Raw genomic sequence first — 115,343 nt, forward strand, 5'->3', positions numbered from 1 at the left:
GATAAGAACGGATTCATGGCTTGCTTTAAGGGTTTGGATAGAGGTGCAGGACTGGATCTCATTTTGCATTCTCCTGGCGGTAGTGTAGCAGCGACTGAGTCCTTAATTGAATATTTACGCGAAATGTTTGAAAGTGATATTAGAACAATTGTCCCTCAAATCAGTATGTCTGGCGGAACAATGATTGCTTGTACTGGTAAAGAAATTTTAATGGGCAAACATAGTAATTTGGGACCGATTGATCCACAGTTCGGAGGTATACCTGCACGTGAACTCATTAATGAATTTGAACGTGCGCAAAAAGAGGTAAGTGATAATCCTAGTTTGGCAAATGTATGGGCACCAATATTGGCTCAATATCATCCAACACTTTTACAAAAGGCCGCTCATGCTATTGCTTGGTCTGAAGAAATTTCGGAAAATACTTTGAAAAGTGGTATGTTTTCTGATGATGAAGATGGTTCAAGAAAGTCTCGAAATATAGCGCATTTTCTTTTGAGTGATGGTCATCATGCACACGACAGGCATATTGAACGTAGCATATTGCGAAAAGAGGGATTAAAAATTGTAGACTTGGAAACAGATCAAGAATTGCAAGATAGAGTTCTTTCAGTGCATCATGCATTTATGATTACTTTTGGGGCAACGAATGCTATAAAAATTGTTGAAAATCAAAATGGTACAGCATTGGTGCGTGTTCAAAACGCTCTTCCTCCTGTTTCAGTTAATCCAATGCCGCCAATTCTAGTGCCTCCAGTTCCACCAGCGCCTTCACCTCCCGCTCCAGAAAATCAACCAGTTAAAAAATCAATTTCTATATTTGAGAAAATAAAGAGAGCTTTTAAATTTACTTAAGTTAGTATAGTTAAATCTCAATTTAATAATACGGTTTTCGGAAAAAACCAGCGTCTAATAAGCTACTTGAGAATTTAAAAATTAGCTAAACAAAAGGCCGCGGGTAAAGCGGCCTTTAATTTTGGTGATCCCGACTGGACTCGAACCAGTGGCCTCAAGATTAGGAATCTTGCGCTCTATCCACCTGAGCTACGGGACCACGCAGGGCACTAAGTAGCACAGGGGATATTTGACTGCAATAGCCTTAAAGCTCGTTGTCGTAAAGAATGCCGACGTTGCCTTCGCGCCTTGGGTCAGCACCGCCCTGCAGGGTACCATCCTTCAGTTTCAGCACAGCGCTCAGACCGGAAATCTCGCCTTCGGATTCAAACACATCAAGGCCGTAATCGCGAAGCGCCTGAATAATTTCGGGCTTGGCGCGGTTTCTCTCTATCCGGACCTGTTCGGTTCTTGCCACCATGTTTGGCAGGTCAATGGCTTCCTGCGGGCTAAGTCCCCAGCTCATGATGCCGACAACGGTTTTGGCCACATAGGAAATGATGTTGCGTCCACCGGGTGAGCCGACCGCCATCAGGAAATCATTATTTTCATCAAGCACAATGGTTGGTGACATGGATGAGCGGGGCCGTTTACCGGGCGCAACCGCGTTGGCGATGGGCTTGCCATCCGCATCTACATAATCGAATGAAAAATCGGTCAGCTGATTATTCAGGATCATGCCGTCTGCCATACGCAGTGAACCAAAATATCCTTCCACCGTTGCAGTCATGGAAACGGCGTTGCCGTCAGCATCAACAATGACAAAATGGGTGGTGCCATGGGTATCGAGGGTGGCGTCCTTACCATAATCAAGGCTCGCCTGATCATTCTGGTAAGCCCAGGGATCACCTGCTACAATATTGTCATTGGCATGATCACGGGAAATCAGCTTGGCACGGTCTTTGATATACGCATCACTCATCAAACCTTTGATTGGTACCTCAACAAAATCATCATCAGCAATATACTGGTTATTATCGGCATAGGTTATGCGCAGTGCCTCCGCAAGCAAAGTCCAGTTCTGCGGATCATCTGCCCCGGCCGCTGAAAATTGAGGGGCTTCGTTTAAGATGCTCATCACCATCGAAACCGAAACCCAGGAAGATGGCAGGGCAGAACCGCAAAGTGTTGTGTTGCGGTATTTGCTGCAATATGGATCCCGCTTGACGGCGGTGTAATTGGCAAGGTCCTCAGCAGAAAGAGTGCCGCCATTTGGCATTTGCTGTGCCGCATTGGCGATATCCTCTGCAATTTTGCCGTGGTAAAAATCATTGGGATCATTGGCAACAATTTTCAATGTTTCAGCATATTCCGGATTTTTCAATATATACCCGGTCGGCAGCGGGCTGCCATCGTCTAAGTGAAGATAGTCATAGACTTCGGTCGGGCCGTCTTTTGGATCTTTATAAAAATAGTCTTCATATTCGACGATGGATTCGTGCATACGCGGGGAGACAGCGAACCCTTCTGTTGAATGACGGAGGGCAGGGGCGAACAGTTCCTTCCAGGTCAGTCTGCCATGTTCCTTATGGGCCATATTAAGCACAGCAACCGCGCCCGGTGCACCGATGGACAGGCCGCTGTTTTTTGCTTCGGGGAAGGATAATTTTTTACCATCTTTATCAAAGAACAGTTCCTTTGTGGCGCCCATAGGGGCCTTTTCCCGGCCATTATAAAAATCAATTTTCTTTGTTTTGGCATCATAATAAACCATGAAGCCGCCGCCACCGAGGCCGGAGCTTTGTGGTTCAACAAGACTCAATGTTGCCTCAACCGCCACGGCGGCATCAACGGCGTTTCCACCGGCTCTTAATATTTCAAGCCCGGCTTCCGTAGCAACCGGATTGGCGGTTACCACAATCCCGACAGCCTTTGGTTGAGCCGATGCCTGTTCATTGGTGGCATTAATGTTGCTGCCCGTGTCATTTTGCGAGCAGCTGACAATAATAAATGTAAAAAGTAAAAAGAGTTTTTTTGAAAATTGCATAATCTGTTCTCCCTGAATTTATTCATTAAACAGCGATTTAAGGATTCGGTCAACTATTGTGGCCATAATTATGGCGCCGCTGGTATAAAAACCCGGCCCCCATAGCAGCATGGACGCCAGATGTATATTTTTAGATCCTAAAAGCCGGAAATCGCCCATATCAACATCCGCCCCCGGCATTTCCGTACCGCCGCATTTATAGGGCGCAATCAGTCCATGCGCCGCCATATTTTTAATGAGGGTTGGTTGGGCATCGCTTTTAATATCGCGATCGACACTGCCAGTGGAATTGACCAGAATTTTTGTCTTCTCAATACCGAAATCATGGGCGATATCATAGGCATCATCCTCATGGTTATAGGTGACGGATTTAACACCCTTAATTATTTTAAGTCGTCCTGCCTTATGCAGGGCAAGCAGTCGTTCTGCCGTTAAAATCGGGCAGGATGCTTCATAAGTCAGCGTTGCCGTTTCATAATTTTTGCGAAACCTTTTTTCCTCGTCTGCGCTGACCAGGTGTGCGGCAAAAATATCCCAAAGCTCAAGCCCGGCATCGCCGAATATATCCACCAGAATATTACGTGCACTGCCACTGATGGCTGTGTCCAGATCTTTGGATAAAATTTCCGCGGCCCGTTTATCAACGTCCTCGGCACTTTTACATCCTTCGTATGGCTCAAGAATTTCCCGCCACGGTGTATCACCACCATTCAGCTCACAGTCTTTTTTAATGGCCGTCGCTATATCCTCAAGCTTAAGTCCGCTATCCGGTTTAATGGAGGATAGATAGTCAACGTTGAAATGTTTTCGTGTTACGGTTTTGGGTGTCCGGCTTTTCATTTTTTTAAGCCGTCCGCTACGTGAACAAAGCACAACATGTCTTTGATTGGTGCCGGGAATAAATTCAAGTTTACCGTCTGAATTTCGTTCAAACCGGCTACCGGTTCTTTCTGAATAAAGCCGCCCGACGACATCAAAGGCACTTAGTGAAGCACCAAGTATATGAATTGTTCCTTCCATCGGGATTTTATCCAGGGAAGGTTCATTCAGGTGATCAGGAAAATAAAGCGTACCGGAACCGGCAGGAGGGCTTTCATAAACATGCCTGCCCGGGCAGTGTCCAGTGGTCAGGATAACCTTGTCCGCCAGAATATTACCGTCCGGCCAATGGATACTGACTTTTTCATCGTCCATCTCTGAAATATTGATGACTTCATCAGATATCAGATTGACCTTGATATTTTTAATAGCAGCATTGGTCAGGGTTGCTCTGAAGACATCTTCAAGAAAATAGCCGTAATAACGCCGGGATATATTACCGCGATCCTCAATTACCGGCAGGGAAACGCCGTCCGGTAATGGCGGATTTGTGCGCAACCAGTTGATAAAGGCTCGCCTGTTATCTGGTGTAAGGCAGAGAGTGTCATTGGTGTTGTTCAGGAGATAATCAGCACATTCATCACTTTTATAAGGAAGTCCGGGGCCGTAAATGCCACTGGCCTCAAAAATGGTGATTTCCTCTACCGGATATTTATCCACCAACTGATAAAAAGCGCTGGTACCGGTAAAGCCGCAACCGACCAGGGCAATATGTTTCGGGCTGCTCATTCTTTTGACCCTTCAATCAGTACTTCTGTTGTTTCCTTCATGGTTTCCAATACAATCATTGATTCCGTACTTGTCACGGCAGGCAGTTTTTTAACCCTGTCATGAAGAAATCTTTGCAGTGCACCGGTATCGGCGACGCGGACTTTCACCATATAGGAATGGGCGCCGCTGATATGATGAATTTCCTGAATTTCAGGGAATGTGGCGAGTTTTCTGACGGCGTCATCTTCACCTTCATAACTCATATCAACGAGTATCAGGGCGCAAAGCTTTGCACCAACCTTTATGGGGTCCAATACGCCGCGCCATTCCTTGATAATGCCGGATGAAGATAACCTTCGCACTCTTTCATTGGCAGTGGAGACAGAAACGCCAACGGCATCGGCAATTTCTGCACTGGAGGCACGCCCATCTTTCTGAATTATTCCGGCTATTTTACGATCAATAACATCCATAACAATAAAAATTCCCGTAATTTAATTAAATTTCAGGAAAAATAACTGAACTTTTATGATGTATCAAGAAAAATTTTAGAATTCTATTGCAGCACCAGTTAATGATGCTGTTTCAGACATAACGATATGGACAGGAATTTTTTTTACATAATTACTCATCGGGCCTTTATCGGTAAAGAGGTCGATAAATCTGTCTCTGTCAATCAGGTCAGCAATATGGGGAATTATGCCGCCGCCAATATAAATTCCACCCCTGCTTCCTTGCGCGAGAGCGATATCTCCTGTAATTCTTGCCAGTATGTCCAGAAACAAACTCACAGTTTTTACCGATATTTCACAACTACCATCCTTTGCCGATCTGGTAATTTCATGAGCGGCTATTTTATTTTTTTCCTTATGGTTCAGAAATTCATATATGCGGATCAGCCCTGGACCGGACAGGAAGGTTTCAATGGAAATATGGTTGATTTTACCAACAAAAAAATTGAACAGTTCCTGTTCTGTTTTTGATTTTGGTGCAAAGGACATATGACCAATTTCTGTTGAAAGGGTACGTATTGATTTGCCTTGCCGGATACCAATCGCGGCACCAAGACCTGAACCCACGCCAAATGCGCTGAAAGGCGCACCTGCAAGGCTAACATCAAACGGTGTAATGGTTTCAAGCTCACCAGCGTCAAGTCCGGGAATAGACCTGACCAGCGCTTCATAATCGTTAAGCAGGGTGACCTGCTCGAAATTAAATTTTTGCTCTATTTCACGGGCATTAATGTCCCAGTTAAAGTGCCAGAGGTTTCCATAATTTTCTGTCATTTCGCCGGCTATTGAGAAGCGTGCCCTTTTGGGAATTTCACAATCAAGACTTTTAAGGTAGGCGGCGAGAAGTTCGTAAAAGTTATTATAGTCCCTGCATGGGAAAATGCCGACTTCCTTTAGCTTAATCCCATCTATATTTTCCGATTGGTTCGAAAATTCTGCAATCGCAAAACGCCCGTTGGTTCCACCGATATCGGAAACGATCATACGACTGACCATAAATTATCCCTTATTACTCAATTGCCTATTTAACGTTATTATGGGATAACAAAAGAAAAAAGAATAGGGAAAATATGCTGGCAGTAATTTCATTCATAGGCTTTACCGGCCTTGTGGCGCTTATTTCTTACCTTAAAACACGAAATGACGTGATGGCGACCTCGGACGATTATTTTCTCGGCGGTCGAAGTCTGACTGCCTGGGTAATTGCAGGATCACTGATCCTGACCAATCTGTCCACTGAACATTTAATTGGTCTGAATGCCGATGCCTTTGCCCACACGGTGGCGGTTATGGCGTGGGAAACGACGGCGGCACTGGCCATGGTGCTGACGGCACTATATTTTCTGCCAAAATATTTAAAACGTGGCCTGACCACAATTCCGGAATATCTGTCACTCAGATATGATCAGAATACGCGGGTGATTGCGACCGTGCTTTTTCTTTTTTCCTATGTTGTGGCTATTTTACCCGTAGTGCTTCTTTTTGGGGCAGCCGGTCTTGAAAGCCTGTTTGATGTGTCCGGCGTTCTTGGGGTCAATAAATCATCGGCTGTCTGGATTATGGTTTGGGCGATTGGTACGCTTGGTTCACTTTATGCCATTTTTGGCGGGCTTAAGGCCGTTGCTATTTCCGACACCATAAACGGTATCGGTTTTCTGGCGGTTGGTCTGATTGTTCCGGCCCTTGCGCTTTCCTATGTCGGGGATGGGAACATATTTAAAGGGCTGGAAATGGTTTATCAAAGTGCGCCGGAAAAATTTGATATTACCGGGGATGAGCCGGGCTCTTTTTTACCGTTCGGGGTTCTTTTTACCGGTATGATCGTCAACCAGATCTTTTTTTGGTGCACGAACCAGTCGATCGTTCAACGTGCTCTTGGTGCCAAAAATCTGGCCGAGGGGCAAAAGGGGGTTCTGATTGCGGCCTGTTTTAAACTGCTTGGGCCGGTTGCCATCGTATTGCCTGGAGTCATTGCCTATTATCTTTTTAAGGACCAAATTGGCCCGGGGCAATCTATGCTGGCTTACCCAATGCTTGTAAAGGAAATTCTGCCTGCGCCGATGGTCGGATTTTTTGCCGCTGTGATGGTGGGTGCTGTGCTCAGCACCTTTAATAGTGTTCTGAACAGTTCAGCCACCCTTTTCAGTCAGGGTATTTATCATGTTTTTATGAACAGGCAAGCAACCGGCCGTCAGATGGTATGGTCCGGTCGCGTCTGTAGCATTCTGCTGGCAATAATTGCCATGATCGCAGCACCAATGATCGATACAAGTGGTAGTCTTTATAATTATCTGCAAAAAATCAATGCGACTTTCTTTGGGCCTATGCTTGCTGTTATTTTACTCGGACTTCTTACTAAGCATGTGACGGCGCGTTCAGCGAAAGTTGGTATGATTTTCGGCCCGGTCCTGTTTTATCTTCTGACCAACACCTTTGATGAACCGGTGCAGAATATTGCAAAAAGTCTGTTTGGAACTGAGGATAACATCCATTTCCTTCATTTTCTGGCCCTTGTTTTTATATTGACGTCGGGGCTGATGCTCTTAATCAGCAAACTCAAGCCGGAGGTTACAAAAGAACATATCAGTCACGCGGCAAAAGTAGATATGACGCCCTGGAAATATGTTAAACCGGCAAGTATTATTATTTCTTTTCTGGTCATTGCGGTCTATGTTGCTCTGGCGCAATAGATTATGCGAATAAAAAAATGCTGATCCCGATTAGATGCCGATTTGAATTTTTTCCACTTTTATATTAGACTATGCCCAATGTTTGGGAATTATGCGCCGTTTTGATAAAATGAAACGGATGCAGAGTTTAAGTATTGTAAGGAATAAGTTATGAGTATTTTCAGGTTTTCCTATTTGGTCGTCAGCAAAATAGCATTGGTTTTATTATGGCTGGCTGCATCATCCGTTCATGCGCTGGCGATTAACAATAAAAATACCTGCGAAAGTGAAAGTGCTATTATCACTTCCGATTATGATGGCGGTGGTATGAGCCAGTGCAGCACGATTATTCCCACTATTTTCAGGGTGATCATTGCGCCGGAAGATGAAAATGCCGAGCAGAGACCACCATGGTATTCATTCAAGATCACCAATAAAGATAAGGAAATGGTGGTTGTTGATGTCAATTATATTAAAGGATCGCACCAGTTTGATCCGAAGATCAGCACGGACGGCATAAACTGGTCGAGATTATCACAGGACAGTTTTAAAGTTAGTGAAAACGGGCACCGTTTTCAGCTGTTTCTGCCGGCGATGGATAGGCCGTTTTATATTTCTGCCCAGCCAATTTTTGATGGGGCTCAATATGACCGGTGGATGGACAGTCTTGTTGCAAGAGGGGCTGTTACAAAAAGCTCAATCGGTACCTCAGCACAGGGAAGACCCATTTATAAAATTCAGAGCAACAGTGATCTAAATACAGGAAAATATTTATTTCTGATCGGTCGGCAGCATCCGGTTGAGGTAACGGGTGCTTATGCCATGCAGTCTTTTGTTGAGACCATTTATTCGGATACGCCGTTGGCGCGCGAATTTCGAAAACAATATGGCGTTATATCAATCCCGCTGGTCAATCCGGATGGTGTCGCGCTCGGCTATTGGCGTCATGCCACCGGTAAGCTTGATACGAACTGGGACTGGGGGCAGTTTGGCCAGAAGGAAACAAGGGTTATTTCGGAGGAACTGAAAAAATTCAAAACCAAAGGAACTCTTGAACTGTTTATAGATTTTCATGGCACCTATGATAATGAATTATACACACAATTCGGAAAGATGGGAGAATGGCCAAGCAGCTTTACCAGAAAATGGACGAGTGCTGTAAAAGCCCGGTTGCCGAATTATTATTATGATCATAAAAAGTTCAGCTTTACAGAACGACATCCCGGCTCGACCGAAGGCGGTTCCGCCAACCAGTATGTGTATAATTTGCTTGGTACAACGACGATTATTTATGAAGAAGGTGAAAACACGCCAAAAGCCGTCGTTGAACAAAAAGGTCAGGTTGTTGCTGAAGAAATTATGCGGGTTCTGATGACGTCAGGAACCAATTAATTCTGTTGACCCAGCTGCTTTTGAGCCACCGAATAAACGTATGAATATTTACCGTTAGTCGGATCATTGACGGTTGCCTTTTTTAAGTAGGGAAGGGCGTCAGATGATTTTCCAGCTCTGATCAGATAAAGTCCTTTTGAAAAATTAAGGGCAGCATCCTCGGGTAAGTTAGATAAACCCAATTCAATTGTTTCAATTGTTTTGGGTTCATTCCCCAATTCCCGATATCGGTCGGCAAGATTGACGTAGCTGGCGGGGAAATAAGGGTCAATTTCCATGGCCTTCAAATATTCTTTTACTTCATTTTCAAGGTCATTTTGTCCGCCATAAAAAAGACCCAGATTAAAATGACCTTCACCGCGCCAGGAAACCTGATTTTCGGCGGCTATAAATTCTGCTTTGGCTTTATCATATATTTCTTTTGTTTCAGTGGAAAACACCGAACTATCCACATCAGAAAGTGCACGTACGGTTTCAATGCGGATGACTTTAAATTCATCTTTCAATAGTGGCAGCAGAAGGGCTTTTCGTTCAGCAGTGGGTATAAAAGCCGATGCCTTAATGGCCCCAAGCCGGATTAGTGGTTCATCAGAGGTAACCGCTAATCCGATGGTATTAAAACTGTTCTCATCCGGATAGCGGGATAGAAGTTCATATCCGCTGCCTCTGATGATCGACGGGATAGTTTCATCGGCTATCATAATATTTAAAATTTGTTCAGCTTCCGGTGCGTTCTGATAAACGGCGCTGAACACTTCTCCGAAATGGGGAAGCGGGTTTTTTCCGGTCCATGATTTAATCTGCATAACGGCCCAACCGGCATCCTGATCAGTATGACAGTTGGTGCAGGCATCAGGCGCATCTGTCACATGGTTTAAGTCGGGTCTGGGAATACGAAAACTGTGATCACGGCGGGCATCAACCTCCATATATGTCCGCGTTGGCATATGACAGGAGACACACTGACCCCCGGCTGATCCCATTTCATGGTTATGATGATCGGGCGTGTCAAAATGATCAGTCTGATGACATGTGGTGCACATGTCATTGCCCTCTGCTTTCAGTTTTAAGCTGTGGGGATTATGACAGTCGCTACAGATAACGCCTTCAGCAAACATTTTGCTTTGCAGGAAAGACCCCCAGACATAGTCCTCGTCCCGCACCTGACCGTCCGGGAAATATTCCGGCATCAGAACCGGTGTCGGGGAAAAACTGTCAAGATAACGGTCGGTTGGTGAGAAACCATCGCTCAGCGGCGAGCGCCGTGAATGGCAGGCGGCACAGACCTCTATTTCGCGTTGATCCCTTTTTTCGCCTGTCCATCTGGCTGTGTGGGCACCCTCAACCAATTGCCAGCCTCCATCGGTCTTGCTGGTCATAATATCATTTTCCGGAGTGTGGCAGGACCGGCAGTCCACACTTATTTTATCGAAATGGGTATTGAAGGTATTTTTTTCAGAATCATATCCACGTTTCAAGCCGCTCGAATGACAATCGGCACACATGCCGTTCCAGTTTTGCATCGGCTGTATCCAGTGCAGACGGTCATTTGTCGGGATATGTTCATCGCCATAAATATGAAACCAGCGCTGCCCGCCGCGGCCCTCTGGACGACTGTCCCATGACAGGGGCAGGGTCTGATATTTTCCGCCCCCCATTTTAATCAGATATTGCTGTAACGGATAAGTGCCGAATGTATAGTCGATTTTATGATCTTCGCCGTCTATATGGACCCAGTATTCAGTGTCCTTTTTATAAAACCTGTTTTCCTGACCGTCGATTGTTACGGGTACATTATCAAATTTTCCAAGGACCGATTTGTCATTGGCAACTGCCATTGCCTTCTGATGGTCTGAACCATTCCAGTTTTTCCATTCCATAAAATGACAGGTCCGGCAGTTTTTATCGGCCGGGTGAGCGGCATTAGCGTTGATATGAATATTTAATATCACTACCGAAATTAGGGCTAATAATATGAATTTTATTATTATATTCGGCTTTCTTTTCATAATGATTTTATATCTGTTTCAGGTTATCGCTTCCGGTTTTTTGCCGCCTGTGGCCCAGTTTAAGAGCTCTATGACATGTAGTGCCGGGATATCAGTGCCACTGGCAATATGAATATTACAGCCAAGATTGCTGCTGGCAACCACATCTGCTTTGGTGGCTTCAATATTTTTTATTTTTCGAGCTCTAAGCTCGCGCGCAATTTCCGGCTGGATGATGTTGTAGGTTCCGGCGGAACCGCAGCAAATATGGCTTTCTTTTAAATAGGAAACGTTAAATCCGGCTTGCTTCAACAGCCGGGCCGGCAGGTCACCTATTTTCTGACCGTGATTAAGCGAGCAGGCCGAATGATAGGCAACATTGATATTGTCTGGTATCTGCGTTTTGCCAAGGCCGATTTCATTAATCACTTCTGAAATGTCTTTGGCAAGGGACGCGACCATTTTGGCTTTATCAGCATAATCAGGATCATGGCGGAACATATGGCCATAATCTTTAATAGATGTGCCGCAGCCGGACGTGTTGATGACGATGGTATCAAGTTTTCCATTTTCTATTTCAGAAATCCAGCCATCTATATAGCGTTTGGCAATATTTATTGCATTTTCTGATTTTCCCATATGTTCATCAAGCGCCCCACAACAGCCAACGGCAGGTGGAACCACCACTTCAACGCCGTGATTAGATAAAAATTCCAGGGTTGCCAGATTGATATGTTCGCCGACCGCGCGCTGTACGCATCCGGCACTTAAGCCCATCCTGTATTTTGAGTTGCCTTTTGCATTGGTAAGTTGTGGAGCCTTTTCATGACTAAGTGGGGGTCTAAGCTCAATCATGGCCCGGAGTTTATCCGGCAGGACTGTTTTAAAAGGGCGGAGCAGGTTGGATGCCCTGACCGCCAGTTTAAAACGGTTCGGGTAGGGTAATATCGTGCTTAGCAAGTCCCTGAATAATCGTTCTCCAAGTGGTCTTTTAAATGTTTTTTCAATATGGCTTCGTCCATGCGCCAACAGATGAGCATAATCAACACCGGATGGACAGGTGGTGGTGCAGGACAGACAGGTCAGGCATTTGTCCAGATGTTCGACCTCCACTTCCGTAGCTGCTCTGTCATTTTCGAGCATTTCCTTAATCAGGTAAATGCGGCCGCGCGGGCTATCCAGTTCATTCCCCAGCAGCAGATAAGTGGGGCAGGTCGCCATACAGAAGCCGCAATGGACGCAGTTTCGTAAGATTTTTTCTGCTTCTGCTGTTTTTGGGTCTTCCAGTTGTTTTTGGGAAAATCTGGTTTGCATGGTTAAAATCCCAACCTTCCCGGGTTCAGTATATTTTTTGGGTCAAACGCCTTTTTAATACGTCTGCTTAAATCACTGATCAGCGGATCAGGTGTTTTGTTAAAGGGCAGATCAAGCTGAGCTTCGGCATTTCTGATCAGCCAGTAGGCCCCCTTATAAATTTTCGGAATATCCAATGATGACATCCAGAGCAGCCCACCTGCCCAATCAAGAAAATAAAAGTCCGGATTATGGTTTTTGATAATGTTCATTACTTCACTTGCTGCAACACTGATTTTCCATAAGGGAAGGTTTTTGGGTGGATTAAGTGGGGCAACATCGCGAATGCGTCGCCATAGTTCTTCACTTTCCTCTCTTTGGAGTTCAGAAATGTCAAGTTTCCCGATCATATTTTTAATTGCTGCTTTTCTTTCGCCTAGTGAAGCGTTTGTTCCTTCAATGCGGATAAAGGTTCCCGTTTCAGGAATGTGTGCAAGGCCGCTTACTTCATAAGGGCAGGCGGCAATAGTCGACATTAGCGAAATGGCTGTTTCAGTTTCCAGGTTATCAATTTTAAGGCTTATTTCATTCTCTGCTTTTGGCGCCAGTTTTAAGGTCATTTCTGTTATGGCCCCAAGGGTGCCGTATGAGCCGCACATTAATTTGCTGACATCATAGCCGCTGACATTTTTTACAACTCGTCCGCCAGCCTTAAAAATTTGACCGTACCCCGATATGCCCTGAATGCCGAGGATATAATCGCGCGCGCCACCAGCCAGAAACCGTTTTGGGCCGGATAAATTTGTGCCGATAATGCCACCGATAGTGCCTATGCCAGGATCATTACCAAGCAACGGCCCATAATCCGGTGGTTCAAATTTAAGTTCCTGATTATGTTCCTTAAGCAGGGTTTTAAGATCCCGAAGCAAGACCCCGGGTTCAAGCGTGATCACCAGTTCTTCCGGTTCATAAAGCTTAACCCGGTTAAGGACTTTTAATGATACTACAGAATGCGTATTCATTGTGTGCCCGAGGGGAATCAGGCTGCCACCGGTTCTGATATCCAGGCTTTTTTCCATGACAATATGATCGCAAATGCAATTGCGAACCTGGTCTTCGGTAGTGGGGCAAATTAAGTCAGTCATCAGAATCTGGGTATATCAGGAAATAACAGCTTGCCGCCATGAATATGCATTTTACCAAGCTCCGCGCAGCGGTGAAGTTCCGGAAACATTTTGCCTGGGTTTAGGCGGTGATTCGGGTCAAAAGCGCATTTGATCCTTTCCTGCTGGTTAAGGTCGTCTTTCGTGAACATGGCAGGCATCAGGTCGCGTTTCTCGACACCGACACCATGCTCGCCGGTAAGGGCACCGCCGACCTCAACGCAAAGCCTTAAAATATCGGCACCGAATAATTCTGCGCGTTCAAGTTCCCCCGGGACATTAGCATCATAAAGGATAAGTGGATGCAGATTGCCGTCTCCTGCGTGGAAAACGTTGGCAACCCTTAGACCATATTTTTTGGAAAGCTCATTCATACGGCGGAGAACGATGGGCAGTTTTTTGCGTGGGATAGACCCGTCCATGCAGTAATAATCCGGTGAAATTCGCCCCACGGCGGGGAAAGCAGCCTTGCGCCCGGCCCAGAAACCATTTTTTTCTTCTTCACTTTTACTGATAGAAATGGAAGTCGCTCCTAATTCTTTCGCCAATTCTGATACGCACTGAGTGAAATAATCAACTTCACTTTCCACGCCGTCAAATTCGGCGATTAATATCGCTTCTGCGTCACGCGGGTATCCGGGCTGGCAATAATCCTCAGCGGCATTGATCGCCAGATTATCCATCATTTCCATTCCGGCCGGAATGATGCCGGCGGCAATTGTTCGGGCGACGCATTCACCAGCTTTTTCAATATCATCAAAACCGATCAGCATTGCTTTTACCACATTGGCTTTAGGTAAAATGCGAACGGTTGCCTCGGTGACGACGCCTAGTAGCCCTTCAGAGCCGGTAACAAGTCCGATCAGGTCATAGCCGCTTTCCTGCATATGTTTTCCGCCAAGTTCAATGATATCGCCATTCATCAACACCATTTTAAGTCCAAGTATATTATTGGTCGTCAGCCCGTATTTTAAACAGTGAACACCGCCTGAATTTTCGGCGACATTGCCACCGATTGTGCAGGCAATCTGACTGGATGGGTCGGGAGCATAATAAAAGCCATGATCCTCAACCGCATGGGTGATGGCAAGGTTGGTAACCCCGCACTCGGTGACAACAGAGCGGTTCTGATAATCAATATCGATGATTTTATTAAGCCTGGAAAGGCCAAGGGTAAGCCCATCAGCAAGGGGCAATGCCCCGCCGGAAAGCGAGGTGCCGGCCCCCCTTGGCACGACTTTTATGTTAAGCTCGTGGCATATTTTTAAAACTTCGCTGACTTCCTGTGTGCAACTGGGCAGGGCAACGATCATCGGCGGTTGCCGATATGCGGTCAGTCCATCCGATTCAAATGCCTTTCGGCCCTGATCAGACGTAATAACGGCCTCTTTACCCAATAGACGAACAAGTCGCCCGGTAAGATCGGGCAGCTTATCAAAAATTTCCTGTTCCGGGTCCGGCATTTTCATAAGAAATACCCTTTATTCGCCAGGTGCACCTTCCGCAGCCATTTTTGCAAGTCGGCGATCATTATACCATACCCCACCAAAAATGAATAATAGCGCAATGGGCAGAAGGGCGACAGTCTGAAATGATTTTTCCGCGGCATAGATAAGCGAGTTGATCTGTTCGGGGCTTCCATCTGCCATGGCGGCAAAGGCATCAGCGCCACCGGCCGCTTCCAGTTTAGCCTTGTCATAGGCGGCCCCAAGGATCGGAAGCACGATATAAGTTGCCATAGCACCGGCTGAACCGATCAGGCCAATCGTCCAAGCACCACCACGAGGGTATCGTTCAGCGGCGGAAGCAAGCATTGTCGGCCACATAAAGCAGACACCGGCCCCCCAGAAAGTCGCCGCAAGCACGCCGGTCACAGGACTGTCAGCTACACTCAGCATGTAAAGACCAATAGTGGTCAGTAATGATGAAACCCATAAAAGCCCAACGGGAGAGAGCTTATGAGCAATCGGTCCGGCAAAATGGCGCATTACAAACATAATGCCGCTGACATAAACAAGAAGTAAGATACCCCGCATACCGACAGTATGGGTAAGGGCCAGATCGACCCACTGACCAGGGGCGAGTTCTGATGATGCGGTAAGGAACATGGCCCCAAACCAGATAAAGAAACTGGGGCGTCTGAAAATTTCCTTGATCATGTCATTAAAGCTCACATCCAGAACCGAGCTTTCGGTTTTTGGAAATTTTACCCCTATATTAAGAAGCAGGAACCCGGCGGCAGGAATAAAAATTACAGACAAGGCAATCTGCCAGTTCAGATCGAGAGCGTTGATCAGTATTCCGGATAAACCACCAACAATAAGACCTGCCGGCCACCAGGCGTGGAGCACGTTTAACCGATGGGTTTTATCCTCCGGATAAAGTGAAGCAGTGGCCGGATTAATGGCGGATTCGACAAAACCCCAGGCAATGCCTTTGAGCAGCATGCCAAACCAGAGTGCCCAGTAGATGTTTGCCCCGGATGTAATATTGCCAGCAAAGACAACAATGGCATTTCCAATGATGATAAGGGAAGCGGCCATGGTAATGGCCCGCCCCATGCCGATCACATCCATAAACGGGCTGACCAGAAAAAGGGTTACTGAAAAGCCAAGAAAAATGATGCCGAGGATTTCCCCGATCATGGTGGCGGATGTCTTAAAATCAATTGGATCAAGGAAGTTGCTTTTAAGATCGGCCGCAACGGTAGCACCAAGCGACATGGATATGGCAATTGTAAATAGGGCCATGGTACATATTAAAAATATTCTGCTGCGATCATACTCTGTTTCAGACATTTAAGCCTCCCTTGGTTAATCCCTATTGATCCATCTATAGATCTTTATTTTGCGAAATGTTCCTTTAAGGCCGTAAAACCGCTTTGAAAAACGCCGTTTGCAACCATGTCCGCTTTTTCATCTTCTTTGCCCGCTTCGGTGGTAAATTCAGCTGACCATTGAATGTAGGTCCGATCACCGTCTGTAATCGGACGAAGCTCCATGGTGGAAAAATAATTAAAAAGTCCAAGGCCAGTTGTCAGCATGTCATAAGTGAATGTGTAGTCAATATCGGAAAAAGCCAAAAGTGTTTCGCGAATATTTTCACCATCATGCAGATAGAAATTCCTGACGCATCCCACGGTAAAAGGGTTAAGGCCATCCTCTATTTCACTGCGGGCAATGCCAGGGTGCCATTTTGGTAAATCATTAAATCCGCGGACAACTTCCCAGACTTTGTCGATGGGGGCATCAATAACCGATGTTTCAAATACTGTTACCATTTTATTCTCCGCTTATTTGATTTTCATGCTTTTAAATGTTTTTGTACATTCAGTCAGGGCGATTTCCGTCGGCAGCCTTTCCATACTGCTGGCACCATAGAAGCCGTGACATTCAGGACATTTTTCAAGAATATACTGCGCATCAGCCGGTGTTGAAATAGGTCCGCCGTGACAAAGATATATAATATCATCGCGCACGGTTTTAGCGGCGGCAATCCATTCATTAATCATATCCGCGCACTGTTCAAGGGTCGGCGCAGTGGACACCCCGATCGCGCCGCCCGTTGTACAACCAAGATGAGCAACAATGATATCTGCACCAGCTTTGGCCATATCAATGGCTTCCTGCGCATTAAAAACATAGGGTGTCGTCAGCATATCCTGCTCATGGGCAATACGGATCATATCGACCTCAAGACCGAAACCCATACCTGTTTCTTCGAAATTGGCGCGGATATTGCCGTCAAATAACCCAACGGTGGGGAAGTTCTGTACCCCGCTGAAGCCCATATCTTTAAGCTTTTTGATAAACCGCTCCATATCAACAAACGGGTCAGTACCGTTGACGCCAGCCAGAACGGGAACATTTTTCACCACCGGGAGCACTTCTTTTGCCATATCAACAACAATTTCATTGGCATTGCCGTAGGATAAAAGTCCGGCCAGTGACCCGCGTCCTGCCATGCGGTAACGCCCTGAATTATAGATCACGATCAGATCAATGCCACCAGCTTCCTCGCATTTTGCGGATAGGCCTGTTCCTGCCCCGCCACCGATAATGGGAATACCTTTTTCAATTTGCTTTCGAAAGCCGGCCATTAATTCTTTTCTGCTTAATTTATTCATTTGCTATTCTTCACTTTGATATTTCGTTACTTAGATCTTTATAATTTTCTGTTATTGCTGATGCGAATTCAGGATCATTAATGTGATAGGGGAGTTTTATAATTGTGATCATCGGATTTGTTACAGTATTTTCAAGTGCATCAATAAATGCCTGATCTGCTTTTGGGTCATAAAAGGCTTGACCTACCGCATCAAGGGCCGAAAATCCTTTTTCCGGGATCAGAAAACGGGCAGGGGATTTAAACCTGTTAAGTTTTTTTCCAATCCACATTCCAATTTGCTCATTTTCTTCCGCTGTCGTGCGCATCAGCGTGATTTGCGGGTTATGCTCATATAAAAGCCTATCCGCATATTTCATGGGCACAGTTGAACGTGCACCGAAGTTGACCATATCAATCGCCCCACAGGAGCCGATATAAGGGATGTTGGCCTGGATAAATTGCTCAAGCCGCCCCTCGCCGGCACTGAGTATCCCACCCATCAAATGATCGGCAACTTCTGTGGTTGTTGCATCAATAACGCCGGACAGACGCCCATCAGCAACAAGTTTCTCCAGTGTTAGCCCCCCTGTGCCCGTCGCATGAAAAACCAGACACTGATTGTCCGGTTCCAGATGCGATTTAACCTGTTCTATACATTTTGTCGTAACCCCAAACATGGTCATGCCGATGACCGGCTTTGATGACTGTTTGGGAGTATAGCTGTTTTTTATCATGCCAGCCAGGGCATGCGCTGCATTGGCAAGAATTTGTTCAAGAATCGGGTTAAGCCCGCTGATATCCGTAATTGAATATATCATTGAAATATCGGATGTACCGACATATGGCGCAATATTGCCTGACGCCATTGTTGAAACTATTACTTTTGGGATGCCCAGGGGCAAATTCTGAAAAGCGGGGCTGATGAGTGCTGTCCCACCAGAACCGCCAAAACCGATCACGCCGCCCAGGTCCGATCGGTCAGCGAGAAAAAGTTTAAAGGCTTCGGCCATTGCGGCGACCGCTGTTCCACGATCTCCGGTAAAGACTGCTTTGGACCCACCATGATGCATCTTTGCAACGTCATTTGCCGGGATATCAGCTTTGCTGTTTTTGCCATTCGATGATGTACCAAGATCGACGGTAATTGTTTTTAATCCCGAAGCATTAAGCAGATTACGCACAAACAAAATTTCATTTTGTTTGGTATCGAACGTCCCGGCAATATAGGCGGTTTTTTCCGTCACACTCATCCCTGTATTTTATTTTTTATAAAAAAATAATAGGTGTTTTCAAAATAGCGGTATTGGTAATTTTAGCTATTTTTTTAGGAAAAAAGCGTCATTCACACATCAATATTTCTTTTGATGGAATGATGTTTAATATAGCTCATCGGTGTCATGCCGATTTGTTTCTTGAAATGGGAAGTGAAGGCGCTCTGATCATAAAATCCAAGGCGATGTGCGGTCTCTGAGATACTTACTCCCCCTGCAATTAGCAAGTCACATGACTTTAAAATACGTAAATTGAGGATATATTGATGGGCACTGATATTAAAAATCTGCTTAAATCGTTTTTCAAATTGCCGCACAGAAAGACCGGCGACTTTCGCCATATCCTTATTACATATTTTTTTTGCGTAATTGTCTTTTAAGAAAACCAACGCTTTTGAAATATCATTAAATGGACGGAGGTTTACAGAGCTGTCTTCAAGCTGCTGCAGAGCACCGCAGAGTCCCTGGACTTTGCCTTCTGCATCAATGATGGGAACCTTGTTACAGATAAACCACTGAACTTCGCCCATATGGTTTGGAAAAAGCTCAATAATATTGAGTTTGCTTTTTGCGGTTCTAAAAACTTCAGCATCATCTTTTCTGTATTGTACGGCAAGTTCATGGGTAAAAAGATCGAAATCATTTTTACCTTTGATCATTTCAACCCGGTCAAAACCGAAATGTTCTGCAAAAAGCTGGTTGCAATTCATTAATGTGCTTTGCGTGTCTTTTACAAAAAGCATCAGGTCATTAATCCCATCAAAAAGATGGGAGAAATAGGGCGATGTAATGTAATTCATCGTGTTGGAAATAGAAATATCAATTCTCCTGATGACGCTTTTTTCCTAAATAATGTATCTTATTCCCAATACAACGCAAAATAAAACTGTTTTTCTGTTAAATAAAAAAGTGGCTGATCAGGATATGATCAACAACATGGAAAATAGGGATGGCGGAAGAAATTGAAGTAATCGTCGTTGGTTCTGGGGCTGGTGGTGGTATGGTCGCACATACGCTGACAGCAGCAGGTATTAATGTGCTATTGCTTGAAGCCGGCCGCCGTTGGGACCCGCAAAAGGACGCGGCCATGTTTCAGTTGCCTAAAGAGGCACCATTAAGAGGCGAATCAACCCCGGATAAAGACGAAAATTATTTTGATGCCAATATTGGCGGCTATCAATTGCCCGGGCAGCCCTATACAACAGGGAAAGATCCTTTCAGATGGTGGCGTTCAAGACAACTTGGCGGCAGGACCCATCATTTCGGCAGACAGACACCAAGATACGGTCCAGAGGATTTCAAGGTAAAAACCATGACCGGGCGGGAGGTCGACTGGCCATTCACCTATGAAGAGATGGAACCCTACTATAACCGGGTAGAAACAATTATGGGGATTTTTGGTCCGGATGCGGATGAGGCGGTCTATAACTCACCGCTTCCACCCAATCATATCCGTCAAAAGCCGCCGGCACCAAGGGCCAGCGAAATGCTATTTCAAAAAGCGCTTAAAAAAATGGGTATTAAAACCATGGCCCATCCTACGGCCATTCTTACTTCTCCCCTTAATGGACGGGAAGCCTGCTTTTATGCGACAAACTGTATCAGAGGATGCAGCATAGGTGCCGCATTTGATAGTGTTACGGCCTATTTAAAACCGGCAGAGAAAACCGGAAAACTTAAAATTCAGACCCATTCGGTTGCCTATCAGGTTTTAACAGATGAAACGGGGAAAAAGGCGACCGGGCTTCGTTATATCGACACCCAGACTGGTGAGCATAAGGAAATTAAGGGTAAGGTTATTGTGCTGGCCCCTGGTGCTATGGAAAGCTCCCGTATTCTATTAAATTCCAAATCGGATAAAGCACCAAACGGGCTGGCAAATTCAACCGGAATGGTCGGCAAATATATTTCCGATACGTTATTTACGTCGCTGTGGATTCATGTGCCTGAGCTTGATTATGCGCCGCCCCATAATGAAGACGGTGTTTCACAGCCTCATGTTTATGCCCCATGGTGGCTTCATGGTGAGGAAAAAGAAAAGGACGGGGCTGATTTTTCCGGAGGTTATAAAATTGAGGTTGACCCCTATCGCGGTGGCCGTTTTGGTCCGCCGACCATGAATGCGACTTTCAGAATTATGCTCCATGGCGCCAAAGGACTTTATGGAAAGAAACTGAAAGACCATATGCGCAAATACTATGGTTCACTGATCGGCATCCGTACCCTTGGGGGGATGTCAGTCAATGAAAATTGTTACCTGACCATTGACCCGGAAATAAAAGACAAATGGGGCATTCCGGTTCCAAAATTTTACTGGGAATGGTCGGATGAAGATTATCGCCGTGGCGAGCATATGAATAAAACCCTGCATGAGCTAGCTAGAAATATGGGGGCAACGGTTATTTATGATGCGTTTGAAAAATCGCGTAAGGCCGGAAAGGTAATGGAGGTCGGCGGAGAGGTTAATCATCAGGTAGGAGGATGCCGGATGGGGGATGATCCAAAAACGTCTGTACTGAATAAATATTCAAGAACCTGGGATGTTGACAACCTCTATATCGCTGACGGCGCGCCGTTTGTTACCCATGTTGAAAAGAATCCGACCCTCACCATCATGGCGATGGCAATGAGAGCCGCAGATAATATTATTGATCGTTTAAAGGGAGACGACCTATGAGTGAAAAACAAAAATTAAGCCCTAACAGGAGAAGGGTGCTGCAAATCATGGCGGTTGCCGGGACTTCTGCGGCCTATTTAAGCAATTATCCTCAAAATGTGGCTAATGCGCAGGTAAGACAGGAAGGCTATGGTCAGGATGTTGACGTCAATAACCCTGTCGTCACATGGGATAAAATTCTGGATAATAATCAGCTTAAAAATCTTGCCGTACTTGGGGATCTGATTATTCCGGCAGATGACAAATCACCAAGTGCCAGTCATTTAAATATTACCGATTTTGTCAATGAGTGGGTGAGTGCGCCATATCCGGATCAGCTGAAAGATCGGGAAACAATTGTTACCGGGCTTGAGCGCTTAAACCAAATAGCTAATAAAAAAGATGCCCGTTATTTTTATAATCTGTCGGCTGGGGATCAGGCGGCAATGTTTGATGAACTGGCAAAGTCCGTGGAAGCTGGCAAGGCGAACGAGGCTGATGATCAGTTTTTTACCCGCCTGGTTTATCTTTATGTCGGCGGATATTACACAACGGATGAGGGAATGGCCGATATCGGCTATGTTGGGAATGTCCCACTTGAAAGTTTCGACGGGCCACCGGCTGAAATTCGTAAACTGATCGGCGTTTAAGGGAGGGACTGATAATGGCTGAAGAGCATGACGTAATTGTAGTTGGATCAGGTGCCGGTGGCGGCATGATGGTTCACACGCTAACTGAGGCAGGTATTAATGTGCTTCTTGTTGAGGCAGGTCGCAAATATGACCCTGAGACTGAGGCTGCCATGTTTCAATTACCTCGGGAAGCGCCACTTCGGGATCAAAACACACCTGACAAAAATTCAGGATTTTTTGATGCAACAGTTGATGGCGGGTTTGAAGTAAAAGGACAACCCTATACCACAGAAGGAGACGGGTTTGTATGGTGGCGGGCCCGCCAGTTGGGCGGACGGACACACCATTTTGGCCGCCAAACGCCGCGCTATGGACCCGATGATTTAAAAAGTAAAACTAGAACCGGGCGTGGGGAGGACTGGCCGGTTACCTATGAGGAAATGGCCCCATATTATGACCGGGTAGAAGAAATTATGGGGCTATTCGGGCCTGATGCTGATGAAGCGGTTTATAATTCACCACAATCCCCCAATCATATCAGACAGGAACCGCCGGCACCACGGGCGGCAGAAATGATATTTGCCAAGGCATGTGAAAAGATGGGTATTAAAACCATGGCCCACCCGACGGCCATTCTGACTTCTCCACTTCACGGACGTCAGGCCTGTTTTTATGCGACAAACTGTATTCGGGGATGTGCGATCGGAGCAGCGTTCGATAGTGTGACATCCTATATTAAACCCGCAATGGAAACTGGGAAACTGACAATCATTACCAATGCCGTTGTTTATAAAGTGCTTATGAATGAAGCCGGGGATAAAGCGATCGGCGTTCGATATATTGACCGCATTACGGAAAAGCATATTGATGTTCATGCGCGGGTTGTTGTTCTGGCACCTGCGGCAATGGAGTCATCACGTATTCTGCTCAATTCGAAAACGGAAAAAGCTCCAAATGGTCTGGCAAATTCTTCCGGAAATGTTGGTAAGTATCTGTCTGATACAACAGGTGGCAGCCTGATCATTCAAATTCCGTCATTTGAAAATTTGCCAGCCCATAACGAGGATGGTGTTTCACAACCGCATCTTTATGCCCCCTGGTGGCTGCATGGTGAAGAAAAGGAAAAAGCTGGGGCTGATTTTATCGGAGGTTATAAGCTTGAGGTCGATCCTTATGGCGGCGGACGGTTTGGCCCACCCGGCATGTCTGATACTTTCCGTGGTATGCTGATCAATCAAAAGGGTCTTTATGGTAAAAAACTAAAAGACTATATGCGTAAGTTTTATGGGTCGGTCATGTCAATCCGCTGTCTTGGCAGTATGACAGTGACGGCCGATAACTATCTGACTATAGATCCGGAAGTAAAAGATAAATGGGGTATCCCCGTGCCGAAGTTTCACTGGCAATGGTCGGATGAGGATTTCAGGCGGACATCACATATGTATGAAACGCTTCATAAACTGGCGAAAAATATGGGTGCCGTCGTTATCCATGACCGTTTTACAGAAATGAAAAAAGCCGGAAAGCTTACTGGACCAGGCGGAGGAACAAACCATGAGGTTGGCGGCTGCCGTATGGGAGATAATCCGAAGACATCGGTGCTAAATAAATTTTCGCAGACCTGGGATGTTAAGAACCTTTATGTTGCGGACGGTGCACCATTTGTTACCCATTCAGAAAAAAATCCGACTCTGACCATTATGGCGCTTTCCATGCGGGCTGGAGATAATATTATTGAAAGGCTGAAACAGGGGGAGCTATGATAAAAACCCTTTTTGCCGCTGTTGTCGCCGTTTCTCTTATAACGGTAGCACATGCACAGGATACCGTACCCTTATTTGACGGTAAAACTCTTACCGGCTGGAATACGGAAGAACCCGAATTCTGGCGTGTTGAAGATGGCACTCTGACTGGGGGCCATCTTGACCAGACGGTGCCAGCAAATACGTTTCTGGTTACTGACGGTATCTATCAGAATTTTGAATTGACACTTAAAGTCAGACTGCTGGGTACTGAGGGCTTTATCAATTCCGGGTTTCAGATCAGAAGTATGCCGGTCGAAGGAAACGGCGAAATGAGCGGTTATCAGGTTGATGCGGGTGATGGTTGGTGGGGAAAACTTTATGATGAGAGCCGTCGGGATAAAGTGATTGCCGAATCCGCTGATATGGATGCAATTGATAAAGCGGTAATGCGGGGTGAGTGGAACGAATATTATATTATTGCTGATGGAAGGCGTATCCGGTCATGGATCAATGGAGTTCCTGCACTTGATTATACGGAAATGGATTTAAGCATTCCGCAGGAAGGCCATATCGCCATTCAGGCGCATGCGGGTGGCAAAACAAAAGTGCAGGTAAAAGACATTAAAATAAAAATACTTGAAAGTGATCCAAATTTGCCGACCTGGCAACAATATGGACTACCCATGGCTAAAGAAAATTAACTTTGCAACAAAAAGTTTTATTGGAGAATAAGATGATCAGAAAACTGATAAAAATAATTCTGGCAGTTGTTATCCTGTTTTTATTCGTGTGGCAATTTGCACCGACTCTTATTCTGGCTCCCTATAATGCAATGAAGCCGGTAACAACCACATCAACCAATGGGCTTTACATTATAAATGCCAATGACAATGAATTTGTCGAAGGGAAATCGAATATCAAATTCAAACATGTGAAACTGGACGGTGAATATAACTCGGAAGGGGCTTCGGTTGCCGATATCAATAATGATGGCCTTAATGATGTTGTGACGGGCCATTACTGGTATGAGGCACCTGACTGGACGCGCCATACTATAAGAAAACCACTACAGGATGCCGTGTCTATCCCAAAACTATCGGATCATATCAAAATATTTCTGGAAAGCGGGGGTAAAAAAGATATCTGGTCTAGGGCATATCCACTCGCGTTTTTTACATTTCATGCAGACGTTAATAAAGACGGATGGGTTGATGTGATCGCACTGGATATCACAAGCGCCGGCTTTTACTGGTTTGAAAACCCGAAAGGGGTTGAAGGGGAATGGCCGCAGCATCTTATCATGAATTATACCCGTAATGAATCGCCGGTGTTTATGGATCTTCTGGGAACCGGAAAACCTCAGGTGATAACTGGCGCTGTTGAACCGGATCTTGTATCAGGGAAACTTGCTGCAGCCAGTTTCCCGGATAGCATTACGAATGCCGTTGACCCTTCTGCAGCATCGGGAAAACTCTATGCTGTCGAATTCCCAGATGAAGGTGGATATGTGATCCACACCATCGAAGCGGAAAATGAAGGGCGTAATACCGGGGCCACCCTTCCGACCCATGGTTTGGGTGTCGGGGATATCAACGGTGACGGTTTAAACGATGTGGTCTTTGGCTCAGGTGAAGGCTTTTTTGATAAGGCCGGTAATCCGGCACCTAGACAATCTTTTGATGAGGGGGGCTGGTATGAGCAGCAGATTGCTGCCGACGGGACACGCTCATGGAAATGGCATATCATTGATCCTGCCGTATCCTTTTCACAAATGCTTGTGATGGATGTCAATAATGACGGACGAAACGATTTCATGAGCGGTATGGGGCATGGCCGCGGGGTGTTCTGGTTTGAGCAGACCGGGGATAATGAATGGAAACGTCATGTCATTGATGATACCTATACGGATGCGCATGCCGATGAACTTGCCGATATTGATGGTGACGGGGTTGATGATCTGGTCGTTGGCAAAACGCCGCTTGCCCATCTTGGCCTAAAGGATCCTGACGAGTTTGGCACCCCTTATTTATACTGGTATAAAATTGTGCAATCAGATGATGGCAAGGTAAAATTTGAACGAAATCTGATTGATGATAGTGTCGGGGTAGGTCGTCAGGTAACTGTGGCCGATATAAATAAAGATGGTCTGCCTGATATTGCCGTAGCCACTCGCCATGGTGTCCATATCTTTCTGCAGGAGCCCGCTGTTTAATCCTGTCTTGAAACGGTTCTTTTGATCAACCTAGTCTGAACCAGATAAATAAAAACCGAAATAGCGATGAGTATAGCAAGACCTTTTGCTTCCTCCAGCGTTAATTGCCAGAGCATCCAGCCGATAACACCGCAGGCAAGAATGGGAACAATTAATTTTCCCGGCATTTTAAACTGGCCTTTGGCAGGGACGCCGTCGCGCATCCGGAGCTTTATTGTGGCTAGGCAGACCCCCAGATAAACAATCAGGATTGATCCTGACGCCATGACAGCAAGTGGTTTGAAAGTGCCACTTAAGCCCAGCCCGGCAACCGCAGCCGCATAAAAAATAATAGCCGCATATGGCGTTTTATATTTCGGGTGGACCCGGGCAAGGATTTTTGGAAGTGTTCCATCCCTTGCAGCCGCAAAAATAACCCGTGGAGTTGCCAGCATATCACCGCAAAGACAGCTGAATATGGACAACGTACTGCCGACAACAATCAGCTTTAAGCCCCACTCTCCGAATATTTCCTGCGCTGTTACGGCCAGGGGGGCCTCGGTATTATTGGCAAGCTCAGGTCCAAGCACCCCCTGTGCCACAGTCTGAAGGCCAAGATACAGGACAAAAATAAAGCTGATACCTATGAATATGCCCCTGGGAACAGTTTTTTCAGGCTTCTTAATTTCGCCGCTTGCATTCAGGGCGCTTTCAGCACCACCAAAGGCAAAAATCAGGATAAGCGTAGTGGCGCCTATATTTGCCAGGCTTGGCCATTCCCGGATCACCAGATTGTCCGGATTGATATAAAAAATACCGACAACAAGCAATAGAGCCAGAGGCAGAAATTTGGCGATAGTATTAACCACATAAAGTCTGACACCTGATTTGACCCCAATGACGTTTAAGGTGACCATAAATGTAAACAACAGGGCAATAAACAGTATTTTATAGGGTGTATGTTCAAGTTCCGGAACCACCGGCGTGATAAAATTCATCATGGCGACGGTCATGGCCGCATCGGATAATACTGCCCAGCCAAACCAGAGCAGCATGGAAACAATAAACCCGGCGAACGGGCCGAAGGCTTCTTCGATATAAGCGTATGATCCCCCGCTACGGGTTATTCTTGTTCCAATTTCAGCATAACAGAGGAAGATCAGCGATATGGCAACAGCGCATATTATATAGGCAATTATCGCTGCGGGCCCCAATTTTGCCGCAACGACGCCGGGCAGGGCAAAAATGCCTGCACCTACTACAAGATTGAAAATATTGGTCCCGAGTGCACGTGTTCCAATGGCCCGTAATAATCCTTCGTCAGTTTTATTTTCCGTGCCGTCCATGAAACCAGCCTTTAATAATGGTTATGTCGCTTTGGGAATTTTATCAAATTTTTTAGCCCCTCACCCCGCTTATTGCCTTAACTTCCAGATAATCGTGAAGGCCCCATTTGCCTTTTTCCCTACCATTGCCAGATTGTTTATAGCCGCCAAATGGTGCATCAGAACCACCACTTTTATAATTTACGAGGATCTGACCGGCTCTTATCTGTTCGGCAATGGCCTGGGCATGATCCATATTTTCCGAGCAGACATAACCGGCAAGGCCGTAGTCGGTATCGTTGGCGATTTCGATGGCTTCTTCCTCAGTATCATATCCAATTAACGTGATGACGGGGCCGAATATTTCTTCACGGGCGATGGTCATATTATTGTTGGCATTGGCAAAAACTGTTGCCTTTACATAATAGCCTTTAGACAGCTTTTCCGGTCTTCCTGTGCCGCCGGTAACAAGGGTTGCGCCCTCATCAATACCTTTTTGGATAAGCCCCTGGATTTTATCAAACTGAACTTTGCTGACGACGGGACCCAGATCCGTATTTTCATCATTCGGATCACCAATGATGAGCTTTTCCGCAGTTTCACGGGCAATTTGAATGGCTTTATCCATATATTCATTGGGAACCAGCATACGGGTCGGTGCATTGCAGGACTGACCGCTATTATTCATACAGATCCGGACGCCGTCAGCGACGGCTTTTTCAATGTCTGCATCGCGCAATATAATATTGGCGGATTTTCCGCCCAATTCCTGACTTACCCTTTTGACGGAATTTGCGGATGCTCTGGCAACGGCAATACCTCCCCGGGTTGAGCCGGTAAAGGACATCATATGAATGTCAGGATGGGCGGACATGGCTTCGCCTACTTCTGGGCCGGTACCATTTACAAGATTAAATACCCCCGGTGGCACACCGGCTTCATCTACAATTTCGGCAAGGATCATCGCATCGATCGGTGCAATTTCACTGGGCTTCAGGACGACTGTGCAACCCGCTGCAAGGGCAGGGGCCACCTTCACCGCAACCTGGTTCATTGGCCAGTTCCAGGGGGTGATCAGGCCACAAACGCCAATAGGTTCATAGCGGATAAGGATATTGTCCGGTTTTTCCTCAAACTGAAAATTTTTAAGGGCACGCAGGGCGCTTTCAAAATGCAAAGTCCCGACGATGGATTGGTCGTTTTTTGCCAGTGTTATTGGTGCGCCCATTTCATTTGAAATGGCAAGCGCCACGTCATTACGGCGTTTGTTATAAAGATCAATAATTCTTTCCAGAAGGGTGATGCGCTGTTCGACAGTCCATTTTGCATATTTCGGGAATGCGGACTTTGCAGCGGCAACGGCTTTGTCCACATCTTTGGCGGTTCCCAGGCTGATCTGGGCAAAGGCGGTTTCTGTGGCGGGATTAATTACATCGAAAGCATTGGGGACTTCTGGATCAACCCATTCACCATTAATGTAAAATTTTAGATATTGCTTCATTTTCTGATTAACCCTCCTTCTGATCCTTATAAAGTAATAGCTTAATTCCCGCCTCGCAACTTACCTTCTTACATTTTAAAGTTTTTTGCAAAGTACTTTTTCAGTAAAAAAATTCAGACTGATTTTTAATTACCAGGTTTTATGAACACTGAGCCCATAAAATCCGTTGCTGGCAATGGGGGTGACTTCAAATCCTTCGTAGGGGCTTGTGAATATATAACTGCTGATAATCCCTATGGCAGCGCCGGCAAGGACATCTTCTGTATAATGTTTGTCGGACTCGACCCTGCTGTAGCCGACAAAGGCAGCCCCCAGATATGCGGGAATACCATATTTCCAGCCATAACGCTTTTGAATGAAACTCGCACCCATAAAGGCTCCGGTGGCGTGGCCGGATGGAAATGAATCGCAGCATTCACCATTTGGCCTTTGTTTGTTAATTGCCTTTTTAAGCCCAAATGAAACCGCGCCTGCCGTGACCATGGATTCTAAAAACTGAATGGTTCCTTCGTTCCCGTCTTCATATAAAAGAGTGCTGCCAAGACCAATTGCCGGAATTAATACGAGCAGGGCATCTCCTGCTTTCTCAACATCCCCTTTTGCTGAAGCCGTCTGGGCAATCAAGGTGGAAATAAGAACAAATACTATGACGAAAAGACTTTTTATTTTAATGGGATGGGTCATTTTAATTCCCTGTCATTTTAAAAATTATTAAATTAATGTATAAATATGGAATTCATAGTTGATTTTGGCTAAAACAATTTGAATGATTTGATGGGTTCCTTGATTGTAAAATTATTGCATCAGGATTTTGGCGATTATAACGCGACGAACCATATTCACAATGTTTAATAATTATAGCTGTTAATCATTACATCAGGACTATGTTTATTTCAGATATGCGGGCAAATTGAGACAGGAATTTTAAAAATGAAAAATCATAGCTTTTTAAAGCGTCTTGATTATGCCTGGCAGGGGGTAACAGCAAGTTGGCAATCTGAAAAAAGTTTCCGCACTCAAATTCTTGCAACAGTTTTGATTGTTGTAATTTTAATTTTAACTAGGCCGGATGCGGTCTGGTGGGCAATTCTTCTTTTAGCTTGTGGGCTGGTATTGGCGCTTGAGCTTGTGAATACGGCCGTTGAAAAATTAATTGACCACTTGCATCCGGAAATTCATCCGGTTTTAAAAATTGTTAAAGACGCACTTGCAGGTGCGGTCCTCGTTGCCAGTATTATTTCAATATGTATATTTTTGGCATTTATTGTCTATATCTTTAATATTTAATCATTCTTTCTTTTACATTTTACTTTGGTTGTCTGAAAAATAGGCATGTTTCAGTGTCTTACTTTTTGGATAAGTAACTGTTTATAAATAATATTCTTGTTAAAGCTAATATATTATCATTTATAATATACATTTATATATAATTGTTATATAATAAAATTAAATTGATTCGGAGAAAAGTGACATGGATAGCGTGACCAATGCTGAAAATATGACTTTACGGACCTTTCCGCGCATTAATGATTTGGCGCCTGATTTTACAGCCAGAACGACGCAGGGGGTTGTCAGCCTTTCGGATTATGCTGGAAAATGGCTAATTCTTTTTTCTCATCCTGCCGATTTTACACCGGTTTGTACGTCGGAGTTTATTGAATTGGAGAAAGCTTCGGATAAATTTGCTGCGCTTAATTGCGAGTTGCTGGGGCTTTCAGCGGATAGTGTATATTCGCATATTGCCTGGCTCCTTAATATTGAGGAGCGTTTTGGAATTAAGATCAATTTTCCGATTATTGAGGATCTTTCCCTTGTTGTTGCTGAGGCGTATGGAATGATTGACGAGCAGTCCACATCAACAGCGACCGTGAGGTCCGTTTATTTTATTAATCCGGAAGGAATTATTAAAGCGCACATTCATTATCCGATGAGTGTCGGGCGTTCAGTGGACGAAATTTTACGAATTTTATCAGCATTAGTGGCAACGGAAGCCGGGGATAAAGTGGCCCCTGCGGGTTGGCGCGAAGGAGATAAGCTGGTGCTTACGCCGCCTGTTACGATGCGTGGTGTGCGGGAACGTATGAAAGTAAATCAGAAAAATTCTGATGAGAATTCAGATTGGTATTTCACTAAAACTGTGCCGGAGGAAAAATAAAATGGGCACTTTTCTGGAAAAATTCCGTCCGAATGCAGTTGAAGTCTGTAGCATTTTAAAAGTGATGTCCCATCCCAATCGGTTGCTTATTCTTTGTGCTTTAAAAGATGGAGAGATGTCCGTCAGTGAGCTTGAGGAAACAACCGGGGTCCGTCAACCTGTCTTGTCACGGGATCTGGGACGTCTTCGTGATCATAATCTGGTTGATACCAGAAAAGAGTCCAAGGCAGTGATTTACCGTCTTGTGGATGAAAAAGTATCCTACCTGATGCAGGCAATGTGTATTGCCTGGAATAAAGGCCAGTTGCCGCATCAGCCAATAAGGGAAAGTGAAACGTCTGATCAGGGATCTTTACAGAATGTTCTTTCGGCGCAAATGCACAAAAGCAGGCGCGTCAGAATACAACCAGATCCATATCGGTCAGAATAAAATTTAAAAGCAATTTGAAAGGAAACTAAAATGAACCCTGAAGTAAAAGCCTTTTTTGATGAACATACATTTACATATAGTTATGTTGTGACTGACCCTGAAACAAAGAAATGTGCCATTGTTGATTCAGTGCTGGATTATGCACCGAATTCAGGACGCACATCGACCAAAAGTGCTGATGAAATTATCAAATATGTGACTGATAATGGATTGAGTGTTGAGTGGATTCTGGAGACCCATGTTCATGCTGACCATTTATCAGCGGCCCCTTATTTAAAAGGGAAACTTGGTGGTAAAACAGCCATCGGCAGCCATGTTATCAATGTCCAGGAAATATTCGGCGGTGTTTTTAATGCCGGTCCTGAATTTGCCAAAGATGGATCGCAGTTTGATCGCCTGATTGAAGATGGTGATACATTCAAAATTGGCAATATTGAAGCCAAGGCAATTCACACACCTGGTCATACACCTGCCTGCATGACGTATGTAATAGGCAATGCCGGATTTGTTGGTGATACGCTCTTTATGCCTGATTATGGTACTGCTCGCTGCGATTTCCCCGGTGGAGATGCCAATACACTTTATGATTCAATTCAGAAAATCTTTGCGCTTCCTGAAGAAACACGCCTTTTCATGTGTCATGATTATAAGGCGCCGGGTCGGGATACATATGCTTATGAAACAACAGTTGGTGATGAGAAAAACCATAATATCCATGTCAATAAATCCGTCAGCAAAGAAAAATTTGTTGATATGCGGACTGCTCGCGATGCGACACTTGATATGCCGGTTCTGATTTTGCCATCAGTACAGGTCAATATGCGCGCTGGTGATATGCCTCCGGCCGAAGATAACGGTATTAAATATATGAAAATTCCAATTAACGCCCTTTAATACTGGATTTTTTTGAAGAGGATAGAACCATGGAAATTAGAAAAATTTCACCTAATTTATCTGTGAGTGAACAGATTAAGCTGACCGATATCAATATCCTGAAAGCAGAGGGGTATAAATCTATAATCAATACCAGGCCTGATCAGGAAGAAGATGGTCAGGTCACCTCTGATCAGATAAAGTCTATGGCCGGGGAACTGGGACTTGATTATGTTCATATACCGGTGATACCGGGTCAGGTTACAGAGGAAAATGTCGCTGAATTCAAAGACAATTTGAATAAAATGACGGGTCCGGTTCTATCCTTCTGCCGTACGGGGACGCGTGCTGTGACGCTTTGGGCACTATCTGAAGCCGGGCATTTGTCAACAGAGGCAATTCTGAAAACGGCGGGTGAAGCGGGATATAATCTTGAAAGTATCGCCGGTCGTCTTGAAGCGGCAAATGATGTTGGTGAAAGCGGCAAAAAGGTAGAAACCTATGACGGCTCGCGCGTTTATGATGTTGTGATAATCGGTGGTGGTGCTGGCGGCCTTGCCGTTGCCGGGAGCATTCATAAGCGGGATAGCAGTCTTGATATGGCAATAATTGAGCCTAATGACACCCATTATTACCAGCCCGGCTGGACATTGGTTGGTGGTGGTGTTTTTTCCCGTAATCAGACCAAAAGGCCAATGAGTTCGGTTATGCCCAAATATGTCAATTGGATCAAATCGGCAGTGGCGAGTTTTCAGCCTGAAAATAACTGTGTAAAAACGGAAGGTGGTGAATCCATCAGATATAAAGCTCTGGTGGTTTCTCCCGGTCTTAAACTGGACTGGGACGCGGTTAAAGGTCTGCGGGAAACATTGGGCAAAAACGGTGTGACCTCAAATTACCGTTTTGATCTGGCGTCCTATACCTGGGAACTGGTTAAATCATTAAAACGGGGCAAAGCCCTTTTTACCCAGCCGCCAATGCCGATCAAATGTGCGGGCGCCCCACAAAAAGCAATGTATCTTTCCTGCGATTACTGGAAACGTCATGGTAGACTGAATGATATAGATGTAAACTTCCACACGGCTGGTGGCGTTCTGTTCGGGGTGGCTGATTATGTGCCGGCACTTGAAAAATATATTGAAGCTTACGGCGCCAAAACCCACTATTTTGAAAATCTGATCGCCATTGACGGTGATGAGAAAAAAGCAACATTCAGTGTCAAGGACGCGGACGGCAATGTAAAAGAAGAAGTGCGTTCATTCGATATGATCCATGTATGCCCGCCGCAAACGGCCCATGATTTTATGAAAAATTCACCGATTACCAATGCTGACGGCTGGGTAGAGGTAAACAATGAAACTTTGCAGCATGTTCTTTATGGCAATATTTTCGGGATCGGAGACGGTATATCAGCGCCTAATGCAAAGACAGCGGCTGCCGTAAGAAAGCAGGCACCGGTCGTTGCCCATAATATTGTTTCGCTCTTTAAGAATGAGAAATCAGTGGCCATTTATGAAGGGTACGGCTCATGTCCGCTTACCGTGGAAAAAGGAAAAGTGGTGCTGGCTGAATTTGGCTATGGTGGCGCATTACAGCCAACAATGCCAACATGGCTAATTGACGGGACCAAAGCAACGGGACTGGCCTGGTTTTTAAAAGAGAAACTTATGCCGACACTTTATTTTGACTTGATGTTTCATGGTCATGAGTGGCTTGCAAAACCCAAAATTCTGACGCATTCTCCTATTTTGCATGATTTTGATAACGCCTGTGATTTTCAGGACGATAAAAAAAGTGCCTAAATGAAAATGCCTAAGCTACTGAAACAATATTTGCCAATTTTTGACTGGGCCGGGGACTATTCCCGTGACAGCCTGATTGCGGATGTCATTGCTGCAGTGATTGTCACAATCATGCTTATTCCCCAGTCACTGGCTTATGCACTACTGGCGGGGCTTCCGGCTGAAGTCGGGCTTTATGCCAGCATTGCGCCGCTCGTCCTTTATGCCATATTCGGTACAAGCCGGACCCTTGCGGTGGGGCCGGTGGCCGTTGTCTCCTTAATGACGGCAACCGCTACCAGCATGATCGCAGAGCCGGGCACCATCGGCTATATTGAAACGGCGATTGCGCTTGCCATGCTTTCCGGCATATTCCTAGCGATTATGGGGCTATTCCGGCTCGGTTTTATTGCCAATTTTTTAAGCCATCCGGTGATGACGGGCTTTATCACGGCTTCAGGCATTCTGATTGCGATTAGTCAGCTTAAACATATTTTCGGGGTTAAGATGACCGGTCATAACCTGTTGGAACAGGTGGGATCGCTGATCAGTAAACTGGGCGAAATCAACAGCACGACTTTATTGATCGGGATTGGCTGTCTCATATTTCTATCCTATGTCAGAAGCGGATTGATGGGGCTTTTGTTAAAGGTGGGAATTGGTGAAAAGGTAGCGAATATTCTGGTTAAAGCGGGGCCCGTTTTTGCCGTTATTGCCACCATTATTCTGGCTTCCGGACTTTCACTGGATCAGCAGGGTGTGGATATCGTCGGTCTGGTGCCACAGGGATTACCGAAATTGCATATGCCGGATTTAAGCCTTGAACTGATTGAAAAGCTTGGCTCAGCCGCCATCCTAATCAGCCTAGTCGGATTTGTTGAATCCATTTCCGTGGCGCAAACGCTGGCCGCAAAAAGACGGCAGCAGATTGACCCCAATCAGGAACTCATCGCCCTTGGCATGAGCAATATCGGTTCTGCCGTTTCCGGCGGGTACCCGGTAACCGGCGGTTTTGCCCGCTCGGTCGTTAATTTTGATGCCGGTGCGGTGACCCCTGCAGCGGGTGGCTTTACAGCGATCGGTATCGCCCTGGCGACAGTATTCTTAACACCGCTGCTTTATTTTCTGCCCAAGGCAACATTGGCGGCAACCATCATTATTGCGGTACTCAGTCTGGTGAAAATCAAGCCGATTGTTGAAACATGGCGCTATAGCAAAGGTGATTTTTTTGCCATGTTCCTCACCATCGTTCTGACCTTGATGATGAGCGTTGAGATTGGAATTACAGCCGGTGTCGTCAGTTCCTTTGTCCTTTTCATGTATCGGACAACCGTACCCCATTATGCGGTGGTCGGGCAGGTCGCGGGCACTGAACATTTTCGAAATGTGAAGCGGCATAAGGTTATTACCGACCCGCGTATCATTTCGGTCCGCGTTGATGAAAGCCTTTATTTTTCCAATATCCGCTATTTTGAGAATGCAATAAATGAACTGGTTGCCTCAAACCCGAAATGTGAGCATGTCATTCTTATGTGTTCCGCGGTCAATTCTATTGACACCAGTGCCCTTGAAAGTCTTGAAGCGATCAATTCCCGCCTGAAAGCGGTCAATATCAAGCTTCATTTGAGCGAGGTCAAGGGCCCGGTCACTGACAGGCTGGCGCATAGCCATTTTCTTGAGAACTTAACAGGTAAAATATATCTTAGCCAGTATGAGGCTTTTAAAGCCTTAACCGCAGAGTAATGATCAGGACGGGAAATATGAAATGTCAGAATTTTTTTCAGCGGAAATATTAGCCAGGGCACAATTCGCCTTTACCATCGCATTTCATATTGTCTTTCCGGCTTTTTCAATCGGGTTGGCATCCTATCTGGCTGTGCTGGAGGGGCTGTGGCTTAAAACCGGAAAAGATGTTTATCTGGTCTGTTTTAAATACTGGAGGAAAATTTTTGCCGTCGCCTTTGGTATGGGTGTGGTTTCCGGCCTTGTCATGAGTTACCAGTTCGGCACCAACTGGTCGGTTTTTTCCGATAAAACGGGGCCAATTCTCGGCCCGCTGATGGGGTATGAGGTTTTATCCGCCTTTTTCCTTGAGGCCGGTTTTCTGGGGATTATGTTGTTCGGAATGAATACGGTTGGTAAAAGGCTGCATTATTTTGCCACCCTGATGGTCGCATTCGGCACCCTCTTTTCCGCCTTCTGGATATTAAGCGTGAACAGCTGGATGCAGACACCGGCGGGATACGCCATCAATGATGCCGGTCAGTTTATTGTTTCAAGCTGGTGGCAGGCGATATTTAACCCGTCTTTTCCATATCGTCTGGTGCATATGGTACTCGCGGCCTATCTGACGACGGCATTTGTCGTTGGCGGTGTTGCCTCCTATCACCTTTTAAGGGACAGCAAATCGGAAAGTGCCCGACTGATGTTTTCCATGGCGATGTGGATGGCAGCACTGGTTGCCCCGATCCAGATTGTGGCCGGGGATTTTCATGGTCTTAATACGCTCGAGCATCAACCGCAGAAAATTGCTGCCATGGAAGGGCATTTTGAAACCACCAGGGGTGCGCCGCTGATCCTGTTCGGTCTTCCTAATGAAGATAAAGAACAGGTTGATTATGCTGTCAAAATACCAAAACTTGGCAGCCTGATCCTGACCCATGAAGCGGATGGGGAGGTTAAAGGCCTTGACGCTTTTGCTGAAAATGAAAGGCCGCCGGTCACCATCGTCTTTTTTGCCTTCCGGATTATGCTGGGCATTGGCTTTCTGATGCTGGGCCTTGGCATCTGGAGCCTGATTGCAAGGGTGAGAAAAAATCTGTTTGAAAGCAGGGCCATGTATTATGTGTCGTTGCTGATGGGGCCGTCCGGTTTTATTGCCGTCCTGGCTGGATGGATTGTCACCGAAGTGGGGCGTCAGCCCTATACGGTTTATGGGCTTCTCAGAACGTCTGATTCCCTTTCACCCATTGCGTCACCGGCTGTTGCGACGTCGCTGGCGATATTTGCCGCCGGATATTTTATTGTCTTTGGCACGGGTGTTTTATATCTGCTGCGGCTGATGCGAAAAAGCCCTGATGATATGCAGCGGATGGATCGGGGGCTTCCATTGCGTGCGGCGGGAACCACGCCCATTGCTGCCTATCAGAATGATGACTTGAATAAGGGGAAAGCAAAATGATTGATTATCCACTGATTTGGGGCATACTCATCGCCACGGCAATCCTTATTTATGTGATCCTTGACGGGTTTGATCTTGGGGTGGGCATATTATTTCCGTTTCTGGAAAGCGATGAACAAAGAAGCACGGCCATGAACACGGTTGCCCCGGTCTGGGACGGTAATGAAACCTGGCTTATTCTTGGTGGGGGTGGACTTTTTGCAACATTCCCGCTGGCCTATGCGGTGTTGATGCCGGCGCTTTATATGCCCGTGTTGCTGATGATGATTGGCCTTATTTTCAGGGGGGTATCTTTTGAATACCGCTTTCAGGACAAGGCCCATGAAAAATACTGGGATTTTGCCTTTACCGGCGGCTCCATGCTTGCCGCCCTTTGTCAGGGTATTGCCCTTGGTGCCTTTGTGCAGGGCATAGACGTCGTTGACCGTGCCTATGCCGGCGGCTGGTGGGATTGGCTTTCACCGTTCAGTCTGCTGACCGGTATTGCTTTGGTAATTGGTTATAGTCTGCTGGGTTCAACCTGGCTTGTGATGCGTACTGAAGGGGCATTACGTGAGAAAGCCATCCGTTACAGCCGCATTACCCTGCTGCTCACGATCGGTTTTATTTTCCTGATCAGTCTGGCTACTCTTTCACTTGATCCGCAGTTTATGACACGCTGGACGTCGTGGCCTTATATGCTTTATGCCTCCCCCGTGCCGATTTTGGTGGCAGCGGCTGGTTTATATGCCTGGAAAAGCCTGGGTCATGATAAAGATTATAAAGCTTTCCTGTCAGCCATAACGCTTTTCATTCTTTGCTTCATCGGACTGGCAATTGACATGTACCCTTATATTGTGCCGATGGAACTGACCCTCTGGCAGGCGGCCGCGCCGGACAACAGCCTGTCCTTTTTGTTGGTCGGCACCCTTTTCCTGCTGCCGATGATATTGGGCTATACGGCCTACGCCTACTGGGTTTTCCGTGGCAAGGTTAAGGACGGTGAAGGCTATCATTAATGAATGAACAGGAAATGGATAAGCCGGAGCAAAAAAGATGCCTGCTTGAAAAGCTGGCCTGGTTTGTCGGCATTTGGCTTGCCAGTGTATTGGCGCTTGGTGTTGTCAGCCTGATCTTAAGATATTTTTTAAACGGCTAATTTCCGGCTTTATTTTTTGGGCCAGATACCATACCCGCTTTTCATGCGTTCGCGCACTTCGGTAATCTGCTGTTTTGATAATATATGTGGCTTACCAAGTTGGCAGGCCAGATGATATTGCTGACAAAGTGCCTCCAGCTCGCCTGCGCGCCATAAGGCCTGTTTCAGATCAGCACCGCAGGCAATCATACCATGTGTGCCAAGAAGACAGCCTGTCCGGTCCTTAAGGGCGATAAGCGCATTTTTTGAAAGCTCGGCACTGCCATAATGGGCATAATCGGCGCAGCGGATACTGTCGCCACCGAAAACCCCGATCATATAATGAACGCTTGGAATGTCGCGGCGCAGCATGGAAAGCGCCGTGGCGTAGGTTGAATGGGTATGGACAACCGAATTGATATCGTCCCGTTCATGATAAATATCAACATGGAATTTCCATTCGGATGACGGCCGGTGTTTGCCGACCGCTTCACCGGAAAGCCCGTCACCGACAAGCAGCATGATATCCTCCGGCACCATATCCTCATAAGCCATGCTGCTTGGGGTTATCAATATACCATTTTCAACACGGATACTGATATTGCCTGATGTGCCCTGATTAAGGCCGGAACTGTTCATCCACAGGCAGGCATCTATGATTGACTGACGAATTTCGGTACTGTCTTTTTTGATCATTTTTTTGTCCACAGTATATGTATCAGCTGAAGACGATATCATGATAAGACAATCTGTCAAACATATCAGTACTGCAATTATATAAAAGGCACAGAATCCTTGATTAGTTCACACTCGTGAATAAAGCGGATCCTGTGCCGTAAGTGATTAAGAGGCTTTATTTTGTAAGCTTCTGTATAATTTTGTGCCTTCTTCGGCATAGTTATTGGCGTTTCCGATAGCTCCGGAAATTGAGTCAATATTGGTGTTGATTGACGCCACGGCGTCAGACGCCAGAACCATATTTGATGCAATTTCCTTACTGGTCAATGTCTGTTCTTCAACAGCACTGGCAACCGTTGTGAAACCACATTCAACGACTTCTACAGAATTTCTGATCTCGGAAAGTTGCTCAATGACTTCCGTGGATATCGTTTGCATTGCCGTAATTTCAGATAAAATCTGTGTCGTGGCTGTCGCCACCTGGCCGGCGAGTGATTTAACCTCCGATGCGACGACGGCAAACCCTTTACCGGCTTCGCCGGCACGGGCAGATTCGATTGTGGCATTTAGGGCCAGCAGGTTAATCTGGCTTGCAATTTCCTGGATCACATCAACAATATTATTCATGGACTGCGCTGCCGAATTCAGACGCTGTGTTGACTGGTCGGCATTATTGGCAATTTGCATGGTTTTGCTTACCTCAAGCCGTGAATTTTCCATGCTTTGGGCAATTTCATTGCTTGACATTTGAAACTGTTCGGTTGCCGCACTGACCGCCTGAACGGTTTCCATCGTTTGTGTTGAGGCGGCGGCGACAGACGTTGTCTGTTCGTCGGCACTACTGACAGCTTCCAAAATTTTATCAAGTCTTTCATCAACAAGGGCGCTGACGCGGTCCGCTTCCTGCCTTGCAAGAACCCCGTCCGTTATATCGGTTGCAAATTTGACCACTTTGAATGGCACACCATTCGGGTCAAAAATCGGGTTATAGGATGCCTGAATCCAGACCTCCTTACCGGCTTTACCAATCCTTTTATATTCTGCTGCCTGAAACTCGCCTCGACCAAGGGCTTCCCAGAATTTTTTATAGGCATCACTATCACGATAATCAGCTTCAACAAATAGGCTATGGTGTTTATCTTTTATTTCGCTGAGCTGATAGCCCATGACATTTAGGAAATTTTCATTTGCTGTAATAATTGTTCCATCCAGCTCGAACTCAATCACGGCCTGTGCCCTGTTAATGGCATCGACTTTGCCCCGACTATCGGCATTTTTAAGCGTTTGTCTGGTTATGTCTGTAGCATATTTGACAATTTTTGTGACGTGTCCGTTTTCATCAAGGATCGGATTATAGGTAGCCTGAATCCAGACCTCCTTACCCCCTTTGCCTATCCTTTTATATTCGGCTTCCTGAAATTCCCCATTTGCGAGTTTTCGCCAGAAGTCTTTATATTCGCTGCTTTCTTTATATCGGGGATCAACAAACATACTGTGATGCTGATTTTGAATTTCACTAAGTTCGTATCCTAGTGTATGAAGAAAATTTTCATTTGCAGTGATAATTGTGCCGTCTGGCTTAAACTGGATCACGGCATGTGATTTATCCAATGCCTTTAATAGGTCTTTGGATTTCTCATTCTGAATTTTCAGTTCTTCTATGATGGCATTCAGTTCATCGATTTTGTCATCATTGATAATTTTAGCGTTTTCACTTTGTGTCTTTGTGTTAAATCCCCCTAATATTTTATTGAACATTTTTTATTCCTTACCAAAATCAACTTTATAAAATGTAGTTGGAATATATGTTTAAAATATTTAATAAATTATTTAATTTTTTTAATATATCTAATTATTTAGCTAGTAGATTGTTTTAGATGCATTTTTTGAAGTAATTTAGTTTAATTGCTGCTAAAGTACCTTAATGTTCCTGTTTAAAAATTTAACAACATATGAGTATTAATTTTGATCAGTGATATCAGTCCGGCAGAATTTTTAAAAAAAACTATTCTGGAAATTTGTCCCATTCGTAGTGCTGTTTTGGATGAATTCATCCGGTTATTCACTGTTAATAAAATCAAAGCAGGTGTTGATCTGATAAAGGAAGGGGATGATGGCTCCTGCGTATGGTTTATAGTTTCGGGCCTTTTGCGGTCTTATTATATTTCCCAAAATGGGGAACAGCATAACAAGCATTTTTTTGTACCCGGAACTTTTTGTGCTCCCTTGACCTCGCTGGTGGCAAAACAGCCCAGCCCTGTTTATATTGGGTCTTTAAAAGAGACAGAGTTATTATCAATTGACTATTCAAGGCTTGAACAACTCTATTTAAAATTTCCAGAACTTAATCTATTAGGCAGAAAACTGGTTGAATGGGCCTGGATCGGAAAGGAACGGCGGGAAACACAACTGATTATGTTGAATGCAACAGACCGATATAAAGCTTTTCAAAAAGAGTTTCCCGGGCTGGAAGAGCAGATTCCACAATATCATATTGCTTCCTATTTAGGGATTACACCGGTCCAGTTAAGCCGGATCAGAGCAAAAATATAAAATTCAGCGGTCTTAACATAGGTTAATGCCTTCCTCATATAGCTCCCTATATTGGCAAATATAAAGGAGAAAATGATGAAACAAAAAATATGTTTAATTACCGGAGCTTCCCGAGGGTTGGGAATTGAATTGGCCTCAAAATATAAATCTGCAGGCTACTATCTTATAGGGCTGTCTACTCATAAACCTATGAGGGAAATATTGGCGTTGTTTGATGATTATATTTCGTGCGATTTATCGTCAGAAAACAGTATTGACAGTTTAATATGTTATATTGAGAAAAAATATCAGTCTATCGATATTCTCATTCATAACGCCGCTGTGCAGAACCATTATTCAATATTGGAAACGACCCAATATAAAAATCTGCTTTTTAATGAATTCGCGGTAAATTTTTTTGCTCCTGTAAAAATCACATCCGGACTTTTGCCAATACTTATGCAAAAACCGTCAAAGATTATTGTTATTTCCTCATTACTGCAACTGGGGCCAAAAAAATCAGCACCCGGATATTGCAGCAGCAAAGCCGCATTATCAAATTGGGTAGCTAATTTACGGTCACAGCTTAAGCCTGCCGATATTAAAGTCGTTGAGGTAATTCCCGGTCTTATAAAAACGGAAATGACGAAGAAAGCTTCCGAAAAAGGACTTGAGCCTTCCCTTCTGGCAGAATTTATTTTCAGGAATATGGATAAGGATCAGATAATATTGCCCGGTGCCCGACTTGCCTGGCTTTTGGCTGGCTTTGCACCAAGGCTGGTCAAAAAAATATTTCTAAAATAAGAAAATCAGGAAAATATAAACTAAAATAATAATGATTGGCCGGTTGCAAAATTAATCCTTAATTCTCATTGCGGGCAGATTTTTCAAGTGGTCATATAGACTAATGTCTAAAAGATAATTTTTCGCAAAATCTTTACTATTCGAAAATGAGGGGTATTGAAAAATATCAGCAGCACTGTTCTCAATAATATTCTGCACAGGATTTTATTAGGAATTTTGCGAAAATAAAAACATCCATACCCTGAATTAGTGAATACGCGTTTTTTAATTAAAGAACTGTAAAAACTCATCTTAATCCTAACGGGAGGAACAATATGAAGCGAACTTCTATGATGCTTTCGGGAAAATCGAGACTGAAATCGAGGCTGCTGTTATCAGCCGCGATCTCAGCGATTAGCCTGCATCAATCCGGCGCATTGGCCCAAACCACGGCGCAAGACCAGGAAAATCAAGACACCATTGTCGTCATCGGCTCTCAGATTAAAGGAGCTTCTGTAACAGCATCGCTGCCGGTATCGGTTGTGGGGGATGCCGAAATCAGCGCTGTTGGAGCACAATCGATGGATGACCTGCTCCGTACTTTGCCAGGCGCAGGTGACATGAGCTTTGGTGGTAGTGGTTTTAACTCAACATCATTTGGTATCAACGGTGCTCGTGGTGACGTAGCCAGTATTAACCTGCGCTCGCTGGGTGCCGGTAACACACTGGTACTGTTAAACGGTCGTCGTCTGGTTGACCACTCAGGCACACAGACCAATGAATTAACAGCTCCTGAGCAAACAAGTAACGTAAACGCCATTCCGGTTATGGGCGTTGACAGAATTGAAGTGTTGCGCGATGGTGCGTCAGCGATCTATGGTACAGATGCTGTTGCCGGTGTGGTCAATACAATTCTGCGTGACGATTATGAAGGTCTTGAGGTATCAACAAGATATGGTAACTCATTTGGCACCAGCATGGACGAGTTTACTGTTAATGCCATCGGTGGTTTCAAAGTAAATAATGACCGTACCAGAATCACATTCAGTGTGAACAGATTTGAGCGTGATGGTATGCTTGCCAGTGAAAGACCATATTCAGCAAGTTCTGATATGCGTCCATTGTTTGTTGGTACAGAATGGGAAGGAAATAACTCATTCAATAATACAAGTACTGTGACGCCATACTTCCAGGGAAGACTTTATTCCAGCATGGAAGATCCAAATAATCCGGGTGCCTATGCGGCATATGTACCTGGGTCAGTTCAGATAAATGGGCAAGATATCACAGCCAGCAACGGTACCTTCCGTATTTTGCCATCTTCTTTGGTAAATTGTACGGTTGCCAGTTTGCCGGGTGAGCCTTCTGATCTCTGTTTAACATCAGCTGGTCTGCCTTCAGAACTGCGGTTTGATAACAATGCCCGCCGTACAATGATACAGGATGTAAAGCGTATAAATCTTTTCAGTACCATTGTGACCGAATTTGAAAATGGTTGGGAAATGTATACTGAACTTGGCTATTATACGGCCGATTCTTACTTCAATAATGCTGGTGGTAACGGCGGTTCATTGAGCCACAGCCCACTTTGGATACCAAAAACGAACTACTATAACCCATTTGGTGCTTTGTATCTGGCGGACGGCGTAACACTTAACCCATATCGTATTCCTGGTTTGACAGGTGTTCCTGATGAAGGTCTTGATCTAGCTTTGGACGGGGCATTGGGAAGTGCTTATCGTTTCCTTGAAACTGACCGTGAGACGTATGTTTCTGACGAAAGTTTCCGTATCGTTCAAGGATTGCGCGGTGAATTTGCCGGATGGGATTTTGATACTGGCTTCGTGTATTCAGAATCTGAAACTCTTGACCATACAACTGGCCGTCACAGTGCGACAGCTCTTATCTATCAGCTTGGCCTAAGCACTCCGGATGCCTATAATCCATTTAATGGTGCGGGATCCTATCCAACCAATTCTGTGGATGGTACACCGAATTCACCGGATCAATATAATCCGTTTACTATTGCTGTTGACCGTTACTCAAAATCAACACTGACATTGGCAGATTTCAAAATTTCCAGACCGGATCTGTTTGAATTGCCAGCTGGTGATGTTGGTTTTGCGTCAGGTATTGAATTCCGTCGCACAACATATCTGGATGATCGTGATGACCGTCTGGACGGAACGATTAAATATACTTTGGATAACCCATTCTTTGGTCCTGATGTATTGTTTGGTGATGTGACAGGTTCAAGCCCGACACTGGATACTTATGGTGATAGAAATGTCTACTCAATATTTGGTGAGTTGCAGGTTCCGGTTATTGGTGAAGATATGGAAATTCCATTTGTCCATTCATTGGATTTCCAACTGGCCGGACGGTTTGAGGACTTCTCTGACGTAGGAAGTGTATTCAAGCCAAGGATTGCCGGTTCATGGTTCCCTGTTGAGCAGTTCCAGGTTCGTTCTTCTTACTCACTTGGGTTCCGTGCTCCTAACCTGCCCCAGGTTACAGAAGCAGAAGCCTCAAGAACAGTGGCAAGAACAGACTATTATTACTGTCAGGCAGCTGTGAATAAAGGATTGGCTACAGACTTGTCTAACAGTGCATGTTCTACCAATGCACTTATTAATACTGTTGGTTATGCTTATACAGGAAGTGTGGAGCGTATTACAGCAGGTAGTGACCAACTGAAACCGGAATACACGAAAAGTTTCTCTATTGGTTTTACTTGGACACCTGAAGTAATTGACGGTCTGACCATTACAACCGACTTCTGGAGAATTAAACAGTCAGGTCTGATTGGTATTTTCGTAACACCAAATGCCCTAGGTTTGGATTATGCTCTACGTACCTCTGGTGCAGGATCAAACCCAGCTGTAATCCGTAATGCACCAACACAAGCAAATATCGACTTTTTTGCTGGTTCGGGCCTAGCTCCGATTGGTGAAGCGGTTCAGACATTGACACCTTACCAGAACTTTGATGACCGTATTACCAAAGGCATCGACTTTGCTATGATCTATCGTTTGAGAGATACTTCAGTTGGTGATTTTGTCTTCAATTTCGGTGCTACTCATCTATTAAAAGCTGAGCAAATTCCAGGTGCAGATGCGCAGACTATTATCGATATGAACAATCCGTTCATTACAGTTTCTGCCGGTGGTGATTTGATCGAGCAAAATGGCCGTCGTCCAAAATGGAAAGGCAGCGGAAGTGTGACCTGGTATAAAGATAACTGGACAGCAAATATTTTTGCGAACTTCGTTGGTCCGGTTAATGATACCAGTGTACAGGACGCTGACGGTAACTTCTTCAGAGTTGATAGCTGGACAACAGTCAATACAAGTATTGCTTATGACTTTGATGAAGGTTCCTTGGAAGGTCTTCGCATTAAAGTTGGCATGAATAACCTCTTTGATGTTGAACCGCCACTTGCCGACGAAAACCTTGGCTTCTTCACACAATTACATAACGCGATCGGTCGTTATGGATATGTTGATCTAAGATACCGTTTCTAATATTTCACTAAAATCATATCGCATAGATGGGTCAGACTGACCCATCTATGCAGACTTCCAAAATTAATTTCCACAGTAAAGAGGGAGAGATTTTTACTCTGGAAAATAATTTTGCCAAAAAAGTTAAGTTTCTAATCCAATAATAAAAAAACAAAATTGGGAGTTGGTATTTTGAGGAATGATGACAATCTAATCAGGATTAGTAATGATCCAAAATTTATTGAGCTTGTCAGCAGACGGGGGCGGTTTGCCTGGATATTATCCATAATCATGCTGGTTGCTTATTACGGTTTTATTTTGCTTATTGCTTTTGACCCTTCGTTTTTAGGAACGCCTGTTTCAGAAGGTTCTATTACGACTTTTGGAATTCCGGTGGGTATGTCAATTATATTTCTGTCGTTTATTTTAACAGGAATATATGTGGTGCGCGCCAATAATGAGTTTGATGAAATGAACAAAGAAATCGTTGAAGAGTACTCAAAATGAGAAAAATAATTTACAGTGTCGGCTTCAGTCTGCTTGCGCAGATTGCTTTTGCCGCTGATGCTATTGAGGGGCAGGTAGAAAGGCAACCCGTTAATATTACGGCGATCGCCATGTTTCTGCTGTTTGTAGTAGGAACTCTTTTTATAACATACTGGGCTGCCAAAAGAACTGTTTCTGCCAAAGATTTTTATGCTGCAGGCGGTAATATTACCGGTTTCCAGAACGGACTTGCCATATCCGGCGATTATATGTCTGCTGCTTCTTTTCTGGGTATTTCCGCACTTGTTTTTGCTTCGGGTTTTGATGGTCTGATTTATTCCATAGGGTTTCTGGTAGGATGGCCGATCATTTTATTTTTAATTGCAGAGCGTCTTAGAAATCTGGGAAAATATACCTTTGCTGATGTTGCAACTTACAGATTGCAGCAAAAACCCATCCGTACTCTTGCCGCAATCAGCAGTTTGATGGTTGTTCTTATTTATCTTATTGCGCAAATGGTGGGTGCCGGAAAGCTTATCCAGCTGCTGTTTGGCCTTGATTACAGTTATGCCGTAACCGGTGTTGGTGTTTTAATGATCCTGTATGTAACATTCGGTGGCATGTTGGCAACGACATGGGTGCAGATTATCAAGGCTATCCTTCTACTTTCCGGGGCATCATTTATGGCCTTTATGGTTTTAAGAATGTATGGCTTTAGTTTTGAAGAGCTGTTTAATGCGGCGGTCAATGTTCATCAAAATGGTGCGGCCATTATGGCGCCTGGCGGCTTTATATCAAGCCCGATTGATGCTATTTCACTGGGTCTTGCGTTGATGTTGGGAACTGCAGGTCTTCCCCATATTTTAATGAGATTTTTTACTGTTTCCGATGCGAAGGAAGCGCGGAAATCAGTCCTATATGCCACAGGCTTTATTGGCTATTTTTATATCCTTACTTTTGTGATTGGCTTTGGTGCGATTGTTCTGGTTTCCACCAATACTGAATTTCTTGATGCGGCAGGGGGTGTACTTGGTGGTAATAATATGTCTGCTGTGCATCTTGCTAAAGCGGTGGGGGGCGATGTCTTTCTTGGTTTTATTTCTGCTGTGGCTTTTGCCACAATCCTGGCGGTGGTTTCCGGTTTAACACTGGCTGGTGCGTCAGCGGTATCCCATGATCTTTATGCCAATGTCCTTAAAGACGGACAGTCAGATGAAAGAAATGAAATAAGGGTTTCAAAAATGACCACAATTGTGCTTGGATTCATTGCTGTAGGGCTTGGAATTCTATTTGAAAAGCAGAATATTGCTTATATGGTTGGTTTGGCCTTTGCTATTGCGGCCAGTGCCAATTTCCCGGTTCTGTTTCTTTCAATGTACTGGCGGGGACTTACCACAAGAGGTGCATTATTTGGTGGGGCAATAGGGTTATTCATATCAGTTATTTTGGTTATATTGGGGCCAATTGTCTGGGTAGACATTCTAGGCAATGCCAAGCCGATTTTCCCGTCTGTTTATCCGGCTGTTTATTCAATAACACTGGCTTTTGTCGCAACCTGGTTTTTCTCGGTCACTGATAAAAGCAGTGGTGTTGAAAGGGAAAAGTCCGAATTTGATGGCCAGTTTGTAAGATCCATGACCGGCATAGGTATTGATGGACCTTCGTCTCATTAATTCAAAACCTATGCCGTTAATAATCGTTAATAATAAGGTGAAATTTATTTCAATCTGTTATTGATGAGGTCCTGGACGACGGCTGGGTCAGCGAGGGTTGAGATATCGCCGAGGTTTGATGTGTCATTCTCGGCGATTTTTCTTAATATCCGTCGCATGATTTTGCCGGACCGTGTTTTGGGCAGTCCCGGTGCGAACTGGATATGATCGGGCGTGGCGATGGGGCCGATTTCCTTTCTGACCCAGTTTACCAGTTCCTTTCTGAGCTCTTCCCCGGAGCATGCCCGCCCATCAGGGTGACATAGGCATAAATACCCTGTCCCTTGATCGGGTGAGGAAGCCGACCACGGCCGCTTCCGCCACGTCCTCATGGGCGACCAGGGCACTTTCGACCTCGGCCGTGCCCATACGGTGACCGGAAACATTAATCACATCATCAACCCGCCCGGTGATCCAGTAATAGCCGTCCTCATCGCGGCGGCAGCCGTCGCCGGTAAAATATTTGCCTTTATAGGTGGAGAAATAGGTCTGGTAAAAGCGCTGATGATCACCGTAAACGGTGCGCATCTGCCCCGGCCAGCTGTCGGTGATGCAGAGATTGCCCGAAGCCGGTCCTCAAGCACCTTGCCGTCCCCGTCGACCAGCTGGGGTATGATGCCAAAAACGGCCGGGTGGCCGAACCCGGTTTTAACGCCGTCGCTCCGGGCAGCGGCGTGATCAGAATACCGCCGGTTTCCGTCTGCCACCAGGTATCGACAATCGGGCAGCGGGCATCGCCAACCACATGATAATACCATTCCCAGGCTTCCGGGTTGATCGGCTCGCCGACACTGCCGAGGATACGCAGACTGCTGAGATCACATTTTTTGACAAACCCGTCTCCCGCGCCCATCAGGGCCCGGATCGCCGTCGGTGCCGTATAGAAAATATTGACCTTATGCTTCTCGCAGACCTGCCAGAAGCGTGAGGCGTCCGGATAGGTCGGCACCCCTTCAAAGACAAGCGTGGTGGCGCCGTTGGCCAGAGGACCATAAACAATATAGCTGTGGCCCGTCACCCAGCCCACATCGGCAGTGCACCAGTAAATATCCCCGTCATGATAATCAAACACATATTGATGGGTCAGGCTGGCATAAACCAGATAGCCGCCGGTCGTATGAAGAACCCCTTGGGCTGTCCGGTGGAGCCGGAGGTATAAAGAATAAACAGCGGGTCTTCCGCCTTCATCTCCTCGGCCGGGCAATCCGATCCACCTTCGCCGCCTCGTCCTGATACCAGACATCCCGGCCCTCAGTGAAGCCGACATCGCCGCCGGTGACCCGCACAACAATCACGGTCGAGACAATGGTTCCGGGATGCTCAAGCGCCTCATCCACATTGTTTTTCAGTGGGATGACTTTGTTCCCTCTCAGTCCCTCATCGGCGGTGATCACGATATGACTGTCACAGTCAACCAGACGCCCGGCCAGCGCCTCCGGTGAAAAGCCGCCAAACACCACCGAATGAATGGCGCCGATCCGCGCACAGGCCAGCATGGCATAAACCGCTTCCGGCACCATCGGCATATAAAGGGTGATGCGATCACCCTTTTGGCGCCCCGGGACTTCAGCACATTGGCAAAACGGCACACTTCCCCGTGAAGCTCACGGTACGTGATATGACGCGATACATTGGGGTCATCCCCTCAAAGATAATCGCTGTCTGATCGCCGCGGCTTTCCAGATGCCGGTCAACACAGTTGACGCAGGCATTTAAGGTTCCGTCCTCATACCAGCGGATATGAAGATCATCCTCAGAAAAACTGACATCCTTTACCTTGCTGTAAGGCCGTGTCCAGTCCAGACGACGTCCCATCTCCCCCCAGAACCCTTCCGGGTCCGATAAAGAACGGGCATATAAATCATTATACCGGTCTGCGTTGATCAGGGCGTGTTCCATAAGCGCAGTACCAACAGGATGCGTTTCAATCTTATACATTTAGTTTACTCAGTTTACTTTTTTGATGCCATCCGATCCAAAACCATTTCTTCTTTGGTGAAGACCTGACCATCCTTAATTGTTGCATCGACATTGAATATATCGGTGATTTTATTAAGTGGATCACCATCAATCACGACCATGTCAGCAGCCTTGCCAACTTCAAGAGTACCGACGCTGCCATCAACGCCAATCAGTTTTGCAAGATTGATTGTAGCAGCGCGTATGGCGTCATATGGGCTCAAACCCGCATCGACAAACATGACGATTTCAAACAGTTGCGAAATACCATAAGGAATGAATGGTGAATCGGTTCCTGATGCCATGTTCGCTCCCATATCATGGAGCGTTTTGATGCTTTTAAGCACGTCATCATTGCGCTCGGCGCGGGCTGTTGCCATTGGGCTTTTTGTCCCAGCAATCAGCGCATTTCGCTGTAGCTCATCCAGGAATGTTTTAGCCCTTTGCTGATTTAAATATTCCGGATAACGCGCCAAATAGACGTTAAAGCCGCTCATCAGGGTTGCTGTCGGGGTAATGATCTGCCCGGATTTACTGATGATTTCCATTACATCGTTATAACTTCTGGACAGGCTTGAGAATTTGGGGGAATAACCACGTCGGCTGGTTGCACCCATATGCTCGACCGCATCAACGCCATTTTGAACCGCTGCTGAAATTTCATGGCCAGTTACAGGAATACCCATTTTGTGACCTTCTTCAACAAGGATTTGCTGGAATTCATCCGGCAGGCGCACATAGGATTTAAGCAGGTCATAATTCAGTTCTTTTGCTCTTTGCAATTCATGACGAAGTGCTTTTTCATTTAAAGCGTTATAGGACTGACCATAATAAACACGGGCGCCACCGGTAAGCCATCCGGCATAATACATGTGTGGCCCCATCGAAGCACCTGATTCCCAGGTTTCCTTACGCATCAGTGATTTATAAGGGTTTGTCCCAGGGTCACGAACACCGGTTATACCATATGCCAGCCAGTTACGCCCCAGTCTTTCACCAAGCAGTTCAGATTGGTGACTATGACCGGCAATAATGCCTGGAATAATGGCTTTATCGGAATAGTCATAAAGCTTACCTATAACTTTTTCCTGGCCGTGTGGTGCAATTTTTGTGATGACGTTGTTTGAAACAAAAACGTCAACATCGGTTTTATATTCCTTGGCAACACCGTCAAAGAACTTACCGACACGAATTGTCTTATCTTCGGAAATTTTCTTCTTCCATTGAAGATTTATATTATGGGCCATTTTTTGCCCTGTATTAATGTTACAGGTCTGAAGACTTTTTCCTGAAAAATAATAGACGGTTTCAGAGTCATTTGCCCAACGTGGGACGAGTGCTGTTTCAAGACATTTATTTTCAATCTGACCCGTAATATCGCCAGATGCATTAATGTTTACGGTACGAAGTTCACCTTCAGCGACATAAACCATTTTTGTTCCATCCGGTGAAACAACAGGACCACTGCCGTCACGGGTGCTTAGGCCAATATTACCCGGCATATTAAGGAATTTTGCACTATGGGTGTCAACAGCATATTTTTTGATACTGTGCATTCCTTCGCGAAAACGTGAGGTTGCCGGTTTGACAAAGGCAATGAGAATATTTTTACCGTCAGGTGACCATGTAGGGCGACCAGGTGTAAAAATATCTTCATCAATAGTATTGATGGAACCATACTCAACATCGATTACCTTCAGATTGACACGACCCCATGAATTGGATGTCGAACTACGGGCAGAAAGATAAACGATAAAATTATCGTCAGGTGACCATGTCAGGCGATATTCGCGGCCCTTGTCGTTGGTGATTTTTCTTTCTTTGCCTGATTTTACGTCACGAATCCAGATATCCATTTCGCCGTCACGTTCAGCGACAAAAGCAAGCTTGCTGCCATCATGAGACCATGTCGGGTCAATGACATGACCAACTTTATCCGGATCAATATTATTGGCTTTATTGTCACCTTTTTGTAACCACATATCACCAATGGCGGTATAGACCATTGTGTTATCTGCTGGTGATACGTCAAAGCCACCAATGCCCAGCACCTGCTGAGCTTCTTTATTTTCAAAATTTACGGTTTTTCGTTTATAGGGTTTTAGATTTGAGGTAATCGACGCGGTAAATGCAATATTGTCAGTCTTTTTGCCGTTTTTACCGATATGATTGATGTTGCCATCAGCGGTATAATAAACACCGTCATTTTTGGTCCAGACAGGACGGAATGGGAAAATATCTCCCTCAGCAAGGGTCATGACATTCATTTCCGCTTCGCGACTGTCTACATCCTTAATATAGTTTAGTTTAATTTCGTTATCGTTATTTGAAATATAGGAAAATCCTTTGTTGTCGGTATTCCAGGTGGGTCTAAAGAAGCTCATTGATTCTGAGCGAAACAATGTTGCTTCTTTATTGCCTTCCCTGAGCACTATTTCTGAATAGCGTCCTTTAATTTCACGGGTATGGAGAAGCCGTTTGCCATCATATGATTTGTGAGGATGGGCATCATCATCTTTGTTGGTCGTAAGCTGGGTTTCTTTGCCTGTGTTAACATCAATTTCCCAGATGTCATAATTGCCGCTACGATCAGACGCGAAGACGATGGATTTACCGTCAGCATTCCAGGAAGGCTCACGATCATCAAAATTTCCGCTTGTAATCTGCTTCAGGTTCTTGCCGTCAGAATCAATGGTCCAGATATGGAAATATCCTTGATAAAACCCTTGAAAAGCTATTTTATTACCATTTGGGGACCAACTGGGTTCACGAACTTCCGGTTGCTGTCCGCTAGTAATGGCCGTGGCTTTTCCGCCTCCAGCAGGAAGGGTCCACAGGACACCCTGAATATCCATGGCAAAAGATTTGCCATCAGGAGAAAGGGTAATACCAAAGTTCGTACCCTGATTAAACGTAATCTCTGTAGCATTTACTGATATCGTCAGACCGATAATTGATGCTAGTACCGCAAATAGTTTTCTCACTTTAATGTTCCCTCGTTATTTTGTGTTATTACCTACTATATATTAAGGACAGGCTTAAAGCACTCTCTGAAATAAAGAGATGATCGCTTAAGCCCTGCAAATATAGAAATTTAATCATAAAGACTAAATCACACATTATGAAATTTCATTTAGACATTAGTCTATAATATATTTTCGGGCATTGCCTAGAGATGATCAAAGACGTTATAGTAAGATTGGTGCAAAACTATTGAAAATAAGGCGACAGTCATGATTTCCACACTCCAGGTACTGGTTATTGCCTTTTCTTATGTTTGCCTGTTGTTTTTTATTGCTTATTACAGTGACAAGCATAAGCCTAAATATATATCCAGTCGAAGAAAAGCCTTGGTATACAGCTTTTCACTGGCAATTTATTGTACTTCCTGGACTTTTTATGGGGCTGTCGGCAGCGCATCTGAAACAGGATGGGGGTATTTGCCAATCTATCTGGGACCGATCCTGATGTATACTGTTGGCTGGTCACTTATTAAAAGATTTGTAGAGATAGCTCATCAGCAGAATGCAACGTCCATTTCCGATTTTATTGCGTCCCGATATGATAAGTCACAGACGATCGCTTCTCTGGTTACAATTATTGCCGTTATGGCAACGATTCCCTATATTGCATTGCAGCTTAAGGCTATTACCTTGGGGATACAGGCGTTTGATGTCGAAAAGGCAATACTTTATGACCAATATAGTAATGCTTTTTACATTACGGCTATTCTGATCATTTATTCTATTTTGTTTGGGACACGCAATATTTCTGTTACTGAACATCAGTATGGCATGATGAATGCAATTGCCTTTGAATCGATCGTTAAATTGGTTGCGTTTTCGGCAATTGGATTTTTCGCCCTTTATAAAATTTTTGATGGTCCGGCTGACCTTTATAATACAATTTCAACAACACCCCGGTTGCAGCGTCTGTTTCTTTCCTCAATTGATATAGAAAATTTTATAACACAAACTGTACTTGCCGCAGGAGCAATCTTCTGTTTACCAAGGCAATTTCACGTTTCCGTAGTTGAATATCATCAGAAGAAAGATTTGAAATATGCGAGGGTTATATTTCCCATATACCTGATCCTGTTTTCCCTTTTTATCATTCCGATCGTCAATGCCGGATATCAGGTCTTTGGAAACACAGTTGTCAATACAGATTTTTATGTTTTGTTTCTCCCCATATCACAGGATCAGCACTGGCTGGCTGTGTTATCCTTTATCGGCGGTTTGTCGGCGGCAACTGCAATGGTTATTGTGGCGACGGTTACATTAAGCACTATGGTCAGTAACGATTTGATTTTGCCAAGCCTGTTAAGGATTTCAAGCAAGAAAATGAGGGATGGCAGCGATCTTGATATCTGGATTTTGACGATCCGGCGGGTTTCTATTGCCCTGTTGCTTTTGGCTGCTTATGTATTTTACCGTTATATTGATACTACTCAGTCATTGGCCTCATTCGGACTTGTTTCATTTTCAGCTGTTATTCAGTTTGCTCCGGCGCTTATTCTCGGGATGTTCTGGCTCAGGGCGAATAAAAATGGTGCCTTGGCAGGTCTTATTGCGGGCACCTCCTGCTGGCTTTATTTCATCTGGCCGGCGCTACTCGGTGAATCGCCTTTGTCACCGGGCCTTTATCTTAACGGTCAGTCTCTTCTGACTGAAGCCGTTTTGTTTTCGCTTCTGGCCAATATTTTGGCCATCATCTTTGTATCGATAAATACGTCACAGACTTTGACGGAGAAAATACAGTCTTTCATTTATGTGGAACAAAATCCGGAATCCCTTCAGGATGCCGGAAAATCAACGTTAAAACATGAGATTAGGGTACGTGACTTAAAATCAATGGCTGGTATTGTGATTGGCAAAAAGAAAGCCAATGCATTATTTGCAAATTATTCTCCACCACTGACAGATGAAAATCAGATTGTTGATCAGAAACTGATCGATTTTACTGAAAATATGCTTTCCGGCGTGATCGGGGCACCTTCTGCGAGAGAGCTGCTTCGTTCTGTCTTAAAGGAAAAAGGTATTGAGCAGGATAATATCTTCAGCCTTCTTAGTACGACATCGCTCGCTTTGAGGTTTAACCGAAAACTTCTTGATGTGACCATGGATAATATCACCCAGGGTATTAATGTGATTGATAATGATAATAAACTGGTCGGCTGGAATAAAAGTTACGTAATTTTGATGGATTATCCTGAAGAATTGTTAAAGATCGGTATGCCGATTGAGGAAATAGTACGATTTAATGTTGCAAGGGGATATTTCAAAGGCAGCAATGGCGAAGAATATGTCAAAGAACATTTAAGACATCTGAATAGTGGTATGAGCTTCCAGTTTGAACGCACCGGTAAAGATGGGCGCGTTATTGAAATTAAAGGAAGTCCACTTCCTGATGGTGGCTGTGTAACCACATATACGGATATTTCAAAATATAAGAATATTGAGGCAGAGCTTAGATATAAAGAACAGCAAATTGCCTTATATACGGATAATGTTCCTGCGGCATTGGCCTATATAGATATTTTTCAGATTGTCCGCTTTTCAAATAAATATTTTGCCAGAACCATAAATATGGATGCAGAGGAAATCATCGGAAAACATTTGAAGGATATTATATCAAAAGAAATAATTGAACAGATTAAGGGACAATTGAAGAGTGCGTTTTCAGGATTGAAACAGCAATTTGAATCTTCCATGAAAAAGGATGATGGAGAAATTGAATATTTCAACAACACTTTTATTCCCGATTTTTCTGCAGATGGAAGTGTGAGCGGCGTATATTTTATTTCACATGATATTTCACATCTCAGGCAAGCCCAGCAGGCACTGAAAGAAATTAATATCAATCTTGAAAACAGGGTGCTTTCCAGAACGGAAGAACTGAATAATACTGTATTGGCACTTGAGCAAGCAAAGACTGTTGCAGAAAAAGCGGATCAGAGTAAGACCAGATTTATGGCAGCTGCCAGTCATGATCTAATGCAGCCCTTTAATGCGGCAAGACTTTTTTGTGAAATTTTAAATACTGAATCAAGATCAATGAGTGAATATCAGCGAGAACTTATTCAGAAAACAGACCAAAGCCTCAATCTTGCCGGTAATATTATTCAGTCACTTGTAGAATTTATTAAGCTGGACAGCGGTAATGTGATGCCGCAGAAGAAATCATTTCCGCTACAGGATCTGCTAAATGCGCTGGAAGATCAGTTTTCAGATTTTGCCAAGCAAAAATCTATGAAATTCAAGGTTCTTGGCAGCTCTCATATTATTTATAGTGATCCCAAGCTGCTTTACCGGATCCTTCAAAATCTGGTCAGTAATGCCATGCGTTATACCTATTCAGGCGGTATTTTGGTCACAAACAGAGTGAGGGGGGATAAAATTCTCATCTCTGTCTGGGATACAGGAATTGGAATTGAAGAAAACCTGCAACAGGAAATTTTTGAAGAATTCAGACGGTTTCACAATTCCGACGTGGCATCCGGGGATACAGGACTAGGACTTGGCTTATCAATAAGTCAGCGAACAGCGGAAATGCTGGGGCATTCGCTAGCCGTTAGATCAGTTCCGGGACGGGGCAGCGTGTTTCATGTTATGGTCGATAAATCGGCAGAAATTGAAAATGAATTACCTTTTATTATGGAAAGGAAAAAAGTCAACGGCACTCAATTTAAAAATGCCAAGGTTCTTTGCGTTGATAATAATGTACAGACACTTGATGCAATGGCTGAATTAATGAACAGCTGGAAATATGATGTTCATACAGCGAGCGGAATAAAGGAAATTGATGCAATGGTTGGAACAGGGTTTAAGCCTGATATTTTAATTGTCGACTACCAACTGGATGATGGACGGACCGGTGCCGAATTTATTGATGTGTATTATAAAAAGTCTAAAACCCGTATTCCGGCATTATTTGTAACGGCAAATTATTCCGATGAAGTAAAAGCAAATATAATGTCCCTGGGGCATAGTCTTCTCTATAAACCCGTGAAACCAGCGGAATTAAAAGCGACTGTTGGCAAGATACTCGAAAGCAGGAAACATATTCTCAATTAATTGCTATACTGATTAATGCTAATTTTATTGGCAATCAGCACGACTTCGGTTCGGTTTCTGACTTCCAGTTTTCTCATAATTGCGGTTAAGTGTGCCTTGATCGTGGCTTCGGTAACGTCCATTTGGAAGGCAATCTGTTTATTTAAAAGTCCCTTTGCGAGCAGATTGAAAACCTCAATTTGTCGGCTGGTGAGACGGGAAACCTTTTCAACGAGTTCATCTGCTTCACTAATGCTGGCAGTGTGCAATCCATCCGCTTCCGAAATATCAGGAAAATATTCCTTGCCTGCCAAAACGTTCGAAACGGCCTCATTAATTTGTGGAATTTTAGCCGATTTTGGAATAAATCCTTTTGCGCCATGACGCTTTGACAGCGAGGCAATGGAGGGTTCTTCATCAGCGGAAATCATTATGATCGGCACATCTTTATAATTTTTGGCAATATAGGCTAGTCCCTCAAACCCGTTTACTCCCGGCATGTGCAGGTCAAGGATAAGCAGGTTAACATTGGTATTTGCCGATAATATCTGATCAAGCTCTTTCAGATTTGCGGCTTCGAATGGTTCAATTTCGGGTAAATGAACTTTAAGTGCCTGAATGATCGCACTCCTGAATATGGGATGATCATCGGCGATGATTATATTTTGTGACATACTTTATCTTCAGCTAATGATTTCCATATAAATTGCGTATCAAATCTAAATATCTTGGCATTGAATGTCAACTTTGCTTTGGGCGAGCCGTAAAAACCATAAATCATTTATTTATGAGGCACCTAGGGCTGTTTTAAAAGGTATTAACTTTGTTTTAAAGATGTATGTATAATATATCTTATATATCTTCATTGGGAGGTAATAAGGTAATGTCAGAAAATCGGCTGGTTTATATAATACGAAAAGAAAATGAGCATATATCTGATAGTCAAAAGCTTGTTACAAATTTAGTCTTGCGTCATCAGGACATTAAAGAAATAGATTTTAAACAAGCCATTGAGCTAGATTTTTCTGAATCGATTATGCTTATTGTAGATGTCGAACTTGACGACTATCAAACAATAATGTCTCTGAAAAATATTTTAAGCAAACCCAGAGAAAATAATATTCCTTTATTTTTTATAATAGGAACGATGAACCGAAAGGAGATTATTCAGGCACATACTCTTGGGGCAACAGAATTTATTTCTCATCCCGTTAATGAAAAGGAATTTACAAAAAAACTTAAGAATATTGCCAATAAAAGCATTGAAAATTCCTGGAAAAGTTTAAGCAAGACATCAGAAGCAGCTCTAAAGGTAAGTCTCAAAATATTTGAAGATACATTTTCCGGCGCCGGTCAAGGCAGAAAACTGTCAGATAAGGTTCTGGGGGAAAGCTGTGAACTGATTATTGAAGCTACTGAGAAAGGGGAACTTTCTTCGATGCTGACGGCGATAAGAACGCACCATAATTATACTTATCGACATTCGATGATGGTGAGCGGTTATCTGACGGCATTTGGATTATTATTTGGGATCAGGAATTTTGACCTGAGGAACTTAACGTCTTGTGGTCTGGTCCATGACATTGGCAAGGCATTAATTTCACAAGAAATACTAAATAAACCAGGCCCCCTTACGGAAGATGAATGGACCGAAATGAAGCTGCACCCGTCTCATTCCCGGCAGGTATTAAGTGATGGGAAATTCCATCCCGATATTATTGATGGTGCCGTACATCACCACGAAAGGATTGACGGTACTGGCTACCCAGATCGTCTGATCGGTTCCGAGGTAAGTGATATGGCCAGAATGGTAGCTATTGCTGATGTGTTTTCAGGACTCACGGAGAAAAGATCTTATAAACCGAGCATGAGTAACCTTAAAGCCTATGAGATCATGCAGACAATGGAAGGCCATCTGGACTTGCATTTGTTAAATGCCTTTAAGCCGATTGCACTTGGATAGATTTAAATCAAGAAGTAAAGCTAAGTCGTATTAACCGTTCTACAAGATAATTTTTCATATTGAAATTAACGGATATGTAATGCATAAAATTATTTATGGACATGACATTTAAAACAGTATTTCGAAGAAATAAATTATCCATTATGACGCTTTTTGAGATCATGATTAATGCGTTTTTGCCTTTTTATGTCATTGCTCCAAATTCTAAGGCACAGGCTGCGCAAGAAAGAGATTTTGTCATTAGTAAAAATATTTGTCCTGGCTTAAAATAACGAATGCAATTTTCTCTTTTTATAATTAGCTTTTCAACCCTGATCGGCTTTTTGCTACTGCCTCTGGCTAAGCGTCTTGGGGCACCAGTTTTGCTTGTCCTTCTTGGTCTTGGCATGCTGTTGGGAGAAGAGGGGATAGGACAAATCCCTTTTGATAATTTCCATCTTGCCTATGATATTGGGAGTGTGGCGCTCGCGATTATTTTGTTTGCAGGGGGGCTTGAAACAGACAGGAATGTTTTTAAAAAGGCTGGAGCTGCAGCAATATCCCTTGCAACATTAGGGGTGCTTGTTACGGCCCTTGTTGTTGGTATAGCGGCACATTTTTTAATTGGGTTATCACTGCTTATGGCATTTTTGTTTGGCGCTGTCATTGCTTCAACCGATGCGGCAGCAACATTTATGCTTCTGCAAAAAAGTGGTTTGTCTTTAAATGAGAAAGTAAAACAGACTTTATTGTTAGAATCCGGTCTTAATGACCCGGCTGCAATTTTTCTGACTATTGTCCTTACGTCGCTTATTGGCGGCAGCAGTCAGCTTGAAATAAATGCCGCACTACAGTTTTTAATTCTTATCTCTCAACAATTCGGGCTTGGATTGGTCGGCGGATATTTGGGGGGGTATATTATTGTTTTTCTGATCAACAAAATTGAACTTCCGTCAGGAACTTATCCAGCGGTTTCCATGGCCGGGGCCATAGCTGTTTTTTCTGGGATTGCGACCTTAGGCGGAAGTGGGTTTCTGGCGGTTTATCTGGTTGGTATTATTTTAAGAAACAAATCAAATCATCCTCTTGACCGGATTATTAATTTTAGTGAGGGACTTCAATGGGTCAGCCAGATTTTATTGTTTGTAATGCTCGGAATTTTGGTCACACCAAGTGAACTAGGACGTGATATTTGGCAGGCCATTTTTATCGCATGCGTATTGATTTTTATCGCAAGGCCGCTAGCCGTCTTTTCAAGTTTGGTCTTTACAAGATTTTCAATAAACGAAAAATTGTTCTTAAGTTGGGTAGGGCTCAGGGGGGCGGTTCCTATTTTGCTTGCAATGTATCCGGTTATTGCACCGGGGCCGGTTTCAACCGATTTTTTTAATATTGTCTTTGTCGTTGTGACATCCTCACTGATCTTGCAAAGCTGGACAATTGAACCTTTAGGGAAAATATTGGGATTAAATAAGTCCGACCTTTAATTTTGTGTGGGGTTTTAATATTGATATTTGTAATTTTGTAATGCATAAATTGGTCCATGGAAATGACCCTTAGAATGGCAATTAAAAGAAAACCCTTATTCATCATGACGCTGATTGCGATCATGATTAATTCTTTTTTGCCTTTTTATGCCATTGCATCGCTTTCCACCATTCAGACAGCTCAACAAAATGAAGTTCCATCGTTTCTGGATGAAAAGATACTGATCTGTACGGGCGACAGTTTTAAATGGGTAACATGGGAAGAGCTGCAAGATATTGACACGTCAGAAAATACGGCTAGCCATTTCAAATGTCCACTTTGCTATGTTCTGGCGCATGGACAATCGGCACTTTTAGAGCCTGACTATGTTGCTTTTGTTGAAACATCGCTTACCAAATCTTTTCGCCCGGTTATTTATGGTCCGGCTCTATTAAATGATGAGCGGTTGTTTGCCGGACATTATTCCCGCGCCCCACCCCAATTTTCTTGAATTATCAATCCTGATTTTTAATTGACTAAAATTAAAAATCAGTTCGGGTTTTTCGTCTGTTTTAGGCGAGATTTCAACCAAAAGAATTGTGCGTTTATCAATCGCGCAGAGTATGACGGGTATCCGGTTATATCGGGATATCAGCAATTATAAAGAGACTTTATATAAACCATCTTATTCATGGATCCGAAGAGGCACTTAAATTTAAAAGCAGATGCAAGAATAAGTTATTGAAAGAGAAAATTATGAAAAAAATTATATTAGCCTTAATGATCTTTGCATCATTTCAATCCGTTTCATTTGCCCAGGAAAACACTATTGTCATTTCCAATGAATGGGCACGACCGATCCTTGTTGCCGGGCGGCCTGGTGGTGCATATTTTAAAATTGAAAATAATGGGGACGAAGCTGACAGGTTGGTCAGTGTTACTTCAACAATTTCGCCAAGACTTGAAATACATGAACATACAATGAAAGACGGTGTCATGAAAATGAGCCAGGTTGAATTTATTGAAGTTGGGCCCGAAGAAACGGTTGAATTAAAGCCGGGCGGTTATCATATCATGATTTTTGATACGGCCACTCAATATAAAGAAGGGGATCAGATTGATCTTACCCTTCATTTTGAAAAAGCAGGTGCCATAACAAAAACTGTAAATGTCACCAGCACAGCTCCAAATTCTTAAAATTAACAAAATCAGTTTTACCGGTCTAATGAAAATATTAGACCGGCCTGCTTTGATTAATAAAGAAAAACTATAAAGGAATTATCATGACCAACCAACAATTCCTCGCTCATAATGCCAAGCGTATATTGCTCATTCTTGTTTTATTGCTTGTCGCAATTGGCCTTTGGTCCGTTTATCTTTTAAAAGATAGAACACCAACAGCAGCGGAAAATAGCCGAGCCTTGATTGGCGGGCCGTTCAGCTTAACCAATCATCTGAATGAGCCTGTGACTGAAAAGGATTTCCTGGGCAAATATATGCTTATTTACTTTGGATATACATATTGTCCTGATATCTGCCCCACAGATTTACAGATAATGGCGGATGCATTGAATATGCTGGACCCGGATATTTTAAATCAGATCACCCCTGTTTTTGTCAGTGTTGACCCGGAAAGAGATACACCCGAAGTTATGGCAGAATATATAAAGTTTTTTCATAAAAATCTTATTGGTCTGACCGGAACAGTTGAACAGGTGGAAGCCATAAAATCGGCATATAAAGTCTATGCGGCAAAAAGTGATAATAATCCAGGTTATCTGGTTGATCATACGGCATATACTTATTTTATGGATAAGAACGGCAAATTATTGAAGCATTTCAATCATGCGGAAGCACCGGAAAAAATGGCCACTGAAATAACGTCGCTGGTAGATTAGACGATTAATTTTTGCAAATGGCTTGAATGAAGTAAGTGAAGTGATGGTGCCCGGGGGCGGATTTGAACCACCGACACGCGGATTTTCAATCCGCTGCTCTACCCCTGAGCTACCCGGGCATGGGAAAATTGCTCTGACGAGGTGGGAGGGTTATAGAAAATAAGTGAGGCGCTGTCCAGCACTCTTTTTAAAAAAATGATGTAAGAGCATTGCTCTTAATTACTGGTCAAATTCGTCGTCTTCACTTTGACCCTGTGATGTTTTTTCACCGGCGATCACATAGCTTTCATTAAACCAGCGACCCAGGTCAATTTCACTGCATCGGGCACTGCAAAAAGGATAATATTTTTTTGTTGCGGCTCCGTTACAGATCGGGCATTTGTCGTTATTATTAGCCGCTTTCATTTCATCTCCATGGATAATTTTGATCCGGTTCTCATCAAAAACTGATCAAAAACGATGCTGTGATCCTCGAACCATTTTTTTTCATTTTTATTGACCTTTATAACCAATGGCAAGCCGGGATTGCTGAGGGCATCGGTTTCGGCCCGGCGTAAAATATCAAGGCAGACACTTTCGGTATTCTTTACGCTGACATTTTTTCGGATTAACAGATCATGTAAATTTTTGCGGCTGGATTTTCGGGTTAGAGCCAGAAGCCCCAGTGGGGAAATATTGCCGCGCTGTACCGGCTCCGGATCTTTTAACATCAGATCATCAATAAAATTAAGAAGGCTTTTTACCTGACCCTTATTTTCCATATTAATGAAATCAATGATGATGATGCCGCCGATACCTCTGAGTTTTAACTGGCGGAAAATTTCCCGTGTTGCCTCGCTGTTAATGCTGAATATCTGCATTTGCGGATCACTGGAAAATTGTGCTGCACCTGTATTAACATCAATAACGGTCATGGCTTCTGTTGCTTCAATGGTAATCCATGCCCCGGATTTAAGCGGTATTTTTTCAGAACAAATCTGTTCGATAACGTCGTCGACTTCATACTGACTGAAAAGGGGCGTTTTTTCCTGATGTATGGCAAGCCGGTCTGCCATATCAGGGGCAAAGTTCTGAGCCCATAGCTTAGCCTGTTTAAAGGCGGCAGCCTGATCTATAATAATTTCATCAATATCATTTTTTAAATAATCCCGCATTATCTGCTCAATTGGGTCGGGGCCCTGCGACAGCAGTGACGGACATTTTATTTTTTCGATATCCTTTGAAATATGTGCCCAGTGGTCCATCATTTTCTGTGCGGTGGCGGCAAGTTCTTTAAGCGGAATAGTCTGTGCATCTGTTCTGAATGTAAGGCCGATCTCGCCCAGATCCATTTGTTCGCCAAACTCCTTTAATTCTTCGCGCTTGTCCGGGTCTTTTATCCGGCTTGAAACGTAAGCACCGCCACGAAAAGGATGAAGGACAATGGCGGTCGAAATCAGTTCAATCCGCCCGGTCAGCTTAACCAGCTTATCCTTTATTGCATCAGCCGTGACCTGAACAATTATTCGCTGGCCTTCATGCAGCAGGGTGGTGAGATCATTTGGTTTTTTCCCCTGCCTTTTAGGCAGGTTTTTTAACGGTAAAAAACCGGTAAAGCCCTTGGCCAGTTCGATAAAAGCTGCCTGAAGTTCTTTAGAAAGACTAATGACACGACCGAGATATATTGCCCCGATATAGGATGGGTCATGGTCACGGTAAAGCCTTAGGTCCGTTACATGTCCGTTTTCAATTTGCGCCATCCTGGTTTCGCCGATGGAGCTGTTGATCAGGATTTTACTGTTTCCGTTCATTCATTTCACAGCCTATAGCCATGCCCCTTTAACAAATTGACCGTTTCAAACAGGGGAAGCCCAACTACATTGCTGTAAGAGCCATTGATGCTTACTATAAACTGTGCGGCAAGTCCCTGTATGGCGTAGCCCCCGGCTTTTCCCTGCCATTCATCATGGCTTAAATAAAAGTTGATTTCTTCCCTGCTTAATCGTTTGAATTTTACCACAGTTTTAACTGTTTTTGTGCTTATTTTTCCGTCAGGAGAAATAAGGCAGATCCCGGTATATACAGAGTGGCGACGTCCACTTAGGAGATTCAGGAAATTTTCCGCCTGTTCTTTATCAGCGGCTTTTTCAAGGAGCCGGTTGCCACAAGCCACAACAGTGTCTGAAGCAAGGATAAAGCAGTCTTTATGACTTTCAGAAATTTTTACGGCTTTAAGACGGCAAAGTCTTTTTACCAGTGAGGCTGGTTTTTCAGTCTTAAATGAAGTTTCGTCAATATCAGCGGGGATTATCTGATCCGGGGTAAGACCAACCTGTTTTAATAGCTCCAGACGCCGAGGTGATGCAGATGCTAAAATCAGGTGATTGTCTTTTTGAGACCCCGCTGCCACGGTTGCCTTACCTATAGCGATAGGTGATCCGGCCTTTGGTCAGATCATAGGGTGTCATCTCAACCAGCACTTCGTCACCGGCAAGGACACGAATACGGTTTTTACGCAACTTACCCGCCGTATGGCCAAGGACCTCGTGACCGTTTTCCAATTCTACTCTGAACATCGCATTCGGCAGTAATTCGGTAACCTTACCGCGAATTTCAAGTAACTCTTCTTTAGCCATTATGGCTCCTTATTTAAGTTCATAAATAACATGTGGAAAATAGAGAAAAATAAGCAAAATTCAAGTGAAATGTTTATTATGGGCAATCTTGTCTTAAATTGCGGCTTTAACATTCCAGCCGTTCATTGATTTTTCTGACCAGCTTATCGCGTAGTGCGCGAAAGGCAGAAAGTATATTTTCACGGTTTCCTTCTGTTCCTGTCGGATCGTCCATCGGCCAGTATTCAACATCAGTCGAATGGCCTTCAGTCAGTTCAAGGGCTCGTTTATGCGCTTCAGGACTAAAGGCAATGACAAGATCAAAAGAATTATCATTCAGGTCATCAAAATCCTGTGCCTTATGATTTGCAATATCAATGCCGATTTCTGCCATCACCGCAACGGCAAAGGGATTTATTTTGCTGAGCTTTTGATTAACGCCAATACTGTCGACATATATTTTGTCGCCACATTTTTTTTTGGTAATGGCTTCGGCCATGGGGGAGCGGACCGCATTGAAATTACAGATAAAAAGGATGCTGGTGGGCAGTTTGGCGTGGCTGTTCTTCATCAGGCTTACTTTCTATCTGATCTGAAGCACGCAGATCAGGGTAAAAAGACGTCTTGCCGTGTCAAAATCAATATCCACTTTATCGGCGAGGCGGGTGCGCAAAATTTCGGAGCCTTCATCATGAAGCGAGCGGCGCCCCAGATCAATGGCCTCAATATGGCGGGGATTTGATACTTTAATCGCCGTATAATAGCTGTTGCAGACAAGGAAATATTCCTTGATGATACTGCGAAGCGGACTTAGTGGCAGCACAAATGTTGAAAGCTCCCGGTCTTCATCGGTCCGCAGGTCAATGGCAAGGCGGTTGTCTTCCATTCTTAACGTAACCCGGTAAGGCCCTTTATATCCATCGGGCATTGCCATTTTTGGGACGAAACGGTTATTTTCCAGCAGATCAAAAATGGCAACCCGGCGTTCATGTTCTATATCGTCGTTCCTTCGGATGATGGTTTTATCATCCAGCTCTATCTGACTAATTCTTTGAGAACGACGCTCTTTTTGCATAGGTTTATTTGTCCAGCCTAATACCGATGGATTTTTTATGTGCCTGCAATCCTTCCTCATCGGCGAGTTTCATGGCAGGTGGCCCGATTTTACCAAGGCTCACTCTGTCACATTCAATAAGCGTATTTCTTTTCATGAAATCAAGCACGCTTAGTCCTGATGAAAAACGCGCACTGCCGGACGTGGGCAGAACATGGTTTGGCCCGGCAATATAATCACCGATGGCTTCCGGTGTATAACGGCCGATAAATATGGAACCGGCATTTCTGATTTCTGACAGCATTTTTCGTGGCTCATCCAGTGCCAGTTCAAGATGCTCCGGCGCTATCCGGTTGATAAGGGCCGGTGCTTCCGACATTTCAGAAATGCAAATAACACAGCCATGATTTTCCCAGCTTGCACGGGCAATTTCTGCTCGCGGCAGTGTTTTTAAATGCTCTTCTACAGCTTCAATCACTTTTTTTGCGTAATCCGCATCATCGGTAATCAGAATGCTTTGGGCCACTTCGTCATGTTCGGCCTGCGATAACAGGTCAATGGCTATCCAGGCAGGATCATTTTTATTATCGGCCACCACCAGGATTTCTGATGGTCCGGCAATCATATCAATGCCGACTGTGCCAAAGACTTCCTTTTTCGCGGCTGCGACATAGGCATTTCCGGGCCCCGCAATAATATCCACGGCTTTAATGGTTTCGGTGCCGTAGGCAAGGGCGCCGACCGCCTGAGCGCCGCCTATTTTATAAATTTCATCAATCCCCGAAATATGCGCGGCGGCGAGTACTAATGGGTTTAAATACCCCCTTGGTGAAGGAACCACCATAATAATGCGCTCAACCCCGGCGGCTTTGGCCGGAATGGCATTCATCAATACCGATGACGGGTAGGCGGCCTTACCACCCGGAACATAAATGCCCGCGGCTTCAACCGCGTTCCAGCGCACCCCCAGGGCCACACCGATTTCGTCGGTCATACTGTCATCTTCGGGGATATGGCGAATATGAAATTCCCTGATACGGTTTGCCGCAATCTCAAGTGCGTCGAGCGTTTCTTTAGCGCAGGCGGCAAGAGCGTCTTTTATTTCTTTTTCACTGACCCGCATTGTCTCTGATGTCAGTGAAAGTCCATCGAATTTTTCGGTATAGCGGAGCAGGGCTTCATCACCGTTTGCTTTAACATCTTTCAGGATTTCTTTTACCACACCGGAAACATCATTTTCGGTGTCCCGGTTTTCTTTAAGCAGAATTTCAAATTGCTGCTCAAAATCCGCATCCCTGCTGTTTAGCACTTTAACCATTGACGGCCTCTCTTACCCGGTCAAGGATCGGGCCGATTTCCGCATTGCGTGTTTTAAACGCTGTCCGGTTAATGATAAAACGCGACGTGATATCAAGGATCTTTTCAATTTCAACCAGGCCATTGGCCTTAAGGGTGGCACCAGTGCTGACCAGATCGACAATGCGTCGGCAAAGTCCAAGCCCCGGGGCCAGTTCCATAGCGCCGTTAAGTTTGATACATTCTGCCTGAACGCCCCGCTTGGCAAAATATTTTGATGTGAGATTGGGATATTTGGTGGCGACACGAACATGGCTCCAGCGGCTTGGATCGTCCGTTTTGCTCATTTCAATCTGTTCGGCCACGGAAATGCGGCAATGCCCGATATCCAGATCAAGCGGCGCATATATTTCAGGATAATCAAATTCAAGCAGTACATCATTACCGGCCACCCCAAGCTGCGCAGCACCAAAAGCGACAAAGGTCGCCACATCAAAGCTTCTGACACGGATAATGCTTAAATTTTCGATATTGGTTTTAAACATCAGTTTCCGCGAGTCCGGATCATCAAATTCTGTCTCCGGCTGAATGCCGGCAGCGTTGATGATCGGCATCACTTCCTTAAGGATGCGTCCCTTCGGCAGGGCCATTACCATTGGTTCGTTTATCTTTATTGTCATCGCGTGAACTGCCTTAACTGCTCTCAACCATCTTCATATGCGCCCTTTTATCGAAAAGTGAAGGGAATGGCTAGTTTTAATATGATAATTTAGAGAAAAATTACTCGCTCAGGCCTTCAATGACTTTATGCTTTGGATGGCAGGTTGCGGGATAGGGTGCACCGATATCTTTCATCTGCGCTTCGATCACTTCCGCTTCAAGCCGAATGACCGCATCCGCGGCAAAAATCAGGTCAATGGCAATATTCCCATTCTCAAGCGGCAGGGTTTCAATCGCCAGAAGTTCGAGCACATGTTTTTTATCCTCCTGAGGGATATTCTGGCTGGTAACACTTAAAATATCAGAAAAATGACAGCCAGTGCGGATGCGGTGGCAGGCCTTATCATCTTTTCCAATCTTATCCTCCCAGACATAGCGATTAAGCATTAATGCAAAGATCCGGCTTTTCGGGGAATAGCTGAAATCGGCAACCACAGTCACCGCATCCTGAAGATAAGCGGATAGGATGGTCAGGTCCTCTTTATCCTGCGCTTTTAATCTCAAGCCTTTTGCCATAAAGTTCCCTTTAAATCCCCAAATTGGCGTCACGGACTATTTTTGCGCCAACGGCACTGAGCTTTTCTACCAGACGTTCATAGCCGCGATCAAGATGATAAACACGGTTGACAAAAGTTTGCCTGTCCGCGACAAGCCCGGCCAGGATCAGTGACATGGACGCCCGAAGGTCGGTTGCCATAACCGGGGCCCCCAGCAGATGATCAACCCCACGCACGGTGGCGGTTGAGCCATGTACGGTAATATCCGCGCCCATCCGGGTCAGTTCCGGTACATGCATGAAACGGTTTTCGAAGATGGTTTCATTAATCACTGATGCCCCGTCACAAAGTGTCATCATTGCCATGACCTGTGCCTGCATATCTGTGGGAAAACCGGGGTAGGGCTGGGTGGTCACATTAATGCCGCGAATATTATCGCGTCCCAGTTTTACTATCACGCCACCCCCAGTTTCGGTGAACTCCAGTCCCGCCTGTTTGAGCACGCCGACCGATCCCCTCATAGCGTCGAGCAGATTTTCACCTTTAAGCTCCAGTTCGCCCCTTGTCATGGCGGCGGCGACTGCGTAGCTCCCTGCTTCGATCCGGTCGGGCATAACCGAATATTCGGTGCCATGAAGCTGGTCAACCCCTTCCACGGTAATGGTGCGAGTGCCAATGCCACTTATTTTTGCGCCCATGGCGTTAAGACAGTTGGCAAGGTCGGTAATTTCCGGCTCCCGCGCCGCATTTTCAATTGTGGTGGTGCCTGCTGCCAGTGTTGCCGCCATCAGAATGTTTTCAGTGGCGCCGACCGATACGGTCGGGAAAAGCACGGTGCCGCCTTTAAGCCGCCCGCCCGGGGCGACGGCACGGACATATCCTTCTTCCAGCTCTATGGTTGCGCCCATTTCTTCAAATCCCTTAAGATGAAGATCAATGGGCCGGTTGCCTATGGCGCATCCGCCGGGCAGGGATACGGTTGCCTCACCCACCCTAGCCAGAAGCGGCCCGAGCACCAGTATACTGGCCCGCATTTTTCGCACAATATCGTAAGGCGCGGTGGTGCTGGTGATACATTCGGTGGTGAAGCTGATGGTCTGGCCCTGTCCAAGCATAAGGCCTTCATTAACCACTTCAGTTTTTACTCCGTGTCCCTCAAGCAGCATTTTGAGTGTTTTGATATCGGCAAGATGGGGAATGTTGGAAAGTTTTAATGTCTCCCCGGTCAGAAGACTTGCACACATAAGCGGCAGCGCCGCATTTTTGGCCCCGCTGATCGGAAGCTCTCCCTCAAGGCGGAAACCGCCGGTTATTGCAATTCTATCCAATAAAAATTCCTATATTTTTTAATTTTATAGCTTTGGCAGTGTAACGCCGGTCTGGCCCATATATTTTCCGTTGCGGCTGTTATAAGGCACTTCGCAGGGCTCGTTTCCTTCAAAAAACAGGAACTGACAGGCCCCTTCGTTGGCATAAATTTTCGCTGGAAGCGGTGTAGTGTTTGAAAATTCCAGTGTCACATGGCCTTCCCAGCCCGGCTCAAGCGGCGTGACATTAACAATGATGCCGCAGCGGGCATAGGTCGATTTACCCAGACAGATCACCAGCACATTTTCCGGTATGCGGAAATATTCAACGGTACGGGCCAGCGCGAATGAATTTGGCGGAATGATACAGACATCGCCCGGGCGGTCAACAAAGCTGTTGCTGTCAAATTTTTTAGGGTCCACAGTCACGGAATCAACATCGGTAAAGATTTTAAATTCGTTCGATACCCGTGCGTCATAGCCATAGGATGACAAACCATATGAAATAACGCCGTTTCGTTTCTGACGGTCCTCAAACGGTTCAATCATGCCGTGGTTATTTGCTTTTTCCCTTATCCATTTATCTGACATTATTGCCATTATTTATCTTCCTTGTCTGTCATTTTCGTTATTTTTCGCGCCTGTGTTTTTCGTCTCTTCAGGTTATCCCTGAGCGCCTCGGCCAGGCGGTCCTGCTTGTCTTTTCTGATTTCCGATTTGGTGTCTTGAGTATTTTTTGTCATCTCGTTTTGCAAGTTAATTTATTCAACATTATGACCTTTTTAAGGGGATAAGAAAATAATCGCAATTAATTCCTTAAATTGACTTGCAGGATGGCGGGCATTGTGGCATGTTCCGCGCCAATTAAAGGCTTTTATAGCCAAATTCTACCCATCGCCGCTATAGCTCAGTGGTAGAGCGCACCCTTGGTAAGGGTGAGGCCGAGAGTCCGATTCTCTCTAGCGGCACCATTTTCTAGCATTTTAATCTGCAATGCTATGCAATTTCCAGTACTCTAAAAAAACAGTCTAAGTCTGAGGAATAGAGACTTAGACTGCAGTTTGGTCTGTGATGAAAAATACATCACGAGGGGGAATTAGTTTTGCAAACTTTTATATAAATGTGATACTTCTTCGGTTGAACTATTGGCATTTTTGACAGACGAAGAAATTGAAATCAGGCTTTCGTCAATTTTCTGTACCTCTTCAACGGTTGTCTGGATACTCTGGGTCATTTCCTTGGCCGTTGCGGTTTGTTCCTCGACCGCGCTGGAAACAGTTGTAACGCTGTTTTCCACCTGATGGACGGATTTTTTAATATTTGACAATTGGTCGATCACCTCGTTTGAAACTGTCTGCATATTGCTGATTTCAGAGGAAATATTGACAGTTGCATCTGCCACCTGGCTGGCAAGGGATTTTACTTCCGAAGCGACAACAGCGAACCCCTTACCCGCATTACCCGCCCGTGCGGATTCAATTGTTGCATTGAGGGCCAGAAGGTTAATCTGGTTGGCAATTTCCTGAATGGCGGAGACAATATTATTCATGGATAGGGCGGCATTGCTTAATTTTTCAGTTGATATGTCGGCTTTATTGGCTTCATTAATGGCATCGGAAACCTCAATCCGGGACCCTTCCATACTCTGGGCAATTTCATCGGCAGCGGCACGGAACTGTTCCGTTGCGGCGGAAACAGACTGGATCATCTGCAGGGTTTCGGTTGAAGATTGAGCGGCCGTGCCCGTTTGTTCATTGGCATCATTAATAGAGGACAGTAAGCTGCTGATTTTTTCATCCATAAGAGTGTTGATTTTTTCTGCATTCAGTCTTGCCAAAGTCTGTCTGGTGACATCGGATGCATATTTGACAACTTTAAACGGCTTGCCGCTCGGGTCAAATATGGGGTTATAGGATGCCTGTATCCAGACCTCGTGACCGTCTTTTGCAATTCTTTTATATTCGCCGGACTGGAATTCACCATTATTAAGCGATTGCCACAGCATTTTATAGTCATCGCTTTGTCTAAACGTTTCGTCAACAAATATACTGTGGTGTTTTCCGATAACCTCACCCCGATCATAACCAAGTGTTTTTAGGAAATTATTATTGGCATCAATGATTGTTCCATCGAGATTAAATGAAATGACCGCCTGTGATTTATTGATGGCGTCAATCTGTCCGGAATAGTCCGCATTTTTTATTTTTTGCGCAGTGATGTCGGTGGCATATTTGACGACTTTAAATGGCCTGCCACTTGGGTCAAATATCGGATTATAGGATGCCTGTATCCATATTTCTTTTCCGCCTTTTGCAAGTCGCATAAATTCAGCTGCCTGAAATTCACCGCTGGCAAGGGAATTCCAGAACGCTTTATAGTCATCAGATTTACTATAGGCCGGATCAACAAACATTCTGTGATGATTGCCGACAACCTCGCTTCGATCATAGCCGACGGTTTTCAGGAAATTATCATTGGCGTCAAGTATTGTCCCGTCAAGGTTAAAGGAAATAACGGCAAGCGATTTGTTTATGGCTTTAATCTGACCTTCATAATCGGCCATTTCCAGTTTCTGGGCGGTGATATCCGTTGCAAATTTGACAACCTTATAGACATCACCCTTATCGTTGACAATCGGGTTATAGGTTGCCTGTATCCAGACCTCATGCCCGTCTTTTGCAATTCTTTTAAATTCCGCTGATTTGAACTCGCCATTTTTTAATGAGTGCCAGAAATTTTTATAATCTTCGCTTTCGGCATAGCTTTTATCCAAAAACATACTGTGATGTTTCCCGATTATTTCTGTGAACGAATAGCCAAGCGTTTCAAGGAAATTTTCATTGGCGTCAAGGATGATGCCTTCGCTGTCAAAGGAGATAACCGCTTGCGATTTGTTAAGCGCTTTTTGTATGGACTTTGTTTCATTGGTCGATTGATTATTAAGTCCAATATTTTTGATCGTTGCGTAGATATTCATTTAATTACCCCCGAGTTTTCATCAAAAAATTACATTTCCATAAAAATTGATCTACTTGGGAGTGTACTATCTAACTCTTAATTTTCGATTAATTAAATATATTAAATAAATTTAAGTGAAAGTGTCTGACTTAGAAATTAAAATTTCATATCTGTTATGATCTGAAAAATTTATAAATAATTGATCCGATGGCTATAGCTTATCCGTATAAAGGCCATGATAAATGCAGGACACCATATTTGTATTAGGGAAAGAGATGCCTTTTGCTTGACGGCACCGGTGCCGATGTCTGATAGTCAATTCAGAAATCTTGATAAAGGCAGCAAAATGGATGAACCATCGGCTTATTCCGACTATAGCCATGAGCAACTTGTAATACTTGTCGCGCGTAACAAAGACAGGCACGCCTTTCATCAGCTATTTGACTATTTTGCCCCACGCATCAAAAGTTATCTGCTTAATTTTAACATCTCCGACCAAAAGGCCGAGGACCTGACCCAAGACGTCATGATTACCCTTTGGCAGAAGGCCGATAAATTTGACCCGGAAAAGGCAAAAATATCGACTTGGCTTTTTCGCGTGGCCAGAAACAAATATATCGACAAGGTCCGTCAGCAAAAATATCCGGAGGTTAATGCGGATGATCATATTGCATCGATGATTGCGCCGGAAAAAACTGATCAGAATATTAAAGAGACACAGGACAGGGGCCGCATAGAAATGGCAATGTCTGTGCTTAATGATGAACAGAGAAAAGTCATTGAGCTTTCATATTTTAAGGAATTATCACATTCACAGATAGCCGCGGCAACCAACCTGCCGCTCGGTACCGTGAAATCAAGGATCAGAATGGCGTTTCAGACGTTAAGAGAAGAATTAGGAGACTATCGATGAAAACCCACGGCATTATTCCTGATGAATGGATTGTGTCCTATGCATCAGGCGCATTAAGTGAAGCCCATGCGCTGGTGGTTGCAACGCACTGTCATTTTCATCCAGACCTTCAGCAAAAACTGATAGATGCGGAAAATATTGGGGCCATGCTAATGGAAAGCCGCCCGCCGGCGAAAGTTTCAAGCCATATGTTTGATGATATAATCAGTAAAATTGATGATCTGCCAACGAAAGCGATGCAGCCGTCAAATGATAATGGGTTGCCATTTCCGCTGGCGGATTATTTAAACCATAAATCACTGGATCAGTTAAACTGGCGGATGATGGGTCCCGGCCTGTCACAGGTTCGCTTATGGACAGGCCCCAATGATGAGCGTCTCTGGCTCCTTAAGGCAAAGGGTGGGGCAAAAATCCCGTCCCATGATCATAGGGGGCTTGAACTTACCCTTGTTCTGCAGGGAAGCTATCATGTTGGTAATGAGCAATATGGTCCGGGTCTCTTGGAAATTGCTGATGATGAGAAAAAAAATCATACGCCGCTTATTGATCCGGGCGAGGATTGCATCTGTCTGGTTGTGACGGAAGCCCCGATTAAAATCCACAGCTTCCTTGGGCGTCTGGCGCAGCCCTTTATTGGACTATAATAAGTACGACAGTTTAAATTTGATCCGAAAGCGGCTTTTTTTCGTAAAATAGACTGTGAGCTATGAACGTAAATGGCAAGGTAATTTATGAAAAGAAAATGGAAAAGTGCCTGGGTCGTCGGCGGCAGCACAGGTCTTGGTGCTGCACTGGTCAGGAAATTAGCCTCAAATGAAGTTTTAACATATGTTTCCGCCCGAAACACTGAAGCTTTAGAGGCATTAAAAGAAGAAAACCCGTCCATAATCCCTTATCCGCTTGATGTAACAGACCCGGATGCCTGCGCTCATGTTTTGTCCACTGTACTTGAAGCCAATAATGGACTGCCTGATCTTATTATCTTAAATGCGGCTATCTATTCCCCTATGGGGGTGGAAAATTTTAATGCCTCGGAAATTTCAAATATGATGACTGTGAATTTTTTGGGCATTGTGAATATGTTGTCGGCTCTGCTGCCACATAAAAGGTCAGAAAAACAGGTGACGATTGCTACCATTACATCACCAAGCGGCTGGCGGGGGCTTCCGGGCGGGATTGGCTATGGGTCATCCAAGGCGGCGGTTATTAACCTGATTGAAAGCATGAAAGTCGAACTGGATAGCTCCGGGTTTGATCTCCGGCTGGTAAATCCCGGCTTTATTAAAACCCGTCTGACCGATAAGAATAATTTTAAAATGCCACAGCTTATGAGCGCGGATGACGCCGCAGTCCGGACGCTTGATGGTTTATCGGGGACCAAATTTGATATATGTTTTCCCAATCCTTTTCTTTTTTATTTAAAGCTTCTTCGCATTCTGCCCTATTCATTGTTTTTCTGGATGATGAATAGAATAACCAATAACAAAAAGGCCCGGTAAATGGGCCAACATTTTTTTGGAGGGAGATTATTATTTAATGGATAAGTCTATTTTTCCTTATAAAATGAAAGCGTGACACTGCCGAAGTTCAAGCCCCATTTAGTTACATATGCCCTGTTAATCATGACGCCATCTTCCTGCAGGAACATCCAGTCATCAAATTTCAGTTTGTAGCTTGTATTACCCACCGGCAAATCAAAAATATAGGTCCAATTAAATGCGTTTCCTGATCTTCTTCCATTTGCAGTACCAATCACGCCATTGGTGGTTCCTTCATAATAACCATCGGGAAGAATTTTGATCGTCCAGTGCCGCTTGTCAATCTTACCATTATTATAGATGAAATCTTCATCGAGTGTTAGAACACCCTTATCAACAGATCCGGTAATATTGACTTTAAACTGGCTTATAACTTTACCTGTACAATTTTCAAAAACACCATAGGCGACAGTTTTACCGTTAAAATAATCCTCCAGAATAAATTCCGGCAAATTACTACTATAATCACTTAAGTCCATACAACTTCGTCCTTTTACTAGTTTTATAAAAAGATTAAATAAATTCATTTTTTAAGCATGTTCATGTTCGATGCTATAATGCATGACATCAATTGTTCCCCGCTCGAACGCGGTGATACAATAATCCAGATAATAGAGCCATAACCGGTAAAAGCGCTGATCAAATCCCTGTTTTTCAATCTCCGGCCAGTTATGCAAAAAATTATCTTTCCAGTGGCGTAAGGTCAGTGCGTAATCCTGACCAAAAGAAAATTCATCAACAATTTTCAATCCGGCTTTTTCAGTGTTCTCAGCAAAAACCTGATTGCTGGGGAGCATCCCACCGGGGAAAATATATTTCTGGATGAAATCCACACTATTGCGGTATTTTAAATAACGGTCATGATCAATTGTAATAACCTGTATGACCGCTTTGCCAGTCGATTTAAGACGGTTTCTTATCGTTTCAAAATAACTGTGCCAGTGCTTTTCACCAACGGCTTCAAACATTTCGATTGAAACTATTTTATCAAATTTTCCGGCAGTATCGCGGTAATCTTCAAATGCGAAAAGATCTTTATGCGAAGAAATTTTTGCAAGTCGCTTGTTCGCATAATCCAGTTGCTCCTTTGAAATTGTGATGCCGCGGTATTTAATATCATGATTTGAAATGGCCTGTTCGGCAAAGCCGCCCCAGCCACAGCCTACTTCAAGGACATTATCCCCTGATGATAATTCAAGCTGATCTATAATCCGGTCATATTTTGCGATCTGGGAAGTTTTTAGATCAGAAGTATCATTAAAAATACCGGCCGAATAAGTCATGGTTTGATCCAGCCATTTTTTATAAAAATCATTGCCCAGGTCATAATGAAAGGAAATATTTTTCCTCGATCCTTCACGATTATTATCATTCAGAACCAGATGTAAAAAACGGTTCATCAAATCAGAAAGAAAACTATTCTGCTTTTTTGGGAAATATTTTTCATTATCAAGAAACCAGTTGCAAAGGGCATAAAGGTTACTGATCTGTATCTGCCCATTTATAAAGGCATCAACAAAGGCAAGCTGCCCGGAAAGCATATACTGCACCAGGCTTTTCCAGCTTTTAAAGTCTATTGAGACATTATGGCCCGGATATTTTCCCAAATGAATAATGGATTGCTTATTGGGGAGTGTTACTTCAATTCGTCCATATCGCGCTTTTTTTATACGGGAATGAACTATTTTTGTAAAATATCCAGCAGGTGCATTTGGCGTCTGAAAATGTAAATGTTCATCACGTTTGTTTTTTAGAACGTCAGTATTTTTCATTTGGCAGCCCTTTTTGCTTTATTTTTTTGCTTTTTGGCGATTAACAATGCTTCGGATGACTGATAGCTGTGATGCCCCAGATGCTGATAAACCTTTATGCCCTTAAGCTTAAGTTTAAGGGCTTCATAAAGTATTCCACCCATTACTTTCAGCGTCATAAAAGGCATTTTAATGCCCAGGAGTAAAAGCGTTTTGTCGGTGATTTTCTGCCGTCTGCCGGAAAAGCATGCAGTCAGCCTGGTAATTTCCGCCTGTTTATAATTAATTGTTACTGAGGCTTTTTCGTCCGGCGGGGTTATTGAAAATTCATAATAGCCCTGCTGATCAAAAAACGGGCTGACATGGAAAGATTTTTTTGCGAAATGTGTTTCTTTAAAAGTCCCTTTTTCGGGAACGGCATAAATGTAATTATGGCGCTCGGCAAAAGTGTTTCGCACTTCGTAAATAATGGCAATATTCAAGTCATTTTCGCCGTAACAGTAAAAAACACTGAGCGGGTTAAAAACAAATCCCAATATACGCGGATAGGTAAGAATTTTTATTGATTTCACCTTTGAAGCATCAATGCCGTTTGCGCTTAAAAGGGATAATAATCTTTCTTTTAGACTCGCAGAATTTGATGTCTCCGGGTCACCATAATCCGCTTCATGAAAACTCACGAGATTAAATTTATTTAATGAAAATAAACGGTTATTCTCCGCAATAGATGCCAGATGATCAAGGTCGGCATAAAAGGTGAAGACATTATAACGAAGCTCGTGTGTTTTCGGCGCAAAACGTTTATGGAATACGGTTCCGATATAAAGGCAGTCTTTTGTCATCAGGCGGCCTTTTCTTTGTTGTTATTGGCTTCGGGTGCGGTTTCATTTTTTTCCTGCAGCGCAATGATCCGTCCGTTCATTTGAGGAACGGTCCACGGGCGTTTTACATCGCCCAGTTGTTCTGCGGCGAAAAGCCCACTTTGCAATCCATCCTCATGAAAACCATATCCGAAATGAGCACCGGCATACCAAATGTTGCGATGCCCCATTATGTTTATTAAGTCTTTTTGAGCCCTTAAGGTCGATAAGTCAAAAATCGGATGATCATACTCTTTCCGGTAATGAATGAGCTCCGGTTTGGGGTCAAATTGCGGATTTAAAGTCACAAAAAGCGGCGTTTGTGTTTTTAATGGCTGCAATTTATTCATCCAGTAGGTAACAGACAGCTGGTTATCGCTATCGCTGCTTTTCTGACTATAATTCCAGCTTGACCAGACCTTTGTACGTTTGGGCATAAAGCGGGTGTCACTATGAAGCACAGCCAGGTTTTTTGCATATTTAAAGGCACCAAGGATCGATTTTTCAAGCGGATCGGCATCTTTTAAAAGTTTAAGGGCCGTATTGGCATGTGTTGCGATAATGATACGATCATATTTCTCACTGTCCGATCCTGCGGGTGTGACCCAAACACCATCAATGAAGCGTCTTACCCCCTCAACTGGGGTGTTTTTAAAAAACCTTGCATCACTTTGCCCGATTAATGCTTTCACATATTGCTGACTGCCGCCAGTAATCGTGGACCACTGCGGCCGGTCTTTAATTTGAAGCAATCCATGATTTTTACAAAATCTTAAAAAGCTGGTGAGGGGGAAGTCACCAACTTTACTGGATGGCGTCGACCAGACCGCAGCGGCCATCGGTAAAATATGATCGCTTAAAAATGAGCTATCATATTTGTTCTGTTCCAGATATTCACGAAGCGTAATATTTTCAGCTTCAGCCGGGATTAATTTAAAACTTTCGTCATAAAACCGTAAAATTGAACTGACCATTTTCCAGAAGCGGGGGCGAAGAAAATTTCTTTTTTGGGCGAATAGTGTGGATAAATTCTGGCTTCCGGCATATTCAAAATTGCCATTATCAAGGCTTACACCAAATGACATTTCTGTGGGATAAGGATTGATCTTGAGTAATTTAAGCAGTTCCAGAAAATTTGGATAATTTCTGTTATTGCAGACAATAAAACCGGTATCCACCGGAACAATGCCATCGGCGGTAATGGCCGAGACCGTATTGGCATGCCCGCCATAATGATCATCAGCTTCATAAACGGTTACATCATGCGCTTTTGAAAGCAGCCAGGCGGCACCAAGGCCAGCAATGCCTGAGCCTATTATGGCGATTTTTAATCTGTTTTCGTTGCGCATAATTGCTTTCCTTATTTGGTCATATTCTTATTACGAATTAAGATCCAAATTGGATTTACGAATTGCTCAATTTTCAAAAATTATTTCCCAGTCTTCAATATCACCGTCAATTTGATGAAATTGCGGGGCAAGGGCAGGGGTCAGTCTGTCTTTATATTCTTCATAAAGCTTGGGGTCGCGTACGATAAGTTTATTTAATAAATGCTGCCATTCATATTTGACCTGGCCTGTGGTGACGGTGATTGGGGGGAGGGAATTATCCTGTGGCATCAGAATTTTGCTGCGGTCAAAATTATAACCACGACGGTCAGCTTCGTCGCAGACTGAATGAAGATAACTGCTTATATAGGAGATCGGGGTGGTTGCCGCTTTAAAGCGATTTAGCTGGGGATGGTTTTTATAGCCCTTTGTCTTTCCGTCCAGAACTTTCTGGGCCAGAAGTGTTTCCCGCCAAAGCGCTACCAGCCCCTTACTATCAAGATATTTTGGGTGCAATGACCAGATTCTCATTCTCTTTCTCCGTCAAAGAGTAATTTATGGGTTGGGAAGCCTTCTCGCTTCGCCCTGGCGACAAGGTCATTCAATGTGGTTTTGGGTAAATTTTTCTCACGGCTTAAAATCCATAAATATTTGCGTCTTTCTTCGCCAATCATGGCATATTGATAGTTGTTATCCAGGGCAATGATCCAGTAATCACCGGCCAGAAACGATAATTTCAATGATTTTAGGAAAAACTGAACTTTCAGTTTTGCATTTGTATCACTGTCAACAATCCAGGCACGACCGGTAGCTTTCTTTATCTTGCCGTTTTTAGGGCCCAGCCTGCATTCATTAAGCACATCAATATCGCCATCTTCCCGAAGGGAATATGTCGCTTTACTATCAACGCATCCTTTCTGGAACCAGTGATCAATGCGCGCAATTTCGTGCCATTCGCCGACATATTTCTGCAAATCAACTTTTGGCACCGTTTCCAGCTTGGAAAATTTCGACTGTCCTGATGCGCAGGCGGATAATCCCAGAGCTCCCAACAAAAGGCATAAATTTTTCACTGAAACCACTTTCTGTTTTTCATTTTTGGTCTTTATACGGGAAACAGAAAAATTGGATCAGGAATTGTGTTATTTAATTTTAAAATATTGCTTGTCAATTATACCCTTCGGGGAAACGATCAGGGACAAGATTAAGCAATATATTATGTTCAAGAAGCGCTTTGGCACCGGCAAGCAACAGGCTGAACCCTTCCGTTGAATCGAGGGTCTGTCGGATTATTTCATCGCCCGTTCCTTTAAAGCCCGAATTTTTAATGGTCACAAAAGTGGTATCATCAAGTCGTGGTATAAAAATCCATTCAATCAGGGTGGCTTCCTTATAATGCCCCCATTCAACCAGAATCCGTTTGTTTGTTTCAATTTCCTGAACCCGGACATCGACTGAAAAATTATACATATCCCATGTCCATTTAATGTTTTTTCCGGGGTCCAGTTTGCCACTGCTTTTTGTGAACCAGAATTTTGTGGTTATAGCCGGATCAATAAAAGCATTAAATACGTCTTCTACGGGTCGTCTGATCAGCATGGCTGTTTCGACATCGGGCATATTCTCAATCAGCATTTTTATTCCTCTACATGTAATTTTAAGCGGTCGAGAGCGTCATCCCACTGTTTACCGATTTTATCCAGAAATTCACGGGCCGTTTCAATTGCGTCCGCTTTCATGGAGAAGCGGTTTTCCCGCCCCAGACGCTCCGACCTGACAATGCCGACCTCTTCAAGCACATGAAGGTGTTTTGTAATTGCTTGACGGGTCAGATTGAAATTCGATGACAGTGTGTTGATGGATTTGGGCCTGCCGTCGCCAAGCTTTTCCACAAGCATCAGCCGGGTCGGGTCACCCAATGCGGCAAAAATCTGTGCGAATTTTTGGGTATCGACCTCTATTTCATGATTCAGCATTGGGACTGCTCAACATGAATCTGAATATTGGTCATCTGTGCTTCCCAGCCGCCTTCGTTCATGCGGATGGCGTCGGAATAGCGGTTTTGCGGCAATGTTTCAAAACCGGATTCGGTCACTGAAAGGAATGTACCCCCATCCACTTCCTTTAAATTAAATTCGACCAGGGTTGGCACCTCATCCGAATAATCATGATCGGGGTCAACGGCATAAGGATGCCAGGTGAATGAAAATCTGCTCTTCGGCTCAATTTCCTTGACCATTACTTCCCAGTTTAGATGCTCATACCCCGGGTAGGTCAGTTTGCCTGTTGCCTTTTTTCCCGCCTTAAACGGACCATCAAGCTTCACACGGAACCAGGTTCCGAATTCTTCATGATCCGTCAACGCATGCCAGACTTTTTCAAGGGGAACTTTCAGGGTAATATTTTTTTCAATGCTGTTTTTCATAATGCAACTCCTCAGTTGCATATAAAGTATCAGACAATTTTTAAAATGCAACTATTTTGTTGCGCAATTTATTTACCACTAAAGATTTTCAACATGTCGGGCAAAATTATTCAGAATTGCCTGCCAGCCATCACGCTGCATTTCAATAGGGTTTTGATCTTCAGGATCAAATGTTTCCCGTACTATTACGACATTATCCGTTTCCGTAAATTCCACAGTCGCCTGCCGGTCGCCAAATGAAAATTCAATCAGTTTATGAGGGATAATTTTTGTATATTCACCGGCAAAATCAAAGCCAAAACTGCCGTCCTTGGCTTCCATCCGTGAACTGAAAGCCCCGCCGACCTTTAAATCAACTGTGGCTTTTGTTGTATGCCAGTCATCAGACGCGGCGTTCCATTGGACAATATCATCAGGAGTTGTCCAGGCACGCCACACTTGTTCTATTGGGGCTTTTACTGTCGTTTCAACGGTAATTTTCATTTTTTTAGTCCTTCTGATTTTTGGGTTTCTTAAATAAAAGCTCAAGATATTGTCGTAAATGCACCAGACTTTCTTTGGCTAATTCAGCATCTTTCTTCGCTTTTGCAAAAATGAATGCCCCCTGCAAGGTGGATTGAATAAAATATCCAAGACTTTCAATGCTCCACGCGGCATTCGGTGTATACAGAATTCTGGCTTCTTCAATATCCTTCATCAATGTTGCAATATGGGCGGACATGCCGCTATCGCATACCGTTCTGATATCGGGGTGGGTATCATAAGTTTCCTGGACAAGTGTTCCGAAAAGACAGGTATATTCCCTGATTTCACCCTCCATAATGGCGATGCGGAAATTCACATAACCGATAAGCCGATCCACTGGATCTTCATATTGATTGTAGGGGGCTTCTTCGAAAAAGCCTTCTGTCATTTTGCCCCATTGCGTTGCTGCTTCGAGTGCCAGTTCATCTTTGCTTTTAAAATGATGAAAGAAACTGCCTTTGGTGACCCCGGCTTCCTGACAGATATCGTCAACTGTTGTTGCCGTATATCCTTTGGCGCGGATGATATTTTGAGCTGCACTAAGCAATTTTGTTTTGGATTGATGTTGCGTTTGTATTGTCATTTTAGTCCGGCGATTCTTTTCCATACCAATTGGTATGTTATATACCGACTAATTGGTATGGTGTCAATAATGAATTTGCTTTTTAAATTCCGATACAAATTTTCCCGTGCCTTAAAATATACATAAACAGTGATTAAAGATTCATAGACAGGCAAAGTGTGATCAGTAAAAATTGAATTTTTGGGTTTTCATTTAAATTGGCAATAAAAGAGAATGAATTTGACAGACGAAAATAAGCAGAATGAAAAGAACAGGGAAGCGGCCAGAGGGATATTCCTGATTGTTGGGGTATTAATCGCCCTGGGGATAACTGGTGCCGGATGGTTTGTTAAGGAAGGGCTTATGACCTTTCGCAAGGAAGATCGTGTTGTCAGTATGAAGGGGCTGGCCGAACGGGATGTGGAAGCTGATCTGGCGATCTGGTCGCTCAGTCACAGCGGCACCTCAAATGATTTGGCAGCACTTCAGAGATCAATAGAAGATCATCAGAATATCATTCTCGCCTATCTTAAAATTGCCGGTTTTAAGGACGCGGAAATCAGTATCCAGCCCTTACAGGCACAGGATTTGCTGGCGCAGGCTTATCGTCCGGACGGGGTTGAGCGGGGCCGTTATATCATCACCCAGATGATTACGGTCAGAACGTCCGATATGGATAAAATGGATAGTGCTTTAAGCGGACTGGGGCAGCTGATCAGTAAAGGTGTCAGCCTGACCAATTCCATGCAACCAAGCTATATGTTTACCCGACTTAATGACATAAAACCGGACATGCTCGCTGAAGCCGTGAGAAATGCCCGTGAAAGTGCAGAACAATTTGCAATGGTTTCCGGGCAGAATATTGGCCGGATTAAATCAGCGCGTCAGGGTGTGTTCCAGATTTTACCACGCGATCCGGTTAATTTTGCATCCGAACAAAACCAGCGCTTTAAGAAAGTCCGGGTAGTTTCCACAATCGATTTTTTCTTTGAGAAAAATTAAGGCATTAAATTTTAACCCCATATAAATACGGATTAAATTTATAGAGGATAGGTTCGGTTTTTATTGTTATTTGTTTTTAGAAGCCATATAAACTGGCGTCATGAAAACGGGCGATAGAATCAGATATTTATCTTTATTAACAATTACCGCGTTCCTGATGAACGTGATCATGCCGTTTTTTGCCATTTATAATGTTCAGCAGGCCGTTGCTGCCGAAGCCAGCCAGTCGCAATCCGGTGAAATGACTTCCATGTTTGGGGAAAAGGTACTGATCTGTACCCCGAGCGGTTTTAAATGGGTTAGCTGGGATAATTTGCTGGATGGCAAGGAAAAGGTTCCCGAACATTCCCAATATAAATGTGCTCTCTGTTATGTTTCGGCAAACAGCGCGAAAACAACTTTGCCCGTACTGGAACTGGTGTTCGATTTACAGCCTGAGATTGAACATATCCCCCACTATATTTCCGATTTTACCGCGATTGATCAGTTTACCGGCCACGGTTTTCTGACCCGTGCCCCGCCTTATATAGCCTGACCTCTATTTACATTGTCGGGACACCCCCGTGGTGTGTCCGACCCATATTTATATTTATATACTTATATTTAGTAAGGCTATTATTATGCATAGTTCAAAATTTCTATTGGGCGTTTTATGCGCCGGCACGTCTCTGGCAAATGCGTCATTTGCGCAGGAGACACAAAAAACAACAAGACTTGGTGAAGTCACTGTGGAGACTGAGGCAGCGTCATCAGCAACCGGGAAATCCTATTACCCGGAAATTTCAACACCATCCTATAATTATGATGACGGGGGCGATTTTCTTCAATCCATTCCCGGCGTCACTGCCAGCCGCTTTGGCGGTCACGGGGTTGAGCCGATTATTCGTGGTCAGTCGCAGAACCAGTTAAATATTATTGCTGATAATGCATTTATCTATGGCGGATGCCCGAACCGGATGGACCCACCGTCTTCTTATCTTGATATTAATTCATTTGATGAAATTATTGTCACCAAAGGCTATCAGTCAGTCCTGAACGGCCCCGGCGCCACCGGCGGCAGTGTTGTGCTGGAACGTCATGCCCCGGAACTGACAGCGGAGACCTCTATCAGCGGGAGCCTTAATGGTGGTTATGAAACCAATGGGGACACATGGCATTCCGGTGCGAACCTGATCGGCGGTAATGAAAATCTTTATGCCCGTGGTAATGGATCCATTAAAGAAGCCGGTAATTACAAGGATGGTCAGGGAAAGGACGTCAGAAGCTCGTTCAAAGAGCGTTCAGGCGGCGTAACCTTTGGCTTTACCCCAGGTGAAAACCATTTTTATGTCGGATACGATATTCATCAGATTGATGATGCCCTGTTTCCCGGCGCGGGGATGGATAGTCCACTGTCAAAGGTCCAGACTGTCCGTAGCGGATTTGAACGGGAATTTGATGACGGTGTAGTGCGCAGGATTGATGCGAGCGCCTATCTGTCGATGGCAGATCATATCATGGATAATTACAGTTTAAGACCGGCCGGTGCCATGTTAAGCAGGGTTACTTCTGAATCTGACACATACGGAGGAAACTTGAAAACCGATTTTGCCATTGGTGAGCAGATATTGAAAACATCGGTCGATTTTCGTCATAATAACCGTGACGCCAACCGCTATCAGGGCATGATGGCGAATAATGTCAGTATGTTACAGTCTGTAATGTGGCCGGATATCACGGCCAGTGAAATTGGTTTGGCGGCAGAAACCACCTATACCCTTTCAGTGGATGACCGTTTAACGGTTGGGGGCCGATATGACCATGTCAATGTTAGCTATGGTCGCGCCAATCAGGCATCAATGGTTACCGGACTGAGTGCCAATGATATTTACATGCAGTTTTATGGGGTTGGTGCCCGTGAGAAAACCGAAAATAATTTTGGCGGTCTTATTAGGTACGAACATGACATTGATAACACCCTAACCGTTTTTGCCGGGGTCAGCCGTGCCATCAGAACCGCTGACGCTACCGAGCGGGGCCTTGCCAACTTTATGGTAATGATGGGGAACAATTTATCCTGGGTTGGCAACCCGGAACTGGCCCCGGAAAAACATCATCAGTTTGATGTCGGATTAAAGGCAGAGACCAATGAATGGGATTTCAGTGTCAGTGGTTATCTGAACCGTGTTTCTGATTATATCCTGCGTGATTCTGCCCGTGGACAGGCCGGTATTCTTGTGACTGCGCCAAATGCGGATGTTTACCGTAATATTGATGCCCTGCTTGCCGGGTTCGAGGTTGAAGCAAACTGGGCCATTTCACAAACAGTACGGTTCAATGGTGATGCGACCTATACATATGGTGAAAATCTTGATGATGATATGCCATTGGCTCAAATTCCGCCACTGCAGGGATCGTTCGGTCTAAACTGGCAGGCCCATGAATTTGTTGAGCTGGGGGCCAATTTACGCTGGGCACTGAAGCAGACACGGGTTGATACCAATCCGCTCACCGGAACTGGGCGTGATGTCGGTCAAACCAGCGGTTATGCTGTCGTAGATTTAAAAGCGACCATTACACCGATTGATCCGCTGACCGTGACCGTTGGCGTCAGCAACTTGTTTGATCAGACTTATGCCAACCATTTGAACCGTTCAAATGTGTCTGATCCGACGGAAATCAGGGTTAATGAAGCTGGCAGATCCTTTTATCTGCAGGTGAAAATGACCTTCTGATTTTAAGAAGTGAGGGAACGGATTTAAAAACTGCCGTTCCCTCCATTTGTGCCGGAATTTTAAAATGCTGCATTTGAGTAAATTGAAAATCATTCCGCTGATCTGCGCCGCAATGGTGCATGTTCTGATCGCTGCCGTGATCATGGAAACGGATAAACCGGTGACGGTTTTGCCAAGTCAGACCATAAAGGTCAGTCTGGTTAAGCCCTCAGTGCCGGAACAGGCAGCCGTTATTGAAAATGTGGAAAATAAGCAATCACTGCCTGATACATTGGCGGAAATAGATGTTCCGGAAAATGCCCTGCAGGAAAAAGCGCTGGTTTTAAAGGAAAAAGATACGCTTGCAAAAGAAAATCCGAATACGTCAGATCAGGAACCTAAGGAAGAAGCGGCGGTTGAGCATCCTGTGACTGAAAACCTTAATCCACCACACCCTTTGACAACGGGAATTGCTGACAGTGAAGCCACAGAAGAACTTTCCGCCATCAGCGAACCGGTTGCAGCAGCATACCTGAATAATCCTCCGCCAAGCTATCCAAGAATAGCCCGCCTGCGCCGGCAGCAGGGCACAGTGCTTCTAAATGTCGAGGTTGAGATGAACGGTCACCCCGGCGACATTCAGGTTGTTAAATCAAGCGGTTATCAACTGCTTGATCAGGCGGCAATCAATACCGTTCGTAAATGGCGTTTTCTGCCGGCAAAACGTGGCAATGAGCCCGTTAAGGCCAATGTGGAAATCCCGATAACATTCCAGATAAAGAGAAAACAATGAATATAGCATACATATTTGAACATGGAGACCCGATTTTAATCGCAACTTTTTTTCTGCTGATCGTTATGTCAGTGGCCAGTTGGTATATAATTTTTTCAAAAATCCAGATGGTCAGAACTGAAAATGGACATTTAAATTCCTTTAAGATGCAATATGCGACGTCATCGGACTGGCCGACAAAGATGACCGGCAGAGAATATGAAGGAAAGGGCAGCATAAGCCGTCTGTTAAACGAAGCTTATCAATTAAAACCGCAGCTGAAGGATAAAAGCCCTGAACAAAGACAGAAGCTGCTTACGCTTCATTTGTCCCAAAATCTTGATGAAAGCCGGGTACGACTGGACGAGGGACTGACAATCCTTGCGTCCATCGGCAGTTCAGCCCCTTTTATAGGGTTGTTCGGGACCGTCTGGGGCATTTACGGAACACTGACGGATATTTCATCCATGGGGAATGCCTCTCTCAATGTCATCGCCGGGCCGATGGGGGAAGCACTCATTGCGACAGCCGTTGGGCTCTTCACGGCAATTCCGGCCTATATTGCTTATAATTATTTTCTCCGGCGCAACAGGGTTTTGGTGCAGCAGCTAAGGCATATTTGTGAGCAACTGACCCTTTATCTTGAGCAGGCGGGAGAAAAATAATGGCCTTAAATGGTTTTGATGATGATGACTATGCCGCCCCAATGGCGGAAATTAATACAACGCCGCTTGTGGACGTAATGCTTGTATTACTGGTGATTTTTATGGTCACGGCCCCGATGCTGACCCAGGCGATTAAAGTCGAACTTCCCAATGAAGCAGCAACGCAAATTGCCGATGAAAACCCGATTGAAATAACAATTTCCCAACATGGAATTTATTATTGGAATGATGTGGCAATGACAGAAGTCAAACTTGCGCAACGTCTGCAACTGCTTTCGGACAGTGATAAAGGAAGTGCAATTCACCTCAGGGCAGATATCAATGTTCCCTATGGCAGGGTGAGCAGGTTTTTATCGCTTGCCCAGAAATATGGTCTTAAGAATATTGGTTTTATTACCGAGCCGGAATGATTTTTAAGAATATATTTTCTCAAGGGCAATAGAGCGGCTTTTAATGGGTGATCTGATCACAATATAGCTGAAATATTCTTTCACCATTTTCTTATCCTTAAGCAGGCTATCAATTACATCCTGATAGTGTTCAATGCTTTTAACGGTAAATTTTACCAGATAATCAAATCCGCCGCTGATCATATGGCATTCGGTTACCTCGGCACAATTTGAAAGAAGTCGCTCAAATGTATCAAAATCATACTGATGATGCTGGCTCAGGGTAAACTGTGTAAAGACAGTAACGCTGCTCCCCAGTTTTGCCAGGTTGATGAATGCACCGTAACCTGATACATATCCGGCCTGTTCAAGCCGTTTTACCCTTTTAAGACAGGGGCTTGGCGATAATCCAACCTTATCGGACAATATAACATTGGTAATGCGGCCGTTTTTTTGCAGTTCGGCCAGAATTTTAATGTCAATACGATCGAGCTTAATTTCGGCCATCTATCAATTTTCCTGATATTCCAAAAATTGAAAATGAACATACCTCATCATTGCGACAACGCAAAGCGAAAGCGACGGGACTATTGGCTTCGAAGTTCTTCCTGATGGGCTTTTACAAGTTCGGCCATGCTGGTAAACCGAAAATCACATTTCGGCAATTCTTCAACGCTTGCAGTGGCGCCAAAGCCACCTTCCTGATGACGTCGGTGGATATGACAATTGGCAAGATCCAGTTTGTTGGCCGTGACATGATCATGAAACAGGCTTTCTGCCGTGTGCAAAATATCGCCTTTGGCAATGCCGAGCGATTTCAGATTTTCAAGCATATAGTCAAAATTACGCTGTTCCGGTTTATAGGAGCCAATATCTTCTGCCGTATAGATGGCATCAAAGTCCACTTGTAGTTTTTGATTGCTATGCTGGAAGCTTTCATGATCAACATTACTTAAGATCACCAGCTTATAATATTTTTTCAGATACTGTAACGCGCCGGGCGTATCGGCGAATGCGGGCCAGTTTTTAATGGACTGTCCGTATGTTCGGCATTCTTCCCAACTCACGGTCACCCCCCATTGTTCGGCAAGGCGTTTATAAACGGTGGAGAGGATTTCATTATAGCGCCGCCCGGGTGTATAGATTTGCTGTGCGTGTTCAAGTTTACCATGGGCGGCCAGAATTTCATCACGGCTTAAATCCCTGTCAACCTTATTGGTTAACGGCCTCAGCGCTTCAATCATGCCGCTTTCCCAGTCTATTAATGTACCGTAGCAATCAAATGTCAGGGCTTTGAAATCTGTTAATTTCATTGGTCATATCCTTTTTTCAACAACGTTTTAGCTTTTATACTGTTACACTATGTGAAAGTTATCCCACAATTTTTTAAATTTTTTGTGCCAAACAAAATCGGGGGAAGCAAATATTCTGTCCAATATATTTGATTTATGGCATAAAATTCCAAAACATTATCCGGCAAGTTAAGTTGCCTGCGTTGTTATTTTGTGGCACATCATTGCAAAATGAACAGTCAAACGGAACTCAGATGGAAATTACAGTAAATTTTTTGGAAAATCTCAGGCTTGAAGCAAAGTTTGATGATTATACGGTCGTGACCGATCAGCCCATTCGTTATAAGGGTGATGGCTCGGCTCCCAGCCCGTTTGACTATTTTCTGGCGTCTTCGGCATTATGCGCCGCTTATTTTGTAAAGGTTTATTGTCTTGCCCGTAAAATTCCGACCGATGGGATCAGACTTTCCCAGAATAATATTGTTGACCCTGAAAACCGTTATAACCAGATTTTCCAGATCGATGTGGAACTGCCCGATCATATTTCGGACCGTGACCGCGAAGGCATTTTGCGGTCAATTGACCGCTGTACGGTTAAAAAAGTGATTCAACAGAGCCCGGAATTTAAAATTGAGGTTGTTGAAAGCCTTGAAAAGGATACGTCATTATTGGATTTTGGTGCCACCGCAAGTGGGCAGCGTACCATGATCACTGGCAAGGACCTGCCGCTTGAGCAAACCATTTCAGATATGACAGCTATTCTGGCCGAGCTTGGCATAAAAATTGAAATTGCGTCCTGGCGAAATATTGTCTCCAATGTCTGGTCACTTCATATCCGTGATGCGGCATCGCCCATGTGTTTTACCAATGGCAAGGGCGCGACGAAGGAAAGTGCACTTTGCTCAGCTCTTGGCGAATATATTGAGCGGGCAAGCTGTAACTTTTTTTATAATGACCAGTATTTTGGTGAGGAAATAGGACGTAGCGAATTTGTCCATTATCCCAATGAAAAATGGTTCAAACTGGGGCCGGATGATCGTCTGCCGGAAGGACTTCTGGATGATACACTTCTGGAATTTTATGATCCGGACAATGAACTTATGGCATCGCATCTGATTGATACCAATTCAGGCGATATAGAGAGAGGCATCTGTGCGCTTCCCTTTATCCGTCAGTCTGATCAGAAAACCATCTATTTTCCATCCAACCTGATTGAGAATTTATATGTCAGCAACGGTATGAGCGCAGGAAATAATATTTTTGAAGCCGAGGTTCAGTGCTTTTCCGAAATATTTGAGCGTGCCGTTAAGAAACAGATTATTGAAGAGGAAATCATTCTACCTGATGTGCCGAAAGAGGTGCTTCTAAAATATCCTCATATAATGAAAGGGATAGATGAGCTGGAAGCAAAAGGGTTTCCCATTCTGGTCAAGGACGCGTCTTTGGGGGGCCAGTTTCCGGTGATGAGTGTGACACTGATGAACCCGCGGACAGGCGGCGTTTTTGCATCCTTTGGCGCCCATCCCGATTTTGAAGTGGCGTTGGAACGTTCGCTTACCGAACTTTTGCAGGGCAGGAGCTTTGAAGGCTTGAATGATATGCCGCCGCCGACATTTAACAGTCTGGCGCTTTCGGAGCCCAATAATTTTGTTGAGCATTTTATAGATTCAACCGGTCTCATATCCTGGAAATTCTTTAGTGATAAGGCGGATTACGAATTCTGCGAATGGGATTTTTCCGGAACATCAGAGCAGGAAAGGGATACGCTGATGAATATTCTGCATGATCTGGGCAAGGACGTCTATATTGCCCACTATCAGGATTTCGGGGCAACCGCCTGCCGGATACTGGTGCCGGATTATTCAGAAATTTACCCGGTTGAGGACCTGATCTGGGATAATAGTAACAGGGCCTTACACTTCAGGGCTGATATCTTGAGTATTCACGCGCTGGCTGATGATGACCTTGGCCAGTTGCTTGAACGGCTTGAGGAAAGTGAGCTGGATAACCGGATGCTTGTATCCGATCTGATCGGTATTGTTTTTGATGAAACAACCGTTTGGGGCAAGCTTGATATCGGGGAGCTTAAAATACTGATCAACCTTGCGCTTGGTCAGTTGGAAGAAGCAAAAGACCTGATCTTTGACTTTCTCAACTTTAATGATAATACCGTTTCACGAATTCTGTTTTATCAGGCGGTCAATGCCGTAATTGACATCTGGCTCGATGAAGAGCTGGATCTTGATGATTATCTTAAAAATTTGAACAGAATGTATGGGTCGGAAATTATGAAAAAAGTTGTCGGTTCCGTCCGTGGCGATGTTCGCTTTTTTGGCCTGAGCAAAACAAGTATGAAGCTTGAGGGGCTAGATAAGCATTTAAAACTTATTGATAGCTATAAAAAACTTCATAAAGCCAGAGCCGCGACTTTTTCTAATTAATTTTGAACTGCCGGATTTGGAAATGAAATGAGATCCGATGTGATTTCTCCATTATTCAGTTCAATCGTGGTTACGGCATAAAAATTTCCATCTGCCCCATATGCCAGTGAATTGATATGAACGGGTTCGCTTCCATCTTCAAAGGTAATTTCCCCAAGGTCAGAATATTTATGCGTTTCCAGATCATATGAAATTAAATGATGATTTTTCAGGCTGAGCTTACTTACCGCTTCAGGTCCGAATTGTTTAAACTCCTCTTCGCTGGGGTAGGCATGCGAAATATGGTAAAGCGTATGATTATTTTCACCGAATGTCAGGCCTAGACTCCCGCCGTATCCGTTAACACCAGCCCGCTTTGTTGTGGGGGATGCCAGCCGGTCAAGAATTTCAGCTTTTCCTGTTTTAGGGTTTAACCGAAACAGATATTCGGATTCAAGATGAACACCATAAATCATTTTGTCATAATCAGACCAGACAGATTGCCGCCATTGATATCCCATTGACCGGTGGATATTTAAATTACCAAAATAATCTTTTACCAGATTATCCGAAGTGACCAGCTCCACCTCATCCTTGTCCAAAACATACTGGTAAATTTCGCCTAAGGGGTTGGCAAAAAATACATTTCCGGATGTTTCATCAACCGAAAGCGAACGGCTTAAAACAAAATAACGGTCGCCGTTTCCTTCTTCGCCATCTGCAAAAAATTTGCCGAGTGTTTTTAAATCCCTGCTTTCAATATCATAGCGATAGACTTCACCGGATGGCCAGATGATACCGTATAGTCTGCCACGGCTTCTATCCATGGTCTGGGCCAGTACGCCCCCTTTTGTTTTTGAAGCAATGCCCAGATCTTCAAATTTACCTCTGGTCATATCGTAAGATACAATATGTCCGCCGGGATAAGGTTTATATCCTTCCGGCGGAATGCCAAGAATTTCCTTACCATCAATGTTGGTATAAAAATCAATATGAGTCGCAAAATAAAGCTTGCCTTTATATTCATAATAATTCACGTGGCTTTTGCCCTGAGGAATTGATTTTTGACCCTTTTCGCCAACAATTTCTGTCAGGTCGGCAAGGTGAGTGATTTTATCATCTTTGGGATTATAGGAATACATCTGGGCACCAGTATCAAGATCGCCGGAACAGAGCACATAATAAATTAGCCCGTCACTGGCCGATGAAATTCCATTATAATTTCCCTTAGCTAGGGGAAAATTTGAAAAATAACGTTTGGCAATTATTTTTTTATCAGCGGCATAAACTTGAAACGGCACTGTTAATATTGTCAGCAAAATGGTAATGCGCGTAATGACATTGATAATCTTATTTGTCATGTTGTCCCCTTTTTAGATGATATCCCTTTTTAGCTATATTGCTTTAAAGCATAGCATTATGCCAATAAAAAATCATCGTGGTTTAAAAAGTTCATCAATTTTAATTTTTTACCCAACCTCTTGAGATATTAAAATTATTGCTAATAAGATATTGATGAAAGTTGTTTAAAATGATTATAGTCTAATGGGGAAAAATTAGGGAGGCAGCTTTCGGGGGATAAGTTGGAAAATAGGGTCATATGTCAGATAACATTTTAAAAAAAATATTAGTCGCCGTAAGTGCTGTCGGTCCGGGCTTATTTTTAATTGGATATAATATAGGGACCGGAAGTGTGACGACCATGGCGAAAGCCGGGGCCGAATATGGAATGACCTTACTCTGGGCAATCGTTCTTTCCTGTATATTTACCTATATTCTGATGGCCGCATATGGTCAGGTTACGCTGGTCAGCGGCAAAACGGCGCTTCTGAATATTAAATCCCAATTTAAGTGGGGCAAGCCACTTGCCCTTTATATTATGGCCGCCCTTATTACAGGGGAGCTTCTGGCACTGGTCGGTATAATGGGGATTGTCGCTGACCTGATACAGGAAGGGATCCGCCTGATGACGGATGGGGCAATTGTCAGTGTGGCCTGGATTGTCCCGGTTCTGATTATTGCATTATTTTCGATGTTCTGGTTCGGTCAGTATAAAATTTTTGAAAAAGTCCTGACTGTATTTGTCATCATGATGGTTTTTTGTTTCGTCGGTGTGTTTTTTATGGTCAGTCCTGATCTGCTTTCGATTGTTAAAGGCCTGGTTCCCTCCATGCCAGATGAACCGGGGGCATTTGGACTCGTTGCTGCAATGGCGGGCACGACATGTTCCGCTGCCGTCTTTATTATCCGCAGTACGGTTGTTACAGAAAAAGGCTGGACCATTGAAAATCTTAAGGATGAAAAAAAAGACGCCTTTGTTTCCTCCGCCATGATGCTTCTTTTAAGCGGGCTTATTATGGCAGTTTCAGCCGGAACCCTTCATCTGATGGGACTTAAGGTTGATAACACACTTGATCTGATCGGATTGTTTGAGCCGATCGGTGGTAAAGTGGCCTCTTTAATGCTGATCCTTGGCATTGCCGGTGCCGGTCTTTCAACCATTTTCCCTATAGTGCTGATTGCTCCCTGGCTTATTTCAGACTATATGGGCAAGCCTAGGGATATAAAGTCCCCCATGTACAGAATATTAATCATTTCGGGATTGCTGGTTGCTTTCTGCGCTATATTTCTTGAAAAAAGCCCGACCATACTAATGGTCTTTTCCATGGCATTTCAGGCGGCCATTTTGCCGGCTGTGGCGATCCCCGTATTTATTTTACTTAATAAAAAATCCTTTATGAATGATCACACAGCGTCAAGCCGAATGAATGCCGGGCTTGTCGCGGTTATTCTTTTCTCACTTGTGACAACTTATTTTGCCATTAAAGGTTTCTTTTAAAAATTTGATTGGAATTGATATGAAAAAACTTAACGAAAACCGTCGTGAATTTATGCAAAAAATGGGACTTGCGTCTTTGGCTGCAGGAAGCGGGCTGCTTTCGACAAATTCATTTGCCCAGTCAAATTCTTTCATGTCATTCAATAACGTTGGGCGGATTAAAATTTTTAACGGCCGGTTGCTTACTCCCTACCGGGAACTGCCAAATGGCTGCATTGCCGTTGAGAACGGTAAAATAGTAGAGGTCAGTGACAGCAATATTGAATTCCCGGGCGCAATGGAAATTGACGCTGGTGGAAAATATATATCCCCAGGCTTTATTGATCTTCATTGCCATGGCGGCGGCGGCCATTCATTTCTGGATGGGACGGTCAACGCCTTTTTGAAAGCGGCAGAGTTGCACGCACGTCACGGTACCACATCCATGTATCCAACGGCCCTGTCCGGGGATAAAGAAGAACTTTATAAAAATCTGGATATATATGAGCAGGCCAATAAGGTCAATAAGGCGGGGGCGGAATTTCTTGGCGTGTTTCTTGAAGGACCATATTATTCGATGGAACAGCGCGGTGCACAGAACCCGAAATATATCAGAGACCCGGACCCGAAGGAATATAAGGAAATTTTATCGCGCACAACTGTGATCAAGCGCTGGGATTCAGCGCCTGAAAGGAAAGGATCACTGGAGTTTATCCGTTATCTCCGCTCTAAAGGCGTTATGCCGTCCATGGGGCATACCAGTGCCGTTTATGATGATGTCATGCTTGCTTTTGAAAATGGTGTTTCGCTGGCAACCCATCTTTATTCCGGCATGGCCGGGGTGACACGGCGCAATTCGTTCCGTTTTCCGGGTGGTGTGGAAAGCGCTTTCCTGATTGAAGAAATGAATGTTGAGGTTATCTCAGACGGTCGCCACCTGCCGGCACCACTTTTAAAGCTGATTTATAAAACCAAAGGGGCGGACCGCATTGCGCTGGTAACCGATTCCATGCGGGCGGCAGGACTTCCTGACGGGCAGGAAAGTATTTTGGGAAGTCTGACCAATGGCATAAAAGTTATAGTTGAGGACGGTGTGGCAAAATTGCCGGACAGAACATCTTTCGCGGGCAGCGTTGCAACCACTGACCGGCTGGTCAGAACAATCAGTACCATTGCCGATGTGCCGCTTAAGGATGCTGTCAGAATGATGAGCATCACCCCGGCAAACATCATGGGGATCGCAGACCGGAAAGGATCGCTGGTTCCGGGTAAGGACGCGGATATTCTGATATTTGATAATGATATTCAGATTGATAAAACCATAATCGGCGGCAATATCGTTTACAGCCGGGCTTAAAGTAAAAAATAAACAATGAAAGAGAGACTAAAAGGAAGATTGATGGACAAAAGAGAAATAACAAAAGATAAGCTGAAGGTAAAAATATATAAGACCAGAAATGATATGGGGGCGGATGCTGCAGAGGAAGTCAGCAGCTGTATCAATTCACTTCTCAAAAATAAAGACCACATCAATATCGTATTTGCCGCAGCACCATCACAAAATGAATTTCTTGCTTCTCTAAGAACTAAGGATGTGGACTGGAGTCGGATCAACGCGTTCCATATGGACGAATATGTTGGTCTGGATTCTGATGCACCGCAGCTTTTCGGGAATTACCTAAAAGAAATGCTTTTTGATCACGTTAATTTCCGTGAAGTTTATTATATGAATGGGGACAAAGATAAACTTGACACTGAATGTAAAAGATATGCTGATCTGATGGAAAAATACCCGACGGATATTGTCATACTGGGAATTGGCGAAAATACCCATCTGGCTTTCAATGACCCGCATGTTGCTTTTTTTGATGATCCGGAAGTGGTGAAAATTATTGATCTGGATGAAAAAAACAGATGGCAGCAGGTGGACCCTGATGATCATATCTGTTTTAAAACCATTGAAGAAGTGCCAACCCACGCTATAACACTGACTATTCCTGCCTTGTTCAAGGCGACATATGCCTTTGCGGTTGTACCGGGGAATAATAAGGCTGATGCGATTTATCATACATTGAAAGATGATATTCAGGAAAAATATCCGTCGACAATTTTGCGTAATCACCCAAAAGCCGTTTTATATATTGACGAGGCAAGCGCCAGCAAACTGGCATAGATTTAAGAGAATTTTATGAGAAAATTATCCCTGTTTCTTGCCCTTTATCTTGGGCTAACGGCACAAACAATTGCCAAAACCGAGCTTGAGCCCTTTAAATATAGTGAGGATTTTGAAGACCGCGCCCTTGGGGCATGGGCATCTTATCCGCTGTGGCAGGATACGGCGTATGACCCTAATTTCAGGGTCAATGAAATTGTACCGGGGGACCCAAACATATCGATCGTGCAAAAGGTTACCCCTTACACCAATGTGGATAATTATGCGGGTGCCCAGAAGCTCATGAACATATATCTGGCAGCGGGCTCTGAAATTTCTCTTAAATATTATCTGAAAACCAATCTGAAGGCGGAATTTTTTAAAGTTAGGTTTGCGGCAGGAGAACTCGGTAAACTGGATATCACGATCCCAAACCCGAAAACAAATATGTGGGTGCCGCTTACCGTCAGCTACAAGGACCTGATCCGTGAAAACCCTTCCCTGAAAAATAACAATGAAATTGAAATCCATGCTTTAGCGTTTTTAACCAAAATCCCTTCCGCCGATCCGGATATGCCGATTTATCTCGGGCTGGATGATATTAAGGTCACAGCTAAACAGGGGGCAGTTTTTAAATTTGCCAAACCTGAAATGATGAAACTTCCTGAATTTGCAGAGTTTATTCCTAAGAAGCATTTCAGCCGCGGTGATAAATTCTCGCTTTCCGGCAGCTGGGGTTTTAATGCGGATAAAGTCACTATAAAAATTGCCTCTATTACAGACAGAAATGACCCGGTTTATGAGGGGGAACTGGCAAAGGATGGAAGGAACTGGTTTTTAAATCCGCTTACTCTTACCTATCCGGATGGACTATATATTGGTGAGGTCAATGCTTATTCAGAGAACGAGCAGAAATCAAGCACCGCGTTTACCATTCATATTGCGCCAAAGGTGGCCGATATGGCAGGGCAGCACCCAAGGCTTCTTTATGATGCTGAAAAAGCAAGGGTGATTGAAGCCCGTCTTAAAGAAGATCGCTTTAAAAAGGTTTATGACGATATTGCAGAAAGTGCAAAACTCCAGCGTGAAAAAGTGCCCGTTGCCAGTCTGATTTTTGATCTGGACCAATTCCCGGACGAAGTATGGCTACCTTCATGGGATGCCTGGAGAATGCATATTTTTCATACGATGGATGCACTTCGTCAGAATGCAATGGCTTATGAATTTCATCATGACCGTGAAGCGGGACTATATGTTAAAGATGTTCTTTTAAAATTGTCGGACTGGGATAACTGGTCGCATCCATGGCAGACAAAAAGAGGACGGTTCAGTGAACATAACACGGGGAGCTGGTCACACCGTCTTGCCGAAGCCTATGATCTGACTTACGATTTGATGAGCGAAGCGGAAAGGGTAAAAATCCGGGGAGCCCTCATAAGAAATATTATTGATGGCGCCTTTAAAACATATGTCTATAACGATAATATTACCTCAAAAACGTCAAACTGGATTGCCATGATAACCGGGGGATCGCTGATGACGATGGCGGCAATTTATGCTGACGGTCCGGACACGGAAAATCTGGAACCCTATTTTACGGGGACAATGCTAAAATATTATACATTCCTGAACCGTGTCGCCGACACAAAAGACGGCAGCTGGGGCGAAGGATTTGGCTATAATAATTATAGTTTTTCAAACCTGTCCTACAGTGTGCCTTCACTCAAAAATGTGTTTAACATAGATGTCAGCGCCTCTTTGGTTGGTACCTATAAGGAATATATCTGGGGCGGGCTTATTAAAGATCATAAATGGTTTGATTTTGGCGATTCCGTTGGGGATATTATTCCGGCATCCAACTGGGCATTCCTGCTGGATATGCAGAAGGAAAGCCGGCTGGGCTGGTATTATAATTATCTGAAAGATGGTAAGGAAACATTTCTGGATGCGCTTTATGAAACCAGAAACGTAAAAGAGGATACACCATTTGATGAAAGCGCAATCAAGGCATTCCATAAGGTGGGCACGACCGTTTTCAAAAGCGGATGGGAAAAGGATGACTTTGTATTTGTTATGAGAAGTGGTCCTTTTTATAACCATCAGCACCTTGATCAGGGTAGTTTTTATCTTGCGGATCGCGGGCAGATTTTTATTGAAGACCGCCACTTAAAAACATCGGATTATTATGAGGATCCTAAATATCAGTCATGGCTCACACAGCCAATTGCCCATTCAACCATCCTGATTAACGGCAATCATCAAAGCCAGCGAGTTGGTGACCCGCTTGGATTTGCTGCCGGATTTGACGATCACGCCATTATTGCCCAGTTTCTTGACGGGCAGGATGCGGCCTTCTCCACGGCCGATATTGGAAGGCTTTACTGGGGCAAGGTTAAATCACTTACACGTAATGTGCTTTATTTAAAACCGCGGACGGTGCTGATGGTTGATATTGCCGTGCCGGATAAGGACGATGTTGATGTAACCCTGCTTTATCAGACACTGGCACTGAATGATATTTCGGTTGGAGGAAAGGTCTCTAAAATATCTAAGGGTGGGTCGACGCTCAACATTATGCCATTAAGCCCGGCGCAAATGGATATAAAAGCGGTGGAAACACCCCATTATATTAAGACACTTCGAAATGAAAAACCGCTTATCAAAGAAGGCATGATAACATCCACATCAAGCAGTTCAGGGGCAAAACCACTCGTGATGGCAAATATCCTGACAACTGAAAATGTTGATGCCACTGTTAAGGTCGAAAAACACAATGGCTATATTTCCGGAACAGCATCAGGTCAGAAATTTGCCTTTACCACCAGCCCTGGAAATCAATATACCGTCGATAATATCAAAACGGATGCAATTTCCTTATCCTGGGATAATGAACGGGCCTTTGTCGGTTCAACAACCACATTCAGCCGAGGTGGGAAACTGCGGGTTTCATCAAATATGCCTATGACATTCGAGCTTTCCGGAAACGGCCTTAAATATTATCATGGCAGCGGCGGTCAGTTGAGCATATATGCTGAAAATCCACCAGCTGATGTTATTTTAAATGGCAAATCAGTGGATGATTTTATTTATAATGATAAAAATAAAATGGTAACCGTCGATGTACCGAAAGGAGAGGGACTTCTGATAATCCAATAAGGATAAGAAATGGAGAGGCAGAAGTATAATTATGACAGATTTTTCTTTAAAAGATAAAGTGATCGTGGTCACTGGAGGCACCGGTATTTTAGGCAAGTCCTTTATTGATGCTATAGTGGAAGCGGGCGGGTCAGTCGGTATTCTTGGCCGTAATGAGGAAATTGCCCATGATCGCGCTGATCAAATTAACCGAAGTGGCAGCAAAGCATTACCGCTGATTGCTGATGTGCTGAATATCGAAGAGCTTAAGACTGCCAAGGATAAAATCCTGAATGAATATGGCAAAGTAGATGGGCTTGTAAATGCGGCAGGGGGGATTATGCCGCAAGGGGTGCTGATGCCCGATCAGGATCTGTTTCAGATGGACCTGAACGGCATGCGGGACGTGATGGATTTAAATCTGTGGGGCACATTAAACCCGACCCAGGTTTTTGGTGAGGCAATGGCAAAAACTGCCGAAAAGGGCAGCATTGTCAATATTTCTTCGATGAATTCCAAACGGGCGATAACCCGGGTTCTTGGATATAATATGGGTAAAGCGGCGGTTGATTGCTATACCCAGTGGTTTGCGGTTGAGATGGCGAACCGCTATGGGGACAAAATACGTATGAATGCGCTGGCCCCAGGATTTTTCCTGACCGAACAGAATAAAAAAATGCTTCTTAACCCGGATGGGTCCTATACGGAACGGGCGCAGGCTGTGATTGATCAAACCCCGTTTAAACGCTTTGGCGAGCCGGATGAATTAAAAGGGGCGCTTATCTGGCTATTGAGTGATGCTTCTAAATTTGTCACCGGTTCAATGGTCTGCGTCGATGGCGGCTTTTCCATTTTTGGCGGGGTATAGGAAAAGATTACCGCTGAACCCTCCCGCCTGATGTGCCTTTCATTAGTGACCTGACTTCCTTTTCAGTGACCAGATTTACGTCTCCCGGAACAGAATGCTTCAGGGCACTGGCCGCTGTGGCAAAATGCAATGCTTCCTGAATAGACTGTTTATTATAAAGTCCATAAATCAGGGCAGCAGAAAAGCTGTCGCCACCTCCAACACGATCAATGATGTTATGAATGTCGTAAATATCACTGTTTATAAATTTGTCACGTTCGGCAAGGCAGGCTGACCAGCGATGATAATCGGCCCGGATTGACTGTCTTAATGTTATTGCCAGCATTTTAAGGCCTGGAAAAATGCTCATCATTTCGTTGCTGAGTGCTTTAAAATAATCGAGGTGAGCAATGTCTTCTTCAGCTTTTAAAGCAACATCAACGCCCAGACATTGCTGGCAGTCTTCACGTCCCGCAATGATAACGTCCGCATGCTTGGCAAGCTCGGGCATGACTTCAGTGGCGGTTTTGCCATATTGCCATAAATTGGCCCGGTAATTCAGATCAAGTGAGACGGTAAGGCCCATTTTCCTCGCTGTTTTCATAGCGTCCAATGTTATGTCGGCGGCAGAGTGGCTGATGGCCGGAGTGATCCCGGTTGTGTGAAACCATTTCGTATCGGCAAGAATTTTATCCCAGTTAAAATCATCAATCCTTGCCTCAGAAAGTGATGAATGGGCACGGTCGTAAATAACGCGTCCCGGGCGGAGCGATGCCCCGGCCTCAAGATAGTATGTGCCGATACGTTTTCCCTGGTAATTTATATGTCGTGTATCCACGCCATGACGGCGAAGTTCACCCACTGCTGCGTGGGCAATATCATTATCGGGAAGCGCCGTGACATGAGAAACATTTACACCGAAGTGTGCCAGACTATTTGCCACATTTGCCTCTGCGCCGCCGAATGTTGCCTCAAACTGTGGAGTTTGAAAAAACCGTTCATATCCCGGACTTTTCAGCCGTAACAGGATTTCACCAAAGGTTACGATATCCACCATTACTTATTCTTTCCATTTTTGGTGTGTTGATATTAAAGGGCCCAGCCTTCACGATATTCTCTTTTAACAAACTGATTGGCAGGTTCAAAGTTTGTAATTTTCATATTTTTACCATCCCAAAGTAGTTTTTTGCGTCCAGGATATTCAAAATCCTCACCATTCTTTTCACGGAGATTGAAGCTGCGGATCGCCAGATTGCCCATCAGAATAGATTCGGTTAGCGGACCGGCAAAATCAAAGGACGATGTAAGCTCTTTATGTTTTTCACTGCCATATCCCTGTTTGCAGGCATCTACCCAGTGCCTGTGGTGGCCATTTTCAGGAAGCATGATTTCCTGTTCAACCGGTTCCTGGGTGATCAGTTCGCCAGAATTTAGGTATATTTTCGGGTTTTCTGCATAAGTGCCACAGGTCATAATTCCTTTTTCCCCCATCATGATGACACCGTTTGTGCTGCCTCCATCACCGATATCATGATCCGCGGGTATCAGGTCAGGATGAAACGGCCGCAAGCCCCCGTCGGTCCATGTCAGTTTTATGGGAACAGGATTTTTCCTGCTGGCCGGGAAGCTAAGCTGGGTTCTTGATGATGGCGGGCAAGAAGCAGGCAGATAATCCGGCATCCAGTCCTGTGAGTATGTGGCGCCAACGCTGCTTTCAACTTCTGTCGGATAGCCAAGTCCAAGAACCCGAAATGGCGGGTCAATTAGATGGCAGGCCATATCGCCAAGTGCCCCGGTGCCGAAATTCCACCAGCCGCGCCATTTAAAGGGATGATAAAGCGGATGATAGTCAACCCATGCCGCTGGCCCAATCCATGTATCCCAGTCCAGCCCATCTAGCATCGCGGGCATATTGGTCGGGCTTTTTATGCCCTGCGGCCAGACCGGCCGGTTGGTCCAGACATGAACTTCATGAACATTGCCAATCATTCCCTGATCAAACCATTTAATCATTTGTTTGACCCCGGCACCTGAAGCGCCCTGATTGCCCATCTGGGTCACAATTTTATATTGGTTCGCCGCTTCCGTCAGCGTGCGGGCTTCATATATATTGTGGGTCAGGGGCTTTTGAACATAAGTGTGGATGCCGCGTTTCATAGCGTTCATGGTAATAACGGCATGATTATGATCCGGTGTTGAAACGGTTATGGCATCAATATCCGGCATTTCATCCAGCAGTTTTCTGAAATCCTTATATTTTTTAGCATTTGGAAATTTCTGAAAGGCTTCAGCGGCCATATTCCAGTCCACATCGCAAATCGCGGCGATATTTGATACTCCGTCGCCCCAGACATTGACGGCATCTGAAAAACCCTTGCCCCCACCACCGATTACGGCGACATTTAATTGGTCACTCGGGGGTGTAAAGCCCTGACCAAGAACATGCCTTGGCACAATAGAAAAACCAACCGCGGCGGCGGCCGTTTTTTTGATAAATGATCTTCTGCTGGTATTTTGTGTTTTCATAATTTTTCCCCGTCCTCAAATTATTATCTTCTCATTAAATATTATCTTGAGCAGTTCGTAAATTAATTTCTGGTGAGACTTGTGCAATTTGGTTCACAATTCTATAACGAATGAGTCTATAAAAATAATGTGAGTGGGAATAAAATGGATAATGAAAAAAGACGGGGACTTAAGTTTGACAGCAGGGCAGTTTATACGCCACCTGATCCGGCAACAAAATCAATCAGTCCTCCGATCATTATGTCCTCCAGTTTTCAGTATGACGCGGAAATTTTTCAAAGAATAGTTGATGGTGCCCGTAAGGAAGTCAACATTTATGGTCGCTGTGGCAATCCGTCTGAATATCAGTTTGAAGAACAGATGATGATGATTGAAGGGGGTGATGCCTGCCTTGCAACTGCGTCAGGTATGGCGGCTATTTCCATTACTTTGCTCGGGCTTTTAAAAAGCGGTGATCATATTGTCTGTGACTGGACCACCTACAGTTCAACCCATGAAATGCTTGATCATCGGCTGACCGACTATAATATTGAAACCACCTTTGTTGATACGGCAAACCCGGAAGCGGTAAAGGCGGCAATCAGACCCAATACCAAAGTTATTTATTTTGAAACAATTGCCAACCCGTCGATGAAAGTGGCGGCTATTCCGCCGTTGGTTGAGATGGCTCATGAACGGGGAATTGTTGTTATCTGCGATAATACATTTGCCAGTCCCTATGTCATGCGTCCGCTTGAATGGGGTGTGGATATAGTTGTTGAAAGCGCCACCAAATTTATCGGTGGCCACAGTGATGTTATCGGCGGCTCGATTTGTATGAAATCCGAAATTCTGCCGCCCGACTTTCTGGAACAGATCCGCTGGAACACAATGGTTAAACTTGGCGCGCCGCTCGCCCCCTTTAATGCCTGGATGCTGAGCCGAGGCATTTCGACATTAAGCGTCCGGCTTGAGCGTGCCTGTAAAACGGCCGCTAAGCTCGCCCGTCATTTTGAAGGCCATAACAAGGTCGGCAGGGTATGGTACCCCGGACTTGAAAGCCATCCGCAGCATGAAATTGCCAAGGCGCAGATGCCGAAATTCGGGGCGATGCTGACCTTTGATGTCGGGGACGGGGATCGGGCCTTAAAGGTTCTGGATAATCTTGAGCTTAGCTGCTTTTCTGCGAGCCTTGGTGGGGTGCGCAGCACAACACAAATTCCGGCCTTGATGGCCTTTCTTGATATCCCTAAGGAAGAGCGGCTGGAAATGGGGATTTCAGATGGTATGATCCGTGTCTCTGTCGGGCTTGAGGATGCTGATGACCTGATTGCGGATTTTGATGCCGCTCTCGCGCTGCTCTGATGAAAGGGATCGGATGAAATTAAAAAAATCGCTGAACTTCTGGGATGTTTTCGCCCTTGCCCTCGGGCAGGTGATTGGCTCAGGCATTATGGTGCTGATCGGTATCGGTATTGAGTATACGGCTTATGCTGTACCGCTTGCCTTTATTCTTTCGGCCATCTTGTCGCTTATTAAACAGATGCCCGTGGTTTTTATGGGGTCAGCGATGCCGGCGACCGGCGGGCTTTATGTTTACTGTAAAAGGGTTTTAGGCAAAAAGGTCGGTTTTTTCTATCTGGCGGTTTTGCTTATAACCCATATTCTGATTGCTTTATTTGCACTTGGATTTGCCAATTATGCTGCCGCTTTGGTGCCAGCATTAAATATTCGCTATGTGGCGTTTGGCATACTTGTTTTATTTTATCTGGTCAATCTGGTTGGCATTCATCCGGCCGCTGTTGTGCAGAAAATAATGATTGTCTTTTTGCTTCTGGGTTTATCATCGCTTATATTTTTTGGAATTCTTGAAGTTGATTACAGCAACTTCACCGATCAGGAAAACCTGTTTCCAAAAGGCTGGTATGGCTTTGCTCTGGCCTGCGTGGTAATGTCATTTGCCACGGGCGGCGCGCAGTATATTTCCGAAATCGGCGGGGAAATGAAAAACCCGCACCGCGATCTGCCGCGTGCCATGATTTTTAGCACGCTTATTGCGGCCTGTTTTTTTGCACTTGTGTCCATTGTCGCAGTCGGCATTCTGCCGCTTGAGCAGACAGCGAATGCCACACTTTCTGATGTGGCCAGGGAAATACTGCCTGATTATCTATATGTTGCCTTCATGGTCGGTGCGGGTCTTTTTGCGCTGGCGACCAGTATAAATTCTACCTTTACCTGGGCGACAAAATCAGTACTTATTGCCTGTGAAGACGGTTGGCTGCCCAAGGGGCTGGCCGTTGTCAATGAACGGTTTAACACGCCTCATATTCTTTTGACCATTCTGCTTTTTGTCGGAGGCGCACCCGTCCTGCTTGGCTGGTCGCTTAATTATATCGTCATGCTTGGAAGCGGCCTTGTGTTTATTTATGACATGATTCCGATTATTGCGGCATATCTGCTTTCAAAACGTCTTCCTGATGTTTTCGCCTCGGCACATTTAAAGCTTTCCGAGCGGACATTAAAAATAATCTGTGTTGGTGGAATACTCATATTGCTTGCGCAATTGGCATTATCCTGGTCAAGTATCGGACTTATCGGATCAGGTCTGATTGTTGGCTATATTATTTTTATTGTGGGCTATATTCATTACCGTGCAAAATTGATGAAGATAGAAGACTGATCAGTTTTAATTATTATCCAGCAGAGTGAGGATCTGTGCTGCGTCATTCAACAGTTCATCAATGGATGTGTTGTTTTTAAGGATGATGTCTGATGATGATTTTATTGTTTCGATATGTTTGAAATAAGCCGGTCTTACATCCTTCATATATTGTTCAGTAACGCTTTCCAGGGTTCGCCCACGTTCCCTCATATCCCGCTCAATTCTTCTGAGCAAGGCAAGGTCAAGATCAACATCAACAAATATGTTCAGATCCGCAAGGTCCGAAAGCAGTGATCCGGCAAAAAGCCCGTCTATGATGATGGTATCTTTAACGGATACAGGTTCATATCCGGTCCGCTTGCTGATTTTAAAATCATAAATCGGGACGTCGGCTTTACCGGTTTTTTTTAACTGCCTTAAATGCTCTTTCATCAGATCAGTATCGAGAGCTGCAGGATAATCAAAATTGAAAAATCCGTGGCGTTCAACCTGTTCGGCTTTGCTTAAATAATAACGATCAATGCCCAGCAATAGACTGCCGTCTTTTTTCTTGTGGATATGATCGGCAAGGGTTGATTTGCCGGATCCGCTTGCGCCTGAAATTGTAATGATTTTCATGGCTCCAGTTATAAATTGACGTTCATTTTTGTCAATTCCGTATTATCACCGGACTATCAAATTATTCATTAAGGGTTGGCAATGCTTTAGTCTTCAATAACTTGTGTGTTGGCTATTCTGTAGATCCACTTGCCGTAATAAACCATACTAATGGCAGAAATGATCCCGACAGATGCCATAAAATACCACACCAGTCCAATATTGTTACAGGCATAAAGTTCTGTTGTCAGGAGGTTGGCGGTTTTCCCAGAAAGCTCAATAAGCTTTCCAAAGGCCTCACCGCCGGGAATGGCACTAATCTGGTCAGCGTTAAGGCCATAGTCTGACAGAACAAGTCGGGAAATTTGTTCTTTTGAAGCCCATTGCCCGTAAAGATAGGGGCCAATAAATCCTTCCAGAGTCCAGCCGATCCCGATCGGCATTTGTGAGAAGCCCAGATACATGGCTTTCTTTCTTGCCGGGGCAATGTTGCCGAGAAATTCACTGCTTTTTGGTGATGACAGCATTTCACCAATGGAAAATGTTACAATGCCGATCACAATCAGCCATGCCAGATTAAACATGCCAAGGATCAGTAATGCAGATGATGTCATCATTGTTCCAATTGCCAGGCTATGCATTGCTTTGAGTTTTGCAGAAAGTCCGGCAACGATGAAACACACCGTCATAATGAGCAGACCATTATAGGAAATCAGCCCGATGGGTGTAACTTCACGACCGTCTTCGCTTAAACCAAGTAAAAATTTTAAGGTTTCATTTTGTGTGCCGTTTTCCCCGAACCAGTGAGCAACCAAAGGTGCCGTGTCTACCCAGTCCCGGAAATAAAGTGGCGCCACATCCCAGAAAAACATCAGCATAAACCAGAAACCGGAAAATATTACGATATACCAGATTAGAATAGGGTTCTTAAGTTCGCTTAGGCTTTCCTGCCAAAGTGGTTTTTCCTTTATTTCGCCAGCTTTGATTTTTGCCTGTCTTTCAAGCCGGGCCTGCTTATCCGGTTCTTTATAGGTGAGTAGGAATAAAAAATTCACACTAATGATCAGCGCACAGGCATAAAAAACCTGATCCCAGGCCAGTATCTGCAGCCTTACTGCAATCAGCGGTCCGATCCAGCCGCCAATGTTCACAGTCTGATAAAAAACGCCCCATGCCATGGAACTGTTCAATCTATTTGTGCTTTTTACGATTGTGCCCTGAATGCCCGGCTTAAATATTCCGGTGCCGAAAGCAAGGATGACCGCACCGGCCATAAAGCCCCAATAGGTCGGAAATAATGCCATAAAAAGATAACCGATAATTTTGGTCACGGTTGAGGCAAATATGGTTTCCTTATATCCAATTCTGTCTGAAAGTCCTCCTGTGACGACAGGTACCCATGTCTGAACCATTGCCCAAACCAGAAAAATTGTCCCAAGCTCGGTTTCAGTAATCCCCAGCCCGCCATTTGCAGCACTATCAGTGGCATAAAGACCTGAAACCATTCTTGCCCCATAATAGGCAAGCCGTTCAATCATTTCCATGCCGCCGCAAATCCAGAATACATAGGAAAGACTGCAGAGGGATGCCCAAAGACCAAGCTGTTTTACATCTTTGATTGTTGTGGATTGACCAGCGTTCGGTTCTTCCATCATAAATCTCATCAACTTAATGGTTGTTGGATACGTTCGTTTTCTGCGCAATACCAACAGATAATTCCGAAAGGGTATATATCAACGAATTGACTGTCAAATTCTTTTATTTTCAGTGTTTTATGTATTTTTTTATAATTGAAAGTGCACTAGCTAAAAATTAACCAATATTGTCTATATTTTCCTAGGTAAACAAAAATCTGATTGATTGGGACAATAGGTATTTTTAATTAAAGAGTTATATTTGTGATATTTCATAAGCTTATATTTAATTTATTTTTATCATTGATTTTGGTCCTGACAATTCTATCAGGGGCTTTCGCACAGGATTCCGACAATAGTGTTAAATTAACGGACGAGGAAAAGCTCTGGATAGAGCAGCATCCGGTCATACGGTCTACCAATGAAATGGAATGGGCGCCCCTTGATTTTGCCCGTGATGGAAAGCCTCTGGGATTCTCGATTGATTATTTGAATTTGGTAGCTAAAAAAGTCGGCTTGAAAATTGAATATGTAAATGGTCTGCCCTGGTCTGAGCTTTTGAATAAATTAAGAAATAAGGAAATTGATATGGCGCAAAGTATCATTCAATCTCCTGAACGTGAGGAATATCTTAATTTTACAGTGCCTTATCTTGATCTGCCGATGGTCTATTTCGGAAGACAGGGGTCAAAGCATATTTCAAGCCTCAATGATCTGCAGAACAAAAGGATAGGGGTAGTTATCGATTCAATCCCTGACAGGGTTTATAAAGAAAATTTTACTGACCTTAATCTGGTTGAATTTGATTCAACCCTCAAAGCACTTAAAGCCCTCTCAGCTGGGTCAATTGATGTTCATGCTGATATATTGCCCGCATCGCAATATATGATCCGGACAAGTCTGCTGCCTGGTATAGAAGTCATTGGAGACAAATTTTTCCCGGAAACGGAAAATGCCGATTACATCCGCTTTGCCGCTCGTAAGGACTGGCCGATACTCATATCTATTCTTGAAAAAGGAATGGCCGCAGTCAGTCAGGAAGAATTTGTTGCACTTACAGATAAATGGCAGACTTCAATATCAAGTGGAAGACTTGTGGATATTGGACTTACCCGTGAAGAACTGGCGTGGCTTTCGCAGAATAATGTGGTCCGGGTTGCTGCTGACCCTACTGTGGCCCCGCTTGAATTTATTGATAATAACGGTGAAATTACCGGTGTTACCGGGTCCTATTTAAGAAAAATTGCGGAAAAACTTAATATTAAGTTTGAAACAGTCCCAAGCCACGACTGGGCAGATTCCCTAAATAAAATCAAGGAAGGTCAGGTGGATGTCATTGGACTAACGACGCCCACAGCCGAAAGATCTGAATATCTTAATTTTACGAGTGAATATCTCATATCGACCTATATGATTTTTGCCAGAAAAGAAGAAAAGATTATCGGTAATCTTGATGGGCTTTCAGGGCGAAAAGTGGCTGTGGTCGAGGGGTATGCTGTTATTGATTATCTTAAGAATAACTATCCCGAAATTGATATAATTCCAGCCAAATCGGCTGCTGATGCCCTTAATTTGGTCGCCTCAAATCGCGTTGATGCACATGTGGGTAGTCTGCCTATGGTGGCATATAATATATCAGAACAGGGGTATACAAATATCGTGATTGCCGGCGATACCCCCTATATCGGTGCAAATACTTTTGCAATCAGGAAAGAGCTTACATTATTGACCAGCGCCATGCAAAAGGCGCTCAATTCAATCAGTGCAATTGAAAGGGCACAGATTTCAAGGGAATGGATCGGGTCTCTTTCCAATGAAGATCCGTTGGATTATGCCCTGCTCTGGCAGATCGGGATTGTCGTCATTGTCATTTTGGTCATTATTCTGATCTGGAATGCCAGCCTGAGGCGTGAAGTCAAGCGGCGGAAATCTGTTGAAAGAAAACTGATCATTTCACAGATGCGTGCTGAAACGGCCCAGGCAGAGGCCGAAGCGGCAAATGCCGCCAAATCAAATTTCCTGGCCAATATGAGCCACGAAATCCGTACGCCGCTGAATGCCATAATCGGCTTTTCCGATGCGATGCTGGCAGGGGTTGGCGGGCAGGTTGATAATCTGAAGCATAAGGAATATCTGTCGGATATCAGAAACAGTGGCACACATTTATCGACAGTCATAAATGATATTCTTGATTTATCGAAGATTGAGGCCGGGAAATGGCGACTTGAGGAATGTGAATTTTCACTGAATGGCTGTCTGGTTGAAGCCATTAAAATGTTGACCGCTCAGGCGGAAGGAAAAAATATTTCAGTGTTATATTCACCAAAGCCAATCAACAGTTCGCTGAAGATACTGGGTGATTTAAATGCGATTAAAAGGATTTTTATCAACCTGCTTTCTAATGCCATTAAATATACTCCACATGACGGTAAAGTTGAGTGCCTGATCAATAAAAAGCGCAATGGACAGGTTGAAGTGGCCATAATCGATAACGGAATAGGCATTCCCAAAGACCGGCTTGAACAGGTCCAGAATCCGTTCGAGCAGATTCATGGCAAGCATGACTTAAATGAAGAAGGGACGGGACTCGGTCTGCCGATTGTGAAAAACCTGATAGAACTTCATAATGGCAAGTTCACTTTGATCAGTGAAATAAAAGAAGGAACCCAGGCCATCATTACCTTTCCGACAAAGCGGGTCATCGGCTGAATTAAATCAGGCCGGCTTTAAGCTGGCTGACCGCATAATCCGCCGCCCGTGCCGTCAGCGCCATATAGGTAAGTGACGGGTTCTGGCAGGCGGTTGAAGCCATTGCCGCGCCGTCGGTCGCAAACAGGTTGTTGACATCATGGGCCTGGTTAAAACCGTTCAGGACACTGGTTTTGGGATCACGCCCCATCCGTGCCGTCCCCATTTCATGGATGCAAAGTCCCGGGGGTGGTTCATCGGCATAGCTTTCTATATCATGAAACCCTGCTTTTTTCAGCATTTCTTCCGCTTCAAATTTCATGCTCTGCTGCATGGCTTTTTCATTGTCACTATGTTCAACCGATATGCGCAGCAATGGCATATCCCAATTATCTTTCCGGGTGGGGTCAAGCCGGACATGATTTTCAAATCTGGGCAGCATTTCCCCAAAGCCCATAATTTCAAAGCTCCAGTCGCCCGGGGTTCTCAGTTTATTTTTAAGCTTGGCACCATAAAGGGGTGTCTCTGTTAACCGGCCCCAGTCTTCCCGCGATGACCAGCCCTCATAACCATATCCGCGTATAAAGTCGGGATGTTTTTCGCTTAAATTATGAAAACGCGGGATATAGACGGCATTAGCGCGACGGCCCCTGTAATAGCGGTCATCAATGGTCATTTTACCTCGTGCTCCTGCCTGAAATACATGATCCATCAGATAATGACCGAGCACGCCGCTGCTATTGGCAATGCCGTTCGGGAAGCTTTCAGATATGGAATTAAGCATGATCTGCGTGGTGCCAAGTGCCGATGCACAAAGGAAAATAACCTTCGCGGTATAGTCGCTAACTTGTTTGGTGTTGGCATCAATAACCCGAACACCTGTTGCCTTTTTGCTTTCCGGGTCATAATTGACTTTTTGGGCAACCGCATCGGTGATGATGGTCAGATTGCCGGTCCGTTCCGCCGCCGGCAGGGTCGCTGACTGGCTGGAAAAATAGGCGCCGAACGAACAACCGCGCGTACACTCATTTCTGAATTGACATTTGCTGCGGCCAAGCGCGAGCTGTTCTTCCGTAGGTTCGGTCAAGTTAGCGGTGCGGCTGATGATCAGATGACGGTCGGGGTAGGCGGCTTCAATCCCTTTTTTGGCGGCGCGCTCAACGCAGGACATCTCCATCGGCGGCTGGAATATGCCGTCCGGCAGGTGGGGAAGTCCTTCTTTTGATCCGCTGATCCCGGCAAACCGCTCCGCATAATCATACCAGGGGGCAATATCCTTATACCGGATCGGCCAGTCGGTGCCATGCCCGTCATTTTTATTGGCTTCAAAATCCAGATCACTGAACCGAAGGCTCACTTTGCCCCAGGTCAGCGACTTGCCGCCAAGCTGATGCCCCCTGATCCAAGAAAAAGGCTTTCCCTCTTCCTGAATATAGGGTTTTTCAGGATCCTTGATAAAAAAATGTTTGTGCCCCTCATTAATGCCTGTCAGTTGTTGGATCGGATAATCGCGGTCCAGTTCGGCTTTTGATGTGCGGCCATGGTTGGGCAGTTCCCACGGCGCTTTGCCTTCTGTCGGATAATCGCCGGCATCTACCCGACGGCCCCGTTCAACCAGCAGGGTTTTAAGTCCCTTTTCGGTCAGTTCCTTGGCGGCCCAGCCGCCGGAAATGCCGGACCCCACAACAATTGCATCAAAATCTGTGCTCATTTTTTCAGCTTTCTATAAACGGCCTTAAATGGCTCGCACTGTCAATCAGCGACTTTTTCCTCAGCTCAATATCCCCTTCATAATCGGCGTCTTCCACTTCGATACAAAGCGCGCCGTCAAATCCGGCCCCCTTCATTTTGGCGATATAGCTTTGCCAGTCAATATCACCCCGTCCCGGAATGCGCGGATCATGGTAGTCAAGCGGATTGGCCATTGTCCCGACATCATCCAGCTTATCCCGGTTTACAGCAACATCCTTGGCATGGGTATGGAACATTTTGTGAGCAAACTCATCCCACGGTTTTTCATGGTTCATCTGCATCCAGACCAGATGCGACGGATCATAATTAAGCCCCAGCGTATCACCATCAAATTCCGCAAACATCCGCCGCCATATTTTCGGGCTATAGGCAATATTCTTGCCCGCCGGCCATTCATCATCAGTAAAAAACATGGCGCAGTTTTCAATGCCGATCCGCGTGTTTCTGGCCTTGGCATAGTCAAGCAGCGGTCCCCATACCTCAACCAAACGCGGCCAGTTGTCATCAACATTTTTATGCCAGTCATTGCCGATAAAGGTGGTGACCATATTAATCCCGAGCAGCGCCGAGGCATCAATGACCTTTTTTATATGGTCAATATAAACCTGCGCTTCTGCATGATCAGGGCAAAGCGGGTTGGGGTAATAGCCAAGCGCGCTGATTTCCACACCTTTTTTTTTGCAGTAATTATTGATATAATCGGCATCATTCTGATCAAAATCCACCACATCAATATGGGTGACCCCGGCATATTTCCGCTCGGCTTTGCCCTTCGGCCAGCACATCAACTCAACGCAGTCAAAGTTATTTTCGGCCGCAAAATCAATCACTTCCTCAAATGTCATGCCGTCAAGTATCGCGCTTTGAATTCCAAGCTTCATATGGTCTGTCCTTTACCCTTACCCTAGTTTGTAACCGATTACATTTTCGCTAGTCAAGTTTCCCCCAATCGGCTATCTTTAAATCAATAAGGGGTACTATAAAATAAGGGAAAAAGAATGAATAGCAAAATATATGGTCAGCTCAGCGTCATGATGTTTCTTCAGCTTTTTGTCTGGGGGTCGTGGTTTGTCACATTGGGCAGTTATCTGGCGAATATCGGCTTTAGCGGTGCGGAAATCGGCACCACATATCTTACCAACAATATCGGCGCAATCATTTCCCCGCTTTTTATCGGGCTGGTGGCAGACCGCTTTTTTGCCGCGGAAAAGGTCATGGCCGTCCTGCATCTGATTGGGGCGGTGCTGCTTTATTATGTATCGGGCCTTGCCACCACCGGTAGCATTATTGTCGGTTTCCTGATTTATAATGCGGTCTATATGCCGACCATTGCCCTGACCAATGCTGTTTCTTTTAACCAGATGGATAAACCAAACGAACAGTTCCCGAAAATCCGGGTCTGGGGCACGATCGGCTGGATTGTCGCCGGGCTCTTGATTACATTTATGCTGGGCACAAAAATCGAAAATGTCGAGGCAACATCGGTTCCCCTGAAAATGGCAGCAATCGGCTCCGTTATCCTCGGGCTTTACAGCTTTACCCTGCCCAACACCCCACCCCGCAGCAAGGGGCAAAAAGTCAGCATCGGTGATATGTTCGGGCTCCAGTCCCTTGCATTGCTCAAAGACCGCTCCTTTGCCGTCTTTTCCGCCTGTTCGCTGCTGATTTCCATTCCACTCGCCTTCTATTATGCTTTTGCCAACCTTTATTTTAACGAGATCGGTATGGAAGGGGTCGCCGCCAAAATGTCACTGGGGCAGGTCTCCGAAGTCGGCTTTATGGTGCTGATGCCGTTTTTCTTCCGCCGGCTTGGCGTTAAATGGATGCTGCTTGTCGGTATGCTGGCCTGGGTGGTGCGCTATGCCCTGTTTGCCAGCGGCGATATGGACGGTCTGGTCTGGATGATCTATGTCGGGATATTGCTGCACGGCGTCTGTTATGACTTTTTCTTTGTCACCGGACAGGTCTATGTGGAAAAAAAGGCGGACGTTGCCATCCGCTCCAGCGCGCAGAGCTTTTTTACGCTTCTGACTTACGGCTTTGGCCTTGCCATCGGCTCAAGCCTTTCCGGGTATGTGGTTGATGCCTTCACCGTGAATGGGGTTAAGGATTGGGGCGGTATCTGGCTCACTCCATGTTTGCTGGCGGCGGTGGTCTCCCTCATCTTTATCTTCACCTTCAATGATAAAAGCAAGGCGGTCGATTAAGGGTAGAATGGGCCATATTATATGTAAAATGCATGATGGGCGTGCGGGCAGTTTACATTCTCATATAACTGACCGCTTCCGACCCAAAGCAGACAGTTGTAAACTTAATATATAGTGACCACTAATAAACCATTTAAATATTAGCTTTGTAAGTTTCTAATTCCTTACCAATCTCCAGATATGTAATGGTATAAAGTACAAATGAGAAAATTATATAGTACCCTAATAGTAAGAGTTTCAAATAACCCGGACTTCCTAGAAAGTTTAATATTACAGAGCAAATAGCATAGGCAAGTGTTGATATAAAAATTACGGCT

106 protein-coding genes and 3 tRNA genes (2 of these 109 only partly in view) are annotated in these 115,343 nt (G+C 44.5%); 48 read left to right on the forward strand and 61 right to left on the reverse strand.

Annotated features, from left to right (window positions below; all coding sequences use genetic code 11):
• Window positions 1–855 carry the 3' portion of a hypothetical protein gene (locus R3D86_10315; protein MEZ5758603.1) on the forward strand. Its footprint begins 174 nt before the window's first position, so only the last 855 of its 1,029 coding nucleotides appear in the window; its start codon lies off the left edge, out of view; its stop codon occupies window positions 853–855.
• Window positions 856–977: 122 nt separating this feature from the next.
• Here R3D86_10315 and R3D86_10320 read toward each other — a convergent pair.
• The 5 genes from R3D86_10320 to R3D86_10340 all read right to left on the reverse strand — a co-directional run bounded on the left by R3D86_10320 (window position 978) and on the right by R3D86_10340 (window position 5,979).
• Window positions 978–1,054 (reverse strand) — tRNA-Arg (locus R3D86_10320).
• A 45-nt stretch (window positions 1,055–1,099) separates the two neighbouring features.
• Window positions 1,100–2,881 carry a gamma-glutamyltransferase gene (ggt, locus tag R3D86_10325; GenBank protein ID MEZ5758604.1) on the reverse strand — a complete coding sequence of 594 codons (1,782 nt, stop codon included), beginning with the start codon at window positions 2,879–2,881 and terminating at the stop codon, window positions 1,100–1,102.
• Between the two features lie 18 nt (window positions 2,882–2,899).
• A complete protein-coding gene (locus tag R3D86_10330; GenBank protein ID MEZ5758605.1) occupies window positions 2,900–4,489 on the reverse strand; it encodes an FAD/NAD(P)-binding protein in 1,590 nt (529 codons plus the stop codon).
• Complete coding sequence (locus R3D86_10335) at window positions 4,486–4,944, reverse strand: Lrp/AsnC family transcriptional regulator (protein MEZ5758606.1); 459 nt, start codon at window positions 4,942–4,944, stop codon at window positions 4,486–4,488. Before R3D86_10335 ends, R3D86_10330 begins: the two co-directional genes overlap by 4 nt.
• 75 nt (window positions 4,945–5,019) lie before the next feature.
• On the reverse strand, window positions 5,020–5,979 hold the full coding sequence (locus R3D86_10340; protein ID MEZ5758607.1) for a glucokinase: 960 nt from the start codon (window positions 5,977–5,979) through the stop codon (window positions 5,020–5,022).
• A 74-nt stretch (window positions 5,980–6,053) separates the two neighbouring features.
• Between R3D86_10340 and R3D86_10345 the strand changes: the two genes are divergently transcribed.
• Window positions 6,054–7,673, forward strand: a complete 1,620-nt coding sequence (locus R3D86_10345; GenBank protein MEZ5758608.1) for a solute:sodium symporter family transporter — start codon at window positions 6,054–6,056, stop codon at window positions 7,671–7,673.
• Between the two features lie 150 nt (window positions 7,674–7,823).
• Complete coding sequence (locus tag R3D86_10350; GenBank protein MEZ5758609.1) at window positions 7,824–9,044, forward strand: M14 family zinc carboxypeptidase; 1,221 nt, start codon at window positions 7,824–7,826, stop codon at window positions 9,042–9,044.
• On the opposite strand, the gene R3D86_10355 is transcribed toward R3D86_10350, so the two are convergent.
• From R3D86_10355 to R3D86_10395, 9 genes are all read right to left on the reverse strand, one after another.
• Window positions 9,041–10,924 (reverse strand): cytochrome c3 family protein, encoded by a 1,884-nt coding sequence (locus R3D86_10355; protein MEZ5758610.1) that lies wholly within the window; start codon window positions 10,922–10,924, stop codon window positions 9,041–9,043. The genes R3D86_10350 and R3D86_10355 overlap by 4 nt on opposite strands.
• Before the next feature lie 147 nt (window positions 10,925–11,071).
• A complete protein-coding gene (gene glcF / locus R3D86_10360; protein MEZ5758611.1) occupies window positions 11,072–12,346 on the reverse strand; it encodes a glycolate oxidase subunit GlcF in 1,275 nt (424 codons plus the stop codon).
• Window positions 12,347–12,348: 2 nt separating this feature from the next.
• The gene (locus R3D86_10365) at window positions 12,349–13,470 is read right to left on the reverse strand and encodes an FAD-binding protein (protein MEZ5758612.1); all 1,122 of its coding nucleotides are present in this window, start codon (window positions 13,468–13,470) and stop codon (window positions 12,349–12,351) included.
• Complete coding sequence (locus R3D86_10370; GenBank protein MEZ5758613.1) at window positions 13,470–14,957, reverse strand: FAD-linked oxidase C-terminal domain-containing protein; 1,488 nt, start codon at window positions 14,955–14,957, stop codon at window positions 13,470–13,472. Before R3D86_10370 ends, R3D86_10365 begins: the two co-directional genes overlap by 1 nt.
• Before the next feature lie 12 nt (window positions 14,958–14,969).
• Entirely contained in the window at window positions 14,970–16,286 is a 1,317-nt protein-coding gene (locus R3D86_10375; GenBank protein ID MEZ5758614.1) for an MFS transporter, read from the reverse strand.
• Window positions 16,287–16,330: 44 nt separating this feature from the next.
• The gene (locus tag R3D86_10380; protein MEZ5758615.1) at window positions 16,331–16,768 is read right to left on the reverse strand and encodes an SRPBCC family protein; all 438 of its coding nucleotides are present in this window, start codon (window positions 16,766–16,768) and stop codon (window positions 16,331–16,333) included.
• A gap of 12 nt (window positions 16,769–16,780) precedes the next feature.
• Entirely contained in the window at window positions 16,781–17,614 is an 834-nt protein-coding gene (locus tag R3D86_10385) for a phosphoenolpyruvate hydrolase family protein (GenBank protein MEZ5758616.1), read from the reverse strand.
• A gap of 10 nt (window positions 17,615–17,624) precedes the next feature.
• A complete protein-coding gene (locus R3D86_10390; protein ID MEZ5758617.1) occupies window positions 17,625–18,839 on the reverse strand; it encodes a Tm-1-like ATP-binding domain-containing protein in 1,215 nt (404 codons plus the stop codon).
• 98 nt (window positions 18,840–18,937) lie between these two features.
• Window positions 18,938–19,609, reverse strand: a complete 672-nt coding sequence (locus tag R3D86_10395; GenBank protein MEZ5758618.1) for an AraC family transcriptional regulator — start codon at window positions 19,607–19,609, stop codon at window positions 18,938–18,940.
• A gap of 206 nt (window positions 19,610–19,815) precedes the next feature.
• Here R3D86_10395 and R3D86_10400 point away from each other — a divergent pair, with 206 nt between their 5' ends.
• Genes R3D86_10400 through R3D86_10420 form a run of 5 tightly spaced genes read left to right on the forward strand, consistent with a single transcriptional unit; the run spans window position 19,816 to window position 26,111 of the window.
• Window positions 19,816–21,543: a GMC family oxidoreductase gene (locus R3D86_10400; protein ID MEZ5758619.1), complete on the forward strand. Its 1,728-nt coding sequence runs from the start codon at window positions 19,816–19,818 to the stop codon at window positions 21,541–21,543.
• On the forward strand, window positions 21,540–22,172 hold the full coding sequence (locus tag R3D86_10405; protein MEZ5758620.1) for a gluconate 2-dehydrogenase subunit 3 family protein: 633 nt from the start codon (window positions 21,540–21,542) through the stop codon (window positions 22,170–22,172). Before R3D86_10400 ends, R3D86_10405 begins: the two co-directional genes overlap by 4 nt.
• A gap of 14 nt (window positions 22,173–22,186) precedes the next feature.
• Window positions 22,187–23,917 (forward strand): GMC family oxidoreductase, encoded by a 1,731-nt coding sequence (locus R3D86_10410; protein MEZ5758621.1) that lies wholly within the window; start codon window positions 22,187–22,189, stop codon window positions 23,915–23,917.
• Window positions 23,914–24,600, forward strand: coding sequence for a DUF1080 domain-containing protein (locus tag R3D86_10415; GenBank protein ID MEZ5758622.1), 687 nt, complete (start codon window positions 23,914–23,916; stop codon window positions 24,598–24,600). Before R3D86_10410 ends, R3D86_10415 begins: the two co-directional genes overlap by 4 nt.
• 32 nt (window positions 24,601–24,632) lie before the next feature.
• A complete protein-coding gene (locus R3D86_10420; protein MEZ5758623.1) occupies window positions 24,633–26,111 on the forward strand; it encodes a VCBS repeat-containing protein in 1,479 nt (492 codons plus the stop codon).
• Here the strand turns inward: R3D86_10420 and R3D86_10425 are convergent.
• The 3 genes from R3D86_10425 to R3D86_10435 all read right to left on the reverse strand — a co-directional run bounded on the left by R3D86_10425 (window position 26,108) and on the right by R3D86_10435 (window position 29,600).
• On the reverse strand, window positions 26,108–27,436 hold the full coding sequence (locus tag R3D86_10425; GenBank protein MEZ5758624.1) for an APC family permease: 1,329 nt from the start codon (window positions 27,434–27,436) through the stop codon (window positions 26,108–26,110). The two genes, R3D86_10420 and R3D86_10425, sit on opposite strands and share 4 nt — an antisense overlap.
• Before the next feature lie 52 nt (window positions 27,437–27,488).
• Window positions 27,489–28,916: an aldehyde dehydrogenase family protein gene (locus R3D86_10430; protein MEZ5758625.1), complete on the reverse strand. Its 1,428-nt coding sequence runs from the start codon at window positions 28,914–28,916 to the stop codon at window positions 27,489–27,491.
• A 129-nt stretch (window positions 28,917–29,045) separates the two neighbouring features.
• Window positions 29,046–29,600: a phosphatase PAP2 family protein gene (locus R3D86_10435; protein MEZ5758626.1), complete on the reverse strand. Its 555-nt coding sequence runs from the start codon at window positions 29,598–29,600 to the stop codon at window positions 29,046–29,048.
• 246 nt (window positions 29,601–29,846) lie between these two features.
• Between R3D86_10435 and R3D86_10440 the strand changes: the two genes are divergently transcribed.
• The 9 genes from R3D86_10440 (at window position 29,847) to R3D86_10480 (ending at window position 38,474) form a co-directional block, all read left to right on the forward strand.
• On the forward strand, window positions 29,847–30,203 hold the full coding sequence (locus tag R3D86_10440; protein MEZ5758627.1) for a diacylglycerol kinase: 357 nt from the start codon (window positions 29,847–29,849) through the stop codon (window positions 30,201–30,203).
• A gap of 184 nt (window positions 30,204–30,387) precedes the next feature.
• Complete coding sequence (locus R3D86_10445; protein ID MEZ5758628.1) at window positions 30,388–31,071, forward strand: peroxiredoxin; 684 nt, start codon at window positions 30,388–30,390, stop codon at window positions 31,069–31,071.
• 1 nt (window position 31,072) lies between these two features.
• A complete protein-coding gene (locus tag R3D86_10450) occupies window positions 31,073–31,501 on the forward strand; it encodes a metalloregulator ArsR/SmtB family transcription factor (protein MEZ5758629.1) in 429 nt (142 codons plus the stop codon).
• A 30-nt stretch (window positions 31,502–31,531) separates the two neighbouring features.
• Window positions 31,532–32,395, forward strand: a complete 864-nt coding sequence (locus R3D86_10455) for an MBL fold metallo-hydrolase (GenBank protein ID MEZ5758630.1) — start codon at window positions 31,532–31,534, stop codon at window positions 32,393–32,395.
• A 29-nt stretch (window positions 32,396–32,424) separates the two neighbouring features.
• Window positions 32,425–34,176: a TIGR01244 family sulfur transferase gene (locus tag R3D86_10460; protein MEZ5758631.1), complete on the forward strand. Its 1,752-nt coding sequence runs from the start codon at window positions 32,425–32,427 to the stop codon at window positions 34,174–34,176.
• Window positions 34,177–35,898, forward strand: coding sequence for a sulfate permease (gene sulP, locus R3D86_10465; GenBank protein MEZ5758632.1), 1,722 nt, complete (start codon window positions 34,177–34,179; stop codon window positions 35,896–35,898).
• 22 nt (window positions 35,899–35,920) lie between these two features.
• Entirely contained in the window at window positions 35,921–37,336 is a 1,416-nt protein-coding gene (locus R3D86_10470) for a cytochrome ubiquinol oxidase subunit I (protein MEZ5758633.1), read from the forward strand.
• Complete coding sequence (cydB, locus tag R3D86_10475; GenBank protein MEZ5758634.1) at window positions 37,333–38,334, forward strand: cytochrome d ubiquinol oxidase subunit II; 1,002 nt, start codon at window positions 37,333–37,335, stop codon at window positions 38,332–38,334. Before R3D86_10470 ends, cydB begins: the two co-directional genes overlap by 4 nt.
• Complete coding sequence (locus R3D86_10480; protein ID MEZ5758635.1) at window positions 38,334–38,474, forward strand: DUF2474 domain-containing protein; 141 nt, start codon at window positions 38,334–38,336, stop codon at window positions 38,472–38,474. Before cydB ends, R3D86_10480 begins: the two co-directional genes overlap by 1 nt.
• 9 nt (window positions 38,475–38,483) lie before the next feature.
• Here R3D86_10480 and R3D86_10485 read toward each other — a convergent pair whose 3' ends face one another.
• Window positions 38,484–39,149 carry a class II aldolase/adducin family protein gene (locus tag R3D86_10485; protein MEZ5758636.1) on the reverse strand — a complete coding sequence of 222 codons (666 nt, stop codon included), beginning with the start codon at window positions 39,147–39,149 and terminating at the stop codon, window positions 38,484–38,486.
• A gap of 147 nt (window positions 39,150–39,296) precedes the next feature.
• Entirely contained in the window at window positions 39,297–40,889 is a 1,593-nt protein-coding gene (locus tag R3D86_10490; protein ID MEZ5758637.1) for a PAS domain-containing methyl-accepting chemotaxis protein, read from the reverse strand.
• 207 nt (window positions 40,890–41,096) lie between these two features.
• Here R3D86_10490 and R3D86_10495 point away from each other — a divergent pair, with 207 nt between their 5' ends.
• The 5 genes from R3D86_10495 (at window position 41,097) to R3D86_10515 (ending at window position 48,108) form a co-directional block, all read left to right on the forward strand.
• Window positions 41,097–41,684, forward strand: a complete 588-nt coding sequence (locus tag R3D86_10495; GenBank protein MEZ5758638.1) for a Crp/Fnr family transcriptional regulator — start codon at window positions 41,097–41,099, stop codon at window positions 41,682–41,684.
• Between the two features lie 75 nt (window positions 41,685–41,759).
• Complete coding sequence (locus R3D86_10500; protein ID MEZ5758639.1) at window positions 41,760–42,467, forward strand: SDR family oxidoreductase; 708 nt, start codon at window positions 41,760–41,762, stop codon at window positions 42,465–42,467.
• A gap of 416 nt (window positions 42,468–42,883) precedes the next feature.
• The gene (locus tag R3D86_10505; GenBank protein ID MEZ5758640.1) at window positions 42,884–45,970 is read left to right on the forward strand and encodes a TonB-dependent receptor; all 3,087 of its coding nucleotides are present in this window, start codon (window positions 42,884–42,886) and stop codon (window positions 45,968–45,970) included.
• 171 nt (window positions 45,971–46,141) lie between these two features.
• Window positions 46,142–46,456, forward strand: a complete 315-nt coding sequence (locus R3D86_10510; GenBank protein ID MEZ5758641.1) for a DUF485 domain-containing protein — start codon at window positions 46,142–46,144, stop codon at window positions 46,454–46,456.
• Window positions 46,453–48,108, forward strand: coding sequence for a cation acetate symporter (locus R3D86_10515; protein ID MEZ5758642.1), 1,656 nt, complete (start codon window positions 46,453–46,455; stop codon window positions 48,106–48,108). The genes R3D86_10510 and R3D86_10515 overlap by 4 nt, the downstream gene beginning before the upstream one ends.
• A 44-nt stretch (window positions 48,109–48,152) precedes the next feature.
• Here R3D86_10515 and R3D86_10520 read toward each other — a convergent pair whose 3' ends face one another.
• Genes R3D86_10520 through R3D86_10545 form a run of 6 tightly spaced genes read right to left on the reverse strand, consistent with a single transcriptional unit; the run spans window position 48,153 to window position 53,090 of the window.
• Window positions 48,153–48,479 carry a hypothetical protein gene (locus tag R3D86_10520; GenBank protein ID MEZ5758643.1) on the reverse strand — a complete coding sequence of 109 codons (327 nt, stop codon included), beginning with the start codon at window positions 48,477–48,479 and terminating at the stop codon, window positions 48,153–48,155.
• Window positions 48,400–48,675 (reverse strand): AMP-binding protein, encoded by a 276-nt coding sequence (locus R3D86_10525; protein ID MEZ5758644.1) that lies wholly within the window; start codon window positions 48,673–48,675, stop codon window positions 48,400–48,402. The genes R3D86_10520 and R3D86_10525 overlap by 80 nt, the downstream gene beginning before the upstream one ends.
• Entirely contained in the window at window positions 48,656–49,390 is a 735-nt protein-coding gene (locus R3D86_10530) for an AMP-binding protein (protein ID MEZ5758645.1), read from the reverse strand. Before R3D86_10530 ends, R3D86_10525 begins: the two co-directional genes overlap by 20 nt.
• A complete protein-coding gene (locus R3D86_10535) occupies window positions 49,332–49,736 on the reverse strand; it encodes an AMP-binding protein (protein MEZ5758646.1) in 405 nt (134 codons plus the stop codon). Before R3D86_10535 ends, R3D86_10530 begins: the two co-directional genes overlap by 59 nt.
• Complete coding sequence (locus tag R3D86_10540; GenBank protein ID MEZ5758647.1) at window positions 49,714–50,085, reverse strand: acetyl-coenzyme A synthetase N-terminal domain-containing protein; 372 nt, start codon at window positions 50,083–50,085, stop codon at window positions 49,714–49,716. Before R3D86_10540 ends, R3D86_10535 begins: the two co-directional genes overlap by 23 nt.
• 14 nt (window positions 50,086–50,099) lie before the next feature.
• Window positions 50,100–53,090 carry an amidohydrolase family protein gene (locus tag R3D86_10545; protein MEZ5758648.1) on the reverse strand — a complete coding sequence of 997 codons (2,991 nt, stop codon included), beginning with the start codon at window positions 53,088–53,090 and terminating at the stop codon, window positions 50,100–50,102.
• A gap of 249 nt (window positions 53,091–53,339) precedes the next feature.
• Here R3D86_10545 and R3D86_10550 point away from each other — a divergent pair, with 249 nt between their 5' ends.
• The gene (locus tag R3D86_10550; GenBank protein MEZ5758649.1) at window positions 53,340–57,182 is read left to right on the forward strand and encodes a PAS-domain containing protein; all 3,843 of its coding nucleotides are present in this window, start codon (window positions 53,340–53,342) and stop codon (window positions 57,180–57,182) included.
• Here R3D86_10550 and R3D86_10555 read toward each other — a convergent pair.
• Window positions 57,179–57,835, reverse strand: a complete 657-nt coding sequence (locus R3D86_10555) for a response regulator transcription factor (protein ID MEZ5758650.1) — start codon at window positions 57,833–57,835, stop codon at window positions 57,179–57,181. The genes R3D86_10550 and R3D86_10555 overlap by 4 nt on opposite strands.
• A gap of 209 nt (window positions 57,836–58,044) precedes the next feature.
• Here R3D86_10555 and R3D86_10560 point away from each other — a divergent pair, with 209 nt between their 5' ends.
• The 5 genes from R3D86_10560 to R3D86_10580 all read left to right on the forward strand — a co-directional run bounded on the left by R3D86_10560 (window position 58,045) and on the right by R3D86_10580 (window position 62,468).
• Complete coding sequence (locus R3D86_10560; GenBank protein ID MEZ5758651.1) at window positions 58,045–59,124, forward strand: HD domain-containing protein; 1,080 nt, start codon at window positions 58,045–58,047, stop codon at window positions 59,122–59,124.
• Between the two features lie 275 nt (window positions 59,125–59,399).
• On the forward strand, window positions 59,400–60,590 hold the full coding sequence (locus tag R3D86_10565) for a potassium/proton antiporter (GenBank protein MEZ5758652.1): 1,191 nt from the start codon (window positions 59,400–59,402) through the stop codon (window positions 60,588–60,590).
• Between the two features lie 74 nt (window positions 60,591–60,664).
• Window positions 60,665–61,081: a hypothetical protein gene (locus tag R3D86_10570; GenBank protein MEZ5758653.1), complete on the forward strand. Its 417-nt coding sequence runs from the start codon at window positions 60,665–60,667 to the stop codon at window positions 61,079–61,081.
• Window positions 61,082–61,326: 245 nt separating this feature from the next.
• Window positions 61,327–61,767, forward strand: coding sequence for a copper chaperone PCu(A)C (locus R3D86_10575; protein MEZ5758654.1), 441 nt, complete (start codon window positions 61,327–61,329; stop codon window positions 61,765–61,767).
• Window positions 61,768–61,853: 86 nt separating this feature from the next.
• Entirely contained in the window at window positions 61,854–62,468 is a 615-nt protein-coding gene (locus tag R3D86_10580; GenBank protein MEZ5758655.1) for an SCO family protein, read from the forward strand.
• 44 nt (window positions 62,469–62,512) lie between these two features.
• Here R3D86_10580 and R3D86_10585 read toward each other — a convergent pair.
• From R3D86_10585 to R3D86_10645, 13 genes are all read right to left on the reverse strand, one after another.
• A tRNA-Phe gene (locus R3D86_10585) sits at window positions 62,513–62,587 on the reverse strand.
• A gap of 100 nt (window positions 62,588–62,687) precedes the next feature.
• On the reverse strand, window positions 62,688–62,873 hold the full coding sequence (yacG, locus tag R3D86_10590; protein MEZ5758656.1) for a DNA gyrase inhibitor YacG: 186 nt from the start codon (window positions 62,871–62,873) through the stop codon (window positions 62,688–62,690).
• Window positions 62,870–64,258 carry a ribonuclease E/G gene (locus R3D86_10595; protein MEZ5758657.1) on the reverse strand — a complete coding sequence of 463 codons (1,389 nt, stop codon included), beginning with the start codon at window positions 64,256–64,258 and terminating at the stop codon, window positions 62,870–62,872. Before R3D86_10595 ends, yacG begins: the two co-directional genes overlap by 4 nt.
• A 5-nt stretch (window positions 64,259–64,263) precedes the next feature.
• Window positions 64,264–64,857, reverse strand: a complete 594-nt coding sequence (locus R3D86_10600) for a nucleoside triphosphate pyrophosphatase (GenBank protein MEZ5758658.1) — start codon at window positions 64,855–64,857, stop codon at window positions 64,264–64,266.
• Between the two features lie 7 nt (window positions 64,858–64,864).
• Complete coding sequence (gene infA / locus R3D86_10605; protein ID MEZ5758659.1) at window positions 64,865–65,083, reverse strand: translation initiation factor IF-1; 219 nt, start codon at window positions 65,081–65,083, stop codon at window positions 64,865–64,867.
• Between the two features lie 106 nt (window positions 65,084–65,189).
• On the reverse strand, window positions 65,190–65,633 hold the full coding sequence (locus tag R3D86_10610) for an arsenate reductase ArsC (GenBank protein MEZ5758660.1): 444 nt from the start codon (window positions 65,631–65,633) through the stop codon (window positions 65,190–65,192).
• Between the two features lie 12 nt (window positions 65,634–65,645).
• Window positions 65,646–66,137, reverse strand: a complete 492-nt coding sequence (locus tag R3D86_10615; GenBank protein MEZ5758661.1) for a UPF0262 family protein — start codon at window positions 66,135–66,137, stop codon at window positions 65,646–65,648.
• A 4-nt stretch (window positions 66,138–66,141) separates the two neighbouring features.
• Entirely contained in the window at window positions 66,142–67,434 is a 1,293-nt protein-coding gene (hisD, locus tag R3D86_10620) for a histidinol dehydrogenase (GenBank protein MEZ5758662.1), read from the reverse strand.
• Window positions 67,427–68,092: an ATP phosphoribosyltransferase gene (hisG, locus tag R3D86_10625; protein MEZ5758663.1), complete on the reverse strand. Its 666-nt coding sequence runs from the start codon at window positions 68,090–68,092 to the stop codon at window positions 67,427–67,429. The genes hisD and hisG overlap by 8 nt, the downstream gene beginning before the upstream one ends.
• 100 nt (window positions 68,093–68,192) lie before the next feature.
• Entirely contained in the window at window positions 68,193–68,648 is a 456-nt protein-coding gene (locus tag R3D86_10630; protein MEZ5758664.1) for a DUF2948 family protein, read from the reverse strand.
• A 10-nt stretch (window positions 68,649–68,658) separates the two neighbouring features.
• Entirely contained in the window at window positions 68,659–69,957 is a 1,299-nt protein-coding gene (gene murA / locus R3D86_10635) for a UDP-N-acetylglucosamine 1-carboxyvinyltransferase (protein ID MEZ5758665.1), read from the reverse strand.
• Window positions 69,958–69,981: 24 nt separating this feature from the next.
• The gene (gene dcd / locus R3D86_10640) at window positions 69,982–70,536 is read right to left on the reverse strand and encodes a dCTP deaminase (protein ID MEZ5758666.1); all 555 of its coding nucleotides are present in this window, start codon (window positions 70,534–70,536) and stop codon (window positions 69,982–69,984) included.
• On the reverse strand, window positions 70,536–70,679 hold the full coding sequence (locus tag R3D86_10645; protein ID MEZ5758667.1) for a hypothetical protein: 144 nt from the start codon (window positions 70,677–70,679) through the stop codon (window positions 70,536–70,538). The genes dcd and R3D86_10645 overlap by 1 nt, the downstream gene beginning before the upstream one ends.
• A gap of 153 nt (window positions 70,680–70,832) precedes the next feature.
• On the opposite strand from R3D86_10645, the gene R3D86_10650 reads away from it, so the two are divergent.
• A tRNA-Thr gene (locus R3D86_10650) sits at window positions 70,833–70,907 on the forward strand.
• Between the two features lie 125 nt (window positions 70,908–71,032).
• On the opposite strand, the gene R3D86_10655 is transcribed toward R3D86_10650, so the two are convergent.
• A complete protein-coding gene (locus tag R3D86_10655; GenBank protein MEZ5758668.1) occupies window positions 71,033–72,913 on the reverse strand; it encodes a PAS domain-containing methyl-accepting chemotaxis protein in 1,881 nt (626 codons plus the stop codon).
• Window positions 72,914–73,198: 285 nt separating this feature from the next.
• Between R3D86_10655 and R3D86_10660 the strand changes: the two genes are divergently transcribed.
• The 3 genes from R3D86_10660 to R3D86_10670 all read left to right on the forward strand — a co-directional run bounded on the left by R3D86_10660 (window position 73,199) and on the right by R3D86_10670 (window position 75,306).
• Window positions 73,199–73,807: a sigma-70 family RNA polymerase sigma factor gene (locus R3D86_10660; protein ID MEZ5758669.1), complete on the forward strand. Its 609-nt coding sequence runs from the start codon at window positions 73,199–73,201 to the stop codon at window positions 73,805–73,807.
• Complete coding sequence (locus R3D86_10665; protein MEZ5758670.1) at window positions 73,804–74,451, forward strand: ChrR family anti-sigma-E factor; 648 nt, start codon at window positions 73,804–73,806, stop codon at window positions 74,449–74,451. Before R3D86_10660 ends, R3D86_10665 begins: the two co-directional genes overlap by 4 nt.
• Window positions 74,452–74,538: 87 nt before the next feature.
• Window positions 74,539–75,306, forward strand: a complete 768-nt coding sequence (locus R3D86_10670; GenBank protein MEZ5758671.1) for an SDR family NAD(P)-dependent oxidoreductase — start codon at window positions 74,539–74,541, stop codon at window positions 75,304–75,306.
• A 47-nt stretch (window positions 75,307–75,353) separates the two neighbouring features.
• On the opposite strand, the gene R3D86_10675 is transcribed toward R3D86_10670, so the two are convergent.
• The 11 genes from R3D86_10675 to R3D86_10725 form a co-directional block, all read right to left on the reverse strand.
• On the reverse strand, window positions 75,354–75,872 hold the full coding sequence (locus R3D86_10675; protein ID MEZ5758672.1) for a DUF3833 domain-containing protein: 519 nt from the start codon (window positions 75,870–75,872) through the stop codon (window positions 75,354–75,356).
• Between the two features lie 3 nt (window positions 75,873–75,875).
• On the reverse strand, window positions 75,876–77,117 hold the full coding sequence (locus R3D86_10680) for a cyclopropane-fatty-acyl-phospholipid synthase family protein (protein ID MEZ5758673.1): 1,242 nt from the start codon (window positions 77,115–77,117) through the stop codon (window positions 75,876–75,878).
• Entirely contained in the window at window positions 77,114–77,938 is an 825-nt protein-coding gene (locus R3D86_10685) for a DUF1365 domain-containing protein (GenBank protein MEZ5758674.1), read from the reverse strand. The genes R3D86_10680 and R3D86_10685 overlap by 4 nt, the downstream gene beginning before the upstream one ends.
• Window positions 77,938–79,305, reverse strand: coding sequence for an FAD-dependent oxidoreductase (locus R3D86_10690; GenBank protein ID MEZ5758675.1), 1,368 nt, complete (start codon window positions 79,303–79,305; stop codon window positions 77,938–77,940). Before R3D86_10690 ends, R3D86_10685 begins: the two co-directional genes overlap by 1 nt.
• Window positions 79,306–79,371: 66 nt before the next feature.
• Complete coding sequence (locus tag R3D86_10695; GenBank protein MEZ5758676.1) at window positions 79,372–79,815, reverse strand: pyrimidine dimer DNA glycosylase/endonuclease V; 444 nt, start codon at window positions 79,813–79,815, stop codon at window positions 79,372–79,374.
• Complete coding sequence (locus tag R3D86_10700; GenBank protein ID MEZ5758677.1) at window positions 79,812–80,357, reverse strand: lipocalin family protein; 546 nt, start codon at window positions 80,355–80,357, stop codon at window positions 79,812–79,814. The genes R3D86_10695 and R3D86_10700 overlap by 4 nt, the downstream gene beginning before the upstream one ends.
• Window positions 80,358–80,451: 94 nt before the next feature.
• Window positions 80,452–80,919 carry an SRPBCC family protein gene (locus R3D86_10705; protein ID MEZ5758678.1) on the reverse strand — a complete coding sequence of 156 codons (468 nt, stop codon included), beginning with the start codon at window positions 80,917–80,919 and terminating at the stop codon, window positions 80,452–80,454.
• A 2-nt stretch (window positions 80,920–80,921) separates the two neighbouring features.
• On the reverse strand, window positions 80,922–81,260 hold the full coding sequence (locus tag R3D86_10710) for a metalloregulator ArsR/SmtB family transcription factor (protein MEZ5758679.1): 339 nt from the start codon (window positions 81,258–81,260) through the stop codon (window positions 80,922–80,924).
• Window positions 81,254–81,709, reverse strand: a complete 456-nt coding sequence (locus tag R3D86_10715; GenBank protein ID MEZ5758680.1) for an SRPBCC family protein — start codon at window positions 81,707–81,709, stop codon at window positions 81,254–81,256. The genes R3D86_10710 and R3D86_10715 overlap by 7 nt, the downstream gene beginning before the upstream one ends.
• Window positions 81,710–81,787: 78 nt before the next feature.
• Entirely contained in the window at window positions 81,788–82,192 is a 405-nt protein-coding gene (locus R3D86_10720; GenBank protein ID MEZ5758681.1) for an SRPBCC family protein, read from the reverse strand.
• Between the two features lie 4 nt (window positions 82,193–82,196).
• On the reverse strand, window positions 82,197–82,817 hold the full coding sequence (locus tag R3D86_10725) for a TetR/AcrR family transcriptional regulator (protein MEZ5758682.1): 621 nt from the start codon (window positions 82,815–82,817) through the stop codon (window positions 82,197–82,199).
• Between the two features lie 219 nt (window positions 82,818–83,036).
• On the opposite strand from R3D86_10725, the gene R3D86_10730 reads away from it, so the two are divergent.
• The 6 genes from R3D86_10730 to R3D86_10755 all read left to right on the forward strand — a co-directional run bounded on the left by R3D86_10730 (window position 83,037) and on the right by R3D86_10755 (window position 88,338).
• A complete protein-coding gene (locus R3D86_10730; GenBank protein MEZ5758683.1) occupies window positions 83,037–83,798 on the forward strand; it encodes an SIMPL domain-containing protein in 762 nt (253 codons plus the stop codon).
• Between the two features lie 100 nt (window positions 83,799–83,898).
• Window positions 83,899–84,333, forward strand: a complete 435-nt coding sequence (locus R3D86_10735; GenBank protein ID MEZ5758684.1) for a hypothetical protein — start codon at window positions 83,899–83,901, stop codon at window positions 84,331–84,333.
• An 85-nt stretch (window positions 84,334–84,418) separates the two neighbouring features.
• On the forward strand, window positions 84,419–86,512 hold the full coding sequence (locus R3D86_10740; protein ID MEZ5758685.1) for a TonB-dependent copper receptor: 2,094 nt from the start codon (window positions 84,419–84,421) through the stop codon (window positions 86,510–86,512).
• Between the two features lie 64 nt (window positions 86,513–86,576).
• A complete protein-coding gene (locus tag R3D86_10745) occupies window positions 86,577–87,284 on the forward strand; it encodes an energy transducer TonB (GenBank protein ID MEZ5758686.1) in 708 nt (235 codons plus the stop codon).
• Complete coding sequence (locus tag R3D86_10750; protein ID MEZ5758687.1) at window positions 87,281–87,928, forward strand: MotA/TolQ/ExbB proton channel family protein; 648 nt, start codon at window positions 87,281–87,283, stop codon at window positions 87,926–87,928. Before R3D86_10745 ends, R3D86_10750 begins: the two co-directional genes overlap by 4 nt.
• On the forward strand, window positions 87,928–88,338 hold the full coding sequence (locus tag R3D86_10755; protein MEZ5758688.1) for a biopolymer transporter ExbD: 411 nt from the start codon (window positions 87,928–87,930) through the stop codon (window positions 88,336–88,338). Before R3D86_10750 ends, R3D86_10755 begins: the two co-directional genes overlap by 1 nt.
• Before the next feature lie 3 nt (window positions 88,339–88,341).
• Here the strand turns inward: R3D86_10755 and R3D86_10760 are convergent, their stop codons facing one another.
• The gene (locus tag R3D86_10760) at window positions 88,342–88,824 is read right to left on the reverse strand and encodes an Lrp/AsnC family transcriptional regulator (protein MEZ5758689.1); all 483 of its coding nucleotides are present in this window, start codon (window positions 88,822–88,824) and stop codon (window positions 88,342–88,344) included.
• Between the two features lie 80 nt (window positions 88,825–88,904).
• Window positions 88,905–89,630 (reverse strand): haloacid dehalogenase type II, encoded by a 726-nt coding sequence (locus R3D86_10765; protein MEZ5758690.1) that lies wholly within the window; start codon window positions 89,628–89,630, stop codon window positions 88,905–88,907.
• Between the two features lie 233 nt (window positions 89,631–89,863).
• Here R3D86_10765 and R3D86_10770 point away from each other — a divergent pair, with 233 nt between their 5' ends.
• The gene (locus R3D86_10770) at window positions 89,864–92,050 is read left to right on the forward strand and encodes an OsmC domain/YcaO domain-containing protein (protein MEZ5758691.1); all 2,187 of its coding nucleotides are present in this window, start codon (window positions 89,864–89,866) and stop codon (window positions 92,048–92,050) included.
• Here the strand turns inward: R3D86_10770 and R3D86_10775 are convergent.
• The gene (locus tag R3D86_10775) at window positions 92,047–93,390 is read right to left on the reverse strand and encodes a hypothetical protein (protein MEZ5758692.1); all 1,344 of its coding nucleotides are present in this window, start codon (window positions 93,388–93,390) and stop codon (window positions 92,047–92,049) included. The genes R3D86_10770 and R3D86_10775 overlap by 4 nt on opposite strands.
• 239 nt (window positions 93,391–93,629) lie before the next feature.
• Between R3D86_10775 and R3D86_10780 the strand changes: the two genes are divergently transcribed.
• Genes R3D86_10780 through R3D86_10800 form a run of 5 tightly spaced genes read left to right on the forward strand, consistent with a single transcriptional unit; the run spans window position 93,630 to window position 101,002 of the window.
• On the forward strand, window positions 93,630–94,868 hold the full coding sequence (locus R3D86_10780) for an Nramp family divalent metal transporter (GenBank protein MEZ5758693.1): 1,239 nt from the start codon (window positions 93,630–93,632) through the stop codon (window positions 94,866–94,868).
• A gap of 19 nt (window positions 94,869–94,887) precedes the next feature.
• Complete coding sequence (gene nagA, locus R3D86_10785; protein ID MEZ5758694.1) at window positions 94,888–96,204, forward strand: N-acetylglucosamine-6-phosphate deacetylase; 1,317 nt, start codon at window positions 94,888–94,890, stop codon at window positions 96,202–96,204.
• Window positions 96,205–96,246: 42 nt separating this feature from the next.
• Window positions 96,247–97,020 (forward strand): glucosamine-6-phosphate deaminase, encoded by a 774-nt coding sequence (locus R3D86_10790; GenBank protein MEZ5758695.1) that lies wholly within the window; start codon window positions 96,247–96,249, stop codon window positions 97,018–97,020.
• Window positions 97,021–97,035: 15 nt separating this feature from the next.
• On the forward strand, window positions 97,036–100,155 hold the full coding sequence (locus R3D86_10795) for a heparinase II/III family protein (GenBank protein ID MEZ5758696.1): 3,120 nt from the start codon (window positions 97,036–97,038) through the stop codon (window positions 100,153–100,155).
• A 31-nt stretch (window positions 100,156–100,186) separates the two neighbouring features.
• The gene (locus R3D86_10800) at window positions 100,187–101,002 is read left to right on the forward strand and encodes an SDR family oxidoreductase (GenBank protein ID MEZ5758697.1); all 816 of its coding nucleotides are present in this window, start codon (window positions 100,187–100,189) and stop codon (window positions 101,000–101,002) included.
• A gap of 7 nt (window positions 101,003–101,009) precedes the next feature.
• Here R3D86_10800 and R3D86_10805 read toward each other — a convergent pair whose 3' ends face one another.
• Window positions 101,010–102,038 (reverse strand): sugar kinase, encoded by a 1,029-nt coding sequence (locus R3D86_10805; GenBank protein ID MEZ5758698.1) that lies wholly within the window; start codon window positions 102,036–102,038, stop codon window positions 101,010–101,012.
• A 32-nt stretch (window positions 102,039–102,070) separates the two neighbouring features.
• A complete protein-coding gene (locus R3D86_10810; protein MEZ5758699.1) occupies window positions 102,071–103,507 on the reverse strand; it encodes a Gfo/Idh/MocA family oxidoreductase in 1,437 nt (478 codons plus the stop codon).
• Between the two features lie 144 nt (window positions 103,508–103,651).
• Here R3D86_10810 and R3D86_10815 point away from each other — a divergent pair, with 144 nt between their 5' ends.
• Entirely contained in the window at window positions 103,652–104,851 is a 1,200-nt protein-coding gene (locus R3D86_10815) for an aminotransferase class I/II-fold pyridoxal phosphate-dependent enzyme (protein ID MEZ5758700.1), read from the forward strand.
• 13 nt (window positions 104,852–104,864) lie between these two features.
• Window positions 104,865–106,166 carry an APC family permease gene (locus R3D86_10820; protein MEZ5758701.1) on the forward strand — a complete coding sequence of 434 codons (1,302 nt, stop codon included), beginning with the start codon at window positions 104,865–104,867 and terminating at the stop codon, window positions 106,164–106,166.
• A 6-nt stretch (window positions 106,167–106,172) separates the two neighbouring features.
• Here R3D86_10820 and R3D86_10825 read toward each other — a convergent pair whose 3' ends face one another.
• Both R3D86_10825 and R3D86_10830 read right to left on the reverse strand, forming a co-directional pair.
• On the reverse strand, window positions 106,173–106,766 hold the full coding sequence (locus R3D86_10825; GenBank protein ID MEZ5758702.1) for an AAA family ATPase: 594 nt from the start codon (window positions 106,764–106,766) through the stop codon (window positions 106,173–106,175).
• An 86-nt stretch (window positions 106,767–106,852) separates the two neighbouring features.
• The gene (locus tag R3D86_10830; GenBank protein ID MEZ5758703.1) at window positions 106,853–108,400 is read right to left on the reverse strand and encodes an MFS transporter; all 1,548 of its coding nucleotides are present in this window, start codon (window positions 108,398–108,400) and stop codon (window positions 106,853–106,855) included.
• Between the two features lie 243 nt (window positions 108,401–108,643).
• On the opposite strand from R3D86_10830, the gene R3D86_10835 reads away from it, so the two are divergent.
• Window positions 108,644–111,088: a transporter substrate-binding domain-containing protein gene (locus R3D86_10835; protein MEZ5758704.1), complete on the forward strand. Its 2,445-nt coding sequence runs from the start codon at window positions 108,644–108,646 to the stop codon at window positions 111,086–111,088.
• Between the two features lies 1 nt (window position 111,089).
• On the opposite strand, the gene R3D86_10840 is transcribed toward R3D86_10835, so the two are convergent.
• Entirely contained in the window at window positions 111,090–112,778 is a 1,689-nt protein-coding gene (locus R3D86_10840; GenBank protein ID MEZ5758705.1) for a GMC family oxidoreductase, read from the reverse strand.
• 4 nt (window positions 112,779–112,782) lie between these two features.
• Complete coding sequence (locus R3D86_10845; GenBank protein ID MEZ5758706.1) at window positions 112,783–113,700, reverse strand: sugar phosphate isomerase/epimerase family protein; 918 nt, start codon at window positions 113,698–113,700, stop codon at window positions 112,783–112,785.
• Window positions 113,701–113,817: 117 nt separating this feature from the next.
• Between R3D86_10845 and R3D86_10850 the strand changes: the two genes are divergently transcribed.
• On the forward strand, window positions 113,818–115,026 hold the full coding sequence (locus R3D86_10850) for a nucleoside permease (GenBank protein ID MEZ5758707.1): 1,209 nt from the start codon (window positions 113,818–113,820) through the stop codon (window positions 115,024–115,026).
• 133 nt (window positions 115,027–115,159) lie between these two features.
• Here the strand turns inward: R3D86_10850 and R3D86_10855 are convergent, their stop codons facing one another.
• A protein-coding gene (locus R3D86_10855) for a hypothetical protein (GenBank protein MEZ5758708.1) crosses the window boundary here: on the reverse strand, window positions 115,160–115,343 show its 3' portion. 536 nt of this gene lie beyond the right edge of the window; the window shows 184 of its 720 coding nt (coding positions 537–720); its start codon lies off the right edge, out of view; the stop codon is at window positions 115,160–115,162.

The sequence above is a fragment of the Emcibacteraceae bacterium genome (genome assembly GCA_041396985.1).
In the GTDB taxonomy this organism is placed as follows: domain Bacteria; phylum Pseudomonadota; class Alphaproteobacteria; order Sphingomonadales; family Emcibacteraceae; genus Pseudemcibacter.

Bases quoted from the DNA above. Each gene is read 5' to 3' on its own strand.
- R3D86_10355 (MEZ5758610.1), bottom strand. From the start codon at position 10,924: ATGGAATGGAAAAACTGGAATGGTTCAGACCATCAGAAGGCAATGGCA.
- R3D86_10335 (MEZ5758606.1), bottom strand. From the start codon at position 4,944: ATGGATGTTATTGATCGTAAAATAGCCGGAATAATTCAGAAAGATGGG.
- R3D86_10765 (MEZ5758690.1), bottom strand. From the start codon at position 89,630: ATGAAATTAACAGATTTCAAAGCCCTGACATTTGATTGCTACGGTACA.
- R3D86_10810 (MEZ5758699.1), bottom strand. From the start codon at position 103,507: ATGAAAACACAAAATACCAGCAGAAGATCATTTATCAAAAAAACGGCC.
- R3D86_10560 (MEZ5758651.1), top strand. From the start codon at position 58,045: ATGTCAGAAAATCGGCTGGTTTATATAATACGAAAAGAAAATGAGCAT.
- R3D86_10350 (MEZ5758609.1), top strand. From the start codon at position 7,824: ATGAGTATTTTCAGGTTTTCCTATTTGGTCGTCAGCAAAATAGCATTG.
- R3D86_10845 (MEZ5758706.1), bottom strand. From the start codon at position 113,700: ATGAAGCTTGGAATTCAAAGCGCGATACTTGACGGCATGACATTTGAG.
- glcF (MEZ5758611.1), bottom strand. From the start codon at position 12,346: ATGCAAACCAGATTTTCCCAAAAACAACTGGAAGACCCAAAAACAGCA.
- R3D86_10710 (MEZ5758679.1), bottom strand. From the start codon at position 81,260: ATGCTGAATCATGAAATAGAGGTCGATACCCAAAAATTCGCACAGATT.
- R3D86_10420 (MEZ5758623.1), top strand. From the start codon at position 24,633: ATGATCAGAAAACTGATAAAAATAATTCTGGCAGTTGTTATCCTGTTT.
- R3D86_10720 (MEZ5758681.1), bottom strand. From the start codon at position 82,192: ATGAAAATTACCGTTGAAACGACAGTAAAAGCCCCAATAGAACAAGTG.
- R3D86_10660 (MEZ5758669.1), top strand. From the start codon at position 73,199: ATGTCTGATAGTCAATTCAGAAATCTTGATAAAGGCAGCAAAATGGAT.
- R3D86_10470 (MEZ5758633.1), top strand. From the start codon at position 35,921: ATGTCAGAATTTTTTTCAGCGGAAATATTAGCCAGGGCACAATTCGCC.
- R3D86_10375 (MEZ5758614.1), bottom strand. From the start codon at position 16,286: ATGTCTGAAACAGAGTATGATCGCAGCAGAATATTTTTAATATGTACC.
- R3D86_10450 (MEZ5758629.1), top strand. From the start codon at position 31,073: ATGGGCACTTTTCTGGAAAAATTCCGTCCGAATGCAGTTGAAGTCTGT.
- R3D86_10440 (MEZ5758627.1), top strand. From the start codon at position 29,847: ATGAAAAATCATAGCTTTTTAAAGCGTCTTGATTATGCCTGGCAGGGG.
- R3D86_10830 (MEZ5758703.1), bottom strand. From the start codon at position 108,400: ATGATGGAAGAACCGAACGCTGGTCAATCCACAACAATCAAAGATGTA.
- R3D86_10770 (MEZ5758691.1), top strand. From the start codon at position 89,864: ATGGAAATTACAGTAAATTTTTTGGAAAATCTCAGGCTTGAAGCAAAG.
- R3D86_10675 (MEZ5758672.1), bottom strand. From the start codon at position 75,872: ATGAATTTATTTAATCTTTTTATAAAACTAGTAAAAGGACGAAGTTGT.
- R3D86_10670 (MEZ5758671.1), top strand. From the start codon at position 74,539: ATGAAAAGAAAATGGAAAAGTGCCTGGGTCGTCGGCGGCAGCACAGGT.
- R3D86_10330 (MEZ5758605.1), bottom strand. From the start codon at position 4,489: ATGAGCAGCCCGAAACATATTGCCCTGGTCGGTTGCGGCTTTACCGGT.
- R3D86_10815 (MEZ5758700.1), top strand. From the start codon at position 103,652: ATGGATAATGAAAAAAGACGGGGACTTAAGTTTGACAGCAGGGCAGTT.
- R3D86_10825 (MEZ5758702.1), bottom strand. From the start codon at position 106,766: ATGAAAATCATTACAATTTCAGGCGCAAGCGGATCCGGCAAATCAACC.
- R3D86_10580 (MEZ5758655.1), top strand. From the start codon at position 61,854: ATGACCAACCAACAATTCCTCGCTCATAATGCCAAGCGTATATTGCTC.
- R3D86_10525 (MEZ5758644.1), bottom strand. From the start codon at position 48,675: ATGCGCACCGTTTACGGTGATCATCAGCGCTTTTACCAGACCTATTTC.
- R3D86_10740 (MEZ5758685.1), top strand. From the start codon at position 84,419: ATGCATAGTTCAAAATTTCTATTGGGCGTTTTATGCGCCGGCACGTCT.
- R3D86_10795 (MEZ5758696.1), top strand. From the start codon at position 97,036: ATGAGAAAATTATCCCTGTTTCTTGCCCTTTATCTTGGGCTAACGGCA.
- R3D86_10570 (MEZ5758653.1), top strand. From the start codon at position 60,665: ATGGCAATTAAAAGAAAACCCTTATTCATCATGACGCTGATTGCGATC.
- R3D86_10695 (MEZ5758676.1), bottom strand. From the start codon at position 79,815: ATGAGAATCTGGTCATTGCACCCAAAATATCTTGATAGTAAGGGGCTG.
- R3D86_10520 (MEZ5758643.1), bottom strand. From the start codon at position 48,479: ATGAGGACGTGGCGGAAGCGGCCGTGGTCGGCTTCCTCACCCGATCAA.
- R3D86_10365 (MEZ5758612.1), bottom strand. From the start codon at position 13,470: ATGACTGACTTAATTTGCCCCACTACCGAAGACCAGGTTCGCAATTGC.
- R3D86_10410 (MEZ5758621.1), top strand. From the start codon at position 22,187: ATGGCTGAAGAGCATGACGTAATTGTAGTTGGATCAGGTGCCGGTGGC.
- R3D86_10665 (MEZ5758670.1), top strand. From the start codon at position 73,804: ATGAAAACCCACGGCATTATTCCTGATGAATGGATTGTGTCCTATGCA.
- R3D86_10630 (MEZ5758664.1), bottom strand. From the start codon at position 68,648: ATGGCAAAAGGCTTGAGATTAAAAGCGCAGGATAAAGAGGACCTGACC.
- R3D86_10540 (MEZ5758647.1), bottom strand. From the start codon at position 50,085: ATGTATAAGATTGAAACGCATCCTGTTGGTACTGCGCTTATGGAACAC.
- R3D86_10610 (MEZ5758660.1), bottom strand. From the start codon at position 65,633: ATGAAGAACAGCCACGCCAAACTGCCCACCAGCATCCTTTTTATCTGT.
- R3D86_10595 (MEZ5758657.1), bottom strand. From the start codon at position 64,258: ATGAACGGAAACAGTAAAATCCTGATCAACAGCTCCATCGGCGAAACC.
- R3D86_10615 (MEZ5758661.1), bottom strand. From the start codon at position 66,137: ATGCAAAAAGAGCGTCGTTCTCAAAGAATTAGTCAGATAGAGCTGGAT.
- R3D86_10435 (MEZ5758626.1), bottom strand. From the start codon at position 29,600: ATGACCCATCCCATTAAAATAAAAAGTCTTTTCGTCATAGTATTTGTT.
- R3D86_10680 (MEZ5758673.1), bottom strand. From the start codon at position 77,117: ATGAAAAATACTGACGTTCTAAAAAACAAACGTGATGAACATTTACAT.
- R3D86_10820 (MEZ5758701.1), top strand. From the start codon at position 104,865: ATGAAATTAAAAAAATCGCTGAACTTCTGGGATGTTTTCGCCCTTGCC.
- R3D86_10405 (MEZ5758620.1), top strand. From the start codon at position 21,540: ATGAGTGAAAAACAAAAATTAAGCCCTAACAGGAGAAGGGTGCTGCAA.
- sulP (MEZ5758632.1), top strand. From the start codon at position 34,177: ATGAAAATGCCTAAGCTACTGAAACAATATTTGCCAATTTTTGACTGG.
- R3D86_10385 (MEZ5758616.1), bottom strand. From the start codon at position 17,614: ATGAATAAATTAAGCAGAAAAGAATTAATGGCCGGCTTTCGAAAGCAA.
- R3D86_10690 (MEZ5758675.1), bottom strand. From the start codon at position 79,305: ATGCGCAACGAAAACAGATTAAAAATCGCCATAATAGGCTCAGGCATT.
- R3D86_10705 (MEZ5758678.1), bottom strand. From the start codon at position 80,919: ATGCTGATTGAGAATATGCCCGATGTCGAAACAGCCATGCTGATCAGA.
- R3D86_10780 (MEZ5758693.1), top strand. From the start codon at position 93,630: ATGTCAGATAACATTTTAAAAAAAATATTAGTCGCCGTAAGTGCTGTC.
- R3D86_10550 (MEZ5758649.1), top strand. From the start codon at position 53,340: ATGATTTCCACACTCCAGGTACTGGTTATTGCCTTTTCTTATGTTTGC.
- yacG (MEZ5758656.1), bottom strand. From the start codon at position 62,873: ATGAAAGCGGCTAATAATAACGACAAATGCCCGATCTGTAACGGAGCC.
- R3D86_10760 (MEZ5758689.1), bottom strand. From the start codon at position 88,824: ATGGCCGAAATTAAGCTCGATCGTATTGACATTAAAATTCTGGCCGAA.
- R3D86_10645 (MEZ5758667.1), bottom strand. From the start codon at position 70,679: ATGACAAAAAATACTCAAGACACCAAATCGGAAATCAGAAAAGACAAG.
- hisD (MEZ5758662.1), bottom strand. From the start codon at position 67,434: ATGGTTAAAGTGCTAAACAGCAGGGATGCGGATTTTGAGCAGCAATTT.
- hisG (MEZ5758663.1), bottom strand. From the start codon at position 68,092: ATGACAATAAAGATAAACGAACCAATGGTAATGGCCCTGCCGAAGGGA.
- R3D86_10415 (MEZ5758622.1), top strand. From the start codon at position 23,914: ATGATAAAAACCCTTTTTGCCGCTGTTGTCGCCGTTTCTCTTATAACG.
- cydB (MEZ5758634.1), top strand. From the start codon at position 37,333: ATGATTGATTATCCACTGATTTGGGGCATACTCATCGCCACGGCAATC.
- R3D86_10340 (MEZ5758607.1), bottom strand. From the start codon at position 5,979: ATGGTCAGTCGTATGATCGTTTCCGATATCGGTGGAACCAACGGGCGT.
- R3D86_10430 (MEZ5758625.1), bottom strand. From the start codon at position 28,916: ATGAAGCAATATCTAAAATTTTACATTAATGGTGAATGGGTTGATCCA.
- nagA (MEZ5758694.1), top strand. From the start codon at position 94,888: ATGAAAAAACTTAACGAAAACCGTCGTGAATTTATGCAAAAAATGGGA.
- R3D86_10530 (MEZ5758645.1), bottom strand. From the start codon at position 49,390: ATGTCTGGTATCAGGACGAGGCGGCGAAGGTGGATCGGATTGCCCGGC.
- R3D86_10400 (MEZ5758619.1), top strand. From the start codon at position 19,816: ATGGCGGAAGAAATTGAAGTAATCGTCGTTGGTTCTGGGGCTGGTGGT.
- R3D86_10455 (MEZ5758630.1), top strand. From the start codon at position 31,532: ATGAACCCTGAAGTAAAAGCCTTTTTTGATGAACATACATTTACATAT.
- R3D86_10575 (MEZ5758654.1), top strand. From the start codon at position 61,327: ATGAAAAAAATTATATTAGCCTTAATGATCTTTGCATCATTTCAATCC.
- R3D86_10395 (MEZ5758618.1), bottom strand. From the start codon at position 19,609: ATGCTTTTTGTAAAAGACACGCAAAGCACATTAATGAATTGCAACCAG.
- R3D86_10445 (MEZ5758628.1), top strand. From the start codon at position 30,388: ATGGATAGCGTGACCAATGCTGAAAATATGACTTTACGGACCTTTCCG.
- R3D86_10565 (MEZ5758652.1), top strand. From the start codon at position 59,400: ATGCAATTTTCTCTTTTTATAATTAGCTTTTCAACCCTGATCGGCTTT.
- ggt (MEZ5758604.1), bottom strand. From the start codon at position 2,881: ATGCAATTTTCAAAAAAACTCTTTTTACTTTTTACATTTATTATTGTC.
- R3D86_10555 (MEZ5758650.1), bottom strand. From the start codon at position 57,835: ATGTCACAAAATATAATCATCGCCGATGATCATCCCATATTCAGGAGT.
- R3D86_10755 (MEZ5758688.1), top strand. From the start codon at position 87,928: ATGGCCTTAAATGGTTTTGATGATGATGACTATGCCGCCCCAATGGCG.
- R3D86_10850 (MEZ5758707.1), top strand. From the start codon at position 113,818: ATGAATAGCAAAATATATGGTCAGCTCAGCGTCATGATGTTTCTTCAG.
- R3D86_10715 (MEZ5758680.1), bottom strand. From the start codon at position 81,709: ATGAAAAACAGCATTGAAAAAAATATTACCCTGAAAGTTCCCCTTGAA.
- dcd (MEZ5758666.1), bottom strand. From the start codon at position 70,536: ATGGCAATAATGTCAGATAAATGGATAAGGGAAAAAGCAAATAACCAC.
- R3D86_10500 (MEZ5758639.1), top strand. From the start codon at position 41,760: ATGAAACAAAAAATATGTTTAATTACCGGAGCTTCCCGAGGGTTGGGA.
- R3D86_10750 (MEZ5758687.1), top strand. From the start codon at position 87,281: ATGAATATAGCATACATATTTGAACATGGAGACCCGATTTTAATCGCA.
- R3D86_10345 (MEZ5758608.1), top strand. From the start codon at position 6,054: ATGCTGGCAGTAATTTCATTCATAGGCTTTACCGGCCTTGTGGCGCTT.
- R3D86_10685 (MEZ5758674.1), bottom strand. From the start codon at position 77,938: ATGACAAAAGACTGCCTTTATATCGGAACCGTATTCCATAAACGTTTT.
- R3D86_10515 (MEZ5758642.1), top strand. From the start codon at position 46,453: ATGAGAAAAATAATTTACAGTGTCGGCTTCAGTCTGCTTGCGCAGATT.
- R3D86_10485 (MEZ5758636.1), bottom strand. From the start codon at position 39,149: ATGATCAAAAAAGACAGTACCGAAATTCGTCAGTCAATCATAGATGCC.
- R3D86_10735 (MEZ5758684.1), top strand. From the start codon at position 83,899: ATGAAAACGGGCGATAGAATCAGATATTTATCTTTATTAACAATTACC.
- R3D86_10460 (MEZ5758631.1), top strand. From the start codon at position 32,425: ATGGAAATTAGAAAAATTTCACCTAATTTATCTGTGAGTGAACAGATT.
- R3D86_10775 (MEZ5758692.1), bottom strand. From the start codon at position 93,390: ATGACAAATAAGATTATCAATGTCATTACGCGCATTACCATTTTGCTG.
- R3D86_10840 (MEZ5758705.1), bottom strand. From the start codon at position 112,778: ATGAGCACAGATTTTGATGCAATTGTTGTGGGGTCCGGCATTTCCGGC.
- R3D86_10425 (MEZ5758624.1), bottom strand. From the start codon at position 27,436: ATGGACGGCACGGAAAATAAAACTGACGAAGGATTATTACGGGCCATT.
- R3D86_10745 (MEZ5758686.1), top strand. From the start codon at position 86,577: ATGCTGCATTTGAGTAAATTGAAAATCATTCCGCTGATCTGCGCCGCA.
- R3D86_10800 (MEZ5758697.1), top strand. From the start codon at position 100,187: ATGACAGATTTTTCTTTAAAAGATAAAGTGATCGTGGTCACTGGAGGC.
- R3D86_10655 (MEZ5758668.1), bottom strand. From the start codon at position 72,913: ATGAATATCTACGCAACGATCAAAAATATTGGACTTAATAATCAATCG.
- R3D86_10490 (MEZ5758637.1), bottom strand. From the start codon at position 40,889: ATGTTCAATAAAATATTAGGGGGATTTAACACAAAGACACAAAGTGAA.
- infA (MEZ5758659.1), bottom strand. From the start codon at position 65,083: ATGGCTAAAGAAGAGTTACTTGAAATTCGCGGTAAGGTTACCGAATTA.
- R3D86_10380 (MEZ5758615.1), bottom strand. From the start codon at position 16,768: ATGGTAACAGTATTTGAAACATCGGTTATTGATGCCCCCATCGACAAA.
- R3D86_10370 (MEZ5758613.1), bottom strand. From the start codon at position 14,957: ATGAAAATGCCGGACCCGGAACAGGAAATTTTTGATAAGCTGCCCGAT.
- R3D86_10790 (MEZ5758695.1), top strand. From the start codon at position 96,247: ATGGACAAAAGAGAAATAACAAAAGATAAGCTGAAGGTAAAAATATAT.
- R3D86_10805 (MEZ5758698.1), bottom strand. From the start codon at position 102,038: ATGGTGGATATCGTAACCTTTGGTGAAATCCTGTTACGGCTGAAAAGT.
- R3D86_10725 (MEZ5758682.1), bottom strand. From the start codon at position 82,817: ATGACAATACAAACGCAACATCAATCCAAAACAAAATTGCTTAGTGCA.
- R3D86_10480 (MEZ5758635.1), top strand. From the start codon at position 38,334: ATGAATGAACAGGAAATGGATAAGCCGGAGCAAAAAAGATGCCTGCTT.